The sequence below is a fragment of the Opitutaceae bacterium genome (assembly GCA_015075305.1).
GTDB lineage: Bacteria > Verrucomicrobiota > Verrucomicrobiia > Opitutales > Opitutaceae > UBA6669.
Genome location: JABTUS010000009.1, coordinates 173015 through 288357, shown reverse-complemented (window position 1 = coordinate 288357; position 115343 = coordinate 173015). Strand labels below are relative to the sequence as shown.

The 115343-nt window shown below is 60.9% G+C and carries 102 protein-coding genes and 1 tRNA gene (2 of these 103 running past the window's edge); 47 read left to right on the top strand and 56 right to left on the bottom strand.

The annotated features are described in order from the left end of the window. From HS122_17540 to HS122_17505, 8 genes are all read right to left on the bottom strand, one after another. Positions 1-40 carry the start of an AbrB/MazE/SpoVT family DNA-binding domain-containing protein gene (locus HS122_17540; GenBank protein MBE7540201.1) on the bottom strand. It extends 209 nt beyond the left edge of the window, so the window shows 40 of its 249 coding nt (coding positions 1-40); it begins with the start codon at positions 38-40; its stop codon lies off the left edge, out of view. Positions 41-280: 240 nt separating this feature from the next. Beyond that, entirely contained in the window at positions 281-781 is a 501-nt protein-coding gene (locus HS122_17535) for a helix-turn-helix domain containing protein (GenBank protein ID MBE7540200.1), read from the bottom strand. A 53-nt stretch (positions 782-834) separates the two neighbouring features. Beyond that, on the bottom strand, positions 835-1050 hold the full coding sequence (locus HS122_17530) for a hypothetical protein (GenBank protein ID MBE7540199.1): 216 nt from the start codon (positions 1048-1050) through the stop codon (positions 835-837). A 4-nt stretch (positions 1051-1054) separates the two neighbouring features. Next, the gene (locus tag HS122_17525; GenBank protein MBE7540198.1) at positions 1055-2566 is read right to left on the bottom strand and encodes a sulfatase; all 1512 of its coding nucleotides are present in this window, start codon (positions 2564-2566) and stop codon (positions 1055-1057) included. Between the two features lie 342 nt (positions 2567-2908). After that, positions 2909-3352, bottom strand: a complete 444-nt coding sequence (locus tag HS122_17520; GenBank protein ID MBE7540197.1) for a DUF2721 domain-containing protein — start codon at positions 3350-3352, stop codon at positions 2909-2911. A 44-nt stretch (positions 3353-3396) separates the two neighbouring features. Beyond that, the gene (locus HS122_17515; GenBank protein ID MBE7540196.1) at positions 3397-3813 is read right to left on the bottom strand and encodes a type II toxin-antitoxin system death-on-curing family toxin; all 417 of its coding nucleotides are present in this window, start codon (positions 3811-3813) and stop codon (positions 3397-3399) included. A 2-nt stretch (positions 3814-3815) separates the two neighbouring features. Beyond that, positions 3816-4043 (bottom strand): hypothetical protein, encoded by a 228-nt coding sequence (locus tag HS122_17510; protein ID MBE7540195.1) that lies wholly within the window; start codon positions 4041-4043, stop codon positions 3816-3818. A gap of 360 nt (positions 4044-4403) precedes the next feature. Then, a complete protein-coding gene (locus HS122_17505; GenBank protein ID MBE7540194.1) occupies positions 4404-6158 on the bottom strand; it encodes a sulfatase-like hydrolase/transferase in 1755 nt (584 codons plus the stop codon). A gap of 336 nt (positions 6159-6494) precedes the next feature. Here HS122_17505 and HS122_17500 point away from each other — a divergent pair, with 336 nt between their 5' ends. The 4 genes from HS122_17500 to HS122_17485 all read left to right on the top strand — a co-directional run bounded on the left by HS122_17500 (position 6495) and on the right by HS122_17485 (position 8574). Further along, positions 6495-7130 carry a sigma-70 family RNA polymerase sigma factor gene (locus tag HS122_17500; protein MBE7540193.1) on the top strand — a complete coding sequence of 212 codons (636 nt, stop codon included), beginning with the start codon at positions 6495-6497 and terminating at the stop codon, positions 7128-7130. Then, positions 7121-7555, top strand: a complete 435-nt coding sequence (locus HS122_17495; protein MBE7540192.1) for a hypothetical protein — start codon at positions 7121-7123, stop codon at positions 7553-7555. The genes HS122_17500 and HS122_17495 overlap by 10 nt, the downstream gene beginning before the upstream one ends. Positions 7556-7661: 106 nt before the next feature. Continuing rightward, a complete protein-coding gene (locus HS122_17490) occupies positions 7662-8042 on the top strand; it encodes a hypothetical protein (GenBank protein MBE7540191.1) in 381 nt (126 codons plus the stop codon). A gap of 43 nt (positions 8043-8085) precedes the next feature. After that, positions 8086-8574: a zf-HC2 domain-containing protein gene (locus HS122_17485; protein ID MBE7540190.1), complete on the top strand. Its 489-nt coding sequence runs from the start codon at positions 8086-8088 to the stop codon at positions 8572-8574. 52 nt (positions 8575-8626) lie between these two features. On the opposite strand, the gene pheA is transcribed toward HS122_17485, so the two are convergent. Beyond that, positions 8627-9706, bottom strand: a complete 1080-nt coding sequence (gene pheA, locus HS122_17480; GenBank protein MBE7540189.1) for a prephenate dehydratase — start codon at positions 9704-9706, stop codon at positions 8627-8629. Next, a complete protein-coding gene (scpB, locus tag HS122_17475) occupies positions 9706-10704 on the bottom strand; it encodes an SMC-Scp complex subunit ScpB (GenBank protein ID MBE7540188.1) in 999 nt (332 codons plus the stop codon). Before scpB ends, pheA begins: the two co-directional genes overlap by 1 nt. A gap of 113 nt (positions 10705-10817) precedes the next feature. Here scpB and ilvD point away from each other — a divergent pair, with 113 nt between their 5' ends. The 4 genes from ilvD (at position 10818) to HS122_17455 (ending at position 16266) form a co-directional block, all read left to right on the top strand. Then, a complete protein-coding gene (ilvD, locus tag HS122_17470; GenBank protein ID MBE7540187.1) occupies positions 10818-12518 on the top strand; it encodes a dihydroxy-acid dehydratase in 1701 nt (566 codons plus the stop codon). Between the two features lie 95 nt (positions 12519-12613). Further along, on the top strand, positions 12614-14182 hold the full coding sequence (locus HS122_17465; GenBank protein ID MBE7540186.1) for a glucose-6-phosphate isomerase: 1569 nt from the start codon (positions 12614-12616) through the stop codon (positions 14180-14182). 372 nt (positions 14183-14554) lie between these two features. Next, a complete protein-coding gene (gene rsmI / locus HS122_17460) occupies positions 14555-15277 on the top strand; it encodes a 16S rRNA (cytidine(1402)-2'-O)-methyltransferase (protein MBE7540185.1) in 723 nt (240 codons plus the stop codon). Further along, the gene (locus tag HS122_17455) at positions 15274-16266 is read left to right on the top strand and encodes a phosphatase (GenBank protein ID MBE7540184.1); all 993 of its coding nucleotides are present in this window, start codon (positions 15274-15276) and stop codon (positions 16264-16266) included. The genes rsmI and HS122_17455 overlap by 4 nt, the downstream gene beginning before the upstream one ends. Positions 16267-16300: 34 nt before the next feature. Here the strand turns inward: HS122_17455 and HS122_17450 are convergent, their stop codons facing one another. The 6 genes from HS122_17450 to HS122_17425 form a co-directional block, all read right to left on the bottom strand. Then, positions 16301-16753, bottom strand: coding sequence for a S24/S26 family peptidase (locus HS122_17450; protein MBE7540183.1), 453 nt, complete (start codon positions 16751-16753; stop codon positions 16301-16303). 247 nt (positions 16754-17000) lie between these two features. Continuing rightward, the gene (gene rpsA, locus HS122_17445; GenBank protein ID MBE7540182.1) at positions 17001-18671 is read right to left on the bottom strand and encodes a 30S ribosomal protein S1; all 1671 of its coding nucleotides are present in this window, start codon (positions 18669-18671) and stop codon (positions 17001-17003) included. A 261-nt stretch (positions 18672-18932) separates the two neighbouring features. Beyond that, positions 18933-19406 (bottom strand): hypothetical protein, encoded by a 474-nt coding sequence (locus HS122_17440; GenBank protein MBE7540181.1) that lies wholly within the window; start codon positions 19404-19406, stop codon positions 18933-18935. 16 nt (positions 19407-19422) lie between these two features. Further along, positions 19423-20427, bottom strand: coding sequence for an agmatine deiminase family protein (locus HS122_17435; protein MBE7540180.1), 1005 nt, complete (start codon positions 20425-20427; stop codon positions 19423-19425). Between the two features lie 121 nt (positions 20428-20548). After that, positions 20549-21427, bottom strand: coding sequence for a carbon-nitrogen hydrolase (locus tag HS122_17430; GenBank protein MBE7540179.1), 879 nt, complete (start codon positions 21425-21427; stop codon positions 20549-20551). Between the two features lie 63 nt (positions 21428-21490). Beyond that, positions 21491-22351 carry an ATP phosphoribosyltransferase gene (locus tag HS122_17425; GenBank protein MBE7540178.1) on the bottom strand — a complete coding sequence of 287 codons (861 nt, stop codon included), beginning with the start codon at positions 22349-22351 and terminating at the stop codon, positions 21491-21493. A gap of 230 nt (positions 22352-22581) precedes the next feature. Here HS122_17425 and HS122_17420 point away from each other — a divergent pair, with 230 nt between their 5' ends. Next, the gene (locus HS122_17420) at positions 22582-23358 is read left to right on the top strand and encodes a response regulator transcription factor (GenBank protein MBE7540177.1); all 777 of its coding nucleotides are present in this window, start codon (positions 22582-22584) and stop codon (positions 23356-23358) included. A 27-nt stretch (positions 23359-23385) separates the two neighbouring features. On the opposite strand, the gene HS122_17415 is transcribed toward HS122_17420, so the two are convergent. The 5 genes from HS122_17415 to HS122_17395 are packed head-to-tail and all read right to left on the bottom strand — an operon-like array spanning position 23386 to position 29894. After that, a complete protein-coding gene (locus tag HS122_17415) occupies positions 23386-24267 on the bottom strand; it encodes a 5'-3' exonuclease (protein ID MBE7540176.1) in 882 nt (293 codons plus the stop codon). Positions 24268-24312: 45 nt separating this feature from the next. Further along, positions 24313-26457, bottom strand: a complete 2145-nt coding sequence (locus HS122_17410; GenBank protein ID MBE7540175.1) for a type II secretory pathway, component PulD — start codon at positions 26455-26457, stop codon at positions 24313-24315. 53 nt (positions 26458-26510) lie between these two features. Continuing rightward, positions 26511-27461, bottom strand: coding sequence for a hypothetical protein (locus HS122_17405; GenBank protein MBE7540174.1), 951 nt, complete (start codon positions 27459-27461; stop codon positions 26511-26513). Then, entirely contained in the window at positions 27458-28426 is a 969-nt protein-coding gene (locus HS122_17400) for a hypothetical protein (GenBank protein ID MBE7540173.1), read from the bottom strand. The genes HS122_17405 and HS122_17400 overlap by 4 nt, the downstream gene beginning before the upstream one ends. A 13-nt stretch (positions 28427-28439) precedes the next feature. After that, entirely contained in the window at positions 28440-29894 is a 1455-nt protein-coding gene (locus HS122_17395; GenBank protein ID MBE7540172.1) for a hypothetical protein, read from the bottom strand. Between the two features lie 322 nt (positions 29895-30216). Between HS122_17395 and HS122_17390 the strand changes: the two genes are divergently transcribed. From HS122_17390 to HS122_17380, 3 genes are all read left to right on the top strand, one after another. Further along, positions 30217-30714: an NUDIX domain-containing protein gene (locus HS122_17390; GenBank protein ID MBE7540171.1), complete on the top strand. Its 498-nt coding sequence runs from the start codon at positions 30217-30219 to the stop codon at positions 30712-30714. A 128-nt stretch (positions 30715-30842) separates the two neighbouring features. Further along, positions 30843-32645, top strand: coding sequence for a GMC family oxidoreductase (locus HS122_17385; protein ID MBE7540170.1), 1803 nt, complete (start codon positions 30843-30845; stop codon positions 32643-32645). Between the two features lie 62 nt (positions 32646-32707). Next, positions 32708-33301 carry a gluconate 2-dehydrogenase subunit 3 family protein gene (locus HS122_17380; protein MBE7540169.1) on the top strand — a complete coding sequence of 198 codons (594 nt, stop codon included), beginning with the start codon at positions 32708-32710 and terminating at the stop codon, positions 33299-33301. 392 nt (positions 33302-33693) lie between these two features. On the opposite strand, the gene HS122_17375 is transcribed toward HS122_17380, so the two are convergent. From HS122_17375 to HS122_17360, 4 genes are all read right to left on the bottom strand, one after another. Further along, positions 33694-34833, bottom strand: a complete 1140-nt coding sequence (locus HS122_17375) for a Gfo/Idh/MocA family oxidoreductase (GenBank protein ID MBE7540168.1) — start codon at positions 34831-34833, stop codon at positions 33694-33696. Between the two features lie 25 nt (positions 34834-34858). Beyond that, positions 34859-35905, bottom strand: a complete 1047-nt coding sequence (locus HS122_17370) for a TIM barrel protein (GenBank protein MBE7540167.1) — start codon at positions 35903-35905, stop codon at positions 34859-34861. An 86-nt stretch (positions 35906-35991) separates the two neighbouring features. Beyond that, positions 35992-37257, bottom strand: coding sequence for a hypothetical protein (locus HS122_17365; GenBank protein ID MBE7540166.1), 1266 nt, complete (start codon positions 37255-37257; stop codon positions 35992-35994). A 213-nt stretch (positions 37258-37470) separates the two neighbouring features. Further along, positions 37471-38205, bottom strand: a complete 735-nt coding sequence (locus tag HS122_17360) for an AraC family transcriptional regulator (GenBank protein MBE7540165.1) — start codon at positions 38203-38205, stop codon at positions 37471-37473. 115 nt (positions 38206-38320) lie between these two features. Here HS122_17360 and HS122_17355 point away from each other — a divergent pair, with 115 nt between their 5' ends. After that, complete coding sequence (locus HS122_17355; protein MBE7540164.1) at positions 38321-41725, top strand: HEAT repeat domain-containing protein; 3405 nt, start codon at positions 38321-38323, stop codon at positions 41723-41725. A gap of 85 nt (positions 41726-41810) precedes the next feature. Here the strand turns inward: HS122_17355 and HS122_17350 are convergent, their stop codons facing one another. Then, positions 41811-42584 (bottom strand): DeoR/GlpR transcriptional regulator, encoded by a 774-nt coding sequence (locus HS122_17350; GenBank protein MBE7540163.1) that lies wholly within the window; start codon positions 42582-42584, stop codon positions 41811-41813. Positions 42585-42819: 235 nt separating this feature from the next. Here HS122_17350 and HS122_17345 point away from each other — a divergent pair, with 235 nt between their 5' ends. After that, on the top strand, positions 42820-43479 hold the full coding sequence (locus tag HS122_17345) for a GntR family transcriptional regulator (GenBank protein ID MBE7540162.1): 660 nt from the start codon (positions 42820-42822) through the stop codon (positions 43477-43479). 34 nt (positions 43480-43513) lie between these two features. Here HS122_17345 and HS122_17340 read toward each other — a convergent pair whose 3' ends face one another. From HS122_17340 to HS122_17315, 6 genes are all read right to left on the bottom strand, one after another. Further along, positions 43514-44500, bottom strand: a complete 987-nt coding sequence (locus tag HS122_17340) for a hypothetical protein (protein ID MBE7540161.1) — start codon at positions 44498-44500, stop codon at positions 43514-43516. A 15-nt stretch (positions 44501-44515) separates the two neighbouring features. Further along, a complete protein-coding gene (locus tag HS122_17335) occupies positions 44516-46891 on the bottom strand; it encodes a family 20 glycosylhydrolase (protein ID MBE7540160.1) in 2376 nt (791 codons plus the stop codon). Positions 46892-47055: 164 nt separating this feature from the next. Beyond that, positions 47056-50382: a TonB-dependent receptor plug domain-containing protein gene (locus tag HS122_17330; protein MBE7540159.1), complete on the bottom strand. Its 3327-nt coding sequence runs from the start codon at positions 50380-50382 to the stop codon at positions 47056-47058. A gap of 150 nt (positions 50383-50532) precedes the next feature. Further along, positions 50533-51489 carry a 3-hydroxyacyl-CoA dehydrogenase family protein gene (locus HS122_17325; protein ID MBE7540158.1) on the bottom strand — a complete coding sequence of 319 codons (957 nt, stop codon included), beginning with the start codon at positions 51487-51489 and terminating at the stop codon, positions 50533-50535. Positions 51490-51498: 9 nt separating this feature from the next. Beyond that, the gene (locus HS122_17320) at positions 51499-53025 is read right to left on the bottom strand and encodes a metallophosphoesterase (GenBank protein ID MBE7540157.1); all 1527 of its coding nucleotides are present in this window, start codon (positions 53023-53025) and stop codon (positions 51499-51501) included. Beyond that, positions 53022-56303 (bottom strand): fibronectin type III domain-containing protein, encoded by a 3282-nt coding sequence (locus HS122_17315; protein MBE7540156.1) that lies wholly within the window; start codon positions 56301-56303, stop codon positions 53022-53024. The genes HS122_17320 and HS122_17315 overlap by 4 nt, the downstream gene beginning before the upstream one ends. Before the next feature lie 178 nt (positions 56304-56481). Between HS122_17315 and HS122_17310 the strand changes: the two genes are divergently transcribed. The 11 genes from HS122_17310 (at position 56482) to HS122_17260 (ending at position 68465) form a co-directional block, all read left to right on the top strand. After that, positions 56482-57240 carry a DeoR/GlpR transcriptional regulator gene (locus HS122_17310; protein MBE7540155.1) on the top strand — a complete coding sequence of 253 codons (759 nt, stop codon included), beginning with the start codon at positions 56482-56484 and terminating at the stop codon, positions 57238-57240. Positions 57241-57354: 114 nt separating this feature from the next. Next, positions 57355-57756 carry a RidA family protein gene (locus tag HS122_17305; protein MBE7540154.1) on the top strand — a complete coding sequence of 134 codons (402 nt, stop codon included), beginning with the start codon at positions 57355-57357 and terminating at the stop codon, positions 57754-57756. 19 nt (positions 57757-57775) lie between these two features. Further along, on the top strand, positions 57776-59134 hold the full coding sequence (locus HS122_17300) for an aminotransferase class III-fold pyridoxal phosphate-dependent enzyme (protein MBE7540153.1): 1359 nt from the start codon (positions 57776-57778) through the stop codon (positions 59132-59134). Positions 59135-59170: 36 nt separating this feature from the next. Beyond that, positions 59171-60097 carry a DMT family transporter gene (locus HS122_17295; GenBank protein ID MBE7540152.1) on the top strand — a complete coding sequence of 309 codons (927 nt, stop codon included), beginning with the start codon at positions 59171-59173 and terminating at the stop codon, positions 60095-60097. A 55-nt stretch (positions 60098-60152) separates the two neighbouring features. After that, positions 60153-61271: a D-TA family PLP-dependent enzyme gene (locus HS122_17290; protein ID MBE7540151.1), complete on the top strand. Its 1119-nt coding sequence runs from the start codon at positions 60153-60155 to the stop codon at positions 61269-61271. Between the two features lies 1 nt (position 61272). Further along, positions 61273-62346 carry a membrane dipeptidase gene (locus HS122_17285; protein MBE7540150.1) on the top strand — a complete coding sequence of 358 codons (1074 nt, stop codon included), beginning with the start codon at positions 61273-61275 and terminating at the stop codon, positions 62344-62346. A 195-nt stretch (positions 62347-62541) separates the two neighbouring features. Beyond that, positions 62542-63588: an MFS transporter gene (locus HS122_17280; protein MBE7540149.1), complete on the top strand. Its 1047-nt coding sequence runs from the start codon at positions 62542-62544 to the stop codon at positions 63586-63588. A gap of 17 nt (positions 63589-63605) precedes the next feature. After that, complete coding sequence (locus HS122_17275) at positions 63606-65822, top strand: molybdopterin oxidoreductase family protein (protein ID MBE7540148.1); 2217 nt, start codon at positions 63606-63608, stop codon at positions 65820-65822. An 8-nt stretch (positions 65823-65830) separates the two neighbouring features. Continuing rightward, the gene (locus HS122_17270; GenBank protein ID MBE7540147.1) at positions 65831-66400 is read left to right on the top strand and encodes a 4Fe-4S binding protein; all 570 of its coding nucleotides are present in this window, start codon (positions 65831-65833) and stop codon (positions 66398-66400) included. A gap of 5 nt (positions 66401-66405) precedes the next feature. Further along, positions 66406-66927, top strand: coding sequence for a Rieske (2Fe-2S) protein (locus tag HS122_17265; protein MBE7540146.1), 522 nt, complete (start codon positions 66406-66408; stop codon positions 66925-66927). Positions 66928-66932: 5 nt separating this feature from the next. Further along, positions 66933-68465 carry a NarK/NasA family nitrate transporter gene (locus HS122_17260; protein ID MBE7540145.1) on the top strand — a complete coding sequence of 511 codons (1533 nt, stop codon included), beginning with the start codon at positions 66933-66935 and terminating at the stop codon, positions 68463-68465. 177 nt (positions 68466-68642) lie between these two features. Here HS122_17260 and HS122_17255 read toward each other — a convergent pair whose 3' ends face one another. Continuing rightward, on the bottom strand, positions 68643-69212 hold the full coding sequence (locus HS122_17255) for a hypothetical protein (GenBank protein ID MBE7540144.1): 570 nt from the start codon (positions 69210-69212) through the stop codon (positions 68643-68645). 58 nt (positions 69213-69270) lie between these two features. On the opposite strand from HS122_17255, the gene HS122_17250 reads away from it, so the two are divergent. Both HS122_17250 and HS122_17245 read left to right on the top strand, forming a co-directional pair. Then, positions 69271-69930, top strand: a complete 660-nt coding sequence (locus HS122_17250; GenBank protein ID MBE7540143.1) for a metallophosphoesterase — start codon at positions 69271-69273, stop codon at positions 69928-69930. A gap of 56 nt (positions 69931-69986) precedes the next feature. Then, the gene (locus tag HS122_17245; protein MBE7540142.1) at positions 69987-71015 is read left to right on the top strand and encodes an HD domain-containing protein; all 1029 of its coding nucleotides are present in this window, start codon (positions 69987-69989) and stop codon (positions 71013-71015) included. On the opposite strand, the gene HS122_17240 is transcribed toward HS122_17245, so the two are convergent. After that, entirely contained in the window at positions 70993-72306 is a 1314-nt protein-coding gene (locus HS122_17240; GenBank protein ID MBE7540141.1) for a type II secretion system F family protein, read from the bottom strand. The genes HS122_17245 and HS122_17240 overlap by 23 nt on opposite strands. Positions 72307-72474: 168 nt before the next feature. Between HS122_17240 and HS122_17235 the strand changes: the two genes are divergently transcribed. The 9 genes from HS122_17235 (at position 72475) to HS122_17195 (ending at position 81258) form a co-directional block, all read left to right on the top strand. Continuing rightward, a tRNA-Gly gene (locus HS122_17235) sits at positions 72475-72548 on the top strand. A 219-nt stretch (positions 72549-72767) separates the two neighbouring features. Then, the gene (locus HS122_17230) at positions 72768-74285 is read left to right on the top strand and encodes a DegQ family serine endoprotease (GenBank protein MBE7540140.1); all 1518 of its coding nucleotides are present in this window, start codon (positions 72768-72770) and stop codon (positions 74283-74285) included. 123 nt (positions 74286-74408) lie between these two features. Further along, positions 74409-75080 carry a response regulator transcription factor gene (locus HS122_17225; GenBank protein ID MBE7540139.1) on the top strand — a complete coding sequence of 224 codons (672 nt, stop codon included), beginning with the start codon at positions 74409-74411 and terminating at the stop codon, positions 75078-75080. Continuing rightward, on the top strand, positions 75073-76503 hold the full coding sequence (locus tag HS122_17220; protein MBE7540138.1) for a HAMP domain-containing histidine kinase: 1431 nt from the start codon (positions 75073-75075) through the stop codon (positions 76501-76503). Before HS122_17225 ends, HS122_17220 begins: the two co-directional genes overlap by 8 nt. 68 nt (positions 76504-76571) lie before the next feature. After that, a complete protein-coding gene (locus tag HS122_17215) occupies positions 76572-77105 on the top strand; it encodes an isochorismatase family protein (protein ID MBE7540137.1) in 534 nt (177 codons plus the stop codon). Between the two features lie 118 nt (positions 77106-77223). Then, positions 77224-78108 (top strand): MBL fold metallo-hydrolase, encoded by an 885-nt coding sequence (locus HS122_17210; GenBank protein ID MBE7540136.1) that lies wholly within the window; start codon positions 77224-77226, stop codon positions 78106-78108. Positions 78109-78301: 193 nt separating this feature from the next. After that, complete coding sequence (locus tag HS122_17205; protein MBE7540135.1) at positions 78302-79156, top strand: hypothetical protein; 855 nt, start codon at positions 78302-78304, stop codon at positions 79154-79156. A 31-nt stretch (positions 79157-79187) separates the two neighbouring features. Next, complete coding sequence (locus HS122_17200) at positions 79188-80000, top strand: RNA polymerase sigma factor (GenBank protein MBE7540134.1); 813 nt, start codon at positions 79188-79190, stop codon at positions 79998-80000. Next, positions 79993-81258, top strand: coding sequence for a hypothetical protein (locus tag HS122_17195; protein ID MBE7540133.1), 1266 nt, complete (start codon positions 79993-79995; stop codon positions 81256-81258). Before HS122_17200 ends, HS122_17195 begins: the two co-directional genes overlap by 8 nt. 17 nt (positions 81259-81275) lie before the next feature. Here the strand turns inward: HS122_17195 and HS122_17190 are convergent, their stop codons facing one another. Next, on the bottom strand, positions 81276-85484 hold the full coding sequence (locus HS122_17190) for a S8 family serine peptidase (GenBank protein MBE7540132.1): 4209 nt from the start codon (positions 85482-85484) through the stop codon (positions 81276-81278). Between HS122_17190 and HS122_17185 the strand changes: the two genes are divergently transcribed. Then, complete coding sequence (locus HS122_17185) at positions 85483-85944, top strand: cytidine deaminase (GenBank protein ID MBE7540131.1); 462 nt, start codon at positions 85483-85485, stop codon at positions 85942-85944. The two genes, HS122_17190 and HS122_17185, sit on opposite strands and share 2 nt — an antisense overlap. Here the strand turns inward: HS122_17185 and hisS are convergent. Together hisS and HS122_17175 are read right to left on the bottom strand one after the other, a co-directional pair. Next, positions 85929-87239 (bottom strand): histidine--tRNA ligase, encoded by a 1311-nt coding sequence (gene hisS, locus HS122_17180; protein ID MBE7540130.1) that lies wholly within the window; start codon positions 87237-87239, stop codon positions 85929-85931. The genes HS122_17185 and hisS overlap by 16 nt on opposite strands. A gap of 142 nt (positions 87240-87381) precedes the next feature. Further along, positions 87382-87762: an HU family DNA-binding protein gene (locus HS122_17175; GenBank protein ID MBE7540129.1), complete on the bottom strand. Its 381-nt coding sequence runs from the start codon at positions 87760-87762 to the stop codon at positions 87382-87384. A 39-nt stretch (positions 87763-87801) separates the two neighbouring features. On the opposite strand from HS122_17175, the gene HS122_17170 reads away from it, so the two are divergent. From HS122_17170 to HS122_17160, 3 genes are all read left to right on the top strand, one after another. Further along, entirely contained in the window at positions 87802-89397 is a 1596-nt protein-coding gene (locus tag HS122_17170; GenBank protein ID MBE7540128.1) for an AAA family ATPase, read from the top strand. Between the two features lie 143 nt (positions 89398-89540). Then, positions 89541-89723 (top strand): type II toxin-antitoxin system VapB family antitoxin, encoded by a 183-nt coding sequence (locus HS122_17165; GenBank protein MBE7540127.1) that lies wholly within the window; start codon positions 89541-89543, stop codon positions 89721-89723. Then, on the top strand, positions 89720-90121 hold the full coding sequence (locus HS122_17160; protein ID MBE7540126.1) for a PIN domain-containing protein: 402 nt from the start codon (positions 89720-89722) through the stop codon (positions 90119-90121). The genes HS122_17165 and HS122_17160 overlap by 4 nt, the downstream gene beginning before the upstream one ends. A gap of 19 nt (positions 90122-90140) precedes the next feature. Here HS122_17160 and vsr read toward each other — a convergent pair whose 3' ends face one another. From vsr to HS122_17145, 3 genes are read right to left on the bottom strand one after another with little or no spacing between them, the layout of a single operon-like run. Further along, on the bottom strand, positions 90141-90563 hold the full coding sequence (vsr, locus tag HS122_17155) for a DNA mismatch endonuclease Vsr (protein ID MBE7540125.1): 423 nt from the start codon (positions 90561-90563) through the stop codon (positions 90141-90143). Positions 90564-90589: 26 nt separating this feature from the next. Continuing rightward, on the bottom strand, positions 90590-91006 hold the full coding sequence (locus tag HS122_17150; GenBank protein ID MBE7540124.1) for a PIN domain-containing protein: 417 nt from the start codon (positions 91004-91006) through the stop codon (positions 90590-90592). Positions 91007-91008: 2 nt separating this feature from the next. Next, on the bottom strand, positions 91009-91242 hold the full coding sequence (locus HS122_17145; protein ID MBE7540123.1) for a hypothetical protein: 234 nt from the start codon (positions 91240-91242) through the stop codon (positions 91009-91011). A gap of 489 nt (positions 91243-91731) precedes the next feature. Between HS122_17145 and ubiE the strand changes: the two genes are divergently transcribed. Next, on the top strand, positions 91732-92430 hold the full coding sequence (ubiE, locus tag HS122_17140) for a bifunctional demethylmenaquinone methyltransferase/2-methoxy-6-polyprenyl-1,4-benzoquinol methylase UbiE (protein MBE7540122.1): 699 nt from the start codon (positions 91732-91734) through the stop codon (positions 92428-92430). 45 nt (positions 92431-92475) lie between these two features. Here ubiE and erpA read toward each other — a convergent pair whose 3' ends face one another. Further along, a complete protein-coding gene (gene erpA, locus HS122_17135; protein MBE7540121.1) occupies positions 92476-92796 on the bottom strand; it encodes an iron-sulfur cluster insertion protein ErpA in 321 nt (106 codons plus the stop codon). A 226-nt stretch (positions 92797-93022) separates the two neighbouring features. Here erpA and rpoN point away from each other — a divergent pair, with 226 nt between their 5' ends. Next, on the top strand, positions 93023-94528 hold the full coding sequence (gene rpoN / locus HS122_17130; protein ID MBE7540120.1) for an RNA polymerase factor sigma-54: 1506 nt from the start codon (positions 93023-93025) through the stop codon (positions 94526-94528). Between the two features lie 19 nt (positions 94529-94547). Here rpoN and tsaD read toward each other — a convergent pair whose 3' ends face one another. Both tsaD and HS122_17120 read right to left on the bottom strand, forming a co-directional pair. After that, a complete protein-coding gene (tsaD, locus tag HS122_17125; protein MBE7540119.1) occupies positions 94548-95606 on the bottom strand; it encodes a tRNA (adenosine(37)-N6)-threonylcarbamoyltransferase complex transferase subunit TsaD in 1059 nt (352 codons plus the stop codon). 19 nt (positions 95607-95625) lie between these two features. Beyond that, complete coding sequence (locus HS122_17120; GenBank protein MBE7540118.1) at positions 95626-96918, bottom strand: S41 family peptidase; 1293 nt, start codon at positions 96916-96918, stop codon at positions 95626-95628. A 16-nt stretch (positions 96919-96934) separates the two neighbouring features. Between HS122_17120 and HS122_17115 the strand changes: the two genes are divergently transcribed. Together HS122_17115 and rpmB are read left to right on the top strand one after the other, a co-directional pair. Then, a complete protein-coding gene (locus tag HS122_17115; GenBank protein MBE7540117.1) occupies positions 96935-97966 on the top strand; it encodes an SAM-dependent methyltransferase in 1032 nt (343 codons plus the stop codon). 24 nt (positions 97967-97990) lie between these two features. Further along, complete coding sequence (gene rpmB, locus HS122_17110; protein MBE7540116.1) at positions 97991-98221, top strand: 50S ribosomal protein L28; 231 nt, start codon at positions 97991-97993, stop codon at positions 98219-98221. Positions 98222-98311: 90 nt separating this feature from the next. Here the strand turns inward: rpmB and fabF are convergent, their stop codons facing one another. The 9 genes from fabF to HS122_17065 all read right to left on the bottom strand — a co-directional run bounded on the left by fabF (position 98312) and on the right by HS122_17065 (position 108001). Beyond that, positions 98312-99562, bottom strand: coding sequence for a beta-ketoacyl-ACP synthase II (fabF, locus tag HS122_17105; GenBank protein ID MBE7540115.1), 1251 nt, complete (start codon positions 99560-99562; stop codon positions 98312-98314). Positions 99563-99679: 117 nt separating this feature from the next. Continuing rightward, on the bottom strand, positions 99680-99943 hold the full coding sequence (acpP, locus tag HS122_17100; GenBank protein ID MBE7540114.1) for an acyl carrier protein: 264 nt from the start codon (positions 99941-99943) through the stop codon (positions 99680-99682). Positions 99944-99970: 27 nt separating this feature from the next. Continuing rightward, a complete protein-coding gene (fabG, locus tag HS122_17095; GenBank protein ID MBE7540113.1) occupies positions 99971-100711 on the bottom strand; it encodes a 3-oxoacyl-[acyl-carrier-protein] reductase in 741 nt (246 codons plus the stop codon). A 24-nt stretch (positions 100712-100735) separates the two neighbouring features. After that, on the bottom strand, positions 100736-101899 hold the full coding sequence (locus HS122_17090) for a sulfite reductase subunit alpha (protein ID MBE7540112.1): 1164 nt from the start codon (positions 101897-101899) through the stop codon (positions 100736-100738). A 775-nt stretch (positions 101900-102674) separates the two neighbouring features. Next, positions 102675-103109: a hypothetical protein gene (locus HS122_17085; protein ID MBE7540111.1), complete on the bottom strand. Its 435-nt coding sequence runs from the start codon at positions 103107-103109 to the stop codon at positions 102675-102677. Between the two features lie 405 nt (positions 103110-103514). Further along, on the bottom strand, positions 103515-104717 hold the full coding sequence (locus HS122_17080; protein ID MBE7540110.1) for an alginate export family protein: 1203 nt from the start codon (positions 104715-104717) through the stop codon (positions 103515-103517). Between the two features lie 177 nt (positions 104718-104894). Next, positions 104895-105281 (bottom strand): group III truncated hemoglobin, encoded by a 387-nt coding sequence (locus tag HS122_17075; protein MBE7540109.1) that lies wholly within the window; start codon positions 105279-105281, stop codon positions 104895-104897. A 57-nt stretch (positions 105282-105338) separates the two neighbouring features. Continuing rightward, entirely contained in the window at positions 105339-107438 is a 2100-nt protein-coding gene (locus tag HS122_17070; protein MBE7540108.1) for a TonB-dependent copper receptor, read from the bottom strand. 128 nt (positions 107439-107566) lie between these two features. Next, complete coding sequence (locus tag HS122_17065) at positions 107567-108001, bottom strand: hypothetical protein (GenBank protein MBE7540107.1); 435 nt, start codon at positions 107999-108001, stop codon at positions 107567-107569. 371 nt (positions 108002-108372) lie between these two features. Here HS122_17065 and HS122_17060 point away from each other — a divergent pair, with 371 nt between their 5' ends. Together HS122_17060 and menD are read left to right on the top strand one after the other, a co-directional pair. Further along, entirely contained in the window at positions 108373-108696 is a 324-nt protein-coding gene (locus tag HS122_17060) for a hypothetical protein (protein ID MBE7540106.1), read from the top strand. A 247-nt stretch (positions 108697-108943) separates the two neighbouring features. Continuing rightward, entirely contained in the window at positions 108944-110689 is a 1746-nt protein-coding gene (gene menD / locus HS122_17055) for a 2-succinyl-5-enolpyruvyl-6-hydroxy-3-cyclohexene-1-carboxylic-acid synthase (GenBank protein ID MBE7540105.1), read from the top strand. 31 nt (positions 110690-110720) lie between these two features. Here menD and HS122_17050 read toward each other — a convergent pair whose 3' ends face one another. Continuing rightward, positions 110721-112616: a KUP/HAK/KT family potassium transporter gene (locus HS122_17050; GenBank protein MBE7540104.1), complete on the bottom strand. Its 1896-nt coding sequence runs from the start codon at positions 112614-112616 to the stop codon at positions 110721-110723. Positions 112617-112734: 118 nt separating this feature from the next. On the opposite strand from HS122_17050, the gene menB reads away from it, so the two are divergent. Continuing rightward, positions 112735-113571 (top strand): 1,4-dihydroxy-2-naphthoyl-CoA synthase, encoded by an 837-nt coding sequence (gene menB, locus HS122_17045; GenBank protein ID MBE7540103.1) that lies wholly within the window; start codon positions 112735-112737, stop codon positions 113569-113571. A 103-nt stretch (positions 113572-113674) separates the two neighbouring features. Here the strand turns inward: menB and HS122_17040 are convergent, their stop codons facing one another. The 3 genes from HS122_17040 to HS122_17030 all read right to left on the bottom strand — a co-directional run. Then, positions 113675-114511 (bottom strand): carbohydrate ABC transporter permease, encoded by an 837-nt coding sequence (locus HS122_17040; GenBank protein ID MBE7540102.1) that lies wholly within the window; start codon positions 114509-114511, stop codon positions 113675-113677. Positions 114512-114605: 94 nt separating this feature from the next. Further along, a complete protein-coding gene (locus tag HS122_17035) occupies positions 114606-114917 on the bottom strand; it encodes a hypothetical protein (protein MBE7540101.1) in 312 nt (103 codons plus the stop codon). Positions 114918-115039: 122 nt separating this feature from the next. Next, a protein-coding gene (locus HS122_17030; protein MBE7540100.1) for a membrane integrity-associated transporter subunit PqiC crosses the window boundary here: on the bottom strand, positions 115040-115343 show its 3' end. The gene runs 374 nt beyond the window's last position; the window shows 304 of its 678 coding nt (coding positions 375-678); the start codon falls outside the window, past its right edge; its stop codon occupies positions 115040-115042.

Below are 115343 nucleotides of genomic sequence, written 5' to 3'. Positions count from 1 at the left end.
TGATCGTGCCTCGTTTCGATACGGGAAGGACTTGTGGCATGCCGTAATCATGCATTGCCGCATTGCTGCAGTCAAGTTCACCTGTCCGATCTCCGTATGGCATTGGTATGTTGTTGGTTAAAGCACCCTGCCCGGTGCGCCTCAATTGCATCGCCGCTGGCAAGCTCCACTTCGCTCTCCAGCTTTCCTGCTGCGGGAGGGGCGCTGGGTATCGAATTGCGGTGGAGTAGTGGGCGCGGTATCCACGACGGCCGGCCATTCTTTCGGTTATCCCCCAGCGTCAGTTAGTGCTCCCTGCTGTCGACAATTGCACTTCCCTGCCAGGGCAGCGGGATTTGTAGGAGTCGTTGGGATGCGTCGGTGTCGTCAGTGCACGGCGCGGCACCGTGTAGAGGCCCGGCTTGCGTCGCGGACGCTGACTCAAGCCGTGACGCCGCAGGATCGCTGCTATGGTGCTGCATGCCGGCGGCCGCCGGATGCCGTGGTCGCGGCGCAACAATTTGCGCAGCTTCTTCGGCCCCCACGTCCGGTGCCTGCGGCGCAACCGCACGATCAGCCCCTGGATCTGCCCAGCGGTCTGGTGCGAGCATCCTTGCGGACGGCGGCTGCGCTCGCGCAATCCCGCGGTGCCTTCCCGACGGTAACGCTTCCACCACTTGTGGCCGGTCTTCCGGCTGACGTGAAAGTCCGCGCACAATTCCGTAAACGTGAAGCGGCCCGTGGCCGCGAGACTGACAAACCGATGCTTCTGTTCCATGAGGGTTTCTTCGTTCCAGGCCATAGCCTGAAAGTGTAACCCATGTCCCCGGACAGTTTGTTACTCATGTCCCCGGATCATACCGTAAGCGCAGCTCCGGCTGCATCCTCCACCCGGTGGATGATCTCGCGGCCCCAGGGAAAGTCGTGGTACTCAAAGAGCGTTTCACGGACTGAGACCAGGTCCGTCCCCTTGAACACGCGCAGTTCCTCGACGTTGCCGGCTGCGTTGGTTGACTGCGAACGCTCCTCGACCTCCAGGCCGCCGGGACTCGTGCGGCGACATTCCGCCAATCGTTCAGTCCTCTCCAGACTTGCCGATTGGAAAATCTGAATCGGGCCTGTTGTTGAATCGGCGCCCAAAGGTGCTGCGCGACCAGCCCTCCATTTTGTCGTCAAGTTTCTGAATCTCCTCCGCCGATTCAAAAACGCGACCGTGATCATTCGATTCCTCGATCCATTTCTCCAGAGCGGAGCGCAACCTCGCGAGAGCGGCAACATCCTCGGGCTTTTTGGAATCGACCAGATTCCTTGTTTCATAGGGATCTGAATCAAGGTCGTAGAATTCTTCCGGCGGCATGTGAGGTGCAAACAAAGCCTCCTGCACGGCGTTCAGCTTGCCCGCAAAATGCAGGCGCCGGATCGCCGGGATCGCCACGTACTGGTTCTCCTTGTAGCGGTTGAGCGCAAAGAACGTCTTCTCCGGTGTGAAATTGCGGATGTAGCGATATTTCGCGTCGCGCACAGTGCGCAGGCGAAAGACCGTTTCGTCGCAGCGGTCCCTGGCTCCGAAGGCATATTCCCGAGGCGCGTCGGCATTCGGTCCGAAAAGAATCCTTCCCTGCATGGCGGGCGGTTTTGGAATACCGGCGAGCGCGAGCGTCGTGGGCGTGAGGTCGATCGCCTCGACTATCCGGCCGCTCACAGTCCCCGGCTTGAATCCCGCCGGCGCAGGCAGCCCTCTGGGCCAGCGCATGATCAACGGCACCCTCAGGCCGCTGTCATAACACCACTGCTTGCCACGAATGTGAGCCTGTCCATGGTCCCCCTGAAAAATCACCAGGGTGTTGTCCGCGAGCCCCTCGCGCTCGAGCAGCGCGAGCACCTCGCCGATCTTCACATCCAACGCGGAGGCATCATCAAGATAGTTGGCCCAGTCGTCGCGCACCTCCGGACAGTCGGGATAGTAGGACGGGATCTCCACCTTCGCGGGATCCGCGCGCCGCGCGGCGGGAAACGCCCGGCCGGTCGCGATTGTCGACGCGGCGTTCCGGTGCGTCTCGGGAAAATTGATCTGCGCATAAAAGGGCTGGTGACTCTTCAAGTCCGACCAGCGGTCGGAATCGAATGGCTTGCCCGGGTAGTAGAAATTCCAATCCGTCTTACCGGCTCCGGTGAACGTGATCGGCGCGGGAAAATGCCGGATGTTCGCCGTGAAGTAGCCTGCGGGACGCATCCAGTCCGTGATGACCTTCACGCCCGCAGGGAGCGGATGATCGGGTCCGCGGTTCGAGCGATGATTCTGTGCATTGATCGTCGTTTGATACATGCCCGTCATCATCGCGGAGCGGCTCGCCGAGCACACCGGAGCCGTTGTGAAAGCACGGTCAAACCGCATGCCCTCCGTCGCCATGCGATCAAGGTTCGGACTCCACACCTCTTTCGTGCCGTAGCACCCGAGGTGCGGGCTGAAATCCTCGGCAAATATCCAAAGGACATTCAGCGGCTTGACCTGCTTCGCAGGCGCCGCGTGCGCGACAACTCCGATCGCCAGGGCACAAATCAGGGACAATCGTTTCAGGACATTCATGGGATTACTCGAGTGTGGAGGATTCAACAAACGGATCGATACGCTGACGCCACCTTTCGGAGGTGGCGACAGCCAATCTTGTCATATCGTTGAATAAAACAATCACGGTCTCTTCCGCAGTCGCCCATACGATTTCCGCAACCGATACATCTCATCCGTTTGGAACAACCGAACCGACGCCAGGTGGATGACACACTATCTGCGCTCCCTGAAGTTCTGCGGATCATCGGAGAATGGCCGGTGCGACGGCCTGCTCCCCAATCGCCTGCGGTCCGGGAGCAAGAGAGCCGTGCTCCATTCGTTCGACCTGGGGAAGGCATTTGGCTGCCGTCCCGCGGGCAATCAGCCGTCTGATCCGCCCGAAACCTCCAGTTCCAGATCTAGAGCGACAAGTGACAAATTGATATCCCGAAGAAAACTGACGAGGGCGACGATGAGAAACAAGAGGCACGACACAAACAGCGCCGCGCTTGTCAGCGTGCCATCGAAACGAAGGAAGGCGGAAAGGAAAAGTGCGATCACCAACACGGCCGCCATCAAGACGCACAACGTCGATGATCGGATCGCACGTCGAAGCAGGCGCGCCCGGCGGACAAGGATCGACAATTGTGCATCAACGCGAGTCCGCTCACCGCCAGTACAGCTTCGTCGAAGCGCGCCAAGCTGCCTGGACCGATCCACGACTCGCGCAAGGCGGTTGGTCATCGACAGGATGAGCAACCCGACGCCTGAAATCAGAACAACCGGGCTGACGGCAGCCTGCAGAATGGATACAAGGTCACTCAAGAGCATGGTATGGAGCGGGCGGGATGACTGAACCTCGACTCCCTCTACTCTGCTTCCTTGATGCCGATATCCGCCAGAAGATCCTTGAACTGCCCCATCACCGCTTCGCGTTTCATTTTTCCATCGGCTATTGCGAGTATCTGTGCTTCGGCTTCTGCCCAACGTTTCATCGGAATCTCCACATCTCGACCGTTCAGGCTCAAGAAAGTCAGTGCTGCAGCCAACGCGGTGCGTTTGTTTCCGTCGGCGAAGCCATGATTGCTGGCGATAAAAAACAGGTAGGCCGCGGCTTTGTCAAACAGACCGGGATAGAGGTCTCTTCCGTTGAACGAACTCTTTGGCATCTCGATCGCTGACTCCACCATCTCCCGCGCATGATAGCCCACTTTGCCGCCATGTTCCTCCAAGGTCGCATCATGAATCGCGGCGACGTGTTCGAGCGTCAAGTAGATGACGGCCACGTCTACGCCAGACGGCGAAACAGTCCGTCGTGCTTGCGAATGATGCTACTAGCCCGCTTCTTCACCTCGTCAACGGGAACGGTTTCACGGGCAGGAGTGAGCACAATCGCTCCGTTGTGTGCCACCGTGATATTCACCAAATCGCCCGTCGAAAGACGCGCCATATCCATCAGCGCCTGATCGAAAATCAGGCCCTGCGAATTGCCGATGCGGGTGATAGCCTTAACCATGATTAGCGAAATTGCCGGTAAAACTAAGTTTTATCTAATTGCCGTCAAGTCGCATTCACAATTCATGACGAATGTTCCCCGTACCATCAAAATCGCAGACGGATGGACAGATAGTTTCATTATGGAGGGACTTTCGGTTCGATCGCATTTTCGGCGTTTTATCCCTATCACGCAAGAAATTGTAGTGAATCCGTGATTCGGGAGGCGCGACGTCGATGCTCGCTGCGAACGCGCCTTTCCCGCCCAACGGCAATGTTGCAGACGGCACGGAGCCATGGCGCGGCGGATTGGGCACGCACGATCACCGCCGCTTCACGACAGCACCCGCTCCGACGATGGATGCTCCCCACGTCCTCCCTCTCAAGGAAGAAGGGTCATTGCAACGGCCTGCACCTCCATCGCCTGCGACCCGGGAATCTCAATGGCACGTAGCGTCAGATCGCAGGTGCCCGCAGGCAGATCCATCTCTCCCATTCGGAAAGGACGGAAATCCTTCGTGTAGGATTCCTCACGTTTGACCCGGTCATTGGCTGCCCCAAGCAATGGCGGATCGTTGGCAACCTCAAGCCTGGCCAGAATCCGCGCCTGCCCGACGGTCGCCTCGATCATCGCGCCGACATCCGCCGCCGGGCACGCATAGTAAACTTCGATGCGATAGCGTCCCGCAGTCAGCACTTCAATCGGCCAGGTGATGCTGTCCCTGGCCGACGTCCAATGTGTGAAATAGGAGGAGTTCGGCCAGCGGGCGCTTCGCAGGATTCCACCACTGGGAATTCCTTCGCCCGCGGGCACCTCGGATCTCGGCAATGCACAGTAGCCCACGGGATAGGGCCGGCTCCGTGGCGCCGGTGATGTCACCTCTCGTTTCCAGTCTTCGACCGCCTGCTTCAGGCGCGCAGCAACCGCGGGATTTTCCTTTGAGATGTCCGTCGTCTGTTGCGGATCCTTCGTGATGTCAAAGAGGGCGCCGCCCGGATCGATGCGATGTTCCGCCGACCTCACGCTGACCTTCCCGTTGTTTTCCGCAAACAGCAACCGATCCGGCGCGGGGGCACCCCTCTCAATGCATGCGCGAAGACTCACCCCATCGAGCGGCTTCTTCGAATGGAGCGCAATGCCGGCCATGTCCGCCAGTGTTGGAAACAGATCGATCACGCCAGCAATCCCGTCCAGGCGAGCATCGACCGGAACATGGCCCGGCCACCGGATGATGCAGGGCGAGCGCACGCCGCCCTCATCGACCGACGCCTTCCTTCCCTTCATTCCCGCATTCCAACGCCAGCTGTTCGGGCCGTTGTCGCTGAAATAGACCACAATCGTGCTCCCAGTGAGGTTCAGTGCGTCCAGACGATCCAGCACACGGCCGACATTGTCGTCGATATTCTCCGTCATCGCCAGCACGGCGCGGGTGAAATCCGGATCCTCCACCTGGCCCGCGGGCGGTGTGCCGCGCTGAGTGATTTCGCGCCCGGCGAATCGACCCCAGTACCTGTCCGGAACCTGCATCGGCGAATGCGGTGTGGGGAGCGCAAGGTAGCAAAGGAACGGCTGCCCTCGATTTGCCTCGATGAAGTCACACGCATGCTTCGTCACGTCATCCGGCAGGTATCCGGAGCTTCGAACGCGCCGGCCATTGTGCTCCACCTGGGCATCGAAATAGCTCGGCCAGTGCCCCTGCGTGTATCCATAAAATTCTGAAAACCCCCGCGCATTCGGATGGTACGGCCCCTGCCCGCCATTGTGCCATTTCCCAAAGAGCCCCGTTGAATACCCCGCATCCTTGAACACATCCGCGATGGTGCGTTCGTCCAGATTCAAGCGTTCATTTCCATTCTGCACTCCGCGAACGCCCACGCGCGTGTGATAGCGGCCGGTCAGAAATTCCGCCCGCGTCGGCGCGCAGACGGGTGAGACATAGAAGTGACCTAGAACGACACCCGTCTTCGACAGCGCATCGATTCGCGGAGTGGAAACCATCCGGTTCCCGTTGAAACCAAGGTCCCCCCATCCCTGGTCATCGGCGAGAATGACGACGACATTCGGTGGCTGGGCGGACGGGGATGAACGCATCGGCAGCACGAGCACCACCGAAAACACGGACACGGCAACAAACAGCGGTTTCACGGAAAAAACCCCATGCCAGATCGCCACGAATTTCTCAAAGCAATTGAAGACCGCCGTCGATTCAACGCACCAGCGGTGAATCACCAATGAGGCTGCACGAACGTCCGCGATGCGGCACACACGTCCCGCGCCACACAGATGCTTGTGAAGCGCGGATGACGACGATGTGCATGCGGTTCCGTCTTCCGCGGGAATTTGTCGGTCTGGCGCCTCAAACGTCAAGCGCACGCACGCTTTGGCGACGCTTGGTATCCGCACCGCACCTATCAGCGTCAGTAGGAAAAGCGCCATGCGAGAGGACTTGCACGGCACGCATCCGCCTCCAACATGCCGCCAGCCTCCATGGCCGATCAGGAAAAGGCCCTCCCCACAGACCACAATTCCGCCGATGCCGAATCAGACCTGATCGCGCGGGCGCGGAATGGCGAGGCGCAGGCATTTGGCCTGCTCATGCAATCGCACCATGAAGGGGTATTCAGGCGGGTCTTCTCCATTGTCCGCAATCACGAGGATGCCCGCGATCTCTGCCAGGACATCTGGTTCTCCGCATGGAAACAATTGGGGAGCTTTCGAGGCGAGGCACGGTTCGCGACCTGGATGTTCACTCTCGCGACGCGGCGCGCGATCGATCACGTGCGGAAACGCCGCCGCTGGTTCGACCGTTTCCTGCCCTTCAGCCGGAACGACGGCGATTCAACGACCGCACATGAAATGGAATTCCCGGATCCGGGGCCCGGCCCCAGCGAGCATGTCGAAGAACACGAGCGGGCGGAGCGTCTCGAAAAGGCGCTCGCCGGGCTGCCCGCAGTTCCACGCGCCGTGCTCGCCATGCGTGAGCTCGAAGGTTTATCCTACGCCGAAATCGCCGCCACGCTCAACTGCCCGGTCGGAACCGTCATGTCCCGCCTCCACCACGCCCGTCGACTTCTGCTCAAGCAACTCAAGGATCTGCCATGCGACTGACTCTCCACCTCCTCATGCTATTCGCCTTCGCCACGCTGGCCGTTCCCACGCCGGGAGCCGCCGCCGAGATCAAGGCATTGCTTGTGACCGCTTCGCGGAGCCCTGGGCCTTCGGATCCGGAACTCAAGCCCTACGTGCCGACCCTGAGACGAATCCTCCGTTTCGAGAGCTTTCGGCTCGTCGGCGAAGGCAGCACGCGCCTCCACGCTCCGGGCAAGGGAGGGATCGTCCTGGGCGGAGGTCACCAACTCCAACTCGAGATCGAAGGCAGAAACAGCGATCGCATCGATGCCACCTGGGTGCGTGGAAAAAGCACACTCATGAAAACAGGACTGGCGCTTCGTCCGGGCGTTCCTGCGGTTCTGGGTGGACCCGGAACAGGCAGGGATGGGGATGCCTACGCAATCATTGTCATCGCACGATGATCGCCTGGCTGTTCAAGCAGCTTACAATAAGTCGCTTACGAAACTCGTGATTTCACGGAATAAATCGGCGATGAGAATCGTCAGATTGAGCGGACACCAAAATATCATGAAAACAAAAATCCTCTCAATCACCGCAGCACTGGCAGCCCTGACTTCCCTTGCCTCACCTGTTCGGGCAGGCGATAGGGGCGACAAGGTTGCCGCCGCCATCGGCGGCTTCATCGGAGGCGTCATCGTTGGTTCGCATTTCGACCGGGGTGATCGTTGCAGCCCGCCCGTGGTCGTACGGGGTCACTCCCATGGCCATTGGGAAACCGTCAGCAGGCGCGTCTGGATTCCCGCAAGGTGGGTGGTGACAGTCGACTCCTGCGGCCGCCGCATGAGAAGCCAGGTGGGGGGGTGCTACGAGACTCGCACGGAGCGTGTCTGGATTGACCACGGATACAACGACCGTGTGGTTGTCAGCAATGGCTATGGTCGCTATTGATCGTTCCGCCCTCCAACAGAATTGACTGCAGGTGCCTCAGGCAATGTCCACATGCCGCACAATTGAACCCCTGTTGCTGAGCGAGCCCGATGGCGGCCTTACCGTCGACGAACTCGCGGAGCTGGAGGCCCATTGCGCGGCATGTGCATCCTGCGGTCGACAACGCCGGCTGCTTTCCGCCGCCTCGGCGGCGATGAGGAAGGCCAGTCTTGAGGCAGCGGTGCCTTCCGCCAGCGCCGAATGGACAACACTGCAGGACCGCATCCGCGCACGGCGTCCGGCAAATTCTCCCAGGACCTCAAGTCCGTGGTTTCGATGGGGCGTTCCAGCTCTTTCCCTCGGAGCCGCCGCAGCCCTTGCCCTCGTGCTGCATTTTCGCGCGCCGGCTTCGTCGATGAATTCCCGCGGACCACTTGCCCACGCCGACTTTGTCCAGGCTGACGGTGCCACATCGACGCTCGTCTACGTCGATCCCGAAAGCGGCTGGCTCATCGTCTGGGCGGATTCACCGGCCGCTCAATTGAAAGGATAGTACATCCCCGCAGCCGCTGGAAGCCGCTCCTGGCTCGGGTCCGCAACGATCACTAGGCCACAGACGGGTAGCTTCCCAACCACTTCACAAGGGGACAAAATGCCTTCAATTCGGAGAGGGCCTGCTTCAGTTCGGGTTCGTCGAAGTGGCCTTTTACGTCGATGAAGAAATAGTAGTCCCAGGGGCGTTTCTTGCTCGGCCGCGATTCGATCTTCGAGAGATTGATCCCGCGTTCTGCAAGCGGCATGAGCATCTTGAGCAGCGCGCCCGAGCGTCCTGACGCCTCATCGCCAAGGGAAATCAGAAAGCTGGAGATGTCCCGCCCATTGCCAACGTGGCCCGAGGGTTTCTTGCCGAGCACAAAAAAACGAGTCGTGTTGTCAGCCTTGTCTTGGATGTTTTTCGCGACGACCGGGACCCCGTGGAACTGGGCGGCAAGTTCACTCGCGATTGCCGCTGCACCGGTTTCCTCCCTGGCGATCTGCACGGCCCGCGAGGTGCTGGCAGCATCGATCAACTGGGCGTGCGGCAGGTGGCGCTGCAGCCAGTTGCGACACTGCGCAATGGCCTGATCCTTGGAATACACCTTCTGGATCTTCTCAATCGACGAGTTCGAAATCAGGGCGTGAGTGATCTCCAGATACACCTGCGCAACGATCTTCAGATCGCTCTCAACGAAGCAGTCGAGCGTCTCGCGCACACTGCCCTCCGTCGAATTCTCGATCGGAATCACCGCATAGTCCGCCTCACCCTTTTCAACGGCGGTGAAGATGTCCCCAATCGACGTCATGGCGTGGTAATCCACGCTCGCGCCGAACTTCTTCATCGCGGCGGCGTGCGTGTTCGTCGCCTCCGGGCCAAGAAACGCGATGAGCAGCGGCTTCTCCAGCGCGATCGCCGCCGACATGATTTCGCGGTAGATGGCCTTCAACGCGTCGTTTTTGATCGGACCGCGGTTCAACTCGCACACTTTCCGGAACACCGCATCCTCCCGCTCCGCCACATAGATGCGTCCGCCCTGGCTGCGCTTCACTTTCCCAATTTCCGCGGCAAGTGAAAGACGCTGATTCAGCAGTTCGACAATCTGCAGGTCGAGGGAGTCTATCTGGGAACGAATGTGTGCGAGGTCCATCAGGCCGAATGTGAATTCTTCTGATCGTCCTTCGGCGCTTCCGCAAGCGGCGTCGGCGTGATTTCCATCACACTGCCCCGCCCCCCTTCATCCGGCGCCTCAATGTCCGGCAACTCCGCCGGTCCCGGGACCGCATGTTCAATGGCAACCGACTCACGATTGGGTGAGGAACCCTCGCCTTCCTCGAGTGGCAGGCCCATTTCCGCATCCGTAAGGGGTTTCGGATTGATCGCGCTCTTCAGCCACTCGTCAATCTGACGGGGCGACAGCACGTCTGAGGACGGAAGCTCCACGAGGGATTTCACGCCGACGAAATCGAGAAATCTGTCCGTCGTCCCGTATTGCAGCGGCCGGCCGGGCAGGTCGGCCCGCCCGACGACATAGATCATGTCGCGCTCCAGGAGCTTGCCCAGCCCCGCCTCCGCGGAAACTCCCCGGATCGTTTCAATCTCCGTGCGCGTGACAGGCTGGCGGTAGGCGATGATCGCCAGAGTCTCCAGCGCCGATTGCGTCAACTTCACCGGCGGAGGCTCATCGCGCAGGATGCGAATCCATCTCGCGTAGCGGGGATGCGTGACCAGACGGTAGCCCGTTGGGCCCTCGACGAGCAGGAAGACGCCATTCTCCTCGCGAATCGCAGCGGCAAGCGCTTCCATCGCCTCCCGAATCTGCGTCGCCGTCACCAGCGACGGCACATCCAGGTACAATTCGACACTCTCCGGTTCGGTAACCGCCGGCTCGGGTTCAGTTGCTGGACTTTCGACTGCCTGTGCATCCGCCGATGCCGATGAATCCTGGCCCGCGGAAGTGTCAGCGCCTGAATTGACTTCGGTCGAGGACTGGGAGGGAGCCGGCGCATCCGTATCCCGCGCCGGCGCCAGAGGCAGTACAGCCTGTTCATGAAACCGTGCGAAGGCAGCCTGAATGTCCTTGATGGCAAGAGGCTGGCTCGACGAAAAGAGGAGCGCCTTGAGTACTTTCTGAAGATTGAACGCCATGCCGCGAAAAGCGCTTTGATGCTGGCCTCCTTCCACCGAAGCAACCCCGAAAGAAACGGAAAACACCGCTTGCCCGTGAAGCGGTCATTTGGTTTCATTGATCCGATTTTCCCATGAGCTCCACAGCAGACCCGCAACGCCCCTATTCCTCCATCGTGCTCGACGGCCCGGACCGCGCTCCCAACCGCTCCATGCTGCGCGCCGTCGGCTTCAAAGACGGCGATTTCAAAAAGCCCGTCGTCGGCATAGCATCAACCTGGAGCATGGTCACACCCTGCAACATGCACATCGACCAGCTCGCCCGCGAAGCGGAGGCAGGCGCCAATGCGGCGGGGGGCAAAGCCATCATTTTTGGAACGATCACCGTATCGGACGCCATTTCCATGGGCACGTCGGGCATGCGCTACTCGCTTGTCTCGCGCGAGGTGATCGCCGACTCGATCGAAACCGTCACAGGCGCGGAGGGTTTCGACGCCCTGGTCACCATCGGCGGATGCGACAAGAACATGCCAGGCTGCGTCATGGCCATGACACGCCTGAACCGGCCCAGCGTGTTTGTCTACGGAGGAACCATCCTGCCAGGCATCCATCCCGACTCAAAGGCGGAATGCGATATTGTCTCGGTGTTTGAAGCTGTGGGAAGACACGCCGCCCACACGCTCGACGACAAGGGCCTCGCGACCATCGAAGGCTGCTCGATTCCCGGTCCTGGTTCCTGCGGCGGCATGTACACCGCCAATACCATGGCCTCCGCAATCGAGGCACTGGGACTCAGCCTGCCAAACAGCTCCGCCCAGCTCGCAGTCGGTGCCGAAAAGAAGGACGACTGCCGCCGCGCCGGTGCCGCCGCGCTCGCCCTGCTCAAGGCAGGTATCCGGCCAAGCGACATCCTGACGAAAAAGGCATTTGAAAACGCCATCACCGTCGTGATCGCCCTCGCTGGCTCGACCAATGCCGTGCTCCACCTGCTTGCCATGGCGCACACCGCCAAAGTCAAACTGTCGATCGATGACTTTACACGCATCGGCAAGCGCGTCCCGGTTCTGGCCGATCTGAAACCATCCGGAAAATACAACATGTCCCACCTGGTCCGCGTCGGTGGCCTTCCCCCGCTCATGAAGGTGCTCCTCGACGCAGGCCTGCTTCACGGCGATGTGCTTACCGTGACCGGCAAGACGCTGGCTGAGAACCTGAAGGATGTACGTCCTTATCCGGTCGATCAGGACGTTGTTCGTCCTCTCTCCAATCCAATCAAGCCCGACAGCCACCTGCGCATTCTCTATGGCAATCTCGCTCCCGAGGGGGCCGTTGCCAAGATCACCGGAAAGGAGGGCCTTCGTTTTGAGGGCAAGGCGATCACGTTCGAGTCGGAGGAGGCCGCCCTGCACGGAATTCTCGATGGCAAGGTCAAGGCCGGCCACGTCGTCGTCATCCGCAATGAGGGGCCGCGCGGCGGCCCCGGCATGCGTGAAATGCTGGGACCCACCAGCGCCATCATGGGCAAGGGCCTCGGCAAGGACGTCGCCCTGATCACGGACGGCCGTTTCTCAGGCGGAAGCCACGGGTTCGTTGTGGGCCACATCACCCCCGAAGCCGCCATCGGGGGCCCCATCGCGATCATTCGAAACGGCGACCCGATTTCGATCGACGCCGTCAGGAATGAACTCTCGCTGAATCTGCCTGCAAAGGAAATCAAGGCCCGCCTCAAGGCGTGGAAACCGAAGAAGCCAAAGGAGACTCGCGGGGTGCTGGCGAAATACGCCGCCTTGGTCACCACCGCGTCCGAGGGCGCCGTGACGGACAAGTATCTCTGACAACTCGACGGATCCGTCCGGGGCCTGGAGGTCGCCCCGGATGGTCCAGTTGATTCGGCCTCACACACGCATCATTTCACCAGGAAAACCGCCTCATGAGCTGGTCCCGATTCAAGAAATACCTGTACCAGAACCCCGATCTCGGCCTTTCCGTCGACATCAGCCGCATCCCGTTTCCGGACGGATTCCTGGCGACAATGGAAAAGCCGATGCAGTCGGCTTACGCTGCGATGAAAGCTTTGGAAACGGGCGCCATTTCCAATCCGGACGAAAATCGAATGGTGGGACACTATTGGCTAAGGGCTCCCGAACTTGCTCCAACCGCCGGATTGAAGGCAGAGATCTCTCAGACTCTGGGTGCGATCAAGGCGTTCGCCTCAAAGGTGCACGAGGGCGTGGTACATGGTCCTTCAGGCAAGTTCACCCATCTGCTGGTGGTCGGCATCGGGGGATCCGCGCTCGGCCCGCAGTTTGTTCATCATGCGCTGGGCCGCCCCGGCAAGGACCGCATGGCCGTCTCCTTCTTCGACAACACGGACCCCGATGGCATCGACTACGTTCTCGCCGGCCTCGCTGGCAGGCTTCCCACGACTCTGGTCGTGGTGATTTCAAAATCGGGCGGCACCCCGGAGACCCGCAACGGCCAGCTTGAGGCCGCAATGGCATTCAAGGCGGCGGGACTCGATTTCAGCCGGCATGCGGTTGCTGTGACAGGGGCGGGCTCGAGGCTCGACCAGACCGCCGAAAAGGAGGGATGGCTTGCACGATTTCCCATGTGGGACTGGGTTGGAGGCCGCACTTCGGAGCTGAGCGCAGTCGGCCTGCTGCCAGCCGCGCTTCAGGGCATCGATATCGATGCCCTGCTCGCGGGTGCATCCGCTGTCGACACCGTCACCCGCGGCACGACCACCTCGGAAAATCCCGCCGCGTTGATTGCATTGATGTGGTACTTCGCCACAGAGGCTCGCGGATCGAAGGACATGGTTGTGCTCCCCTACAAGGACCGTCTGCTGCTCTTCTCACGTTATCTCCAGCAGCTCGTGATGGAATCCCTTGGAAAGGAGCTCGATCTTCAGGGCCGCGTCGTGAATCAGGGCATCGCGGTTTACGGAAACAAGGGCTCCACGGACCAGCACGCCTATGTCCAGCAGCTCCGGGAGGGCGTTAACAACTTCTTCGTCACCTTCATCGAAGTCCTGAAGGATCGCGCCGGCACCTCGCTCGAGGTCGATCCTGGAGTAACCTCCGGCGACTACCTCCAGGGGTTCCTGCTCGGAACACGCGATGCCCTGTCGGAGAAGGATCGCTCTTCGCTGACCATCACCGTGAACGAGATTTCACCGCGAACGATCGGCATGCTCATCGCCCTCTACGAGCGGGTTGTCGGACTGTACGCTTCCCTGATCGGCATCAACGCCTACCACCAGCCCGGAGTCGAGGCTGGGAAGAAGGCGGCGGGCGGCGTGCTCGTCATCAAGGTCAAGGTGGCGGCTGCACTGGCATCCATGCCGGGCAAGGCTCACACGCCGGAATCGCTGGCCGCGCACATTGGCGCCCCCGAACACACAGAACAGGTCTACAAGATCCTCGAGCGCCTGGTCGCCAATGGCCTTGCCAAAAGACAAGGCAAAAGCCCTTGGTACGAAAGCACTTATTCCGTATGAAATTGCGCCGTCGTAGTGTTGGCACCCAACATTTGATGGAACAATGAATACGGTCAGCTTGCCCAATCAGCGATCGATCTCCAACTTCGCAAAAACATGAAACACCTGCCCCGTGTCCTCTTTGCCTTGCTTATCCTGGCTGGTTGCTTCGCCGCATCCGGCTGCACCTCCCAGCGGGATACTTCAATTCCGTGGAGCCGCCCGGCCAATTGGGAGGGGCAGGTTCCCGGGATGGGGCAGACCCCAGGGGCGGGCCGGTAGCACGAATCGAAAGGTTCAGACAGTTTCAATCCGGCGCGCGTTGCGCCGGATTTCTTTCTTCGCCCAGTCACGGGCATTGCGACAATCCAGCGCTTGTTCCTCTCTCGTTGCATGACTGACGCGTCTCACAACCGCTCGCTCGTGCCGACACCGGGGCATCTGTACGTCATCGCAACACCGATCGGAAATCTCGCCGACGTATCCGAACGCGCCAGAGCTCTTCTTGGCGCCGTGGATGTCGTGGCATGCGAAGACACACGCACGACAGGCGCTCTGCTCTCACGTTTTGGACTGCGCCGCGAGTTGGTTTCCTACCACGAACACAATGAGGAGAAGGTGGCCGATGAACTCGCCGAGCGAATCCGCGGCGGAGCATCAGTGGCGGTTGTCAGCGACGCGGGAACACCCGGCTTGAGCGACCCCGGCTTTCGCCTCGTCAGGGCCTGCCGCCGACTGGGTCTTCCCGTGGTTCCGGTGCCGGGCCCCACCGCGCTGGCGGCCGTACTGAGCGCCTCCGGTCTGCCCACCCACGGTTTTCTGTTCGTGGGTTTCCTTCCGCCAAGATCCGCCGCACGAACCGCTTTTCTCAACAAGTATCGCGATTTTGACTACACCCTTGTGGTCTATGAAAGCTGCCATCGCATCCTCAAGTTTGCCGATGAAATCGTGGCATGCCTGGGACCTGATCGTGTCGTCTGCATCGCCAAGGAGGTGACCAAGCTCCACGAACTGTTCCTCGTTGGACGTAGCGGCGAAGTCCGCGAGCGGCTCGCGACTGTCAGCATCAAGGGGGAGTTTGTCGCCCTGATTGCCCCTCCTTCCTTCACACTTTGATCAAAAGCGCAATGACCGGCATGACCCAGGATTCAGCCAGCCCTACCGTTGCCGTGATCGACATCGGCAGCAATTCCATCAAGGTTCTCGTCGCACACCGGACGGCGGGGGGACGCATCCATTCCCTGGATTCTCATGCGCTGGAGGTGCGCATCAGCGCTGGAATCAGCGGAAGTCCCCCGCGTCTGGGTGAGGAGGGAATGCAATCCGGAGTCGAAGCCGTGGCGGCACTCGTCGAGCGCAGTCGCACGTTTCATCCCGGAACAATCCAGGTGGTGGCGACCAGCGCGGTGCGTGACGCCGTGAACGGCTCTGACTTCTGCGCACGGATCAAGGCGGCCACGGGCATTGGCGTGCGTGTGCTTGCGGGCGAGGAGGAGGCCAGCCTGATAGGCCGCGGCCTGCTCACCGATCCGACGGTGAAGGACTTCAACGATTTCTACCTCTTTGATCTTGGCGGAGGCAGTCTCGAATGCCTCCGCTTCCACGCCCGCCGGGTGATCCAGGCGGTCAGCCTCCCGCTGGGCTGCGTTCGATTGACCGAAAGCTGCGTCTCGGATCGCACGCAGCCATTCACAGCGGAGGCTCGCGCGGCCGTCACGACGCAGGTGAAGACCGTCTTGAAGTCCAGCGCCTTCACCTTCTCCCTCGGGAGGGGCGCGGACGCCCTTTTCATCGGCGGCACCATGACGACAACCCGCTTCATGCTCGCGGCAGCCGCCGGCATTTCATCCAGTCGCGCGCCCACCCGCCTCCCGGTTTCCGACATCCGGTCGCTGCTCGACCGCGTCGCTGCCATGAGACTGGAGGATCGCGCGCGTTTGCGCGAACTGCCGGCAGCTCGCGCCGACGTGCTCCCCACCGCGCTCGCCACGGTGCTGGCGGTTGCTGAGCTTGGTCACATCACGGAGTTCCACACTTCATTCCACAACCTCCGCTGGGGCATCGCGGATGAAGCGCTTCCGCCTTTGCAGGCGACGCAGCGCTGAAAGACCTGCGCTTGGCACCCAGGTGCCCATCCTCTTATCGCGCGGGTGCGGCCAGCACCAGCGGTGTCAAGGCCATCAGTTGCGCGAGCTGGACCGGGTCTTTCACCGGATCCGATGAATGCGGATCAAAAACGGCATAAACCGCGCCTATCAGGTTTGTCCCATTGACGGTCGTGGAATCGGCGTGACGATTGTTGTAGCCGCGGACCTGCCAGCCGTCCGGAGTCGCCCTCGTCACCCGGTGGACCACGGTCTCCCCGAACCGATTGACATACGCGGCAATCACACCCACGCGTATCGAATTTCCTGATACGGGACGAACGACAAGCACGGCTCCATCCGAAAAGAACGGAACCATGGAATCGCCTGAAACGCGCACGACCCTTGAGCCGGGATGGCGACCGGCCAGTGCATGGGCATCCCGCAATGCCACTTCGAGGCCGGCGGTCGCGGGCTTCGCATCCGTGCCGCCGCGGACGGAGGTCACGCAAAGCAGCCCCGAGACCAGCAGTGTCGACAAAATCGGGAAGGCTCTCACGCCACCCATCATCGTCCAGTCCCGGCGTCTTCGCCAACAGGAGGATACCGGGTTTGATGAGGGCGAATCCCCTAGATCACCCCGGCGCATTCCCCCAATGCCGCGATCCAGGCGCACAAACGCCCGCACGGTTTGACTCGTGCGGGCGCTTGTTGGAAAGCCTCCGCGCTGGCGGAGCTTGGAATGATTCGAGCGACTACTTGCGCTGCGCCTCGTCGAGAATGTCGCCGAGGTTCATCATGTCGTTGCCGGTGTTCTGGCGGTTGAGCGCGTCGTAGGTCGCGGTCTCGGCGGCGAGCTGCTCGGATGAGTAGTTCGCAGCCTTGATCGAGAGGCCGAGGCGGCGCTCGTCGCGATCGATCTTGATGACGCGCGCCGTGACAGCCTGGTCGGGCTTCAGCACATCCTTCACCTTCTCGATCCGCTCCTCGCTGATCTGCGAGATGTGCACAAGGCCGTCGATGTTGTCCTTGAGCTCCACAAACGCGCCGAAGGAGGTGATCTTCGTGACCTTGCCCTGCACGACGTCGCCGATCTTGAAGAACGAATCGATGTCCGTCCAGGGATCGACCGCAATCTGCTTCATGCCGAGGCTGATGCGCTGCTGCGACGGGTCGACATCGAGGACGATCGCGTCCACTTCGTCGCCCTTCTTCAGCATTTCGGTCGGATGATTGACCTTGCGCGTCCACGACATGTCGGAAACGTGGACCATGCCGTCGATGCCCTCCTCGAGTTCGATGAAGGCGCCGTAGGCGGTCATGTTCCGAACCTTGCCGCGAACACGGGCGCCGATCGGATAGTTGTGGCGGACCATGTCCCACGGATTCGGTTCGAGCTGGCGCAGGCCGAGCGAGATCTTTTGGTCCTCCTTCTGGATGCCAAGCACGACCGCGTCGAGTTCCTGGCCGACCTTGAGGACCTCCGAAGGCTTGGTGATGCGCTTCGTCCAGGACATCTCGGTGATGTGCACGAGGCCTTCGACGCCCGGCTCGATTTCAATGAAGGCTCCGTACGGAACGAGATTGACCACCTTGCCGTGCACCTTGGCGCCGACGGGATACTTGTGCTCAATCTCGTCCCAGGGATTCTTCGTGGTCTGCTTCAGTCCAAGCGAAACGCGTTCCTTTTCACGATTCACCTCGATGATCATGACCTGGATCTCCTCACCCTGCTTCACCATCTCGGACGGATGGGCGATGCGGCCCCAGCTCATGTCCGTGATGTGGAGCAGTCCGTCCATGCCGTCGAGGTCGATGAACGCACCGAAGTCGGTGATGTTCTTCACCACGCCCTTGCGGATCTGGCCGGGCTCGATCGAGTCGAGCAGCGCGCGGCGCTTGCTTGAGCGCTGCTCCTCGATCAGCTCGCGGCGGGAGAGGACGATGTTCTTGCGGTCGAGATTGATCTTGAGAACCTTGAAGTCGTAGGTCTGCCCCACGTACTGATCCAAATTCTTGGGCGGCTGCACGTCGATGTGCGAGGCCGGCAGGAAGGAGTCGACGCCGATGTTGACGATCAGGCCGCCCTTGACCTTCGCGCGCACGCGACCGGAGGCAATTGAGCCCTCCGGGAACCGGGTGAGAATGTTGTCCCAGTTCTTCTTCTGTTCCGCCTTGTCGTACGACACGACCGGATTGCCCGTCTTGTCCTCGAGCTTCTCGAGGAAGACATCGATCGTTGAACCGATCTGGAGTTCGCCAAGGTCAACGAACTCGCTCGCCGGAATGATTGCCTCCGCCTTGGCGCCGATATCGACGATCACTTCATTCTGGCGAATTTCTGTGATGACTCCGGGGACGATGGCACCCTCCTTGAGAAGACCGAGGGAAGTCTGAGCCAAAAGCTCTTCCATTACTGAACTCATGTGCAAAAACGACGGGAAGCCGCTGTTCCAATGCCGCATCTCATCGCGAAGGCTCCTGGGAGCCGTGGTTGAAGGTTGATTTGTCTGAACGGGCCGGTGGGAACCGTGCGGCAACACCAGCCCGACCATGAACAGTGCCGCGAGGTGTCAGAATCGCCTGTTCAGGAGCACCTCCGCAAGCGGATTCTCCCCTGTACCCGCGATTCGCTTTGATCGGGGGTCCGGCAACGCAATCAACCTGCCCTACAGGGCGGGTGTCAGCTAAGGTGCGCCGGGTTTCGGCAATTGACCGGCAATCCTGCCAAAGAGCACGTCATACAACGAAGTATTCTTCACGGCATTTTCCGTGGCGCGACCGGGGCCCTTGTTGAAATCGTTCTCCAGCATTTCAGTGAATAACGCCGCGATTTCACACCCTTCGGCAACGGGAGAGATCCTGACCTGCAGGCGTAGTTGTCGAGTCGTTCTGAGCGTTTCACCCGTGGCGATCGCATTGTAGGCCTCGATCACGCCCTGTGCGGCGCCCGAACGCGTGATCTTGTAACCCATGTCAACAATCGAGGCGCGTGCGGCGTCAAAGACCTCGCGCTGGGTTGCCGCAAAAACATGAGTCTGGAAAACCGGTCCGTGAATCTTCTCGCGCACACCGGCACTGAAGTCGGAACGCACGGCTTCACAGCCGAAAAAACCGAGACATGCGACAAGGGCGAAGGCCGGCGGGAGAATTGTTTTCACGATGGTTCGCGGTTTTTCAGGCGGGTTGTTGTTGGGAAATGCAATGCAGGGTGCCAAGTCCCCAGACGAGATCGAGACAGTCAATTTGAACAACCTCTCGTCCGGGAAAGCAATCCGCCAGCACCTCCGCGGCCATTGCATCGCGTTTGGGCTGCCGAAACGCCGGCATCAGAACGGCACCATTGATCACCAGAAAATTCGCATAGCTGGCCGGCAACCGCTGGCCTTCACAGAAGGCGGGCTTTGGCATGGGGAGCTCGGCGATTCTGAACTTTTTCCCAGTCGGCGTGCGAAAGGAGGCCAGTCGCTCGGAATTCTCCGCAAGGATGCGGTGATTGGCGTCGCGCCTGTTGGGCTCGACGACGGTCACAATTCCATCGCCCGCGAAAAACCGACTGATGTCGTCAATGTGCCCATCCGTATCGTCACCGACAATCCCGTCGCCGAGCCACAGTATCGATTTTACGCCGAGATAGTCGCGAAGGTTCTGCTCAATCTGTTCCTTCGTGAGGCCGGGGTTCCTGTTCCGGTTCAAGAGACAGGCCTCCGTTGTCAAAAGCAGTCCCTCGCCGTTCACATCGATCGATCCGCCTTCGAGCACCATCTTCTTTTCGAAACGTCGCATGCCAAGAGCCCTGGCCACTTTTGGCGGGATGAGGTTGTCCCTCTTATACGGGGGGTATTTGTCGCCCCACGCATTGTACATCCAGTCCGTCACCGCCACTTCACCAGTGCGATCGTTCCTGACAAAGATCGGCCCGTGATCGCGGCACCAGGCATCGTCCGTTGCATGGTTGTACAGGAAGACCCTTTCGAGGTTCGCCCCCGCCCTTTCAATCAACGAGCGGGCCCGCCTTTGAAGTGGAGCGGCGATGTTGATGCGGACCTTTTCAAAGCGGCTGATCTGGGCGACTATGCCCGCAAACACCGCCGGGATGCGCCGGAAATGCCCCGGCCAGCTCGCGCGCTTGTGCGGCCAAGACAGCCACACCGCATCCTGCGGCTCCCACTCAGCGGGCATTCGAAAGCCCAGTTGCGCGGGCTTGGGATCGTCCGCAGAATCTGCGGCGGCGGAACGGGGACGTACGGAACGACGTGGCATGAAGGCGAATGTTCGACGAGTCGGCGGCCGGGAAAATCCATCAGTCGATGAATCGCCGCGTCAGGTCGCCATAGGCATCGATTCGCCGGTCGCGAAGAAACGGCCAGTGGGTGCGAGTCACGTCAACCTTGCCGAGATCGATGTCTGCCAGCAGGATCTCCTCCCTGTCGACCGAGGCCTTGGCCAGGATCTGGCCGCTGGTTCCCGCGACAAAACTCTGCCCCCAAAATTCGAGCCCTGCTCCGCCTATGGGCGTCTCGTGGCCGACGCGATTGACCGAGGCCACAAAGCAGCCGTTGGCAACGGCGTGGGAGCGCTGAATCGTCTCCCATGCACCGTGCTGATTGACGCCATACTCGGCCTTCTCTCCCGGATGCCACCCGATCGCCGTGGGATAGAAAAGTATCTCCGCTCCCTGCAGCGATGTCAGCCGCGCACCTTCCGGGTACCACTGGTCCCAGCAGATCAGGACACCGATCCTGCCATACCGCGTCCGCCAGGCTCGAAAGCCGGTGTCGCCCGGTGTGAAGTAGAATTTCTCGTAGAAAAGCGGATCATCGGGAATGTGCATCTTCCGATATATCCCGAGCACGGCTCCGCCCGCATCAATGATCACCGCCGTGTTGTGATACAGACCGGACGCGCGCCGTTCGAACAGCGAGGCGATGATGACCACGTTGTGCTTCCTCGCGATCTTCTGGAACGCCGCGGTGCTGGGCCCGGGGATCGACTCCGCAAGACTGAAATTCGCGTGGTCCTCGCTCTGACAGAAATACTGGGAGCGGAAAAGTTCCTGGGTGCAGATGATTTTTGCGCCCTTTTTCGCCGCGGTCTCAGTCAGCGACAGAGCCTTCTTGAGGTTCTCCGCTGGTTTCGCCGAGCAGGAATGTTGGAGCAGACCGAGAGTGACCGTGGCCATGGCAGGAATCGTTGCGTTGCAATGAAATGGCGTAGCGCCCAGATGAATTCGCAACCAACCTCTTCAATAAACGACTTTGTTCAAGGGATATTCCACGATGCCCTCGGCACCCAGTTCCTTGAGCTGCGGAATGATCTCACGGGCGACGTTCTCGTCGATGATGGTCTCCAGAGCGACCCAATCGGGATGGCTGAGAGGCGAAACCGTCGGATTGCGCAGCGCTGGAATGGCCTTCGAAATTGCATCGAGGGACGTACGCGGCGCGTTCATCTTCAATCCCACCTTCGTCTCCGCCTCGAGCGCACCCCGAAGCAACAGAGCGATCACCTCGATCTTCCTTCTCTTGGCGGGATTCTCCCAGCTGGTCCTGTTGGCGATCAGTTTCGTGTTCGTCTCCAGCAACGTCGAAACAATGCGGAGCTTGTTCGCGCGAAGCGACGATCCCGTCTCGGTGATGTCAACTATCGCGTCAACCAAGTCCGGAACCTTCACCTCCGTCGCCCCCCACGAAAACTCCACCTGCACCGGAATCTTCAAGTCGGCAAAGTAGCGCTTCGTCGTGTTGACCAGTTCAGTGGCTATGCGTTTCCCCGCGAGATCGGCAGGCTCCCTGATCGGAGACGCCTCGGGAACGCAGAGGACCCACCGCGACTTTTGCACCGATGCGCGGCTGTAGACGAGATCGCAAACCTCGACCACGTCCGACTGGTTTTCCTGGATCCAATCGAATCCCGTCAGACCGCAGTCGAAGAAGCCGTGCTCCACATACCGGCTCACCTCCTGGGCGCGAATGAACCGCCCATCGAGTTCCGGGTCGTCGATCGATGGCTTGTACGAACGGGAATTCGTCGTGATTTTCCAGCCCGCCTTCGCGAACAGGTTCTTGGTGGATTCCTCCAAACTGCCCTTCGGCAGTCCCAACATCAATAAAGGTAAACGGGCGGACATTGCGCCACAGCAAGGAACGCCAATTTTGTGCGCAAGTCTATTCGCCGCGCAACTTTCTCATGAATGGCATGTCTGCCCGATCGGATTGGCCATTTGGGTGCCCATCAAAGAATCGAATTGTAAAAATCAGACAACCTCGCCTACTTTGTAAATAAACCCATCGAAATTCATACTCACAGCCCGCCCACCGGATCCCACCTCCACCCATGCGTGCCGAACCCAAACCCTTGATACTGATCGTTGAAGACGAAGATGAGCTGGCCAAACTCATCTGTCTTCATCTCGAGGAAGCAGGCATGATGACCCAGGTCTGCAACCGCGCCCAGCACGCCGCACGCTTCCTGAAGAAGAATTTCGCAAACCTAATGCTCCTGGACGTCAACCTGCCGGATCAGACTGGTTTTGCGCTGATGGAGGAGCTGCGGGCGGCGGATATCGTTGTACCTACGATTTTCCTGACAGGCAACACATTGGAGGTTAACAAGGTCAAGGGATTGGAACTTGGCGGAGACGATTATATCACGAAGCCGTTTGGCTATGCTGAGCTGGTCGCCCGAATTCGCGCCGTGCTCCGACGCGCCGAATCGAAAGCCGATCTCAACGTCACAAAGAACGTGAGGATCAGCGATGAGCCGTTCGAATTTGCAGGCGCCCAGGTCGTCCCGATTCGTTTGGAAATCACGTTTCCCGACGGACAGGTTCAGAAACTCGGCCGGAAGGAACTTGGCATTCTTGCCTACCTGTCCGCCAACCGCGGCGTGGTCATCACCAGAAAGGCGTTGATTCACTCGGTCTGGGGAATCCATGCCGACATCCGCAGCCGCTCCCTTGATCAATACATTGTGAAGGTTCGCGACATCTTCCTCGAACATGGCATCAAGCTCGACATGTTCCGCACGGTTCACGGTGTCGGTTACATCTTCGATCCGGAAGGGGTCTCGAACGAAGGAATCGCTGAAGCCGCACCCAACTCCGGAAATTGAACCGGAATTGTATCGGCCGGCTGAGGATCAAAAGAGTTCCCGCTGCGCGTAGCGCTTTTGTGCATCCGCGAGGCAGTGCTTCATTTCCAGCTCCCCCAGCAGGCGAAACAACACACCAACGTCCGGCTCCGATCGAACCGCGGGCAGTGCCGGCAGCGCCAGATTCAGGGTCGTCAGCCTTCGGTTCAATCGAACCGCATCCGCCTGATTCGTGAGGATTGCTTGAAACCGCTCCGGTTTCAACTGCGACGCAGCGGCCAGGATCCCCTCCAGCGATCCAAATTCCTGCAGCCATTTCGCCGCGGTCTTCGGGCCAACACCGTCAATGCCCATGATGTTGTCAGAGGTGTCCCCGACCAGCGCCAGGTAGTCGGCTATCTGAGCCGGAGGCACCCCGAATTTTTCAACCACGCCTGCCGCTGTCAGCAATCGCCAGCCCAGCTTCGGATTCGCCGAGGGAGGCGGGAGCATGATCTGAACCCGCTCATTCACAATCTGCGCGAAGTCCTTGTCGGAACTCACGATCAGGACCTCATGCCCCGCGCGCGCAAGCGCCACGGCCTGCGAGGCGAGCAGGTCATCGCTCTCGATCCCTTCCTTCTCCACACCAACCAGGCCCATCGCCCGGGTCAGCGCCTTGACGTACGGAATCTGCCTGTCCAGCGCATCAGGCATTTCCTCGCGCTGCGCCTTGTATTCCGGATGCAGCGCCAGCCGCTCCTGCGCGCCACCAAGGTCAAAGAAGACCAGGATTCCGTCGGGCTTCTCCTGATCCTCCAGCTTCCAGATCGATTTCACCCATCCATGCAGAGCATTGGTGGGAAAGCCATCCGCGCGCGTCAGCTCCGGGATCGCGAAAAAGCATCGGTAGGCAAGATTGAATCCGTCAATGAGAAGCCATTTGGCCATGCAGGATCGAAACTGCGCGAGGCCTGCGGCGCCAGCGCAGAATACTCATCTCCCCCCTCCGCGCGAAACCGCCTTTTGCGGCGTGACAATCACGGGATTCTGAAACAAGGCGCTGGGTGGAACGCCTCCGACCATCTGCTTTTTCGGCGATCCTCCAGGGCTCACCAGATTCGCCGTCACGAAGATGAGCAGATTGCGTTTCTGCGAACTTTCGCCCTTTGACCGAAACGCGCGTCCAAAGAGCGGAATGTCGCCCAATACCGGCACCTTGTCATGGACCTTCTTCACCTCCTCGCGCGTGAGCCCTCCCATGACGAGCGTCGCGCCATCCCACAATGTCACCTTTGTGCTGACCTCCCTCACCGAGAACACGGGTTGATAAAAACCGGGAGGCACCGTGACCGTTCGCCCGCCCGAAACTGCCACGCTCGGCCCGCCATACTCCACGAATCCCTCGAACTCTGTCACCTTCGGCGTGAGATCCAGGCTGATCGAGTAGTCGTCCTCCTCGACGGTCGGAGTGACCTTCAATTCAACGCCGACATTCCGTGTCGTGAAATCCTGCGGCGTGCCCGCCGTGATCGTCACCCCCGCCGCCCCGCCTCCGAGTCCGTCCGCGGCCGTCCTCCCTGTTCCAACCTGACTCTGAATCTCGCCGTAGCTCTGCGGAAACCGCAGTTCCTGCGCGACCGTGATCGTGGCTGCATTGCCGGAGAGGACCGTGACCCGCGGCGCGCTGAGAAGATCGCTGCCCGATTTCTGCGCGAGCAGCCGGACCATGGCGCTGACATTGAAGTCGCCAACAATTCCGGAAATGGCCGCCAGGCTCGCCGCTTCTCCTGCAAGAGCGGCTGCCCCGGGAAGACGCGGAGGCGCGGTGCTGGCAACCGCCTGGTTGTCGATCACGATCGAGTTGCCGTTCGCGGATCCGGTGAAAGCAGAGTTCAAGGTCCGATTTACGCGATCCGTTGTGTAGGCCTGGAGTGAATCGTACACGGTGCTTCCGGTGAGAGGATCCGTCCTCGGGTGGGCCCGGCGGCCCACGCTCCAGGTGATTCCCATTTCGTCAAGAACGCCCTGCTGCACCTCCATGAACTTCGCCTCAATCTCCACCTGGCGCACGTCATTGTAGCGGTTCAGGATGTTGCGAATGCGTTCAAGGTTGCGTGGCGTCTGAGTCACGATCATCGCCGATCCATCGTAGGCGAGGCTGGCGCCCGGCGTCTGGTCAAACACAACTCCCGCGGACTGCAGGAAAGCCCTCAGCGCGCCCGCCTCCCCTCGTCCCATGGCAAGCGCACCTGAAGCCGCGGCCGCCGCTCCGCCGAATTCGGCACCCGATGCAAACGCATCCGTCCCACCCGCCGGCGATGCCGGATGCGCGGCTCCCGACCCCGTCATGCGTATCACGGTCGACCGCGCGATCGGGAAAAACGCGGTGTCAAGCGCGGTCGATTCGCCCCCGGGACGTATGACAACGGCGTCCTTTTGAATTTCGTACTGGTAACCCACGGAATCCGTCACGAGATCAAGGACGCGTTTCAGCGACAGATTCCGCAGGGTGATCGTGACCGCAGGATTCCGGTCGGAAGGATCCAGAAGCACGATGTTGACTCCCCTGGAATCCTCCGCCGAGCGGTCCAGCTCCTCCGCGAGCGCGCCCAGGCTCTGGGCGACCCGAACGAGGTCGACCCGGTTGAAACTCACGCTCGGCACATGAATCGAAGCCAGTTTCCGCACAAGGGGAAGCGAGGCATCCGCCACTTCGTTCTGCCGCGGACTCCGTTCCTCGAAGATCGCCGGTCTCTGCCAGGAACGCGCCACTTCCTCAACCATGGATGAGCGCATGCGGTCGCGGAGGGAAGCGACTGAGCTGGCACGCTCCGCGGCGATGCGCTCAAGCAGGGAAAGGGCATCGCGGTGTGCCGGCTCCACACGCACCACTGCTTCAAGCGTCTCCTCCGCGGCAGCAGCATCCCCGGCAAGATACTGTGCCCTCCCCTTGCCAAAAAGTCGCTCCACCTGAAAGTTCGACAGGGCTCCGGAGGCTTTTTCACCGCCATCCGGGGCGACTGGATCCATCGGCACGGAGCCGCTCGGATGAACATCTGACACCAGCCTCTCCTCCTCTGCGCGCGATGCCTTCGATTGGGCAATCGCAACCAAGGTTACAATGGCAAGCGTGTACATCGGAAACGCGCGCCGGGCGCATCGCGATGCGGCGATTGATGCGCACCCTGCAGTCACAGCGCGCCCCCCCGCGAACCCGACACGTCCGCAAAAATCAGATTTTCGGGTGCGGACCGGCTGTTTTCCCCCGGGCCCAGCCTGAATGAATCGATCAAGGGAACAACAAACTGCCTCGACCCAGGCTTGTCCCCGGGAAGGCCCTCCTTCAACACGTCGACCACTCCCGACACTTCGGCCAATTGCAGCGATTCCACTCGGTAGACTCCTGCATCCGTTTCAAGCAGATGCGCGCCACCCGCCGCCTCTTTCACCGGTCCACCCGTGCTTCGATAGCGTATCCACGGTTCACCCACGTAGGTCCTTCGAAGCGTCGTGAGTTTGATTCGATCTCCCGTTGAACGGCATTTCACAACGGCCTCGGCTCTGATCAGATGGAGGGCCCCTTCATCCGCCGTCGCCGCGCCGGAGCGCGCGATCTCGATGCTTTCCACCGCGTAGTCCGTCCCGTCGATGAGATCCTCCGCACGCACAATCATCGTGTCGCCGCTGCCGGCATTCTCAAAAATGCCAAGACACATGCCGTCCGCCGTCCGTCCAAATCCCACCAGTTGGACAGGAAACGGCTCGCGGACGATCGCCTCCACCTCGATTCCAAACTCCGCCTGGAAAGGAGGCTCGGCTTTGGCCTCCGGAATCGGCGGGGAGGATGCCGGAGGACTCCAGATCCAGGTTTCCGGCGAGCGCTGCAGGACCGGCGGAGCAAACACCTCATACCGCCACTCAGGTCCTCTCGGCTGCAACGGCGGCGCCTCCCAGACGGAGGGCTCGGGAAGTTCGGCCGGCGCCTCCAAATCCAGCGTCCTCGCATGCGTCACCACGCCACCCGTGACCGGCTCCCCCCAGGACGGCATGCTTCGGCGGTTGGTCACCACCCATCCGTACTCACCCGCCGCCACGGCCGCGATCAAAGCCAGCCAGCCGGAGATCCTCAGGGGAGCGCTCATCCCGAAACCTTGTTCGTGACGCCGGCGCCCTCTTCAGCGACACCGCGTATCCATTCTGCCGTTACAATGAACCGAAGGGGAACCGGTCCAATCTGACTGCATCGGCGCGCAGCATCGCCGCGGCCCGCCATTCGATCATGCGATGCATTACCAGGACCGGGTCCCGCCGTTGACCGGGCTTCCACCAACGTGACACACCAGGGCGTTCCTCGGCTCGCCAGGCGGTTGACGAATTGACGCAGGCAGGCGCTCGTTCCAATGAAGCCAACCTGGAATGCGAGGGCGTTCAAACCCAGGCTTCGCGCAACGACTGACTGTCCATCATGCACAAAGTAGTCCGAAGCAACGGAGGGTGCCCGGGACTTCGACGTCATCAGCGATGCTCCGTCCTTCATGTCGTCGCGCAACCCGGGGTTCTGTCGTCGCACAAATTCGATCCGCCGGGGTTTCGCCGCAACCAGACCGGCCACCAAATCCTCGATCGCCGCGCTTTGCTGCACAAGTGCCGGGATCAGATCCGCACCGGGCGCGGTGTTCGCATGCGTGGCAAAGCCGAATCGAAGGTCCTCCGGAATCTCGATCTCCTCCGCAAGGCAGAGTTCGGCCATACCATCCACGAACCGCGCAAGGTCAAAGTACGCCCCCGCGCGCTCGGGCAAACTCGCCGACACTCGCGGTTGATCCGGCTCGGAACGCACGCCCATCAACGCCGCGCGCACCGTCTCGAGCGACTGCAAAGCCGTCCTGCATCCTATCTGGCTGCGCTCGAGGTTCTCCAGAGTCGGCGCCGATTCCTTCCCGCCCATCATGACATGAAGGTTGCGAATCGCCGCCGCCAGCTTGTCCCGTGACGCCGCCGCCACCGCACGACAATGCAGGAGCGTGAGAGTCTCGGCCGCCACCAGAATCGCGAAAGCCGCGAGCACCAGTGGAAATCGAAGGGAAGGAAGCTTCAGCCAATGCATCGAACCAGCCCCTTCAGAGCGACTCGCTCCGGTTCATGCGAAAAACAACCTCGAATCCCAGAATTCCCTCGTCGCTTCGGTTGAATCGCTCCTGTTCGAACGCAGCGATAAACGGCGACGCAGCCATGTCCTTCAGGAACGAGCGCACCCTGGCTTCCGCACTGGATTCAGACTCGTCGGGTGTCGCCGTCAGAACGCGTCCCGCCATCACCAAGCGCAGGCCGCCCGCCGCGGCGTGGGCGGAATTCGTTGCCGTGAACGGCTGCAGGCGATCCAGCCACATGTCTCCCGCAGCGCCCAACCTGGCCTGCAGCTCGGCAAGGAAACGCACCCAGTTTCCACGGGCCATCGCAAATTTTCGCCATCGGGCGATCTCCCTGCCAGCCTTCTCGATGGTGGCTGCATTCTCGGAAATGCGCACACGAATCTCCCGGCGCGCACGAACCGCGTCCTCAACCGCCGTCATGCGCTGACTCATGGTCGAAGCGGACTGCCGCAGGATGACAATGGGAGGCGCAAGTGCCACTGCGGTTATTGCGGCAACACCCAGCAGCAATGGTTGATGGCGGGCGACGGCTGCCCCGCGCGACATGGATCGCCCAAGCAAACTGGCCTCCCCCAGATTTCCAAAATGAAAGGCCTGCCCGACGATTGCGAGATCCCCCATGCGCAAGCGGGTCATCGCATCCATTCGTTCGATCGCATCGCTCGCCGTAAAAATCCGGTTCACGTCAAATGAACGGACCGCAAGCCTCGACCGTTGCCCAAGATTTTCACAGAGTCCGGGCACATTCGAACCGCCTCCGAGAAGATGGACGTCTATCGGCAAAGCGCTGCCCGCTGGACCCCGGTGACCGACGATCGCACGGGTCATTTCGAGTTGAAGACGACCGGCAAACAAGTCGCGGGTCCGGCGGAAAGCCTCGCTGACGACGTCATCCTCGCACGCAGCGTCCTTCGATCCGGGGAACGCTCCCACCACGTTGCGCATCGATGCGCCGGAACACAGCCTGCGTTTCAGTCCCTCGGCCTCTGCCACCGGCAGCGACAAATCGTCCGCCAGGGTCCGCGTGAAGGCATTGCCACCGGTCGACAGCGACTGCATCGAAGTCCTTCCCTTCTCGGAAAACAGGAGGTGGGCCGTTGACGCGCCTATCTGAACAAAGGCATTGGCACGATCGCCGTCATCCGGGCAAAAACGCAGCAGCGAAGCGAGCGCAAACGCCTGTGGCACGATTGCATCGACAATGAAACCGATCCTCGCAAGCAGTTCCACACATCGATCAACCTCCCCGCGCTCCAACGACGCCAAGGCATGCTCGGTTGCGCCTTCGCGAACGCCCGTTCGACAGAACGTCCAGGATTTCGCTTGAACCGATTTTCCCAGAGACTGCCTCGCTTCGAGATCCAGCGCGCGCCGCGCATCTCGCTTGTTGAGCGGCGCGATTGCCACCGACGAAAGTTTCACGGGCGGGCTTGGCAGGCACAGAATCACCCGTCGCGAATCGCCCATTAGCCTCTTGATCCGGCGCCAGGCGGTTTCCGTTGCTTCAGCATGAACCGGTGCCTCGCTGTCAACGCCCGAAGGCACCTCCTCGCACGCCCAGGCGTCCAGCCGCAGAGTGGATTTCCGAGTTCGATGAAAATTGGCCGCTGCAAAGTGGCTCGCACCCCAATCTAGAATTGTCAGGCTATCAGAGGTCACAAAGCGCACGCTAATGCAATTTAACTTCAAGGCAATTAAATAACGATATCAAATTGCAGTGTGTTGTTAGGTTTTAGAATTAAACATGTTACCAACGCTTCCATACAAGATAGCGGTCCTGGTCTTCATCGAAAACCGAGAGCATGAGCATTTGCTGCTCCTGCGGGCGAAGGCTCCGAATCTTGGCTCGTGGAGCCCGATTGGCGGAAAACTCGAAATATCGACCGGTGAATCGCCGTTTGAATGCGCCGTTCGCGAAACCTGCGAGGAGACCAATTTCAAGATCGCCGTTTCGGATCTGCACCTTTTCGCAATGATCGCCGAAAAGGCCTATGAAGGGCAGTCACACTGGCTGCTCTTTCTGTTCAGGTGTCTTCGTCCGATCGATTCACTGCCCCGCGCGATGGAGGAGGGCAGATTTGGCTTTTTCAATCGCAGCGCGATCGATGCGCTCCCGATTCCGGAGACCGATCGCGTCGCGCTCTGGCCCACCTTCGACCGCTACCGCGATCGATTTGTTGCGCTGCGCGCCGACTGCTCGCCGGACAAGGCGCTCCTGCTCACCACCGAGCAGATTTGCTGAGCAGCCCGGAAAAATCCCCCCGCCGAGTCGCTTGACGATCTTGCGAGTCTGTCCCTCTCTCGTTACTGAAGATTGAATTTCCTGCCCGACAGGCGCGAACCCAGCGTTGCAATAGCCCGAAATTTCCCATGCCACTCGTCACCGCGGACAAACTCAAACCAGGCTACGATGCGATCATTGTCGGTTCCGGCGCCGGAGGCGGACAGACCGCCTACACGCTCACACTGGAGGGCATGAAGGTTCTCATGCTCGAGGCGGGGCGCAACTACGTCCCCGAGCAGGAAACAGCCATGTTTCAGACCAACCGGGAGGCTCCGCTCCGTGGCGCATCCACCCCTGACAAACCCTTCGGATTTCACGACGCGACGGTTGACGGCGGCTGGACGGTCCCGGGTGAGCCGTACACCCAGGCCTCCACGGCACCCGGACATGAATTCACCTGGTGGCGGTCACGCATGCTCGGAGGTCGGACCAATCACTGGGGCAGACTTTCGTTCCGCAATGGCCCCTATGATTTCAAACCGAAATCGCGCGACGGACTCGGCTTCGACTGGCCGATTCGTTATGAGGACCTCGCCCCCTATTACGACAAGGTCGAGATGCTCATTGGCGTCTACGGCGACAACGACGGCCTTGAAAACACCCCCGACTCGCCTGCCGGAGTCCTCCTGCCGCCTCCCAAGCCGCGCATAAGCGACATGCTGATGAGGGATCGCGGGAAGCGTCTCGGCGTTCCGGTGGTCGCCGCGCACCGCGCAGTGCTGACCCAGCGGCTCGATTTCGATCATCTTCCCGCAAAGCTGCACCCGGGAAATCCGTTCGCCCAGCGCGTCGTCAACCAGGCGATGCAGGCGCGCGCGGCATGCTTCTGGGCGACAGCGTGCGGGCGCGGTTGCTCGATCCGCGCCAACTACCAGTCGACGACCGTTCATCTTCCTCCGGCGATGGCCTCGGGCAATCTCGACCTCCTGACTGACGCCATGGCGCGCGAAGTCACCGTCAACAAGCAGGGCAGGGCAACCGGCGTGATCTTCATCGATCGCCGCACGGGCCGGGAGCATCACGCCGCCGGGCGAATCATCATCCTCTCGGCCAGCGCCTGCGAATCGGTTCGCATTCTGCTGAATTCCAAATCCCCGCAGTTTCCCAACGGCCTCGCCAATTCCAGCGGCCTCGTCGGCAAATACCTCATGGACACCGTCGGCGCAAAGGTGTCGGGGCAGATACCCATTCTGGAGAGCCTGCCGCCCCATAACGAGGATGGTGCCGGTGGCGCCCATGTCTATTCGCCCTGGTGGCTCTACAAGGAACAGCTTGCAGGCAAGCTGGGCTTTGCCCGCGGCTATCACATTGAATTTGGCGGCGGGCGCGGCATGCCCGGCGCAGGCACGGGCACCGGCTTGGAATGGCTTACGGGCGGCAGCTACGGTCGGAAATTCAAGGAGGATGTTCGCCGCTACTACGGCTCATTTGTCGGCCTGTCCGGTCGCGGCGAAATGATCCCCAACGAAAAATCCTACTGCGAGATCGATCCCGACAGGAAGGACAAGTGGGGCATTCCCGTGCTTCGTTTCCACTGGCAGTGGTCGGAGCATGAAACCCGGCAGGCTGCGCATATGGTGAAGACGTTTTCTGATGTCATCCGGGAAATGGGCGGACGGACAAACGGACCTGTCGAAACGGACGGTGCAAAAGCCATCCTCCCCGGCGGCTCGATCATCCACGAGGTCGGCGGCGCCATCATGGGGGACAAGCCGTCGAACTCAGTCACCAACCAGTGGTGCCAGACCCACGATGTGAAAAACCTCTTCCTGACCGACGGGGCGCCGTTCCCTTCCAACGCGGACAAGAATCCGACACAAACGATCATGGCCCTCGCCTGGCGTGCGTCCGACTACATCGTGTCAGAGGCGAAGAAGCAGAACCTATGAGCACTTCCGACAATTCATCAGGACTCAATCGTCGCATCGAGCGGCGCGTCGCGATCAAGTGGATGATGACCGCCGCGGCGAGTCTGCCGCTGGCTCAGCTTGCCGTCCGCGGCGAATCATCCGCCGCGTTCGCATCCCGGGGATACGGCACTGATGCCGACCTGACCAAGGCCTACAACCCCGGCGACTTCTGGCCCCTCACGCTGAACGAGGCCCAGCGTCGGACGGCGGCGGCGCTCTGCGACACCATCATCCCCTCCGACGACAAGTCTCCGTCAGCTTCCGCCGTGGGAGTGGTCGATTTCATCGACGAATGGGTCAGCGCTCCATACCCGCAGCAGCGCGAGCATCGCCCGATTGTGCTGGACGGACTGGAATGGATCGATCGCGAGGCTGGATCGCGTTTTGCCAAGTCTTTCGCTGATCTTTCCGAAAGCCAGCGTGCGGCGATCTGCGACGATATCCGCCTCCGCTCCGCCGCCGGGCCAGCCTTCGTCAAGGCGTCCATCTTCTTCGCGCTCTTCCGGGACCTCACCGCCGGCGGCTTCTACACCACCCCCGAAGGCACGAAGGATCTGGAATACATCGGCAACATCCCACTAGCCACCTTCGACGGACCACCCCTGGAAGTCATCCGCCGGGTCGGCCTTGCCTGAAATCCTGCAACCCATCTCCGAATCAAACCCAAAAATCCGCCTTCCAAGGCAAAAGGGGTCAAACCTCACCTTTCGCATTATTCCAATTCCACCGACTCTGATGGGGTCAAACCTCACCTTTAACATTATTCAGGTTCCAATGACCATGGAAATCCGGTGCTCTCCAGCGACTCTCGCGCCACTGCGCAGTCGCCCGGCATCTGAAACGCGTGATGCCCTGCGCCAGGAGAGGCGAAGAGATCGTGCCAGCTGGTTTCATCGACTTCTGAATCGTATCGCGCTGTGTTGAGTGGAATTGACCCAACGCCGAGTCGCCTGGCGCGTCGCCATGGGCTGGGAGTATTGCGCCCCTTTGGGGCTGCGGCATGCTCGTAAAGTCGGTGCCGAAGATGTCAGGCGGACCTTACGTTCACCCAACGGCCGGTTCGGGCGGAGGACAGCACGGCATCGGTCACGTAGTCCGTCGCAAGGCCGTCACGGAAAGTTGGCGCAGCGGGTTTTCCAGATTCGATTCCCTCGATGAAGTCAGCCACCTGGTGCACGAACGAATGCTCATAGCCTATCTGGAGTCCCGGCACCCACCACCGCTTCATGTACGGATGGTCACCGTCGGAGACGTGGATCGAACGCCAGCCGCGGAGTATCCCGGTGTCGCGGTGATCGAACCACTGGAGTCGATGGAGATCATGAAGGTCCCAGAAGATCGAGCCATGCTCGCCGTTGATCTCAAAGGTGTAGAGCGCCTTGTGCCCGCGCGCATAACGCGTCGCCTCGAAAGTCGCCAGCGAGCCATTGGCAAAGCGGGCGAGAAACAGGCTCGCGTCATCGATGCCAACCTTTGCGATCTTGCCGGTCTCGGCGTGCTTGCGCTGCTTGACGAAGGTCTCCGTCGTCGCCGTCACCGACTTGATGCCCCCATTGAGCCAGAGCGCGGTGTCGATGCAGTGCGCGAGCAGGTCTCCCGTCACGCCGCTGCCGGCCACGGAAACGTCAAGGCGCCAGGTGCCCGGGCCTCCCTGGGGAACGTCCGCTGAGATCGTCCAGTCCTGCAGGAACTTGGCGCGGTAGTGAAACACGCGTCCGAGTCTGCCTTCATCGATCAACTGCTTGGCCAGCGTGACGGCTGGGATGCGGCGGTAGTTGTACCAGACCATGTTGGCAACTTTCGCCTTCTCGACGGCCTTCACCATCTTCAGCGCTTCCGGTGAATTCATCGCGAGCGGCTTCTCGCAAAGAATCATCTTGCCGGCCTTCGCGGCCGCGAGGGCGATCTCTGCGTGCACATTGTTCGGGGCGGCGATGTCGATCACATCGATGTCCGCGCGATCGATCAGCCGCCTCCAGTCGGTTTCCACCGATTCATACCCCCAGGTATCGGCGAAGGCCTGGGTCTTCGCGCCGTCGCGTCCGCACGCGGCCTTGAGCACCACCTGGTGATCGAGCGGGAAGAAGTTGTTGACCCTGCGAAAGGCGTTCGAATGGGCGCGGCCCATGAAGCCGTAGCCAATCATGCCGACATTGAGTGTTTTCATGACGCGAGAATGGAGTTGAGGAGAACTATTCGGACCAGCCGTGGTTTTCGCGGACCTGGATCATTGCGGCGAGAATGTCGTTCCAGGTCTGCTGCTTCATCATGGTTTCGTTGGGAAACATGCATCCGTCCCAGCAGATGTGGCGCATCTTCCTCGTCACCTTGCCACGTCCGTCGCGCAGCCAGTAGGCCGAGTCACGAATGATGTTCAGCTTGCCCTTCGGATCGGTCGCGAGGCAGTGGCGGCCGGTGTGGTCGTGCGTGCCCGAGCCGAACACGCTGCCGTCGTTCTGGGCCACGTGAAAATCGATCGTCCACGGGCGGAGCGCGTCAGTCAGTTTCCTGAGGGCCTCATGCGTCGCCCCCGGCTCCCAGTGAAACTTCTTCGGCACGATGCGGTGCGCCGGTGCGTTTTCGCCGAGCGTGTAGAGGAGCGTGTGCGACATGTCCGCCTGGAAGCCCAGCACCCTGGGCAGGCCCACGGCCTCCAGGAGTTCAAGCATGTGCTTCCACGAATGCATGCCGCCCCAGCAGATCTCGCCTTCGGCCGCGAGCCGCTCGCCATGATCCTTCGCAACCTTGGCCGCCTCGCGGAACGTCGCCGCGATGAGTTTTGTGTTCGCCTTGGGGTTTTTCGCCCAGTCCGCGACGGACGCGGAGGAGTCGATGCGGACGACCCCGGAAGGACGCACGCCGAGTTCGCGCAGCTTCGCGCCGATGCGGCAAGCCTGGCGCACCTGCGTGACAAACTTTTTGCGATCCTCCTCCGAACCCATCGCTGATCCGCCGCCGGTAGGTCCCCAAACGGGGGCGACCACTGAACCGGCGACGAGTTTCCGTTTCTTGAGTTTGGACGCGAGTTCCTTGAGGGCATTGTCGTCGCTGTCGATCGGCGTGTGCGGGGCGCTGAGGAAAAGATCCACGCCATCGAATCTGACGCCGTCGACCTCCGCCTTGGCAGTGAGATCGAGCATGGTGTCGAGATCGATGAAGGGTTCGGCGCCCGGACTGCCCTTGCCGACAAGGCCGGGCCACATCGCGTTGTGCAGTTTTGGATAGTTGTTTTGTGGCATGATGGGATGGGGAGAATTCTGCGGTTGAAGACTGGATGCGTGGATTCGATCGCGCGGCTGCGACTGCATGGCGCCGCGCGGGCGGATCAGAAGGTGTTCTTTCGATAGGCGCCCATCGCGGGTGCGTCGGGATTCACCTCCGGTCCGAAGTAGCGCAGCATCACCAGCGGCTCCACCTGGCTGGTGTTTTCGAACGTGACCCCCGCCCGAGCCGCGGCCTCGGTGCAGAACACCTCGTCCTCCGTGAGCTCGTGGAAGCGGATGAGCTTCGGACAGTCGAGCGTGAGCTTGTTCATCTTTCCGCGACCCTGCACCGTGATGAGTCCATAGGCTCCGTTGTCCTTGATCGTGCACTTCGCGCCGGGCTCGAGGGTCAGCTCCTTGGCTGAAAAGTCCTGACGTCCCTTGATCCTGCCATACACGATCCAGCGATCGACATAACCCGCGCTGCGCGTGTCGGCGACGGGCACCGGCTCGAGGTAGTGGTTGTCCTTGAAATTCGGATCCAGATTCTCCTCCCAGTCGAGCTGGTCGACGATGAAGTCGAGGTCGTGGTGTTTCTCCTTGGGCATGTCCTTGACGAGAAGCGACCATGGCACCTCGCGCCCCTCGACCAGCGATTGATACATGCCGAAGACGTCGGAGCCCCACTGCGGTTCATACGTGCAGAGCGATCCAGGAGCGTGCAGCACGCAGGGCGGAATCAGCCAGCCGGTGCCGGGCTTGAGACGATACGCGCGGGAGAGATCGAGAATGCCGTTGTCGCCCTTGTTCCAGCGCTCGAGCGTGCGGCGCACCTGCGCCTTGGTCGTTCCCGGTTCGAGTCCCATGAACGTGTACGGAAAGTTGTTTCCGACATTGTTGTGCTGCGGCGGAAAATAATACGACTCGGGTTTGCCCTCCTGCCCCACCAGCGCCGCCTGGGCCTGCGACTGGTGCATGTGGTGCGGAATCGGCCCCCTGTTGTCGAAGAATTTTGAATACACCGGCCACTTCCGGTACTTGCTCCAGATCGCCGAGCCGATGAGCTCCGCGCCGCATTCCGCCACCGCATCGGCGAGCGTGAAGCGGTTTCCCGCAGCCACCGCGTAGCTGAGTCCCTCGTCCGGAGTGCGGTTTTCGTTGGCCGCCGGCGTCGTCGACGCAAACCAGCGCTCATCGATGCCGCCTCGGTTGAGGCCGAACGCATAGAGGTCATCGGGATGCAGCTTCAGCCGCTTGCCGGGCTGCAGGAATGAGCGCGGCACCCAGCAGGGCGCGAGCCGGAGCAGCCCGCCATTGTCGGCGAGCGAGCCCTCGACGAGCGATTTGACGTTGGACCTTACGGTCTTGAGTGAAGTGACTGAATTCATGGACGGAAAGGAGACGGCCTCACGGGCGGTTCCGCCTGATGGCGCGCCAGGGGTTCACGTGGGTCGACATGGACAAGGGGATGTGGGTGACTGCGTTCGTGGCAAACGAACCGAAAGGCGGGAACCTTATCGCACAATCGATCGCTTGGCTAGGACGCTGACGGCATTCTTTGGTAGAAAAACGTCATGCCGGCAACGCGGCGCCCAATCGCTTCAGCGTTGATGACGCTCCCGGTACGAACCCGGCGTATCGGTCATGAATTTCCTGAATTCACGACTGAAGTGGCTCTGATCGGAGAACCCGAATTCCGTGGCGATTTCCGCCAGACTCTTGCGTGAATTGACCAGTGCATGACAGCTCAGCCGTACGCGCAATTGCCGCACATAGACCTGAGGTGTGCAGCGATAGTGCGCCTGGAACTGCCGCTCGAAGGCGCGAACCGACAGGCCGCACGCGCGCGCGATGTCGGCATTCGTGAGGGCGCGCCCGACTTGCTCGCTGATGCAGCGGATGGCGATGCTCATCGGCTCGTGACGCGGCGGCTCGACCGGGATCGACAGCGGACGCGTAATGCCTGCTGTTCCCACCACCCTGCCCTTGTTGTCATGCAATGGAATCTTCGTGGTCGAGCACCAGCGCGCGGTGTGGTTGTACCGGCCCACCAATTCCACGCGGCCGACAATCGATTCGCCGGACAGGACCCGCTCGTCATCCACCCGGTACTGCTCGGCGAGTTGGAGCCCGCAAAGATCATAGTCGGTCTTCCCGAGGACAGCATCGCGATCCTCCACGCCGAAATTGAGAAGGAAGGATCGGTTGACCCACTGATAGTGCCCAGTGACATCCTTTATCCACAGGGGGGCGTCCTCCAACGCGTCGCAGAGAATGATGACCTCGGACGCTGCGGCACCAATGCGCTGAAGGGATGTGTGAAGTGTGAGTGCCATGGAAATGGAAGGAATTGTGCCCGAGAGAGACATGATAGGGATTCCGCAGGGGTCCTACAAGTTTCCGGAAGCCCGCCTTGCAACACCCGCATGAAAATGCCATGATCGTGTTTCTATGCGTGAATGGATCTCCGTGTGCGCCCTGTCCCTTGGTGCCATCCTTTCCTTTCCGGCCTCGCTGATGTCGGACCCCGCCCCCAGGACCAAGGGCCCCCCACCCCTCAAGCTCCTTCCACTCGATCGCCTGCCTACGGCCAATCCGCTTCCGGCCTCCGATGAGGCCGAGGAGGCGATCAGGCATTTCAAGATCCCCGAAGGATTCAAGATCAGCCTGTTCGCCGCTGAGCCCATGCTGGCGAATCCCGTGGCATTCACCTTCGATGAAAAGGGCACGGCTTACATCGCCGAGACCTACCGCTACCGCTCCAGCGTGCTGGATATTCGCGATTACATGCCGATGCTGGAGCAGGAACTTGCCGCGCGAACCGTGGAAGATCGCGCTCAGTTGATCCTCGATCAGTTCGGCGTCGAGGGCGAAAAGGAGTTGTCCATCGAGACCGAAGTGGTGAGGAGGATCGTCGATTCAAACGGCGATGGCGTGGCCGACTCATCAACCGCCTTTGCCACGGGTTTCAACAGCCCGCTTGATGGCATCGCTTCGGGTGTCCTGGCGCGCGATGGCAAGGTCTGGTTCACGAACATCCCGCACCTCTGGCTGCTGGACGGTCCCGATGCCAGGGGCATTTCCAAGGGCCGCACCTCCCTTAGCTACGGCTACGGCGTGCGCTTCAACTTTACCGGGCACGATCTGCACGGCCTGGTCATGGGTCCGGATGGCAAGCTCTACTTTTCAATCGGCGACCGCGGGACTCATGCGAAGGCGAAGGATGGCAGCGTGGTCGATGCACCCGACATGGGCGCGGTCTTCCGCTGCTGGCCCGACGGCACCGAATTGGAGATTGTGCACAGCGGCTTGCGCAACCCGCAGGAGCTGGCCTTCGACGACTTCGGCAACCTGTTCACCGGTGACAATGACTCCGACCAGGGTGATGTCGAACGCTTCGTCCAGGTCGTCGAGGGAGGCGACAGCGGGTGGCGCGTGGGCTACCAGTTCAATCCGCTGGGCAATGCGGGGCCGTGGAATTTCGAGCAAATGTGGAAACCGCGTCACGAGGGTCAGCCTGCCTACATCCTCCCGCCGATCGTCAACACCGCCGACGGTCCGTCGGGCCTCACGCACTACCCGGGCACGGGGCTTCCGTCCAGCTACCGCGATGTGTTTTTCATGTGCCACTTCAAGGGATCCTACACCACCAGCGGCATCTATCTCTACGCGCTCGATCCGCAGGGAGCCTCCTTCACGATGCGTCGCCAGGAACTCTTCCTTGGCGGCACCCTGCCGACCGACGTCGATTTTGGTCCGGACGGACGCCTCTATTTCTCCGACTGGGGCAACGGCTGGGCCAAGTCGCGCAAGGGCCGCCTCTACGCCCTCACCAACGAGGCTACCGCCCATGATCCGCTGATCAGGGAAACGCAGCGACTCATCGCGGATGGCATGAAGGGCCGTTCAGATGCGGAGCTTTTCGCCTTGATCGGTCACCCGGATCAGCGGGTGCGTCTTGAGGCTCAATATGCACTCGCCGCCAAGGGCGCATCCGCTCTTCCGCTGCTCACGCAGATTGCCTCACACCATTACAATCAACTCGCCCGCATCCATGGTATCTGGGCGCTCGGCCAGGTGGGCCGCAAACAGCCGGAGGCCTATCGCGTCGTGCTGCCGCTCCTCAGCGATGCAGACCCGGAGGTGCGCGCTCAATCCGCAAAAGTCCTCGGCGACGGCCGGGTTGCAGTCGCCTTTGAGCCCCTGCTCACCGCGCTCAAGGATTCATCGGGACGCGTCCGCTTCTTTGCGGCGCAGAGCCTCGGCAAGCTGGGTCGCGCCGAAGCCGCTCCCGCATTGATCGAAGTCGCCCGCGAGAATGCCGATCAGGACCTCTACCTGCGCCACGCAGTTGTCATGGGGCTGGTGGGCGGAAAGAACCCGCGCGCCATGGAGTCGGCCGCAGCCGATTCCTCCCGTGCGGTGCGCCTTGCGGTTCTGCTTGCCTACCGTCGCCTGAACAGCCCGGAAATCGCCGGCTTCCTCACGGATCCCGATCCCTTCATAGTCGCCGAAGCCGCTCGCGCCATCAACGATGCACCGGTCGTTTCAGCGCAGACCGCGCTCGCGGATCTGCTGCCGATGATGCCCATGAATGTGGACAAGGGCCTTGGCCTCCGCATCCTCAACGCGCATTTCCGCAACGGCGGGCCGGAAAATGCCGCCGCTCTCGCCGCCTTCGCCGCCCGCACGGACGCACCCGATGACCTGCGCATCGAGGCGCTGCTTCACCTCTCCGATTGGGCACACCCGCCCGCGCGCGATCGCATCGTGGGGGTTTTCCGCCCCCTGCCCGCCCGCGACGCCTCGCCCGCGGTGAAATCCCTGGAGCCGTTCGCCGCTCGATTGCTCGCAGACGGCCATGCCGATGTCCAACTCGCCGCGATCCGCGCCATCGAGGCGCTGAATCTCCGTTCGGCGGGCGACGCCCTCGCCGCACTCGTTCTCCGTGAGGACGCCAGCAGCGACGCTCGCGCCGCCGCACTGAAGCCCCTTTCAGAATGGCACCATCCGCGCCTCGCTGATGCCGTCAAGGCGGCCGGCCTCGCCAAGGATGCCTCGTTGCGCGCAGCGGCGCAGGGCTACTACTCCATCATATCCGCGGCCGAGGCAGTTCCCCTGCTCCTTCATGCGCTCGATTCGGGAACCCTTGTTGAAAAGCAAAGCGCCATCACCAATCTCGCGAAACTCGACGATCCGCGCGTCGACAAGGTTCTTGGCGACTACCTGTCGCGCATCGACACTGACAAGAAGCTCGCCGGACTACAGGTCGAAATCCTCGACGCCGTCGATGCCCGCAACAATCCCGCTTTGAAGCAGGCTGCGGAAAAACGTGCGGCCCGCCTGGCCAGTGCACCGGTGGAGGAGAAGTATTCCTACGCCATGGTTGGCGGAAAGCGAGCCGAGGGCCGCCACCTGTTCTTCGAGCATCCCGTGCTCGCCTGCGTGCGCTGCCACAGGATACGCGCCAAGGGAGGCGAAGCCGGCCCGGCCCTCGACACCATCGGGCGCGACAAGTCGCGGGCGTACATCCTGGAATCCATCGTTGCACCGAACGCCTCCATCGCCGCGGGTTTCGATTCCGTGGCCTTCACGCTCAAGGACGGCAGCGTGAAGGTGGGCAGCATCGCCTCCGAGGATGACAGGACCTACACCCTGCGGACTGCGACCGATGAGGATCTTGTCGTGATCAAGAAGAACAATATTGTGAAGCGCGAAACTGCGCCGTCGAGCATGCCGGAGATATTTGGCCTCATCCTCAAGCGCGGAGAACTCCGCGACCTAGTCGAATTCGTCTCAAGCCTCGGCACCGGCGGCAGCCGCAACGAGGAACCCGCGGTGCAGACAAGCCACTGAGTCGTCCCCGTGATCTTGGAGTCGCGGCTTCGAAGACATCGGTCTTTGCCACGGGGCGGCTCAAGGCTTGGAAAATTCTGGCTTCTCACCAACAACGGTGGACGCTCACACTCTCGCCTGCGAGCAACCTTCGGGCGTCCGGCACCATCTCGAAGTTGGTTACAAAGGCCGAGAATGCGCTCCAAGGGGCAAAGTGAACCGCACTGGGACGATTCCACTTTTCTGAATCCGCCACCAGCACCCGCAGATTCGATCGCCGCAAGGCCTCCGACTTGATGGCCGCTTCGTTCATCTCGCTGGTGTAGGCACCTGTGGAAAGTTCGACGCCGGCGGTGCCTATGATCGCCGCATCAAAGTGAAGCCCAGTCATCCAAGGCTGCATCAGGGCGCCGGTCAGAGCGAGCGAGGTCTTGCGAACTTCTCCTCCAATTGCAATGATGCTCGCCCGGGCGTCCACCGCCAACTCCATCAATGGAATTGAATTGGTTGCGACCCGAAGTCCCGGGCGGTGCAACAAGAGGCGTCCAACCTCAAGACAGGTTGTTCCAGCATCCACGAAGATGGTGCCGGTCTCAGGCAAGAGCTGAACCGCCCTCTGTGCAATTTGAGACTTGGCTCCAGTCTGTGAGGTGCTGCGTGCTTGAAACGATTGCTCACCAGCCACACTGACCGCCGGTAAGAGCCTGCCGTGCTTCCGCACCACCTGACCCGAATGGGCCAACTGAATTCCATCCCGCCTGGCAGTCGCGTAGGAGATTCTGAAACGCGCGGCTATGTCAGCCACAGTCAGCGGTCCTACCTGCATCAGCAACCTGGCAATCTGACGAACTCTACCCGCCGAACCATCTGATGCGTCCATCGGGAAACATCCGACATTTCGGCGAGCCAAACCTAGCGTTTGCGGCGAAAGGCCAACCATGGGGAAGAAGGGCAAACACATGACAACATTTTAGCGCTATTTTCGTCAACATTTTTTCCTCATTTTTGTTAGTTAGAAAGCTGTGACTTGAACGGAGAGCCAAAAATGACCTCGCAAAGCCCGACATCCCCTGCATCACTTATGCAGACAAAAAAGATAAGCATTTGGCAACAGTATGGCATCACAGCTTCAGTCGGATAAAGCGTACTCCGAGATTCGCCGCCGAATACTGATCCTGGAAATTCGACCAGAGGATCGGCTCAAGGAAGAAGAATGGGCCGGCAAACTCACTGTCGGACGCCTCGCCGTACGTGAAGCCCTTACGAGACTTCACGGGGAGGGCTTGGTCGAAAGGGGCGAAAAAGGCGGGTTCTTTGCCGCCGGCATGGAACCCAAGGATGTCATTGAGATACGCGAAGTCCGCGAAATCCTGGAGGTCGCGGCAATACGACTGGCCCGGGAGCGGATTTCCTCTGAGGAGATCGCGGAAATGGAAACCACCTGCGACGACTTCGCGTACATGGTCAGGAAGGGTTACCATACAGGTGCATGGGAGGCTGACCGTCGCTTTCACGATCTCTTGGTCGCGGCATCAGGAAACCGCCGGCTTCTCCGCGCGTATGAACACTGCCACATCCCTCTGTTCCAAATTCGCGTAGGACAGTCGAAGGAATACATCGAAGACTACGAACAGACCGAGCAGGAACATCGCGCGATAGTCGCTGCCTTGAAAGTCGGCAAAATTGACGAAGCCGTTGATGCCCTGCGACGCCATCTTACGCGCGGCACCAACATAGTGCTTGAACCAAATCCGGAAAAGGCGGCAACCCCCTGAGGGTTGGCTGCCCGTGAAGCCTGCCTGGCAGTCGCTATTTGGGCAGGCGAGGCACCGGATTCCCCGGAACAATCAGCGGCCCAGCCAGGAAGACCTGGGGAGATCCAGGATCCACAGTCACCAGAACCGCATGGATGTTGGAGTCGCCGAATGTCTCCAAACGCGTGACGTTCTGGAGCGGCGTGGCTGACAATTCAAACCGCATGCCCACGTCGAGCCGGTACCGGTGTTCATCCGCGTGAACGAGGAGCACGGGACGGGCGAAATCCCGCGCCCCCCGCTCCACGGTTTTCAGGAAGCGCTCGTAGCTGCGCTTGACGCCGGCCTGCCCACGATCAGCCGCAAAGGGATCCGCGTGAAAAAAGAGGACGATGCCCGGAGCACCTTTCTTCGAGGCGACATCAAATGTCTGTTCGATCCACGCCTCGTCCGCCAGGTCTCTGTCCTGCCACTCCTCCATCGCGCTCGGCACGGATGGACGAACATTGTTGGAGCTTCCAACGACATGCACCGTTGCGAAGACCACGCCTGAAACCGTCCACCTGGCGTTCTCGGCATACTTGGAAAATCGAGGATCGTGACGCTGCGTATCCAGCCGCAGGGGATTCCGCCCACGGCTCGAATCCTCCGTGAAAAACAGGTTTCGAAGTTTTTCCAATCTCTCCAACGGTTCAAAACTCCCCTGCCCCGGACTGTGCGAATCCGTCCACTCGTTGTCGCCCGGCGTGTAGATCAAGGCTCCGTTTACACTGTCGAAGTCATCGCGGCGCTGTCGCAGCACCTCATCCGCCGGCTTTTCGTTGCCACCAAGAATGTCCCCCAGATGCACGGCAAACGCAGGCTGGATCCGATCAACCTCCCGCAGCAAACGCAGGAAACTGCTTCTGCTGTTTTCAACGCGACCATAGGGAACGCATCCCATCGCCACGAAATTGAAGCGAGAAGCCGCCGCCTCGCGCGCCGGCTGACCCACAAGCGTGCCGCATATTGCTACACTCAGGGCAAGGTGGACGAATCTCATGTCAAAGTGGGCCGCCTATTCAGGCTTTTCCGCTGACCGGGCGGAAACCGGCTCCGGAAAACCGCGCGGTTTCACGATGCTGACGGCGCTCAGGAAAATCACGTTGGCGGACATCTCCGGTCCGCTCTTCGCCGCACTGCGGAAATTCCTGGTTCCGTGCAGACGCACTTCCCTTATTTTTCTGCCCAGCCGGGGATTGGGCCATTCCAGGGCGAAGAAGGTAACGCGCTTCTCTGGAGACTTCCCCAACTCGACCGCCCGGGCTCCATAGCATTGATTGCGCGGTGTCGCACGCAGTCCCGATGACCACTCCAGTATGTTGTAACCGTAGCGAATGGGGACTGTTGCAACGAAGCCGTCCTCATAGACAACCTCGTAGTACCCCATCAGGTCCGAGGAGTCCTCTTGGTTGTAGACGTACTTGTACGCAAACATGTTTGTCGACGGCCGGGCGAGTGCGTGCAAAAAAATCAGGCTGCTGGCATCAGCTCCGATCGGAATTGGATTGGAGACCGAGGGCATTTCAATCGGCTTGGAGCCTGAAACACCCACCGCTGCCGCAAAACCGCCTTCGGCGCCGTCCATGTCCGGAATGTCGAATGCCAGGTTGCCGGAGATGACTGTTCCTTCTCGGAAAAGGTTCGGATTCAAACCCGCTCGCATTTCCTCCTTCGGAAAAGCAGCAGACCGTGCGACCGCCAGGGGATGGACAGCATCGCCGCACTCGCTCGGCAGCGGGCCTCCGCTGAGATAACGCCGCACGATCGGCAATTCATGTTGGACGATGTCTGCCAGCCTCGATTCCGGCAGCCAGTGCGTCGACCATGTGAGATTGGCGCACCCGATGAAGTCGTAGAGAAGATCCTTCGCAAAATTGAATTCATTCGTCGCAGCCCACGAAGACGGTACTCCTCCCTTGATGCTCCGTCGCGCACTGCGGCGCTCATAGTTGATGATGTAGGGCTCAAAATTTCCCAGGACCTGCTCGAATCCCAGGTCTTCAACCGCGATGTCGTTGAATTCGCCCTGACCTTCGCGGCCGTCCCTCCAGAACCAGTTGAATACAAGGATATCCTTTGGAATCTCGGTTTCGACCTGGCGGCGGGTTAGCCCGCCGGGCCAGCGATAGTGCTCGCCGTCCTTGGTTTTTTGCTCGGAAAACTCGTCACCCCGCACCGACTCAAGCAGGTGATCGCCGTAGATCGCGGTCCTGATCTTCCTGTCCGACAGATGCCTGTGGATCCGGTTCAAGTCGGCGATGTACTGGGTGCGGCGCGCGGCGGCGTCATCCGCATCGGTATTTCCAAGCGGGACACGCCATTCATCGTGACCAATATGGACCATGGAGGGTCCTGTTGCCTCGATGATCTCATCAAGAATGTCGAAATAGAGGCGGTAGGTCGCCGGATTGTCCGGATCGTAGGCATCCGGCCACTCCCAGTTCGCCTGTGCGAGGTCCGCCAGTTCCCGGTGGCGCGTGAGGAGATAGTACGAGTGGGACAGCGAGGGAACTTCCGGCACAAAATTGACATGGTGGAGCCTTGCCCAGGCGACCAGGTCCGCAACCTCCTCCTTTTCCACAATCCCTCCATCCGCCACATCCTGATTTGGCGAGTCCTGATACTCGCCACGTGCTCCCGTTGGGCGATCCCTCCGACTGAATGCAAGGTCCCTGGAGAGGTCCAGCCAGCCGGCGTTCACCTCTGGATGCGTGTCGGATCGCATCGCGCCATTGAATTCGACAAACAGATAATTGAATTTGTAGAGAGCCATGAAATCGGCCACGAAACGCTTGAAGAAGGCGATGTTTTCTCTCCCAGGCAGGTACAACTTCACTCCTCGTATCGGCTTGTATGGCCAATCCCGGATCCTGATCGCCGGCAGTTCAAGGCTGGGCTCCGCATGGTTCAGCAACTGCCGCAGGGACTGAAGTCCGTGGAAGGCGCCCGCGTCATCCGTGCCATCGACCACTATTGCTTCAGGAAGAACCGCCAGGATGTATCCTTCGCCCGGCGGACGCGATCCCTTCATCAGTCCGAACCGATCCTCGGCCTGTTTCACCAATGGATTCTCCCGACCACCCATCACAATGACACGGCTGTCCGGCAATTGATCGGTCACTACTGTACGCACAGCGATTCCACGCCACTGCGCCAGATTCGCCGCGAGACTCCGGGCCAGAAACAGATCGTGCGCCCTGGCGTTGACAGGAACCGCCAGGGTTACGGTCTCATCCAACCTGAATGAACCGACTCCCGGCACAACCTCCTGGGGCACGGGAAAAACTGGCCCGAAACTTTCAGCGGCGCCAGGACATCTGCACGCAAAGAACCAGATGAGGCAGCCAATCAATACAGATCCGGACTTGAGTCGAATTGGAAGAAGGAGCATGGGGAAACTGGCTGCGCGCGCCTGCCAAACCAGAAAGGGATGGCCGGCACTGGCGCACAGGAAAAGTGCGACCCGCGGACTGTACAAGTCTCACAGCACCTAGGCCGGAGAATCAAGATCCGCGGTTCGTCAGCCTTGGAAGATCGGTGGAAGCGCTGGCATCGTCAGAATTCAAACGACGCGCTAAGAATGAATTGACGTGGATCGACTATCCGAAACGCCCAGGGAGTTCCATCCGGATACGCTGCCACGGCCTGCAGCCGTCCACTTTCCTGGAGATTTCGCACATTCAACTGAAAGGTCGTGCTGACCTTGTCGGCGAACAAACGGGTACGATACGAAACAAAGGCGTCAGCGTAGAGATGGGCCTTGTCCCAGATCGGCCGGGTCGGATCAAGGTCAGTCACAATCGTGGGCGGACTTTCGACTCCATAGAAACCGATTGAGCCGCGATCCTCCCAGCGCAGTGCACCGCCAACAGTTACGCGCTTGAGAACCTTGTGATCCGTCAGGCCCGCCATACGGTAGCTTGTGGCCAGGTTCACCTTGTACTTGCGAACCTGGGGGCGGCTCTTGCCTTCCAGCGCCTTGTCGACGCCGAGAGGAGTCAACACGGTTCCCGAAAGGAAGGCCGACGGCGTGCGTGCGCTGGCCGACGCACCGGGATAGCTGGTGGTGTACCACGGTGTCTTGGTTTCAGGGTCGATGATCTTCTCCCAAATGGGCATGCGTTTTTCGATCCATTCGGTTACCGCCGGCGACAGGTGCAGATTGATGGACTCCAGTTTCACCGCGTTCAACTTGACCGTAAAGTAGTTGGTGGGATTGTAGTTGATCTCAACCTCCCTGCCTTTCGCCAGAACGTCCGCGGTTTCAGAGATGCTGCTGTTGGGGACATCCTTCTGCGCATTGTACTCCTCCACGGAAAAGCCCATCAATGCAGCGACTTGGGCGGTTGCCTGATCGGGTGTGAGCGTCTGCCCGTTCGCCGCAGCAGCCGCGGTAATCCAGCGAAGCGCATTCGCATTGAGCCAGTTGCTGCGATTGGTGGATGAACTCACGAAATCGAAGTCCATCGCTCGCGTACGGGCTGCCGCCGTTGCCCCAGCCCTGGCATCGATCTGTTTGGTTTCGTACTTGATCACACGCATCACAAGCCTTCCGTCCAGGAGCTTCAGCGTCACTCCGTAGTCGTGCCCGCGCCCGGTTGGATCCGGCAGCGGATTCAGGAAGATGTCGTAGGCTGTCGCGCTGGGCTCGAAGCTGTCAGAAAAATTCGCGTGCAGGTTGAGCCAGGGAAGGACCTTGGCCACAACTCCCACGGTTTTTGTTGTGCCTTTCTTGATGATCCAGTCGGCAGGGCCCCAGGCATTCCACGAATCCCAGTCGAGTGTCCCGTCAGCCAGAAACTTTGGGGTAATGCCAACCTTGTTGTGATTCGTGTCCTGTCGCACCCCGACTGTCGTCACTATGCGATCATTCCAAAAGAAGCTTTGAAGAGTGGCCCCTCGGGTCTTGATGACCTGACGGGAATTGCTGCTCCCGGCTGTTCTGTCCGCTGATATTCCCTGCGCGAGCAATGCGGATTCCGTCTTGAATACGCCGGTGACACCGTTGCCCCAGACATGGGGATACGTGCCATAGCTCAACCGGCCGGGCGCATAATCCACATGGGGCCCCTTGTCGCCCACATAGTACCTGAAGTAGTTTCTTGCGACGTCGGTGCCACCCCCCTGTGCCGCATTGACCGTTGCCCGCGGAACAGGCAGGAGCCATGAATGATCGTCAGCGATGATGTCACGGTACCCAATGCTGCGCCTAATCCTGTCCTGGTACTCGCCGTAGACTGAAAGCTGGTGCAGTCCCAGCCAGCGAAGCAGGTTCTTTTCGCGTCTGAAATCGAGACGGTAAGCCAGCTGCGCGCGTGCGGTTTCGTGCCGAAGTGGTTCATCAATATCCTGTGGCAGGCTTATTCCCAGGTAGGGCCGCAGGAAAAATGGATTCGGCTGACCGGTTGGGAGGCGCTCGTTGACGTCCATGTTCAAGTATCCGATGCGCCCGGACGAACCGGCGCCTCCAATGATGTTGCGAGCGTAACTCTGACTGTCCTCCCGATAAAAGCCTCCCTCGGCCGCCAGCAACTGCATGGGTGTATTCAGGATGATCTGCTGGATGTTCAACATGGCCGTATTGGTGTCCTGCCGCAGTTGGTTCACGGCGGCCAGGTTGATGGATGACCAATCGTAGATCGACTTGTCGCCAAGCTGGGCATTGCTGGACCAAAGCGGCTGCGTCTGCCTCAATTGATTCGGCGACGTTATCACGATGAACACGTTCTGCTTGCTCGCGTTCGGATCGGTCGTGCTTGTCGTCATCTGCATCGGCATCCACTGCGACACCTGGCCGCTTCCATCAACCGCCACTGTTGAATAGGTCCTGAGAGACGAACTGGTGGAGAAATAGGCGGGAAGGGTCGTTGGTGTAAAGGTTCCCGCTGATTTTCCATCAATGTGGACAGTGGCCGTCACGGGATCCCATGTGGGTCTGCCAGCCGACTCCCACAGGGAGATGCCGTCGAGCGGCATCGTGGTGTTCGGACGATTTCCCGTGAGGTGATAGTTTGAATAGAACCCGCTGATCGTCGTGTTTTCGAACGGTCGAAACTTTACCATCCCATTCAGGCGCCGGGTGTCGGTGCCGGATGGCTTTCTTTCGAAGCCGTCGCGCTGATAAACGCCGCTGACACGAACCGCCAGGCGGTTTTTGCTGAGAACGCGGTTCAAATCGAGGCTCGTGCGCCACCCGTCATAACTGTCGCCACGGATCTTCGCTTCCGACTTGTCTTGCGTAAGATTGGCCGAGACAGGCTGGAGATTCACCGTACCTCCGGCATTGCCCAGCCCAAAGACGCTCGAGTTGGGTCCCCGGTTGATCTCGACCGCTTCGATGATGATGGGATCGACTGGCACGCGTCCGCTGGTCTGAAAGTTGCCGAACGAAAGGTTTGCAGAACTGATCCCCCTGACCCGGTTTGCGGTGTTCGGGCTCAACTGGGTGCTGTCGATCGGAACGCCGTCAGCGTTCGCGGCAATATCAGTGTAAGTCAGGGATCCCTCCGTTCCCGCCTCATAGGCAAACACGTCATTGATGTCCAGGAGTGCAAAATCCGACATCTGCTGCTTGGTGACGACGGTGATCGACGCAGCCAGATCCTCCACCTTCGAATTCAAACGCGTTCCCGACATGGTCGTCGACGAATAGTATCCGCGCTCATTGGAAATGACCTCGAAAGGTGACATCACCACTGTATCCTGAGCTGACGGGGCGCTGTTCTCCTTGGATACGACCGGCCCAGCCTGGTCCCTCTCCGTGGTCGAATCCGGAACGGCTTGAGCCTGGCTTCGCATCGCGGGCAGGAATGCCATCATCCCGATCAGCAGAATCCCGGTTGCGTCTGCGGCAACGCGGATTGGAAACGGATAATTCTTCATTGGGGTGAAAATCGAAAGCATTGGGGGTTGAGGTGAAAGGCCATGAGCGGCCTGCGGTGTCGTCATTCTTGCGGTTGTGCTGCCTCGCGCGACCCCTCATCAAACAAATGTGCAGAGTGCGCACATTCGTTCATTCATTCCGTCAACGCTTCAAACTTCGGCAAACTTGTCGGCCAGCTTCCGAATCTCGTAGGTGAAATCGATCCACCGTCGATTCCAGTCCTTCGCGCCGGCCTTGGAATACTTGTAGAAACCACTGGCAGTGCTCGTCCCCATGGCCCCGCTGGCAACCATGCGTCTCATCAGTTGCGGCACTTCGTGGTCATTGCACAACTGCGGCAAAAGACCCTCCATGACAGCCGCGTATGCGGGGATTCCGGTGAGATCCATCCATCGAAACGGGCCGGCCAGAAGCGCCCACCAGCCAATGTCGTTTCTGAAGGATTGATCCACGGTTGGAATGTCTGCGATTCCCGACTCCACCAGATGACAGGCCTCGCGGATCATGGCATACATCATGCGATTCGAAAGAAATCCACGAACGTCCTCCCGCAGCAGCGTCGGCTCCTTTCCGCACCGCACGCCCATGGACATGGCCTTCTTCAGAGTCAGACCCGAGGTCTTCTTTCCCGGAGTGATCTCCATGTACCGCATGATGTGCGCCGGTTCGGCCCAGTGCATGCCGACAATCCGTCCCGGATGCCTCGCATTCGCCTGGAGAAGGCTGATCGGAAAGCTCGAGGTGTTCGATGCCACGATCGCGCTTCGATGTAGGCAGGATTCCAACTCGCGCATCAAGCCGAGCTTGTCCTCGAGGTTCTCGCCGATCGATTCGACAACGACCCGGCAAGCCTTCAGCTCGGCTGGATTCCCAACGAGCCTGAACCTGCGCCGCCAGTCGCGCATTCGGCTCTTCGGAAGCATTCCACGTTCGGCCAGCTCGCGCAATGATTCGTCGATGTGCACGCCAGCCGTCCGCGCCTGCTTCGGCGAGCGATCGTGCGCCACCACCCGGAAACCGCGGGAGAGCAGGCAGGTGGCAATGCCCGCTCCCATCAGGCCCAGGCCAACCAATCCGATCGGTTCCAAGTTGAATTTGGGACGCATGTGGGAAACTCAGCGTGCGGCCCGTCCAGGCTTGGTCAACAGGATGCGATCCAACTCAGCACCGTCCTCCCCGATCTGTCGGATGAGAACGCGTCCGGCGTCCGCCTCGACGAGCGTGAACGAACGCACGTTGTCGACATAGCGCGCCAGGATGCCGTCAGGCGCGTCGGGATCACGCGGCATCATGGGCGGGCTTTCCTTTGATTCCATCCGGTACAATGTTCCACCCCCGCCGCCAGTCACAAAATAGATGATTCCCTCGGCTTCCGTCCGCTCCTTGCCATCGAATTTTTCGTCAACTCTGAACCTGCCGCGAACCTCCGTGACGGGTGGCGGCGGAGCGGGGTCCGCCGGGCTGAACAGAAGCGGCTTCGTGCGCTGGTAGTTGTGAACGTGGCCGGCAAAATAGAGATCCACGCCGCACTCCTCGAACAGCGGGGACAAAAGACGCATGCGCTGGTCCTCGTGATGCTTGGCTGCGGAACTGAATCCAGGATGATGACAAAACACCATTTTCCACCTGGCCGCAGTCCCATTGAGATCGCGACGAATCCATGCACGCAGTTCATTGTTGAGGACTGGAAGATAGTCGTTCGAATCCAGCACGAGGAAATGGCAGTCGCCGTCTTCAAACGAGTAGAGGGACAGATGGGGATACCCCGCCTTGGTTGCGGAGGCCTTGAATGCGCGCACCGAGGCTTCCGGCCCGATGATCGGGGTTGTCCAGGGTCCGTACGCGGGGGCATTCAAGGGTGGATGGAAAAAATGGAACGCCGCGAAAGCGTCGGGCATCCCTGCCAGGTCCGCCTTTTGCGAGTCATGATTTCCCAAGGCAACATAGAAGGGAACCGACTGCATGATCGGTGCGCCGATGGATGGATCGGCTGTCGGAGCGTTGCAATAGACCGGCCAGAATTTCGCAACGTACTCCGAGAATCGCCCGCGATTGTACACGATGTCCCCGCAGAGAATGGCGAGATCGGGATTCTCCCGGGCCATTCGATACGCAACCGCTTTCTGCGCCGCCGTGTTTTCGCCGAGATCGCCGGCCACCACAAATCGGACCCTGCAGCCAGGAGAGCGCCGCGTGCGAAACGTGTTTGCCGAGACGACCTTTCCGCCCTGGCTCACCTTGTAGTCGAGTTCGCTGTTGAGAGGGAGATCGGTCAGTATCACCGAGTAGGCCAGATAGACCTGACCGGTGGAAAACTCGATGGGAACGATCGTCGGGGACCCTGCAAACAACAGCTTGTCGTGAAGAAACAGCTCCACCCTGTAGGAAGCCGCCACGTTGTCCGTCACCCACGCGATCGTTTTCACATCATGTCCCCCAACGGTCGACCCGTCACCGGGCTGAATGTACGGTCTGGCTACAAACGTTTGAGCAATCAGCAGCCCGGGCAGCAGGAATCCCCCGACGATGGCCGCTCTCGCCATGGCAAGGCATCCGCTGTTTCGAACTCCCGAAAATTTGCCCGGACTGACGGATCGTGGCTGCAGACATTCTGTGGAATCGAATTCGAGAGGGTTGTTCATGGCGCGGAGGTTCCTTTGTCTGAATGTTCCTGGGTGGCGGATGGATTCCATGACGGAATGACCAAATAGGGAGTCTCACGGCGGTAGTCGGGATGGATGCGCGCATTGCCCTCGCGATCCCACGCTTGGAACTGATACAAGAGCCCCTCCGACGTAATGGGCACGGTGGCGGTGTAGGTGTTCGATTTCGAAGGCTGCATGTCGACCTGACGCCAGTTTTCCTGTGAAGGGATCGGCTTGTAGTGCAAAACGACACGCGCGACGCCGCCTGCGCTGTCCACACGCGCGCTGACAGTGCAGGAATCGCGTGTGACAGGTTTGATCTCAACCGCAATTGGCGCGATCACTGGAGCATTGTTTTCATCCTGCAGTTTCCATCGAAACGTCTCTGGAGCGACCGGCAGCCGCTCTTCGATGCGATCGAATTCCGCGACGAAGTAGTACTCCACTTCGGGGATTCCGGAAGGGAGTGCGCACGAATAGTACTCGCGGGCCAATGGCACGCTGCCACCTTCAGGACCGGGTTCGCCAAGGCCGGCTTCCATGGCTGTTTCCCGCCAGGCCGTGCCAGGCTCCTTCCACCACAGGGCCACCTTCCTGGGAGGATGCTTTAGGGCGTCCTTCACATGAACCGTCAATCGATGGGCAAAGGGTTCAGCCACGGACAACCGCGGATTGCGGATCGTGAACTCCTCCCCGTTCATGCTGCGGAAAACGACATCCGTATTACCGGGTCCGGTTCCCGCCAATCTCGCACCTTCAAGGACAAATTTCGCACTCCGCCATCCCCGTTCGATGCCAAGCCGGAGCTCTCCCGCCTTGCCAGGAATCCCAGGCCGCTTCTCCGCCTGATCGAAAAGCACCTCAACCGCGCCAGCTTCTCCAGCGCCGGGATCCCAGAAGTCGACCTCGAGGGACATGTCGTCATCGACGTTGCAGAGAAACAAATCCTCGGCATCAAACCCGATCTGCCCGCCCACGCTTTCATAGGCGGTTCGCCCACCCTTTTCGCATCCCACGAAACCGGAGTATCTCCACTGGACCGGTCGCAGAAGATCTCCAGCAACAGCATTGCGCATTTCGGTTCCCGCCCCAGCCAGGTGGGAAAGCCGGGATTCCTGAGCCCCGCGCGGTTCATCCATCAGCTTCTTTTCGAGGGAGGAAATCCAGCCCAGGTCCGAGTCGATGACCGCGATCTGGGATTCCCATCGGAACGCTTCGGAGTGCATGCGCAGCGTGTCCAAAATCGGACCGTAGTGCCGGTCCGCGGTTCGAGCCAGGTCCCGCCAGTGACTCCGCGCCCACTCAAGATGAACGCGCGCGCTCGCAAGGGCCCGGGGATATCGGCTGATGCGATATTCAGCGAGCGCAATTCCCGCCAGATAGCGCTCCGCGGCGAAGCGCGCCAGAGCCGCGAGTGCCTGCGCATCCAGACGAATGCAGTCCGCCTCCTCCTTGTTCTCTGCGGGTGGCATCGGTCGCTCCAGCATCCCTTCGAGCTCCTCCGCGATGGCGAACAACTCATCAGCCGTCCGGCGCGGAGTTGTGCGCCCGTCCTGAACTCCCGAGGTTTCCATCCGAGCGGCTTCCGCAAGGCTGGTCATGACCATCGAGTCCAGCGGGGCCACATCGATTCCATCCTCAAGATTCCCGTGAGAAAGGCGGCCGTCCGCATTCGTGAAATCCGGAGTCCCTGTTTCAAGCTCCGGCGCCCACTGGCGATGATCGGGACCGAGGGCCACGGCGCTGGCAATCAGCGGAACCACCTTGCTGCCGACCGTCAGCAGGCGATACAAATCATGCCTGGCCTCGCCAAATCTTCTCACGAAGAGATTTTTGAAATGCCCGCTCGGCAGCGACGGATCATAGCCCAGGCGTCCCCAAACTTCGTACCAGAACCAGTCCCTTTGCCACGCCCACCGAAAATAGTGGTGCCCCTGGGCACCATGATAGCGGTCCGTCATCGGATAGTAGGCCGTCATGGGTTCCACGCTGTACCCCGAACTGCTCCCGAGCGCCTGGCAGCTCCTTGCAACGCGGGCGACAAATTCGGGATCGCCCCAGTGAAAAATCCGAAGCGTCCCATTCGCCCGCACCTGGTAGATGAGTTTGAAGTCGCGTGGCTCGCTGGTGTATCCCTGATACGAGTATGAGGGATCGAAATTTGTCGGGCTCGTGATCGCCTGATAGGCGGTGCCGAGCTGCTCTCCGTTGTACTTGACCTCGACGTAGAAATCCCCCGGGACGCTTCTCTTTATTTTTTCTATCCTTTCCTTCGTCGCCAGCCATGACCGCGTGTACAGCCTGCCGCGATACCCGCTGTCTCTGGCGGCGGGCAGATAGGTCTTCTCAAAGAAGTCCTCGGGCTGACCCGATTCACCGATGCGGAATCCGTACATCCAAAGCTCGGGACATTGTTCCAGCAGGGATCTGGCGGCCTGATAGGTGTATCTCTCCAATGCAGCGGTGTCGAAGCCTTCAAGGCCGTCGTTCCGAGCTTCAGCCTTTCTTCCCTGAACGGTGTAGTTCATCAGCGCCACCTTCACACCGTGCGCCTCCCCAATCGCGATGATCCGCCTGAGCATCGAAAGGTTTCTCTTCGCCTCTTCGCCCCCGACGGATTGCTTCGGAAATTCAGGGAGCGAAACGAAATACCGGAAGAGATTGGGGAATGTGGTCTCACTCAGGTTGTAGCCGCCATGAAGGTCCAGGAGATTGTGCCTCGTTCGCGCCAGCATGGAGAAATATCCCTGCCAGAAGTCCTCCTGAAAGAACCATGAATCCGGATCCTGCAATGCATCTTCATGCAGGAATTGGTTGACCGCCCGCAGCTCTAGGAAAGGCGATTCGGTCCTGTCTTCAAGCGACAGCGAGTCAGGCGATGAACGAAGCGACTCAGCCGCGGACAGCGCCCCATACATCGTTCCCACCGCATCGCTTCCGAGAATCCAGGTGGTCGCACCGACGGAGCGGATGATGAATGACTCCGGCGCCTTGGGCACCATATCGGAGAATCTCGCGGCGGTTTCGTCGCTGAGCCCGTGATCCAAGGATTCAATGACAAACTGGCGCTCGGGAGGCATCTCCCGTGCGGCAACGACGGACTCCAGTTCAGCGATGCCGAAACTGGCGCAATCGGCGGCCGACGATCCGCGCAGGACAGGGGAAGCTCGCCCGGGATTGGATTTTCCGCAGTTCGAGGCGGCGCACGCGCAAATCGCCGCGAGCACGGCGCGGCACACGCTGCTCCATTCAATCGGCTTCCACCCCGGAATCATGCGTGGGAATACGCACCGCACTTGGAACACGAATTCAATCCCTGCACGCAAAAACGCTCATTCCGCGCATGTTCGCGCAGGCCGGACCCGGAAGCCGCCCTGAACGAGTTTGAGCGAATTGGCGGTTTCACGCGCGCTTGCATTGTCAACTTTGGATCCACCCGCCTACAGTGTTCCCATGCTTCCCGCCCAACGCCACCTCGCCACCCTCCGGCTGCTTTCGGAAAAGGGCTGCGTGAGCATGGCGGAGATCGCGAGGCATTTTAATGTCTCGACGGCGACCGCCCGGCGGGACGCCATGCTCCTGGCCAAGTCGGGCAAGGTCTCACGCAGCCATGGTGGATTGCTTCCACTCAATTTCTACCGCGAAACTCCTGGAAACACCGCCATTCCCGCCGGAGGCGCCAGCCTTGCAGTCCGCATCGCAAGGCGCGCCTGCGAATTGCTTCCGCACGACGGCAATGTATTCATCGGTGGCGGTCCCATTGCGCTTCAGGTGGGCCGCCTGCTGCTGGATCGCCCGGAACTTCGAATCTACTCCAACTCCGTGCCGCTGATCGCACTCGCGCCGCATGCTCATGCATGCGTCACCGGCATTGGCGGAGAAATCAAGAAGGGATCAAGGTCGCTGACCGGTGGATTGGCGCACGCCTGGCTGGCACACTTGAGATTTGACGCCTGCATCCTCGAGGCGGACGGACTCGACGAAATGAGCGGCGTTTACGTTTCCGACGCCGATGTGGCCGCTTTGCAAACTGAAGTGCTCAAGCGGTCCGCCATGAGCATGCTGGTTGCCGAAGCATCCAAATGGAACTCCCGGGCAGCCGTTCGTCTCGCTCCGTGGGCAAGTTTCTCCTCGCTGGTCACCACTCGTGACCTGCCGAGAGGCGCGCGGATCGCGCTCGGTTCAGAAAGAGTCAAAGTGTGCCTGACCTAGGAATCGCTGCGCGTCCCTGCGGCGTGCGAATCTGCGCACTTTGATCATTTGCCGAGGCAGGTGTCGAAGCAGCAGCCCGCGCGGCTAGGTTGTCGCGATGCAGCGCAAGATTTCATGAAGAAGGAACTCAAACATCCTGACAAGCTGGCATCGACAGGTGCCTACTCCGCAGCGGTTGAGATCGACGGGTGGATATTCGTGAGCGGGCAGGGGCCGCTGGACCTCGCCACGGGAGAAATCCGCAGCGGCACCATCGAGGCGGAAACGCGACTGACCTTGTCTCACATCCGAAGAATCCTGGAGACCGCGGGTGCATCGATGGCCGATGTCGTGCGTTGCACATGCCATCTGGCGGACATCCGGGACTTTGACCGATTCAACCTCGTGTACGCCGAACATTTCCCCAAGCCGTTCCCGGCGCGCACCACGGTGCAATCGGTGTTGGGCGGTGGCATAAAGGTCGAGATCGACTGCATCGCTCGAGCCCCCGGGAAACCACATCCCACTCATTCCTGAAGGAACGATCCCAAAAGTCATGAAGCCAACCCAACTGTCCTCAGCCGCGCTCTTGGCCCGCAGTCGCAAGTACATCCCCGGCGGCGTCAATTCAGTCAATCGTGCCATCAGGCCAGAGATCTCCTTTGTGCGTGGCAGGGGAGCCCGCATGTGGGATGCCGAAGGCAGGTCATACCTTGATTATCATGCGGCTTTCTCCCCCCATTTTCTCGGGCACAACGATCCCCATGTGAACAATGCCGTGGTGGATGTGCTTAAGAGCCAGGAGAGTCTCTTCGGAGCGGGCAGCACGGAGTTGGAGGCCAGACTTGCTGAAAGGCTTTGCACGAGCATTCCGTGGGTGCAGGGCGTGCAGTTCGTCAACACGGGCAGCGAGGCCACGGCTCAGGCCATTCGACTTGCCCGCGCCGTGACCGGTCGCGACCACGTGATTGTGATGCAGGGAGGCTACAATGGCTGGCACAATGACGTCGCCTGCAACCTGATGACACCGCTGTCCCAGCTCGGTCCGCGCCGCAGCCCCGGCGAATATCCATTTTTTCCAATCAGCGCAGGCATCCCAGCGGCTCATCAGGCGCTGATCCATCCGATCAATTTCAATGACCTCGATTCGGTGCGCCATGTGTGCGGTCGCTATCCGGTTGCCGCACTGATCACCGAACCGATTTTGCAAAACATCGGGATCGTGAAGCCATTGCCCGGATACCTGTCCGGGCTTCGCAAGCTGGCCGATGAACTTGGCTTTGCCTTGATATTCGACGAGGTGAAGACGGGGTTCCGTCATTCCCTTGGCGGTTACGCGGAGATTTCCGGAGTGCATCCCGATCTGGTCACCTACGGCAAGGCGGTGGCGAACGGATTCCCGATCGCCATCCTTGGCGGCCGACGGGATTTCATGGACCGCCTGGCCGATCCGGTTCCGAACAGACGGGTTCTCGCCGCCGGCACCTACAACGGTCATCCGGTCCCGGTGGCTGCGGCACTGGCCACCCTTGATCGAATCCAGGAGGGCGGCGGCGCCGTCTATCGCCACGTCGAGTCGCTCGGCCTGCGAATGGAGGAAGGATTGAATCAAATGCTCCAGCGCCTAGACATGAAGGCAACCGTCGCACGGCAGGGTTCTGCATTTTGCATCTACTTCATGGATCACCTTCCCGTGGACTGGCATGATCTGGCCTCCCACCATGACTTTTCCCTCGATGAATGGATGAGGCGCAAATTGATCGAGCGCGGCATCTTTTTCTTTCCGCAGGCGACGAAGCAGTGCTCATTTTCCGCCGCCCATACCATGGAGGATGCGGACATCACGCTTCAGGAAATCGAGGCGGTGCTGCATGAATTGACGACCTCACGGCATCCAGCTCCTGTTGGCAGTTGACGTAAACGTCTGGCCCAAGTCCTGGAGTACCCTCTCATGCGTTCCTGGCTGCTATTGCTCGCCTGCAACATCATGTGGGCGCTCCAGTTCACATGCATCAAACTGGTCGAGGATCAGGTTGGGCCGTGGTGCACGGTTTTTCTTCCGATGTTCTTCGCGACGCTTTTCCTGATCCCGTTTGTCCGTGCTGAAAAAACGCAGTCAGCGCCGGTGACGGAAACGCGTTCGAAGGGGTCGTTGGTTGCTTTGTACGCACTCCTGGTCGTTGCCGGAGTATTCCCCGGACAGGTCCTGGTCACGATCGGCACTCGCTGGACCCTGGCCAGCAACGCGGCGCTCATCACGCTGGCGCTGCCCGTTTGCACGGCCTTCATGGCGTTTGTTTTCCTTCGCGAGCGCATGTCAACCGTCAGGTGGATCAGTTTCGGCATGGCGATCTTCGGTGTCCTGCTGTGCTCGCGACAGGACATGTCCAACGCCCAGTTTGGCGCATCCAATCTGGGTGGCAACCTGCTCATCTTCCTCGGTGTGCTCGGTAGCGCATTCTACAATTCCTACGGGAAGAAGGCCCTGGAAATTCACTCTCCGCTGCGAATGTGTTTCTACACGTACGTGGGGATGCTTGCCCTGCTGATTCCGCTGGTCCTCGCGAAGGAGAGTGATGTTTTTTCTCGCATTCCAACTTTCTCCGCCCGGACATGGGCCGGCCTTGCCCTCCTCACGTTCTTCCACAATTTCCTGTCCATGGTCCTGTTCTTGAAGGCCCTCAAGGCGCTGGATGCCATTCAGGCCACCCTTTCCAATTATCTCATCACGGCATTCGGCGTCCCTATCGCCGCAATCTGGCTTCACGAACGCCTGGGCCTGTGGAGTCTGATGGGCGGTGTCATGGTCCTGGTCAGCACCCTTCTGATCACGATTTGGGAAGACCGGAGGAACAAGCTGTCCGCGGCATCCAATTGACCCGGACGTGATCTCCGCCGCCACAAGCATGTCCGCGCAGCAGGATGCAGCACGCATGTCGCCGACCGATCACACCTGGCTCAGCGTGAGCAATGCCGGCGAAGTTCCGTCGCCATCCCTTCTCGTGTTTCCGGAACGAATTCTGGCCAACATCCGGCGGATGATCGCCATCGTGGGCGGCCCCGAGCGACTCTGCCCCCACGTCAAGACGCACAAGCTCCCCGAAATCGTGCAGCTTCAGCGCGCGCTCGGAATTGACAGCTTCAAGTGCGCGACGATTGCCGAGGCTGAGATGCTCGCGAGGGCGAGGGCAGGCAAAGTGCTCGTCGCGTATCAGATGGTGGGACCGAACATCCACCGCCTGCTGGCGCTGACGCGTCATTTCCAAGGGACGCATTTCTCCACGATCGTCGATGACTTGTCGGCGCTGGCCGCGCTTGCGCACGCGGTCCATGCCCAGGAGTCACACCTTGAACTCCTGGTGGATATCGATTGCGGAATGCACAGAACGGGCATTCCCGCCGGCCCCGAGGCCATCGAACTTTTCCGCCGAATAGCCGGCACGGACGGCCTGACTGCCGGAGGCCTGCATGTGTACGATGGACACATCGATGCCGGCAATCCGGAGGCGAGATCAAGTCAGGCACAGGCTGCCCTGGCACCGGCAAAAAAACTCCGCGAGTCGCTGGCCGTGCTGGGACATCCGGTCCCACGTTTCGTTGTCGGTGGATCGCCCACCCTGGCAATTCACGCCAGTGACAAGTCCGTGGAATGCAGCCCGGGCACCGCTCTGCTCTGGGATGCGGGAAGTGCCGCCGCCTATCCCGACCTTCCATTCGTTCCCGCTGCGGTTCTCCTGACCCGCGTCATCAGCAAGCCCGGCAGGGACCGCCTCTGCCTGGACCTGGGTCACAAGGCCGTGGCCTCCGAGATGCCGCAGCCGAGAATCGATCTGCCCCAGATCCCCGATGCCACATTCATCGCGCACAATGAGGAGCACCTGGTTGTTGGCAGCAGCCGCGCAGAGGCATTCCACGTTGGCGATGTGTTGTACGCGATCCCACGACACATCTGCCCAACCGTGGCACTCCATGCAAGCGTGACAGTAATCCGTGACGGCCGAGCCTCGGAAACCTGGAAAGTCACGGCACGCGACCGAAAGCTTGAGTTTTAGCATGCTGATATTCGACGCGCACCTCGATCTGAGCATGAATGCTCTCGACTGGAATCGGGATCTCACGCGTCCAATCGCCAGGATTCGCGAACGCGAAGCCGGCCTTCATGATCGCCAGGGCCGGGGAGCCAATACTGTCTGCCTGCCTGAAATGCGCCGGGGCGGGATCGGCATTTGTGTGGCGACCCAGATCGCACGCTACGTCAAGCCGGGCAATCCGCTGCCAGGCTGGAATTCGCCGGAACAGGCGTGGGCGCAAACCCAGGGGCAGCTGGCATGGTACCAAGCGATGGAGGCCGCCGGCGAATTGGTTCAGATTCGGAACCGGATTGGACTGCAACGCCATGTCGCTGACTGGAACAATGCCTCCAGCACAACCTGGCCGATCGGCTACATTCTTAGTCTGGAGGGAGCCGACTCCCTCGTGACGCCGCGACATTTGGAAAAGGCGTTTGCAAGCGGCCTTCGTGCGCTGGGGCCGGCGCATTATGGTCCGGGCACCTACGCCCACGGCACCGATGCCAGCGGAGGATTGGGACCCAAGGGCCGCGAGCTTCTGAAGGTGATGGACGAACTGGGTCTCATCCTCGACGCCACCCACTTGTGCGATGTCAGTTTCTGGGAGGCACTCGACCATTTCCAGGGACCGATTTGGGCAAGCCATCAGAACTGCCGGCAACTCGTGCCCCACAATCGGCAGTTTTCGGACGAACAAATCAAGGCATTGATCGAGCGTGGCGCCGTCCTCGGAACCTGCCTTGACACCTGGATGATGCGCCCGGGTTGGGTTCTCGGGAAAAGCACGCCCGAAGGCGCCCAGGTCCATCTGCGGCATGCGATCGACCACATGGATCATGTGTGCCAACTGGCCGGCAATGCCCGGCATTGCGGCATTGGCAGCGATCTCGATGGTGAATTCGGCCGCGAGCAGAGCCCCGCCGACCTGGATACCATCGCCGATCTGCAACGTCTCCCTGCCCTGCTGCGCGAGCGCGGATACTCAACGGCAGACACCGAAGCCATCGCCCACGGCAATTTTCTCCACTTCCTCGAAAAGGCCTGGTCGCGTAGCTGAGCCATAACACCTCCACTCGCAGGAACCGGAATTCTTTCACCGATTCGCCTCGGATTTGACCCCAACAGTTCGATTGCGGTTGGAGTGGCGATCATGGCCGCATACTGCGCGGATAGGGCTGGACAGTCCTTCCGGCGACGGGTGTTCTTCGTTTTCAGATCCGATGTGCAATAGTCCTGCTCTCCTTCCTGGACGATGTTTACCACGCTGAATCTTCGGGCGCTGATGGTCGCCGCCATCGCCACGCTCGCCCTGACGGGTGCCATCCTCGTCGGCTCGCGCAACCTGCAGAACTTCGACGCCGCGCTGATCGCCTACCTCTTCGGCTCGGTGTTCGCCTGGTTCGGGCTTGTCTACCGCTACGATGTCTGGCTCCAGCGTCCACCGACGCGCCTCTACTGGAAGAGGGGATGGCAGTTCTTCTACACAGGCCGCATGCTCGGGCACGGCTGGGCGCTTGTCCGGCGCGGATTCGAGGACATGGCTGCACAATCCTTCATTCGGAAGCGTGGCCTCGTCCGCTGGGCCGGTCACATGCTGATCGCCTGGGGCTGCGTCATCGCATTCGCCGTCACCTTCCCGCTGACCTTCGGCTGGATCCACTTCACCCTCATGCCGGGCACCATCGACACCTACGAGGCCCACGTCTTCGGATTCACGCTCTTCAGCTTTCCCCTCAACACCTTCATCGCGGCCAATATCTTCCACGTCCTGAACTGGTCCTCGGTGATGATCATCGCCGGCCTGGGCATGATGATGCGCCGCCGCCTGACCGATGCCGGGCAGATCGCCATCCAGACCTTCGAGGGCGACATCCTGCCGCTCATCCTGCTCGCGGCCATCGCGGTCACCGGTCTCGGCCTCACCTGGGACTACGAGTTCATGCAGGGCCGCGCGCACCAGTTCATGGCGATCACGCACGCCATCGTCGTCATCCTCTTCCTGCTCTGGATGCCGTTCGGAAAATTTTTCCACATCTTCCAGCGTCCCGCCCAGCTCGGCGTGGCGATCTACCGTCGCGAGGGCGCACTGGGCCCGCAGGCGGTCTGCCCGCACACGGAGGAGGCCTTCGCGTCGCAACTGCACATCGACGACCTGAAGTCGATCACCGGAGAACTGGGCTACAACTTCACGCTCGAGAACGGCTCGTCGCACCTGCAGTTGAGTCCGCAGGGAAAACGCGCCGCGCTCGCCAAGGCCCACCTCGCCGCCCGCAGGAGCTCCGGCAGCCTCTTCGGCTGAATCCCTTCCCGTAGATCATGGCCAGACTGCCCGCATCGCCCGAACAGCTCATCGCCGCTTTCGGCCCGCACAAGAACTACCCGCCGCAGCAGGGATTCCCCGGCCGCGACGAGCCGGACCGCGTCGTCAAGACACACTGCTGCTTCTGCGGCATGCAGTGCGGCATCAAGCTGCTGGTCAAAAACAACCGCGTCGTCGGCTTCGATCCGTGGGAGGAATTCCCCTACAACGAGGGCCGGCTCTGCCCCAAGGGCGTGCAGCGCTACCTTCAGAACAACCACCCCGACCGTCTGCTGCATCCGATCGAGCGCGTCGAGGGCACCGGCTTCCGCAGGATCGACTGGGATGCCGCCATGGACCGCACCGTGTCGGCGATCCGGCGCATCCAGGCCGAGCACGGTCCCCACGCCTTCGGCATGCTTTCCGGCGTCTCGCTGACAAACGAAAAGAGCTACCTGGTCGGCAAATTCGCGCGGCTCGCGCTGAAGACGCGCAACCTCGACTACAACGGCCGCCTCTGCATGGTGAGCGCCGGCGCCGGAAACAAGAAGGCCTTCGGCCTCGACCGCGCATCGAACACCTACGCCGACCTCGCCCACGCGGAGGTCATCATGATCTGCGGCACAAATGTCAGCGAGACCTTCCCGACCCTCACCCACTGGATCTGGCAGGCGCGCGACAACGGGGCGAAGCTGATCGTGGTCGACCCGCGGCAGACGCCCATCGCGCGCACCGCCGATCTGCACCTGCCCGTGCGCCCGGGGCGCGACTCCGCACTCTACGGCGCACTGCTGCACCAGTTGGTGAAACACGACTGGCTCGACCACGACTTCATCGCCCGGCACACCACGGGATTCGACGCCACCGCCGCCGCCGTCAAGGACTACGACCTCGCCTGGGCGGAGCGAGAGACCGGAATCCCCGCCCGCGACATCATGAAGGCCGCGGAGATGTGGGGTCGCGCCAAGACCAGTTTCCTGCTGCACGCGCGCGGCATCGAGCATCACACGAAGGGCGTCGAGAACGTCCTCTCCTGCATCAACCTCGTGCTCGCGACCGGCCGCATCGGCAGGCCGTACTGCGGCTACGGCACGATCACCGGCCAGGGGAACGGCCAGGGCGGACGCGAACACGGGCACAAATGCGACCAGCTTCCCGGCAACCGCGACATCGAGAATCCGGAGCATCGCGCGCACATCGCCCGCGTCTGGGGCGTGCCCGAGCCCGAGATCCCGCACAAGGGCCTCACCGCCTACGAGATCATCGAGGCCATTCACCGCGGCGAGATCCGGGGGCTCATCACGATCTGCTTCAACCCGCTGGTTTCACTTCCCAACAACAACTACGTCCGCGCCGCCTTCGAAAAACTCGAGCACTACACCGCCATAGACTTCTTCCTCAACGAAACCGCGCGGCATGCCGACATCGTTCTCGCGGGATCGCTGCACGAGGAGGAGGACGGCACCGTCACCACGGCCGAGGGTCGCGTCGTGCGTATCCGCCAGGCTGTTACACCGCCGGGCGAGGCGCGCACCGACACGGAGATCCTTCTCGAACTCGCCCGCCGCCTGGGCGCCGGCGACAAATTCGCGTTCCAGGACTCGGAGTCGATTTTCACCGAGCTCCGCCACGCCTCGCAGGGCGGCACCGCCGACTACTTCGGCATCACCTACGAAAAGATTGAAAAAACCATGGGCGTCTTCTGGCCCTGCCCCACTCTCGATCACCCCGGCACGCCGCGCCTGTGGGAGGACCGCAAGTTCGCGACGCCCGACGGGAAAGCGCACTTCAATCCCGTGTCATACCGCGATCCGGGTGAAACGACCGACAGCGAATATCCCGTCATCCTGACAACCGGACGCGTGGTCTCCCAGTATCTCAGCGGCACGCAGACGCGGCGGATCGGACGCCTGGTCGACCAGTACCCGGAGCCCATGCTGGAAATCCATCCCACGATGGCGGCGAAGTATGGCATTCGTGACGGCGATCTCGTGCGTGTCGCCACGCGGCGCGGCTCGGCCGAGTTCCCGGCGCAGATCGTCGAGACGATCCGCCCCGACACGGTTTTTGTTCCCTACCACTGGCCCGGCAAAAAATCCGCCAACCAGCTCACCTCCGGCGAACTGGATCCGATCTCGAAGATCCCCGAGTTCAAGGTCTGCGCCGCGCAGCTCCATCCGCTGGGCAAACCCGCCCCGCAGTCCGAACGGGCCGCCGCCTTCGCAAGCGCCTGATCCCCGCGATGCAAAACACGCAGATCAAGACCGACGAGGAGTTCTTTGTTGATCCGCAGCGGTGCATCGGCTGCCGCGCCTGCGAAATGGCCTGCGCGGAATGCGAGACCAACGGCCAGACGTCGATGATCCATGTGGACTACGTCGATCGAGCCGTCAGCCCGCAGACCTCCGTGCAGGTCTGCATGCACTGCGAGGATCCCGCCTGCGCGCGGGTCTGTCCCGCCGATGCGATCACCAAGGATGAATTTGGAATCGTGCACACGGCGAACACCGCCCGCTGCATTTCCTGCGCGAACTGCGTCCTGGCCTGCCCGTTCGGCGTGCCCAAGAAGATGGAGACGACGCAGATCATGATGAAGTGCAACATGTGCTACGACCGGACCAGCGCGGGCAAGCGCCCCATGTGCGCGACGGTCTGCCCGAGCGGTGCGCTGTGGTTTGGAAAACGCGAGAAGATGTCCCGGATGCGGCCCAACAGCACCCCCGTGAACACCTTTATCTTTGGCGCACAGACCGTGCGCACCAAGGTCAACATCATGATGCCCGCCGGCAGCATCGCGCTGCGGGTGGACTGATCCCCATGGAAGAACAAGCCAACGCCCCGCTGAAGCCCAGGCCAGCCTGGGAGACCGACTTTCCCCACGAGCGCGTGGAGGCCACGCATGTGTCGCGACGTGAGTTCGCAAAATTTCTCTGCCTCGTTTCCGGCGGACTCTGCGCCGGCACGGCCTTCGTCGCGGTGAAGGACAGGCTCATGCCGCCGCATCGCATCGTTGGCGAGCATCCGGTCTGCCGCCTGGCCGACGTGCCGCCCGGCGGAACCCACGGCTTCACCGTGCCCGGATCGGCCACGCCCTACATCCTGATCCATCTCGAGTCGGGTGAATGGCGCGCCTTCGAACAAAAGTGCACACACCTCGCCTGCGCCGTGTTCTACAAGCCCGGCACGGGAAAGATCGAGTGTCCGTGCCACAATGGCTGGTTTGATGCGCGAACCGGCGAGGTCATCCAAGGCCCGCCGCCGCGTCCCCTGCCGCAACTGGCCGTGCTCGTGCGCGACGACCAGATCTACGTGGCCGAACTCTCCGGCAGCTCCGCCTGACAGCCATGAGCACGTATCGCCGAGCGCAGAGCCAGGCGCACCCGAACAAGACCAACACCCTCTTCGTTGGCATCATCGGTGTCCTGATCCTCATCGTTTCGCTCCAGGTCTGGCTCCTGACCGCGGTGCTCAACACCGCGCTGGGCGGCGACCTCAGCATCGTGTGGCCGGCGTTCTACGCATCGCTCGCCCTGTTTCTCGGCGGCGCCGGACTGCTGCGATTCATGCCGCAGCCGCTGCGACTCGCCCTCGTGCCGGAAAAGGCGGAGCCCTTCGCCAACGTCGGCCTCGCCTGGCGGACCCTGGTCATCAGCGCCGTCTCGCTCGCGCTGGCGTTTGCCGTGTGGTTCATGTGGTCGGCGATCGCCATAAAACTCTCATCCGCCGGCTTCGCCATATCCCCGCAGCAGCGCTTCTGGCTCACCGCCGCTCCCGTGCTGCTCGGTTCGCTCCTGCGCATTCCGTACGGACTGATCGTCTCCCGATTCGGAAGCCGGAATTCCTACACCGTCGTGACGCTCCTGATGCTCGTGCCGTGCATTGGCACCGGAATGGCGCTGCGCGATCCCTCAACCTCCTTCGGTACCCTGCTGTTCTGGGCGTCGCTGACGGGCATCGCTGGCGCAAACTTTGCAACCTCCATGGCGACGGTCACCCTCTGGTTTCCCAGGCAGCTGCAGGGATCGGCGCTGGGCATCAACGGCCTCGGCAATCTCGGTGTGACACTCGCCCAGTTCATCATACCGGCGATCGTGGGGGCCGCGGTTTTTGGCGGATTGTCGGGCGGGCCGCTGACGCTTGCACTGCCGAACGGAGCCTCGCGGACAGTCTGGCTGAGCAACGCCGCGTTTGTCTGGGTGCCGGTGATCCTCGTTTGTGCCGCGGCACTGTGGTTTGGAACAAAGAACTACCCGCAGCCCGCGAAGTCTCTTGCGTCGCAGCTAGTCGTCGCAAAACGCAAACACACCTGGATTCTGTCGACGCTCTACTTCCTGACGTTCGGTGCCTTTGTCGCCATGGGCGCGTCACTGCCGCTCATCATCACGGAGGTGTTCGCGAATGCGCCCGGAGGCCCTCCCAATCCCTTCCTGTACTCTCCCTTTGCCGTGCTCGTGGCGACGCTCACCCGGCCGCTCGGAGGATGGCTGGCCGATCGCTGGAGCGCGGGATCCGTCACCGCGACGAGCATCGCAGTCATGGCGGTTTGCGGATTCAGCCTCTCCCAGTTTCTGGAGCCCGACGCATTCCAGGGATTTTTCTGGACGATCATGATCCTCTGCGCCGCGGCGGGACTGGGCAATGGATCCATCTTCAAGATCATACCCAGTGTGATGGGAGCGGAGGCCGGAGCGGTCATCGGCTTCGTGAGCTGCCTCGGGGCGCTCGGCGGATTCTTCCCGCCCCTGATCCTTGGCTGGTGCATGCACCACCTCGGCTCGCCCGCCTGGGCCTACACCACGATGGCCGTCTTCGCGCTCGCCTGCTTCGCGCTCAACTGGGCGAACTACTGGCGGCGCACATCGCCGACCCGCTGCTGATCGGTCGACTGATCTCCCACGATCCGCGTGTGCCGCGAAACCGCGCGAAAGTTGTCTGTCGCTTTTGTGCAACGCCCGTCCCCGGGTCGCGACAAAGCGTGCCCCTCCACCACTGTTTTCATCCACCCACATTGGAGGTGCATGGCGGCGCGATACCGACCCTCTTGCCCAGCCGGATCATCCCTCCGACCCAACCGCACATTCCCCCTCCGGTCCGTCAGTCGGTGATGCCGGGGCCTGGCCGCCTGATTTCGTACCCACCAGGATGCTGAGCTGTGCCTGCACCTGCGTGAAAAATTCGGGCGTGAGCTCGGTGGCGGGAATCTCGAACAGCTGCTTTGACCTCACGTGTTCAATCACCGTGCGCATGCCATCGGCGCTGCGTCCCTTGGGGCGGACCACACGCTTGCGCTCGAGCATCAATGCCAGGAACTGCAGCAGGCGCGTATTCTCCGGAGAGGGTTCATTGGCGGGATCCGCCAGGGTCAGAAACAGTGTCTCCGCCGTCAGCTTCAACGCTCGGTCGGCATTCTCGCCTGGCTTGCGCGGCTTGAAGGAATGAACCCAGCGGCACACCACCACGCCCGGCGAATCGAAACGATCATGCTCGGCTTCGGCGACATCGCAGCGATGGATTTCGAGGCTGGCCGGTTCGCGAACAAGATAACTCACGACGCGGTCACCTGCGGAAAAGGTGCGCCCGCTCACCGCGCAAGCCTCCCCCAGCGGCTGTAAATTCAACTCCATAGGCTTGATTGTTTACTTTGCGTCCATCGCGAAGCTAGCAAAAATCAACGGATATCGCATGAACGGACGCATCATCGCCATCGGCGACATACATGGCTGCCATGCGGAGTTCGCCGAATTGCTCAGGCGGCTGTCGCCGACTCCCAAGGATCAAATCATACTTCTTGGAGACCTGGTGAACCGGGGCCCGGACAGCCTGCGTGTCATCGATCTCGCCAGGCAGTATCGCGCCTTGTCGCTCCTGGGTAACCACGAAATGAGGCTGCTGGAGTTTCGCCGGACAGGCAACCGGGACCTGCTTCGCGAGACCGACGCGGACACCCTTTCCAAATTGCGTCCGGAGGATTGGATCTACCTGGAGCAAATGCCACTCACGCATTTTGTGGGGGAAGCTCAAACGGTCTTCGTTCACGGAGGATTCCTTCCCGACTCCCCATGGCAGAGCCAGCCGGCCAGCGTGGTGACGAGGATTCAAGTGATCGATGCAGCCGGCAAACCGCGCAAGCGTGCGGACTGCGAAAACTGCCCCGCTTGGGCGGACCTCTGGAAGGGCCCTCCCTACGTGGTCTACGGACACACCCCCCGCCCGGAAATATACCCGTTGAAGTGGTCCGCGGGAATTGACACAGCCTGTGTGCTTGGCGGCCACCTGACGGCATTCGTGCTCCCGGACCGGCGCTTCGTGCAGGTGAAGGCCCGCAGGCGCTACTTCGGCTGAATGCATGATTTCCGCGATTGCCTTCTCACTCTCATCCCCTTGCCTCGGAACTCCGCATGCCTGACGACAGCCCTCTTCAATCGGTACGCGAACTCAAGGCATCGGCTCCCGTGCCCGGCAGGCCGTTCACCGCACTCCTGGTGATCAGGAAGCTCGCGTCCAAGGTCGCCTCGAATGGCAATCCCTTCATCAGCCTGGAACTCGGGGATCGCGGAGGCTCGTTTGGATGCACGCTTTTCAGCGACAATCCGCTGCTGGAAACAATCAGGCACGCCGGCGAGGGCTCGGTGATCCGCGTCGAAGGGAAGACGGATTTCTTCCAGGGGCGCTTTTCACCACGACTGGTCAGGGCAACTGTCCTGTCGGAGGAGGATCTGTCCGCTCCGGGGGTTCTCGACAGTCTGGTCGAGCTCGCTCCCGAAAGCGCCGATCTCCTGTGGAAGGAGCTTCAGGAAGGAATCGACCGCATCCGGCACGATGAGCTTCGCCTGACGGTTCGCGGCGTGTTCGAGGAGATTGGCGAGGTTTTTCGCTGGAGCCCCGCCGCGGTGTCGATGCACCACGCCTATCGCCATGGTCTGCTCGAGCACACCGTGCACATGCTGAGGGCCTGCATCGCGCTCCTGCCGGTTTACACCGAGGCCGATGTGGATCTGACCATTGCAGGAGTCCTGCTCCACGACGTCGGCAAGACGATTGAATACGAGGGCACCCTTTCCACCCGGCGGAGTCGTCGCGGAATCCTGCAGGGCCATGTCGTCCTCGGCTATCAGTTGGTTCGAAAGGCCGCCCTCAAGGCCCATCTGGATTCGGAACGCATCGAGCGGCTCGAGCACATCATCCTGAGTCATCAGGGCGAGCCCGAATGGGGCGCCGCCGTCTATGCGGCCACTCCCGAGGCAGTGCTTGTTTCGATGATCGACAATCTGGATGCCAGGATGGGCATGGTGCAGCGGGCATTGCGCCAGGCCGGGAACGACGAGGAATTCTCGGAGCGCCTCCCCGGACTGAACACGTCCCTGCTCACACGCAGGCTGGCATCCAATCGGACCACGGAAGATCCTACCCCCCGCTCAGGCTCCTGATGATCTCTATCATCGGCAGAAAAAGTGCGATCACGATCGTGCCCACGACAACCGCCATGACGACAATGAGGAGCGGTTCGAGCAGCGACATGAAAGCCGCCGAGGCATTTTCGATTTCGTCGTCATAGATGTCGGCGACCCCGGTCAGCATCTCGGGAAGTCTCCCGGCTGCCTCGCCGACCTCCACCATCGCCACGAGAAGCGGCGGAAAAACCCGCGCATCCGCCAAGGTCGGCGCAACCAATGCACCCGCCTCAATCCGCGCATGAAGGTGATCAAGAGCGCCGGCCACCGCGCGATTCATCGTTGCGTCCCGTGTCAGTGACAACGCCTGAAGAATGGGCACACCCGCACCGAGGAGCGTTCCAAACGTGCGGCAGAAAGGTCCCAACGCGACGCGCTTCAGGAAATCCCCGAACAATGGGAGGCTCAATGCCGTGCGATCCAACCGATGTTTGAACCACTCTCTGCGTGAGAGCCATGCAACAACATAGGCCGTCAGGAATGCCGCACAAATCAGGAGCAGGAAGTGACGCGCCACACCTTTGGAAATGCCGATCACAATTTCTGTCAAAAGCGGAAGGCTCCGCCCGTTCAACTGGGTCAGAAAGACCTGTTCAAATTTCGGCACGACAAATGTCGTGAGCGCGGCCACGATTGCACCGGCGACGATCATGAGGATGACGGGATATGCCAGTGCGGCCCTAGCCTTCCCCCGCATTCGCGCCGATTTTTCGAGAAACCGAGCCAGACGATCAAGGATCTCGTCCAGCATTCCCCCGGCTTCTCCCGCCCTGACCATGTTGACATAGAGGGGATCGAACACGGCGTGATGCCGGCTGAGGGCCGCGGACAGGCTTTCGCCTGCACGAATGCATTCAGCCAGGTCACTCAGGACAAAACGCATGCCCTTGGATCGTTCCTGGCGCGTGAGCAGCTCCAGACTTCGCAGGATCGGCAGCCCTGCGGCGATCAGCGTGGCCAGTTGCCGGGTGAAGGCGCAAAGCACCCCTGCCTTGACCCGCGGCTGCGCCGCCACGGCACGCCACCAATGCACAACCGCCGATCGCAGGCCTCCGCCGGGCGCATTTCTGAGCTCCTGGCTGGCAAAGCCAGTCCCTCCCCAAGTAAACAACGCACCGCGACCCTTTTGAACCTCGTCGAGCGCAACTGGCGAAAGACCCTGGGCCTTCAGCCAGGCAAGCGCTTCCGCACCAGAATTCGCGTCGAGCGTGCTGGAGATTTTCCTGCGGACACCGACTCGGACGGCTCGGTAGCGATACGTTGGCATGCGATGAAAAGGGGGAATTCGTTGAGCCTCACTTCACCCCGCCTTCAACCGCTGTCGCGCCAAATAACACCCCAACCTTGGGGTCATCTCCCGGGAAGCGGCTCCGAAAGAGGTCCGATGAAGATCGTTGACCCGCCGCCCGCACCCTTCAAGCTGGCCACACCTCTCGCGGGTGTAGTTCATCGGTAGAATGTGTGCTTCCCAAGCATGAGAGGCGGGTTCGATTCCCGCCACCCGCACCAGGTGAAACTACTTTTCCGCATTTCAGGCAAGGCCTTCAGAAAGAGCCCGTTGCTGCATGCGGAGCCGGCCCTCAAAACACCCGGACTTCATTCAAGAAACTGAATTTGTCCTTGAATTGGCCCAAATTGATACTCTTTCGAAAATGACACTTCTGTCATTTTGGCGAAAGGGTCCTGAAAAGTCCGTGTGGCATGGTATACGGCATTATCGAGCCCATCATGAAAACAACCACATCCCTCCGTCCAATCCTTACACGTCCCAAGGCCGTCATCGCGGCCGCCGCGCTTGCGCTTGCCGGCGTGATCGTCGGCGTGAACGCCGCCTCCACGAGCAGCAATGCCCGCGTCGAGGTCAAACGCGACGCCCAGCCCATCAACCGCAGCCAGCTTGAGCCGGCGAGCTTTTCCAAGGTCGTCAAGCGCGTCTCGCCCAGCGTGGTGAAGATCACCACCGAAACAAAGGCCCGCCGCGTGGGCATCTCCGAAAACGACGGTCTTGATTTCGACAATCCCCTCTTCCGCCAGTTCTTCGGCGGACGCGTCCCCGAGATGCAGCGGCCTCCGCAAAGCGGCCTTGGCTCGGGCGTGATCATCAGCCAGGACGGCTATGTCGCCACCAACAACCACGTTGTCCAGGACGCTGACACGCTGCGCGTCACCCTGAGTGACGGCAGGGAACTCACCGCCAAGGTCGTGGGTCGCGACCCTCAGACCGACATCGCCGTGATCAAGGTCGACGCACAGGATCTGCCCGCCATCACACTGGCCGATAGCGACAAGGTTGAAGTCGGCGACCGCGTGCTGGCGCTCGGCAATCCATTCGGAATAGGCGAAACGGTCACAACCGGCATCATCAGCGCCAAGGGCCGCAGGCCCGGACTTGGCCTCGCCTACGAGGACTTCATCCAGACCGACGCCGCCATCAATCCGGGCAATTCCGGCGGCGCACTCGTCGACATCGACGGCCGCCTCATCGGCATCAACACCGCTATTCTGAGCCGCAGCGGGGGTTTCCAGGGCGTAGGCCTCGCAGTCCCATCCAACCTCGTCGGCCATGTCGCTGACAGCCTCGTGAAAAGCGGCAAGGTCGTGCGCGGATTCCTCGGAGTCGGCGCACAGGACATCACTCCCGCCCTGGCTGAATCTCTCGGTCTCAGCAACCATTCGGGAGCCCTGGTTTCCGACGTCCAGCCGAACAGTCCGGCCTCAAAGGCAGGCCTTCTCAGCGGCGATGTGATCACGAGCGTAAACGGTCAGGCCGTCGACGATGCCAACCGTCTTACCTTCAGCATCGGCGCGATCGCCCCAGGCACAAAGGTGACACTCGGCGTCCAGCGCGACGGCAAGTCCCAGGAAATCAATGTAGTCACGGGTGAGCGTCCCAAGAATGGACGGATCGGCATGGGGTCCGGGTCCAACGACCAGTACTCAGCCGGGTCCGACGTGGGCGTGCTGAACGGCGTGGCCGTCAGCGACCTCGATCAGGAATCACGCCGCACCATGAACGTGCCGCCGCGCATAAGGGGCGCCCTGATCACGAACGTCGATCCCGATTCCGCGGCCGCCCGCGCCGGTCTTCGCCCCGGTGATGTCATTCTCGAAATCAACCGTCAGCCCGTGTCCTCATCCGAGGAGGCCGTCAACCTCAGCGAACGCGCCGAGGGAAAGAAGACCCTCCTCAAGCTCTGGTCCCGCGGAAGCACCGTCTTTGTCGTGGTCGACGAAAGCGGAAACTGATTCACGCCCCCTTTGTCAGGCCAGCGGAGTTTGGTTCACCCGGCATCGTTTCCATCTGGGAGCGATGCCGGTTTTCTTTCCGCACTTTCCAAGGGATCCCCGCTCGATCACACTCACCGGCAGATGAGAATCCTCGTGGTGGAAGATGATGCCAAGATCGCCTCGTTCATTGTGCGCGGACTGAAACAGGCAGCCTACGCCGTCGACCATGCGCCGGACGGCGACACCGCACTCGTGCTTGCCCAGTCCACGACCTACGATGCCGCCATCGTCGACGTGATGCTGCCGAAGCTCGATGGATTGAGCCTCGTCAGACGCTTGCGCGGCGCACGCAATCCCCTGCCCGTCCTCTTCCTCAGCGCGCGAAGCTCCGTCGACGATCGCATCAAGGGACTGCAAAGCGGAGGGGACGACTACCTCACAAAACCCTTCGCCTTCTCAGAACTGCTCGCACGCGTGCAGGCGCTCATCCGCCGGGCGACTCAGGCACCCGAGTCGACCCGACTCAGCGCCGGCGATGTGACGCTCGACCTGGTCACCCGGGAGGTCACGTGCGCCGGTCAGCCCGTGGAGCTGCAGCCGCGCGAATTCGCCCTGCTGGCCTTCCTGCTGCGCCACGCGGGGCGTCCGGTGAGCAAGACCATGATCCTGGAGCACGTGTGGGACTACAGCTTCGATCCACAGACGAATGTCGTCGACGTCGTCATGCATCGATTGCGCGGCAAGATCGATCCCGACCACACCCGGATCGAAACCGTCCGAAACGTGGGCTATCTGTTTCGCGCTCATGCTTGAACGTCTGCGCCAGTCTCTCGCGCTTCGCCTGGCCATCCAGTACGCACTCGTATTTGCGGTCGGGGCCGCCGTGCTGTTCTCAGCCCTGTACCTGTTCCTGGCGGATGCATTGGAGTCCCGGGACCGGGCCGCGGTCGAGCGGAGGGTGAGCATGCTCGCCGAGACATATGAGCTTGGCGGGCTTTCCGCCCTTCGGGCGGACATATCGCAGGAGGCTTCTCCAGAAGTGCGCTCCTACTTCGTGCGTGTGCTGGGACCTGGCAACGAAACCGTCTTCGCGTCGGTCCCGCCGGACTGGATCGAAACCTCGATTGAAAAGTTTCCACTGCCATCCACTCCGGGGCTCACCGCGACGCGCGAGACTCATTCAATCCGCATTCCTCAATCCGCTCTCCGTGACTATGCAATCGCCTCCCGCCCATTGATCGACGGACGCCTCCTCCAGGTGGGTCGAAGCACCGACAGTCGCGCCGTCCTGCTCGCTCCATTGCGTCGCGCGTTCCTCGGCCTTGGAACCGGTGCCATCGCGCTCTCCCTGCTCGTCGGAACGTTGTTCGCCTGGCGATCGACACGGCCGCTTCGCGCGGTATCCGAAACCGCGCGCCGCATCATTGAAACGGGCGACCTCGCCGCCCGGGTCCCGGGAGCGGGCGGCCGCGGGGAGCTTGCCGTGCTCGTCGCCCAGCTGAACACCCTCCTCACCCGGAATGCGACCCATGTCCAGGTCCTGCGCGACACCCTGGACAATCTCGCGCACGATCTGCGAACACCGCTTACGAGGCTCCGGGGCACGGCCGAACTCGCCCTTCACAACACGGGAAATCCGGAGGAGGCGCAGGCCGCTCTGGCGGACTGCATCAATGAATCGGACCGCGTGCTGCACCTTCTGGAGGCGCTGCTTGACGTCTCTGCAGCTGAAGTCGGGGCATTGCAGCTCAATCGAGATCGGATTGACCTTCGCACTGTGCTGGAGCGCGCGGCGGACCTTTATCGCGAGGTCGCGGAGGAAAAGAACATCACACTCACCCTTCATGCACCCGGGGTGCCCGTGATGGTTGATGCGGACGTCATCCGCCTCGGTCAGGCGGTCAGCAATCTCGTCGACAATGCCCTGAAATACACGCCTTCCTCCGGTCGGGTCGATCTCTCCATGGAGGAAGCGCAGGACGACGTGAAATTGTGCATAGATGACTCCGGACCTGGAATAGCGGAGTCAGAACGCGAAGCGATATTCCGACGTCTTTATCGGAGTGACTCAAGCCGGTCCCAGCGCGGGCTCGGACTCGGATTGAGCCTGGCACGCGCGATGGTCGAGGCACAAGGAGGCACCATTGCGGTTGCGCGGTCACCCTTGGGAGGAGCCAGATTTGCCGTCACGCTCCCTCGCGCCAGCCAACCGCAGCATGAAGCTCTGGCAGTTTGAAAATCGAGCCCGCGAAAGGCGCCTCCGCCTTGTCCGATGCCCCTGTTCGAGTTGAACTCGCACAGACCATGACAAAGAAGACTTCCTCTGTGCACCAAGAGCGTCTTGGCGCGCGCAAAATTTCCCGCAAGAAACCCGAGGGGGTGGCGACTGCGCTGATCATCGTCGATGTCCAGCGCGAGTTCGCAGTTCCGTCGGAACTCGTGCGCCGAATCGAAGCGTACAGCCGGACGTTTTCCTGCCGCGTTTTCACCCGCTTCGTCAATCCACCCGGCTCATTTTTCAGGAAACATCTGGGTGTGAGGTGCTGCTCCCCGGGTTCGCGGGGAACCGAACTTCTGATTGCTCCCGCGAAAGGAGATCTCGTGTTTGACAAGGACACCTACGGACTGAGCAGCCGGCAGATCCGGGAACTGAAGGCGCGAGGCATCGCCCGCGCCATCGTCTGCGGGCTAGAGACCGACGCCTGCGTGCTGGGAATCATGTACTCGCTGTTCGACTCGAAGATCCACGCCCGCGTCGAACCGGCGCTGTGCTGGAGCTCGACAGGGCTGCATGAGGAAGCCCTCAGGATCATCGCGATGCAGTTCGCACAAGGCTGAATGCGCATGCATTGGTCATCCATCGAATCTCTGCCCTGAGCAAAGGTGGGAGCAACCGGATGATTCAAGTGATTGCGGCCGCGTGGTGTCCCCGTAAAATCTCCCATTCGAATTCGCCATGGCCCACCTTCGGTACCTGTGGAAAATGATCTTTGACGGGCGCGGTGTACCCGATGCCGCTCCGTTCTCACCGCAGCCGGAAACCTGGTCAAACAGCCGGATCAGCGGAAGCTGCCTTGGGCACTCCACCGTGCTTCTGAACTTTTTGGGGACGATCATCCTGACAGATCCCGTCTTTTCCCAACGCATTGGACCAGGTTTTCATCCGTTCATCCTCGGACCCAAGCGCTACCTGCAACCGGCCTTGGATCGTACGCAAACTCCCACTCCGGACATCATTGTCCTCAGCCACGCGCACTTTGATCACCTCGATCTTCCCAGCCTGAAATCCTTTTCCCGCGAAACGCCGGTTGTCACCGCGCGTTCAACCAGCGATCTGCTCATCCGGCGCGGGTTCAGGAATGTGACCGAGTTGGGCTGGGGGGAGTCCGCGTGGATTCCACCGCTCAGCGGAGGCAAACCGGTGCGCTTTACGGGACTCGAGGTCGCCCACTGGGGCGCACGCATGGTGCGCGACGAACATCGCGGCTATTCCGCATATCTCATGGAACGCGACGGCTTCAGCGTCTGCTTCGCCGGCGACACCGCCTACACCACCGCGTTCTCGCAGTTGCGTTCGCTCAAAAGGCCGCTCGACCTGATGCTCATGCCGATCGGTGCCTATGACCCGTGGATTCGAGCGCACTGCAATCCCGAGCAGGCCGCCGCCATGGCACGGCAGGCGCATGCCAGAAGCTTCGTTCCCATTCATCAGCAAACCTTCAAGCTGAGCTCCGAACCGCTCCACGAGCCCGCCCAACGTATCCGATCCGCCTGGGCGGATTGCCCTGAACGACTTCAGGCAGTGGATGTCGGCGCCACGTTTCACGTGCCACTCGCTTGAGATCCCTCGATAGCCCGCGGATTGGAAAACTCTCTGCAATCCACGCGCAGGCATTTGCTTCAAGCAAAGCCCAATCGCCAGTTGCCTGCTCGTGGTCCATTGATCGGAAAATATTCCCAATCCCTGAATCTTTTCCGGCCTCTCCAGCGTTATTCATGCAGGAACCACTCCCTTGGAGCGGTCGATTTATCCCATGAAAACAACATCATTCTTGCTCACCGTGCTGGGACTTCTGGTCGGCAGTCTCCCGGCTGTCCGCGGTCAATCCGTCGTCGCTGACGATGCTCTCACTGCCTATGTCCTTCCTCCGGGCATCACCCGGCTGCTTCTGGCAACAGACCTGCAGAATGGATTCGCGCCCCCCGAATCGCCCGGGCGCGTGCGTGTTCCTCCGTCCGAACAGGTCTGGTTTGTGGCGCCTCAAAACTGGCCCCACCCGATACAATGGACGAAGGATGGCAAGCCGGTCTCCGGCGCAACGACGAGCCCGCTCATACTTCATCAGGTTGGCGAGGCCGACAGCGGTCTCTACGGCCTGGCGTCACCGAGTCCAAGTGGTGGCAACTTTCCCATCATCTCAACGAAGGTCCAACTGGATGTCGTCCGCGACGGGCACTTCTGCAACATCTCCGCACGTGTTGAGCTCAAGTCAGGGCGCGACATCCAGATCGTCGGATTTGTCGTCGATGGACATGCCGGAAAACGACTCCTCATCCGCGCCGTTGGTCCGTCCCTCGAGAATTTTGGGCTGCGCGACCTGGTCAAGGATCCGCGTTTTCGCATCTACCGCGGCGACGGCAGTGAGGTCATCATCTTTCGACCCGCAGTCGTGATTCCACCGCAGTACTGGACATCCCTGTTCAACCAGGCGGGCGCATTTCCCCTGAAGACCGAAGGAGGGGAACGCCCCCACATCGCCTACGATACGTTCGATCTACCGCCGGGAGCATACACGATTCACGTTTCCGACGACGCCGAAAAGGGCGGTACAGCTCTCGTCGAGGTTTACGAATTCGACAGTTATCCACCCCTGACCGGTACCAGGTAGGAGAGCGGGCTCGCGTGTGCACCTGGACATCATGCACTATTCAGACGGAACGACTGGCAGCATCACCTGGCGCCCGAAGAGCATCCTCGGCGCCCGGCGTGCATCGATTTCCCCTGCACCCGGCACGTCGCACGCTGCCGAATCCGTTTCAAACTCATGGAACCGTCAGGCTGGCAGGGGCTGCATGCATGCCCCCGCATTCTCCCGACCACCGCCACCCGTGGATTTCGCTGTCGCATTGAACTCCTCCACAAAGCCGTGCAAGGATTCGCATTCCCCCACCGTGCTCCTCTTCGATGAACAGGCCCAAAAGCAGCACCGCATTTGGATCGCGCAGATTGCCGCTGGTGAAACACACGCCCTGACCGCCCTCCACAGGGACCTCGCCCCATTCCTCCACGGGATTGCCCGGCGCATCCTCAGCAACGACGAGGACGTGCGCGAAGTGGTGCAGGACGCATTCATCAAGGCCTGGCGGCAGGCGTCCAACTATCGTCCGGAACTCGGCGAGGTGTACTCATGGATGCTGTACATCACGCGCAATCAATCCATTGACCGCCTCCGTCAGAGCAATCGCCGCGCCGCACTCGTTGAAAGCCTTCAACTCAACGATGAAACCGAAGACGGAGTGGATCCGGATGACGGCTTTGACCAGCGCGATATGCTCGACCGCAGCCTCGCCAACCTCAGCGCCTCCCAGCGACAGGCCCTCGAACTGGCGTTCTTTTCCGGCTGCACCCAGGCGGAGATCGCCGCCGCCATGCGCACCCAGGTCGGCAATGTTAAGAATCACCTGCGCCGCGGCCTCCTGAAACTCCGCCAGTTCGTCCATCGCCATGAATGATGACTTCACCTCCGACGCGCTCCAGTACCTGCTGGATGAGATGGAGCCGGCCCGCCGCACCGCCTTTGCGCACCGGCTGGCCAGCGATCCCGTCGCCGCCGCTGCGTTCAAGACCTGCGCCGACAGCCTTGCCCAGTTTGCCATCGAAGCAGCCCCGCCCGCCTCGCTTTCCGAGTCGGAATCCGACGCAAGTCTTGCGGGGATCCTTGCGGCAACTGCCGCGGCAACCACGCCTGCACCCCGCTCCATTGTGCACCGTTTTCCGCAATGGGCCTGGCCAGCCGCGGCCGCAGTGCTCCTGCTCCTCAACGTCATCCAAGGTGTGAGGCTTTTTCGTCCTGGAGCAGCCGCCAGCATCGACCCCGCTTCATCAGCTGCACACTCAAGCGCTACTCTAGAGAACGGAACGGGTGTGACTCCTCCAGCCGCACCGTACCTCGCGAGTTCAACCACCGATGCTTCGAACGCGCCGACGCACGCACGATCACCGGGCGATGGTCTCGGAATCGAAACCACCGATCCCTCGAACTCCAAGGATCCGCTGGCCGGCGATGCGTCCAAAATCGATGACCTCCGCCGGGAATACGCACGAATTCAACAGGCGCGCGAGTCGCTCGCCAATGAGTACAAGCTCGCCATGGAAAAGCTGGCTCGCCGTGCTTTGACTGAACAGGGCGTGGGGCGGCTCGCCACCATGGAGCTGGTCGATGTGGACAGCTATGCGCGCGGCGACCGCCGGGGGTTGATGAATCTCGCTCGCGGACTCCTGACGGAGCAGGGCATTGTGTCCGCGGAACCTCCCGGCATGAGCCGGACACCGGGACAGGCGGTCTCGTCAGACGACTCTCCGAAGATCGCATTTACGGACACGACTCCCTCCTTCACTTTCCAATCCATTGGAGTCGGAGACACGACTGCGGGACGACCGGGTGACCTGGGTTTCGCCTCGCAGCCATCGGCCGCCACCTACGCCTGGTCGGTCTATGACGAAAAACAAAGCCAGGGTTACCTGAACCTCTACAATCTCCCGCGGATTGGCGAGGCAGAGCGGCTTCAAGTCTGGGTCAAGCCCGTCGATGCCTCGGACTTCCTCCCCGTGGGAGAGGTGCCCGCCACCCTCTCCGGCAAGTCAGGCAGTTTCCAGTACCAGCTTCCACCCACGGTTCCCGCTCCATCGGAAATCCTGATCACGCTCGAACCACGCTCCGCCGTCCCGCCGGCGAAACCGACGGGAAAGGTGGTCCTGCGCGGGCCCTGAGCGCGCCATGCAGCGAGTCAGCGCAGTTCATAAATTTCCGCGAGTGCGACTCCTGCTCTGTCTCCCTTACCGCGAACAATGACCGTGTAGCCGCCGGGCAGGAGCTTCAAGACGATCGCCGCATCCCGCGATCCGGGCTGCAGGGCAAACGCTCCCGCACGAGCCGCCGCCTGCGAAACGTCAACAGCACCCGCCCAGTCGTCGTTCTGTCGAATCATTGCGCTGCCCTGATAAATCTCGATGAGCGGATCATCGAGCACGCCAGCCACGCCAAAGTCCGCCAGGGTCGGACCAATTCCGCGGATGAGCACTGTTCTTGGACCATCAACGATCGTGAAGCCCGCGATCAGCACCTCGTCACCCTTTCCAGTCCGCGCACGCACGGAGAGATTGGCAAGACGAAGGCCATTCACTCCGCCTGCCTCCGGGCCAGCCGCATCGTAGACTTCGGCCAGGACGACACCTGAATCAGCCCCAGCACCCTGCGCCTTTTGAGACGGCGCAATCTGGGCTGTGTAGAGTCCCGCCGCGAGTGGGGCAAGCAGCGCGGCATCCAGCGACTCCGGTGCCAGGGCAAACGCACCCACCCTTGCGCTGATGCCGGCTACTGCCTGAGAACCGTTCCAGTCATCGTTGCCCGCAATGACGCTGCCTTGCTCCGAGCGGAGCGTCAGGGCCGGATCGCGCATCCACCCCTTCACTCCAAACGGCGCCAGACTCGGTCCCACACCGCGCATCAGCAGCGTCTTGGTTTCGCCTGACGATCCTCCCACAATGACGAAACCGGTGATGAGGCTGGCGTCGCCAGTGGCTGCGGCAGCACGGACGGAGAGGTTCGTCAGACGTCCGGAGCCAAAATCAGGATCCAGGGTCGCCGGATCATCCAACCCCGCGACAAAGCGCCCGGTGTGTCTGATATTGTGGCGATGCTGCGGCCACGGCCCGGCATCTCCCGCTGCCGCCTTCAGGCCGACATCAAAGGCGTAAAGCCTGCCATCATTGTTTCCCGCATAGAGACGGCCTCCCGCAAGGAGCACGGATGACCTGTACCAATTTGCGCCCGCATACGTTCGTCGCAGAGTGCCATCCGCATTCACCTGATGAATCGTCCTGTCATAACTGCCGATAAAAACAGATCCGTCCTGGGCAACAGCAGGCGATGAGGCCCGTACTTCATCGCCCATCAGGTAGGACCAGCGCACGGCACCGGTGTTCATGTCCAGGGCATAAAGGCGCCGATCATAGCTGCCCAGATAGGCTGTGCCGTTTGCCAGTGCCAGCGAGGATGAGACAAATCCGCCAACCGGCGTGCGCCACCGCTGCACGCCGGCAGCGGTCAGGGAAAAGACCGTTCCTCCAATCGACGAGAAGTAGACATTGCCCTCCCGGTCGATCGCCGGCGAAGAGTAGACCTGCCCTTCCGCGGCAAACTTCCACTTTGTCAAACCCGCGGGTGTCACGGCGTGCAACGCACCATCGCCCCCCGCGACATAGATCGTGCCGTCCGCGCCGACGCTCGGTGAAGCATAACTCGCCTCCTGCCCGAAGGCATGGCGCCATTTCACCGCTCCATCCACTCCGGAGACGGCGACGAGCTGCGCCTCGGCATTGGCACCCGTCGTTCCCCGCTCGATTCGGATGTAGACCGTCCCGTCCTCCGCGATGGCGGGTGCATTGGTGATCGGACCTCCGAGCGTGGCAGTCCACTTCAGCGTTGGGCTGGTTCCATTGTCGATCAGTGCATGGAGATTTCCGTTCCCTCCCCCAAAATAGATCACTCCCTTTGCATCGATCGCCGCGCTTCCGGTATCGATCAGGCTCGCCGGCACCAGCGCGTAGCGCCACTTGATGCTGCCATCCGCTCCGTTCAGCGCATAGAATCCACCGTCGTTTGAACCCACGTAGACGGTTCCGTCGGCACCCACTGTCGGAGAACTTGTGATTCCATCCTTGGTCGCCGCGATCCACGTCGCATCCACAAGCGTGAACGTAAATTCCCCGTTTACCTCAGTTGCACCAATCACAGCCGAATCGACCACAATGGCATAACTCACGCCCGCGCGCGCATCGAAGCCGGCAATCGCGTTGTTCACCTCCGCGTCCGTGGCCGTGCTGACGGCGGAACTGACAGCAACGAGCGAATCCAGCGAATTCCCGGTGTAAACCGCCACCACCGGATTGAGCTGCGCGCTGACAACGGTCGCCTGATAGCGCGTTGTTGCGGGTGCCGTCCAACGGTACCACAACGAGCGCCGCGCAGCTCTTCCAGCATGGGCGGGTTCACCCAACTGCGCCGACGCCTTCGCGTTTGTCGCCGTCACGACGGCGTTCACGCCGGTCAGAGTTGTGGCCGCCGCGAAATCGTCATTCGCCGGAGCGGCGCCAAGATTGACGAGCAGCAGTCCGCCGCCGGGTGACTTGCCTCCCGCCGCAATCTGGTAGGTCGCGCCTGCCTGCGCCAGAAATGTCACGCTGCTGGTCACGCTGTTCGCCGCGTTGTCATTCGCGGCCACAAGCGCCAGGGCATTGAGCTCTCCCCCCGTGTACACGGCGAGCACCGTGTCAAATCCGCTGCCCTGGGTGTCGATGTTCACCTGTCCGGAAACGGGAGCAGTCCAGGTCCACCACAGGGTCGCCTGGGGACTGAAACCCGCATGCGCCGGCTCACCCGGCTCGCCGCCTGCGCCGCGCGATGATGACCGCACCTGGACCAGCTCCCCCTGCAGCCTGGCCCGCGACGCAAAATCGTCGTTGAAGGGGCGGCTGTCGGTTTCCGCGAGGGCCCGGCGCAGATTGAGCCTGCCACCGGTCTGCACACGACCCGAGTACTTTGGCACGGGATCCACCGAGCGCAGAACGCGGTTGATCGCCTGCCTGTAGGTGAATTCCGGATACATGGCGCGGACGAGCGCGATCGCACCGGACACATGGGGCGCTGCCATCGACGTGCCGCTCAACTGCACGTAGCCGCTGTCACTTGTCTGGGACAGCGACAGGATCTCGCTGCCTGGCGCGAACAGATCGACAGCGCCCGATCCGGTGTTGGATGAGGTGGCGATGTCCTCCAGCCGCGTCGAATTCCCGACTGTGATGATGTTCTCAAGCGCGTAGGTCGCGGGAAAGGTGCGGGCGACATCGAGGTTCAGAGCGTCATTGCCGGCGGCAGCCACGAATATGATCCCCGCGTCACGCGCCCGCTGAATGGCCGCAATCTCGGTGAGTGAAGGGCCTTGTCCCGTGCTGAGCGCACCGTAGCTGGCGTTGATCACCTTCGCTCCGTTGGCGATCGCGTAGTCAATGCACTCCGCGGCGTCCGAGATCGATCCGCGCCCATCCGCACCGAGGAACTTGAGCGCCATGATCTGCACACGCCAGGCCACTCCGCTGATCCCCCGGCCATTGTTTCCGACGGCTCCGATGATCCCGGCCACGTGCGTGCCATGGCCGTTGTCGTCCGTCGGCGTTCCGCTTCCGGGGCTGCCGGCCGCAACGATCGAGTTGATGCCATTGATGTCGTCGACATATCCATTGCCGTCGTCATCGCGACCGTTCCCGGCAATCTCCCGCGAATTGAGCCAGAGATTGGCGGCGATGTCCTCATGAGTGACGCGCAGGCCGCTGTCGATCACTGCGACGATCACGCCGGATGCGTTGGCTGTGATGTCCCATGCTTCGGGTGCGTCGATGTCGGCATCGGGCGTTCCCGAGCTCTGGCCGGTGTTGTGCAGCGACCACTGCTCCCCGAACCTCGCATCATTCGGTGTCACAAGCGCCACGCGGATGAAGTCAGGTTCAACAAATTCGTACAGCCCGCTCGAGAGCAGGGAGGAGATTGCGTTCCGGACCGGGGTTCCGGAGTCCAGCTCAAGAACCTGCTGACGTTCCAAATGGGCCAAAACACGCTTCGAGCGCACTCCCGCGCGGCGCTCCGCCTGGTTGAACGCGAGACTGGCGTCACCCGAGGAGAGGGATGCCATCTCACGCACCCTGACCAGGACCCGGTCCGTGCGATAGCCAAGGCGCAGCTCTTCGTCGGTAAAGGATGACGGCCCGCCGGCGGCTGATTCCGCACCACTCGCCGAACGTACGAGCGCAAAGAGAAGCAGCACCGTCCACAACGCCAGCCGGTCAGGGGGAATGCGGGGTATGTGCACGATGTTTACGACCAGTCTGCCTTCTCGAATGTTGCTGAAAAGTATGGAATGGCAGCCACGCTTGATGCTCATGGCAAAGAAACCCTTTCCCCCGGATTTGCGCAAACTGGAAAAGACCGCCCGCTCCGCCGCCCGCAACGCCTACGCCCCCTACTCCCATTTCCGCGTGGGCGCGGCGGTGCGCGGAGCATCCGGTCGCGTTTATTCAGGCTGCAATGTCGAGAACGCCTCGTACGGACTCTGCAACTGCGCCGAGAGAAGCGCAATTTTCGCCGCAATCTCGAGTGGGGAGAAATCGATCACGCACTTGTTCGTGTTTACGCCCACGTCCACCGCGACGACTCCCTGCGGCGCATGCCGGCAGGTCATCAATGAATTCGGACCCCGCGCGCTCGTTCATTGCATCTGCAACTCAAACGAACGCATCGTCACCACGCTCGATGCGCTTCTCCCGCGCGCCTTCGGCCATGAAAACCTGGACGATTTGCCGGTCGCCGGCGGCAGGAGACCCGCGAATCATCCGCCAAAATGAGCGCGCACCTCCTCGAATAGGCGGGCCTTTTCCACCTCCCGCTCGCTGCGCTCATTCAGGTCGCGAATTTTCACCACGCCCCGGGCCAGTTCATCACCCCCGTAGATCAGCGCGAGTCTCGCGCCCGATTCCGCCGCCGCTTTGAATTGTTTGCCAAATGCGAGATCCCTGAACGGATAGTCCACCCGGTAACCGGCACTCCGCAGGCTCCTGATGTCACCCAGCGCCGACAGCCGTTCAGCCGCGCCTCCAATGACGACATAGACATCGGGTGCCTGCACGATCCGGGGTGTCAGTCCACGTTGTTCCAGAAGCAGCGCAAACGTCATGTCGCCGATCGCAAAGCCCGCCGCCGGAAGATCCGCAAAGCCCAGTTTGCCCACGAGGTTGTCGTATCTCCCTCCTCCCGCGAGCGCACGCAGTTCACCCTTCCGGTCAAAGGCCTCGAAAACGAATCCTGTGTAGTAAGCCAGTCCGCGGACGACTCCGAGGTCGACGCTTATGAAATCGCCAAGCCCCATCGCACCGAGGTTCGCGATCAGGCGGCGCCATTCGTCGACGCGCGCGGCCAGTTTTTCACCGCCAAGAGGCTCAAGCATTTGCTCGAGCGCCGGCAGCGAACGAATCGCCTGAAACGCCAGCACGCGTGTCTTTACACTCGGGTCAAGCTCTCCGAATTGAGCGACGTAGTCCTTGAAAGCATCATCCCCCAGCTTTTCATAGCGATCAACCGCGGTGAGCATGACCCGGCTGCGCGCATCGTCCAGGCCGAGCACCTCAAGAAAATAGAACCAGAGATTGCGATCGCTCAGCCGCACCATGAAATCGTCCGGCCCCAGCCCGAATCCTGTCATGCATTGCACGAGCAGACCGATCAGCTCGGTTTCAGCCTCGATGCCGGGTTCACCAAAAATGTCCGCGTTGAACTGGGTGAAACAACGGCCGCGCCCCTTCTGCATGCGTTCGTACCGATAGAATTCCGCAATGCTGAACCACTTGATCGGTCGTTTGAGCGCATTCGCCTTCTCACCCACCAGACGGCAGACTGTCGGCGTCATTTCAGGCCTCAACGCAACCTCGCGACCACCCTTGTCTGTGAAGCTGAAAAGCTGCGCCTCGATCTCCTCACCGGACTTCGTTCGATAGAGATCGAGTGGTTCCAGCACCGGCGCATCATACTCCGAGAATCCATGGGCATGCGCTGCCTGACGCCAGAGACGAAAGATGTGAGCGCGTTGTGCGAACACATCGGGAGGAAACTCGCGAAAACCCGGAAGCGTCTGAAACGATGCCATAAGGCGCAGGAAATGGCCCGAGCCGCCGCTCGGCGCGACAAAAAACCCGCGGATCAGAAAATCCGCGGGTGCAGTTGCGACGAATGGGCGTCACATCCGAGCGCGAATCAACCGGCGGAAGTGCCCGGCTTCCCGCGCTTTATTACAAGGCCTGGACGTCGAGCTTCTTGAGCAGCTGCTTCAGGATCTTGCCGGACTTGAATTTGACGACGGCGCGTTCAGGAATAACCACTTCAGTTTCAGGCTTGTTCGGATTTCGACCAATGCGAGCCTTGCGCCTTTGAACCTCAAGAACACCGAAATTCCGGAGCTCCACATTGCGACCTTCCGCCAGAGCGCGCATCACGATGTCCAGAGTCATCTGAACCGTATGCACGATCTCCTTTTGCGGAAAGCCGGTTTTTTCGTATATCTCGAGTACGATTTCTCTTTTCGTCAGATTGGTGAGTGGGGGCGTCATGGGAGTTATCCTTTTGTTTGTCTTCCGGTTATGAGATGTGTTCCAAAGAATTTTCCGTTCCATCGATTCGTCAACAACTAACACCGATTTTTGAAAAATATCATGAGTCAGGGAGAACCGCAAAGTCCACTGGAGCAACTGCCTAAGCAGATTCAAGATCTGCTCAAAGGTTCCCCGTTTCGCTCAGTTTTTACAAATACACCTCAGGATGGGAATCCCGGCGCAGCAGCCGGCAAGTCCACCCCCGCGGAATCGGACTCGGCCGAAGCACTTGAAAAAATTCGCAACTTCAGCCTGCGACCGAAGGAGATTCGGGACTACCTGGATCGCTTCGTCATTCAACAGAATGAGGCAAAAAAGGTGCTCTCGGTGTCCATTTGCGATCACTACAATCATGTGCGTGCCTGCATGGAGAACCCCGATCTTCGGGAAACCGACTACGCCAAGCAGAACATTCTGCTTCTTGGGCCCACGGGTGTCGGGAAAACCTATCTCATGCGCTGCATTGCGCGTCTGATTGGAGTGCCCTTCGTCAAGGCTGACGCCACCAAGTTTTCAGAAACCGGATACGTGGGGGGCGACGTTGAGGATCTCATCAGGGATCTCGTGAAGGCCGCAAACGGTGATGCGGAGCTCGCCCAATACGGCATCGTCTACATCGACGAAATCGACAAGATCGCCACAAGCAGCAGCACCGCCGGCGGCAATGGACGCGATGTTTCGGGACGAGGCGTCCAGATCAATCTCCTCAAGCTCATGGAGGAAACGGATGTCAACCTCACGAGCCAGACGGATTTCGCCGCGCAAATGCAGGCCATGATGGATTTGCAGCGCTCGGGAAAACCGCGAAAACGCACCATCAACACGCGCCACATCCTGTTCATTGTCAGTGGCGCATTCGACAAGCTGGCCGGTTCCGTCAAACGCCGGCTCCAGAATGCGAGCATTGGATTCTCCGCAGCGAACCCATCCCACGGCGCGAAGGCGTTTGAACATGAATCCGACTACCTGCAGCTCGCACAGTCGCGCGACATCATAGATTACGGCATGGAGCCGGAATTCGTCGGACGCCTGCCGGTGCGCGTCGCCTGCCAGGGCCTCACAGCCGGCGACCTTGAGAAAATTCTGCTCACAAGCGAGGGAAGCATCCTCACGCAGTACCGCGCCGATTTCGCAGGCTATGGCATCGATTTCGAAATTACGCCGGACGCCGTCAGCGAGGTCGCCCAGCGCGCAAGCCGGGAGAACACCGGCGCGCGCGGATTGATGACGGTGCTGGAACGGGTGTTTCGCGACTTCAAGTTCGAGCTGCCCTCCACGGCCATCAAGAGTTTCCGGATCGACGCAGGCACTGTGGCGGCTCCCGTTGAGACTCTCGGGAAACTCCTTCGCGAAAACGCCGACCAGCAGCACGCGGTTTTCAGGGATGAAGTCGCCGCGTTTGCGGCGCGATTCAAGGCGGAGTACGGCTTCGACCTCGACTTCGACGAGTCCGCCGTGACGGCCCTGATCGATCTGAGTCTCAAGAAGGACAAGACCATCCGCGCACTGTGTGAAGAGGGATTCCGCGACTTTCACCACGGGCTCAAGCTGCTGACACGCGAGGGAGAACTCCGCCGTTTCAAAATCACACGCGAGGTCGTGCTCAATCCCCAGGCATCGCTTTCGAAATGGGTCGTCGATCAGTTCAAGGGGTGAACAGGAATCCAGGATCCAACGAGCCGCCCCGCCCCCGGCTCATTGGCAACGCCATGGGTTCAGAGGTACACCGCCGATAGGGACAGGCTATCCCGCTCGCCGGACGATGCCTCTGCCCCAACGGGGCGATCCAAGTCCAGCCCATGGCAACGCCATGGGTTCAGAGGCAAATCGAAAGGCAGCCATCCAAGCGCGCAACTGTCGAGGAAGCCCTCAGGGAGTATGTGCAGCGACGCAGGCAGACCGGGGTTCTCCGGTCCTTCGGTAAAATAGACTATGAGGAGAATTACGACTACAAGGCGGCACGGCGCGGACGCCACAAATGAAGGTGGTGGTTGATACGTCTGTCTGGTCGCTTGCGCTTCGCCGAAGGGTTCCCGTCGCATCCAGTCATGTGGAGCTCCTGAATGATCTCATTCGGGATGGTCGAGTGGTGCTGCCTGGCATTGTGCGGCAGGAGCTGCTGTCGGGCATCAGGCATCCGCAGCAACTTGACCGCCTGCGCCGGCAGCTCCGCGCGTTCCCGGACGCCCCCATGGAAATCGCAGACCATGAAACCGCCGCTGAATACTACAATGCGTGCATGGCCGCAGGTGTTCATGGCAGTGCGGTGGACTACCTGATCTGCGCTTACGCCACGCGCCGCGAATTTCATGTCCTGACGGCGGACCCGGATTTCCAGCAATACTCGAGGCAAATTCCGATTCAACTGCTGAATCCGTGAATGGAGCCAGTCCAGGGGATCACGGGGATCCGCGGGCTAAAAATCTGCGCAGCCTGGCGAGCAGCCGGGCCTCGTTGCGCCTGCACAAGGCGTGCTCCCAGACCCGAAGCACACGCCAGCCTTGACCGCGCAGTTCGCGGCTGGCCCGCCGGTCGCGCGAGCGGTTGTGCTCGATCTTGTCGCGCCAAAACTTCGCTCTGGCTTTTGGCCAGGTCGCGTGCCGGGGGCACCCGTGCCAAAAACAGCCGTCCACGAATACTACCGCCCGGTGCCCCGGAAAAACGAAGTCAGGGCGCCCCGGCAAAGCCCTGCCACGGCGCCAGCCCGTGATGCCGTGAGTGCGGAAAACCTGCATCAGCCGGAGCTCCGTCGACCTGTTGCCGCGGGAGCGGATCGCAGCCATGACTGCGGAGCGCTTGCGCTTGGAGAAAACATCGCTCATGCAGCCTCCCGCCGTTTCGCCCAAAATCAGGCCTTCTCAATCAGCCGCGCAAATTCCTCCGGAGTGACCGCCTTCACCGGTGACCGTCGGAAATCAGTCGTGTTGCGGGTGACAATATGCGTGGCAGCGGCACCCTCGGCGGCGGCCGCCACCAACGCATCCTCGAAATCGGCCATGGGCAGAGCGAGAGCTCGTTTGATTTCGACTCGTTCGAGGCGCGCGAAATCCATGCCCGAGACCAAATCGGCAATGAATTCGCGCATCCTACCGGCCCCCGCTCCACGGCCAACAAGGTAGGCAAACGTGGCCAGCGAATGGACCGCCAGAAGGCCGGCTCCGGGATTGTTCATGCACCAAGCCACCACAGCACCACTGGCCGCGCGCAATCCCGGACGAGCGAGCGCCACGTCCACCAATACATTGGTGTCGAGCAGCGGGCGCATGGTCAGCGCAGGTGCTTGGCGGCGATGGCAGCCGCGCGCTCGTCCATGAGTGTGGCTGGGTCGAGCGTGAAGGCGCCCTGCCACTTGGCGAGAAACTGCTCGCCAGCTCCGGCGGAGTCCAGCCGGTTGAGATGCTCCTCCACCACGCGGGACAGCGAAACGTTGCGGCGGCTGGCCCACCGTTTGCCCCGTGTCACAGCGGCCCGATCCACATAAAGGGTGAGCTTCGTCTTCATACGTATAACCTGGCGGCTTACGTGCAATCCGTCAAGCCAGGCGCTCCCATGGACAACGACAAAGTCACCTCCCTGGACTGTTCCAGGAACTTGAACTCTGGGTCGCCGGTCCCCAGCTCGGCCCTTTTCTCCTTCGCCAGCGCGGCCGCGGGCTCGTCCTCAAAAAGACCGCAAGCGCCCAACTGTCCAAGACCCGGTTCGCCATCAGAGGGACCTTTCAATCCTACGGTCCTTGAGCAGGGCCCTCATCGATGCCAAGGGGGAGATTGGGCTGGCGGCGTCCTGCAATCGGCGTCCTCTGGGCACGGCGGAGCTCGCCCCTCCACCAGTCCATGCGAGTGCGGAAGCCTCAGTCACAAATCTCACATCATCCCCTGCCGCTGACATCCGGTGTCCGGATTCAAGGCCGCCCCTTGACCCGCCTGCCGTGGATCACTGTCGTACAAGAGCGTTGCCTTGGTCTCAATTGCGTCTTCGGTTGAGTGCTCCATGCCGGATCCTGCCGCCGTCAACTCCATGTTCGCACGCATCGCGCGTCGGTACGACGCCGCGAATCACCTGCTGAGCGGTGGCGTCGATCGCTCCTGGCGAAAGCGGCTCGTGCGCGTGGTCGGCGAATCACACCCGCGGCGCGTGCTTGATCTGGCCACGGGCAGCGGGGATGTCGCCTTCGCCCTGGCGCGATCCCTGCCTGCCTCGGCATCGATCACGGGCATGGACTTCTGCCAGCCCATGCTCGATGAGGCCGAACTCAAGAAGGCGGCCCACCCCGGCGAATTCCGCAACGTGAATTTTCGTCAGGGAGACGGCCTGCAACTTCCGCTTCCGGACGGACAGGTGGACGCCGTCACGATTTCATTCGGACTGCGCAACATGGAGGATCGCCACCGCGCCTTGAGCGAAATGCGGCGGGTGCTCGTTCCGGGGGGACGCGTTCACATCCTCGAATTTTCGCAGCCTTACCGATGGTTTCGTCCCTTTTACCGATTCTATCTGCGCCACATCATGCCGCGTCTGGCGAAGACGGTCACTGGGGACAAGGAAGCCTACGATTACCTCTGCGGTTCCGTTGAGCAGTTCCCCTCGCACCTGGCTCTCACAGAAGAAATCAGGAATGCGGGATTTTTTTCGGTCACTGTTCTAAGAATGACCTTCGGCATTGTTGCCCTGCACACGGCGACCAAGTGATTCCGGCAACCGTGCGCCATTGCGCGCCTGCTGCACGGACTCCAGTTACGCGAAGGACTTGCCGCACCCGCAGGTGCTCTGGGCATTCGGATTTTTGATCTCGAATCCCTTGCCATGGAGTCCATCGTCAAAATCAATGCTAGCGCCATCCAGGTAGGCCAGGCTGGTCGGATCGACAATAAACGCTACTCCCTCGCTCTCAATAACTTGGTCGCCGTCCTTTTCATTGTCGAACGACATGCCATATTGAAACCCCGAGCAGCCACCGGACTCGACGAATACTCGAAGCTTTTTTGACTCGCGATCCGCCTGCTCGGAGCGCATCGCCCTTACCTGAGTGGCCGCCCGCGGTGTCAGTGTAATCATCCTAAAAGCCTAGGGAAACAGGTCGATGTGTCAACGACAGCACCGCCTTGAAGCATTTTTCATGCTAGGAAACCATTTCACCTCTTGCTTCTCCTTTCCACGGCATCTTTCCTATTTCGTTGTGTCGCCCGACTCTCATCAAACCTCATCCAGTCTGAGCATGGCGGAAGCTGAAACCGTCCGCCTGACTCGCCCGGCCATCGGCGCCAGCTGACCCGATTCAACCATGGCCGGCCCCGGATTCAGTCAGGATCTCAGACTACGCCAGACCCAATCGCTGGTCCTTGCGCCGCAATTGAGGCAGTCGCTGAAGATCCTCCAGGTCGCGGCATTGGATCTGCGTTCGGTCATTCAAGAGGAGCTGCAGAATAATCCGACATTGGAAGAGCTGCCCATGGAGGGCATCAGCCTTGAAAAGGCGGCCGAAGACAGCGCTCGGAACGGGCACGAACTCAACGGTGACGGCGGGGAGCATGCGGCGCCCCCTGCGACGGCAAATGAGCCTCCGGAGCGAGAGCAGATGGATTTCTCGAAGGAGTACGAAATTCTTACCAAACTGGACGACGACTGGCGCGACTTCATGTCCAATGCCGGCGGCGCCCAGTCGTTTACATCTGACGACGCTGAGAGGCGGCAGCACTTCTTCGATTCGCTCGTTTCAGAGACTTCCCTTCAGGAGCACCTGATGAGGCAGGCGGAAATGACCGATCTCGACGAGAAAGGCATGTCCGCCATGCAACACTTGGTCGGAAGCCTGGATGACCGCGGCTTTCTGACAGAGACACCTGCGGATGTCGCCCTTCAAACAGGACTTCCTCTTGAAACGGTTCAGGAGGCGCTGCAGTCGCTCAGAACCTTCGAGCCGGCCGGAATTGGCGCCAGGGACCTCGGGGACTGCCTGCTCCTTCAGTTGAAGGCCAAGGGACGGAACGATTCTCTCGCTGCCCGCATCGTACGCGATCATTTTGCGCTGCTTACCCGTCGCCGCATTCCCGACATCGCGCGCAAACTCGGTTCGCCAATGGACGACGTGCAGGTGGCGATCGAGGAGATCGGCACCCTCGACCCGGCGCCCGGGCGGCGATTCGCAGACGACAACAATCGCGTCGTCGTACCCGATGTGACCGTGGAAGAGGAGCACGGTGAATGGAAGATCATCCTCAACAACGACTACATCCCGCGACTTCGCATTTCCAACACCTACAAGGAAATGATCGCGAAAGGCTCGCTCAACAAGGACGAGCGCGACTACGTCCGTGAGCGAATGCGGTCGGGAAAATTCATCATCAACTCGATTGAACAGCGCCAGCAGACAATCGAACGCATCACCCGGGAAATCATCCGCGTACAGGAGGAATTTTTCCGGGAGGGCGTCTCAAAGCTCAGGCCTCTGACGATGACCCAGATCGCTGACGCCGTGGGAGTGCACGAGACGACCGTCAGCCGCGCAATCGCCAACAAATACATCAGGACCCCCCATGGAGTCTTTGAGTTCAAGTTCTTCTTCACCTCGGGCTACCAGGCCGACGGCGGCGACGCCGTGTCCAACACGAGCGTGAAGGAAATGATCGGGGAGCTCATAAACCTCGAGGACAGGAGCCGTCCGCTCAGCGACCAGGAAATCGTGGTCAAGCTTCAGGAAAAGGGAATCAATCTCGCCCGTCGCACGGTGGCAAAGTACCGCGAAGTGCTTGGCCTCCTGCCAAGCAACCTGCGCCGCGATTTCACCTGAGTGCGGCAACCACCTTCCGCTACTTCACCTCTTGAAGCAGGGCCGGGGGCACCAGGGGAAGGCTCGGGGCGATGCCAATTTCTGACAGCCCCGCCGGTTTTGCAATCGGATCGATCCACGCGGCAAACGCAATCATCGCCGCATTGTCTCCCGTGTGTGCCGGCATCGCCGCCAGCAGGGGTACGCGCCGGCGCCTCGCAATTGTCTCCATCTCGTTTCGCAAGGATCGATTGTTGGCCACGCCGCCCGAGAGTCCCAGACTCTTGAATTCCCCCTGTCGAAATGCGGCCAGGGTTTTCTTGAGCAACGCATCGATCACCGCCTGCTGATAGCTCGCCGCCAGATCCGGAAGACGAGCACGAACCTCCTCAGGGGACATTTTTTCGATCCTGTAGCGCAGGCTCGTTTTCAGTCCTGAAAAACTGAAGCTGAGATCCTCGCGAGACCCGGCACCTCGTGGAAAGTCAAAGGCATCAGCCCTGCCCTCCCCTGCCACTTTTTCAATGAGAGGTCCTCCAGGGTAGCCAAGCCCAAGCAGCTTCGCGCCTTTGTCGAGCGCCTCCCCGGCCGCATCGTCGCGGGTGGTGGAGAGTTCCGTGAGCCGCCTTTCGCGATCGATCGAAAAAAGCAGCGTGTTGCCCCCGGAGACAATCAACCCGAGGTGCGGCAGCAGGGCATCCATTCGGCTGTCAAAGTCTTGCGGCACCTGCTCATGCAGCGGAATGAAGGGCGAAAATGCATGACCACGCAGGTGATTCACCGCGATGAGCGGAAGCCCCATTTCGAGGGCAAAAGCCTTCGCCGCAGCCACTCCGATGGCCAGGCAGCCGGCAAGCCCGGGGCCGTGGGTCACGGCCACGCGCGTGAGCAGCCTCCAGTTGTCGGATGCGTGCCCCGATTCCGACAGCAGCGGCCCGATCGCCTGCAAGTGCTCCCGCGTCGCAAGATCGGGAACAACACCCCCATGGCGTTCATGGAGCGCGATCTGGCTGCGCACCCATTCGCCGCGCATGCCGAGCCCGGGATCGAACAACGCGACGGCCGTCTCGTCGCATGAACTTTCGAGCGCAAGGATCATGTCTTTCCAGCAGAGGGCATCAATCGCCCCCGCCGTGCGCATTCCACGCACGCAAGCCCGCCAGAATTTCAAGGGCCGTTTCTAGCTGGCGGTCTTGAATCGGTTCAAAGCCAAACCGCTGCTTGAATTCGCGGGAATCCTGCACGTCGCTGCGCGCCCGCTGAATCCTCAGCTGCCGGTCCTCCTCCGGCGTCATGACAACATCGACGTTTGGCTCTATGCCCTTCTCGTGAATGGTCACTCCACTCGGCGTATAGTACCGCGCGGTTGTCAGCCGAAGACCCTCGCCATTCTTCAGGTTGAAAATCGTCTGAACCGAGCCCTTTCCAAATGACCGCTCGCCGACAATCACCGCCTTGTGGGTGTCCCGCAACGCCCCGGCGACAATTTCCGCCGCGCTGGCGCTGCCCGCATTGATCAGCACGGCAAGCGGCACATTAAGCGGCGGATCATCGGACTCTCCCTTGAAATCCTCCCGATCCTTGGGATCCCGCCCCTGCGTGTACACAATGAGCTCCCCCCGCTTGAAAAAGGGCTCAGCCACCTCCACGGCAGCGTCAAGCAAACCGCCCGGATTGTTCCGGAGATCAAGAACCAGCGCCTGCATGCCATCCGCGATCAGCTTGTTCAGCGCATCGATAAACTCCCGTCCGGTGCGCTCCGAAAACTGCGTCAACTGAATGTACCCGACCTCATCCTTGAGCAGGCGCACATCCTTCACACTCTCCACCTTGATCACCTCGCGAATGAGATGCACTTCGAACTGCTTCTTCGTTGAAGGACGAAGGAACCTCACGGTGACGCGCGTCTTCGGTTTCCCGCGCAGACGGCTTATGACATCATTCATCGGCATCTTGTCCATGCCCTGGCCATCCACCGACACGATCTCGTCACCGCGCAGAACCCCAGCCCGATCACTGGGTGTGTTTGCAATGGGCGCGATGACCACAACCCTACCGTTGCGCATCTCGACCTGGATGCCAATGCCGCCAAATTCGGCATTCATGTCCTCCTCCAGTTCACTGAAATCCTTCGCCTCCATGAATTCCGAGTGCGGGTCGAGTGACTGCACCAGTCCATGCAAAGCCGATCTGGCCAGTTGATCATAAGAGGCTTGCGAGGCATCCACGTAGTTCTCCGAGACCAGTTGCATCACTTGCCGCACGTACGCTGCACTGCGGTCCAACTCGCGATTGGGAAAGAGACCCCACGCGGCCGCGAAGTGCGCGGCGGAATAGGCCAGCACCAGGCCAATCACGGCGCCACCGGCAGTCGTCAGAAAGCGTTTGAGCATCGCCTCCAGCGTGGGCATTCGATGCGTTTTGTAAATGTCTTCCCCTGCACCACACCCTTCAGCGGTTTCCAACGAATTCCGCACTGCATTTGAACGTTTCGCAGGTGAAAGGCGCGTGCTGCGGTTTGATGAATTCGTGGAACTCGCGCTTTTCGACAATGAAGTCGGGTACTATCGCTCCCACCGAACGCGCATTGGACGATCAGCCGGCACCGACTTTTTTACGGCGATGTCGGCAAATCCTGTTTTCGGCCACCTGGTTGCGGCAGCCATCGTTTCGCTGCTGGGGAAATTCGATCCCGCCTCGATGACGTTTGTCGAAATCGGGGCTGAGCCGGGCCGGAGTGTTTTCGAGAACATCCCCCACCCATTCCGATCCGCGAAGACCCTCCGCGTAAAGGATCCGCTCTTGATCGAAGGCCCGTCCGTGGTCTTTTCCAACGAACTCCTCGACGCCCAGCCTTTTCGACGATTTCGTCGCAGCGAGGATCAATGGATCGAACTTGGAGTGCAAATCACGGACGGGGGCCTGATTGAAACCTGCCTCGGCCCTGCCTCGGAATCGTGGCTGCCGCTGGCCGCAGAGGATGGCTATCTGTTCGATGCTCCTCGACGCGCTGCGGATCTCGCTCTCGATATCGCACGTCAGGATTGGGTCGGTCTCTTTGTCGCGATTGACTACGGAAAATCCCTTGAGGAACTCACCCAAGCCCTGCCAGGAGGCACCGCACGCGCGTACAGGTCCCACAGGCAATCGAACGATCTGCTTGCCACCCCCGGAGAGCAGGATCTCACCTGCCACGTGTGCTGGGACTGGATTGCGGAGTCATTGAAAATGCACCGCTTCCTCTCACCCAGAATCGAATCGCAGGAGGCGTTCTTTGTCCACCATGCCGGCGCAGCGCTTGAAAAAATTGCCGGGACTGACTCCACACTACGAAGCACCGCAAAGCAGGCGTTGATGCAATTGCTGCATCCGGCCAATATGGGTCAGAAATTTCAGGTGCTCCACGCGCTGAGAACGCGGCAAGAAAGACCTTGCACTGCAGGACCGCTCCTAGTTTAACGTCTCCCTTTCACCAATTCGAATATGGCCCGCATTTGCGCAATCACAGGTCGTCGTCCCACAAAAGGCTCTATCATCAACCGTAAAGGTCAGAGCAAGAAAAGCGGAGGCATCGGCACCCACGTGACGAGCATCACGCCACGCAAGTTTCGCCCGAACCTGCAACGCATACGCATTCGCACCGCAAATGGCGGCACGAAGCGTGTTTGGGTGTCCGTAAAGGCCATCAAGGCCGGGCTGGTGCAGAAAGTCTGATCCAAGCCCAATTCTTCGCTTTCTCAAACCACGGCCCGCGCCGTGGTTTTTTTGTCGGTCGAGCCTCGAAAAAATGCCGGTCAGTCGCGATCACAGTGCCCGAAAAACAATCGCGGCATTCTGTCCGCCAAAACCAAGGTTGTTGCTGAGAACGGTGCGTATCGGCGCGTTCCGGGCGACATTGGGCACGTAGTCGAGATCACATTCCGGGTCGCGTTCGTGCAGATTAATGGTCGGCGGGATGCACCCCGTCTGAATCGCCTTGATGCTGGCAATGGATTCGATGCCCCCTGCCGCACCCAGCAGATGGCCTGTCATCGATTTGGTTGAACTCACCGCCACCTTGCGGGCATGCGCACCAAACACCCCCTTGATGGCAAGCGTCTCAAACTTGTCGTTGTACGGTGTGCTGGTGCCATGCGCATTGATGTAGTCGACCTCGTCCGGCCTTATCCTGGCGCTGGAGAGCGCTCGCCGCATGGCCATGGAAAGGCCCTTTCCCTCTGGATCGGGCTGCGTGATATGGTAGGCATCAGCCGTTGCCGCATAGCCAAGCAGTTCGCAATAGATCCGGGCGTCGCGCTTCAGGGCGTGTGAAAGCGACTCAACAACCAGCACCCCGGCGCCTTCTCCCATGACAAAGCCGTCGCGCCCCAGCGAAAAGGGGCGGCTCGCGGTAGCCGGATCATCATTTCGACCGCTCATCGCCTTCATCGAGCAAAAGCTCGCGTAGGCAAACGGTGTGATTGCAGCCTCCGCCCCGCCCGCAACCATGACGTCGACATCGCCGCGTCTGATCATGTGCATCGCCTCGCCGATCGCATGCGTAGCCGTCGCGCAGGCGGACACCACGCCAAAATTTGGCCCGCGCGCACCAATCTCGATGGCAAACAGACCGGAGCACATGTTGCCGATGAGAGCCGGAATGGTGAAGGGTGAGACCTTTCTCGGTCCGCCCTCCATCAGCCGCTTGTGCTGCGTTTCAAAGGTGGCCATCCCGCCGATCCCGGAACCAATGATCACACCCACCCGGTCGGCATTGCCATCGTCCACCTGGAGAGCCGCGTCCCGCACGGCCTGCTTCGCGGCCACATAGCCGAAGTGGGTATAGCGGTCGTTTCGTCGCACCTCCTTGGGGTCCATGTGCGCTTCGGGCTCCCAGTCGCGCACCTCCGCTCCGATCTGGCTCGTGAAGCCGGATGGATCAAACTGCGTCACCCGGCCAATGCCGCAGCGCCCCGCAAGGAGACTTGCCCAGAAGGATTCAACCTCACGACCAATGCCATGCACGACACCGAGCCCGGTGACAACCACACGTTGCGGGACTGATTGCGACTCCATGGGCGCTCGTAGGAAAAGGGGTGACCGGCCTCAATTCAAGGCCGGGGATTGCCGGACCTGAAAGCAAAAAAGCGCCCTTCCGACAATCGGAAGAGCGCCACGAAATTCAGCAGGCGGCTATTTGCCGGCCGCCTTGGCGTTGATGTAATCGATGACCTGGCCGACCGTCTGCAGCTTCTCTGCATCAGACTCAGGAATCTCGCCCTTGATCTCATCCTTGAACTCTTCCTCAAAGGCCATGATCAGCTCGACCGTGTCGAGGGAGTCCGCTCCGAGATCGTCGAGGAACGAGGCCTGGAGAGTGATCTGCTCCTCGTTCACATTGAGCTGATTGACGATGATCTCTTTTACGCGTTGTTCGATGGTTTTTTGATCAGCCATATGGGTTAAATCGCAAGGTTGCAGGCTTCACATCGCCATGCCGCCGTCAACGGTAAAAACTTGTCCCGTAACGTAACCGGACTCTTCCGAAGCAAGGAAAGCCGCCATGTGGGCTATGTCGGCCACCTCCCCGAAACGCTGCATCGGAATCAGTTCCCGGGCCGCCTTCTGGACGTCCTCGGAAAGGGTTGCCGTCATGTCCGTCTTGATGAAGCCAGGTGCAACGACATTGGCCGTCACCGACCGCCGGGCAAACTCCTTGGCGATGGACTTCGTGAACGCGATCATTCCTCCCTTTGCAGCCGCGTAATTCGCCTGCCCTGCGTTCCCAACCAGGCCCACAACCGAGGCGATGTTCACGATGCGTCCGTAGCGGGCCCGGCACATCGGCCAGCCGATCGCCTTGGTCCAGTGAAAGCAGCTCGTCAGGTTCGTTTGAATGACGAGGTTCCAGTCCTCGTCGGACATGCGCGCCAGCAGCCCATCACGGGTGATGCCGGCGTTGTTGACCAGGATGTCGACCCTGCCGAATTCCTTGAGCAGGGCCTCCGCCGCCGCATGGATCGCCGCCCCGTCGGAAACATCCACGGCCATCGCCCTGGCCTTGCCACCCGAGGCTGTGATCGCCGAGGCGACCGCGCCGCAGGACGACTCCGATTTTGAGACGCAGATGACGGTGACGCCATTCGCCGCAAGGACCTCGGCGATGCCTCTGCCGATTCCCCTGCCCGCTCCCGTGACAATCGCTGTTCGATCCTTGAAGGTCATGTGCCCGTGGTTGTAGTTGAATTCTTAATACACGTCGCGCTGATAACGCCGGTCCTTTTTCATCTGCTTCACGTATTCCGCCGCCTCCTCGAGCGTCCTGCCGCCCTGGTCAGCGATGATCGAGTGCAGCATCTGATCCACGTCCTTGGCCATGCGTTTCGCATCGCCACAGACATAAAAATATGCGCCGGCTTTGATCCACTCCCAAAGTTCCGCGGCATTCTCGCGCATTCGATCCTGGACATAGACCTTCGTCGCCTGATCGCGCGACCAGGCCAGGTCCATGCGATGAATCTGCTTCCTCGCGGTCCACTCCTGCCAGTCCTCCTCGTAAAGGAAGTCCGTCGCCCGGTGCTGATCGCCAAAAAAAATCCAGTTCCGCCCCGTCCCGTTGGCGGCAAACCTGTCCTGCACAAACGCCCGGAATGGCGCGATGCCCGTGCCGGGACCGACCATGATGCAGTCCCTGGATTGGTCCTCCGGCGGACGGAAGTGCGAATGCGAAATGAACACCGGCGCTTCAGTTCCCCCGACCTGAACCCGATCGGCAAGAAACGTGGTGCAGACACCATGCCGCTCGCGGCGATTGGATTCGTAACGCACGACCGCGACCGTCAGATGAATTTCGTTGGGGTGCAGCTTGGGTGAGGAGGCGATGGAGTAAAGCCGGGGCATCAGCCTGCGAAGCTGATCAACGAGCTCCTGCGGCGTCAGCCGCGCGCTCGGAAACTCCGTGAGCAGATCGATGTATTCACGTTCGCCAAGAAACGCCGTGAGCACCTCCTTCGACTCGGGAAGGAGCAGCCCCCTCAGTTTCGCCGCCTCGCCGGGATCGGTGGCCCTGGCCTGCAATGCCTCGACAAACTTCCTGGTCGGATCCGCAAGAGCCAGCTTTTGGGAAAGCGCCTCTCGGAGCGTTGCCGGCTCAGTCGCCTTGGGCAGCATGACCGACTCATCACCAGTCGCACCGATTGCCTTGATGACGGCCTCCACCTCCGATGGCCGGTTGGTGGGAAAAACGCCCAGGGAGTCCCCCGCCTTGTAGTGCAGCCCGCTGCCAACCAGACTGACCACAAAATGGCGGGTTTCCTTGGACGATCCCGGGCGACTCAGGAGGCGGTTTTCCAGAATCCTTGCGGGAAAAGGATGATCCTTGTTGTAAGTGGAGACAGCGGCGGATGCGGACATGCGCCCGGACATTCAGTTCGGGCCCCTTGGGGCGCGCAAGGACCAATTTTGCCTTCCCCAAAGGATCCATTTCGTCACCCAATTCACATGCCGCACACCAGACCCGATCCATCAGGACACCGCCGCTGCCACCTCGAACTCAGCCAGACTCGTCTTCAGAAAACACCATGACGTGGAGCACGTCTGCATGGCGTCACGACCCGGCCGCTCACAACAAAATGCAACCGGTTCACCTGCGGAAGAGGGTCAGGCACTCCGTCTCCAAAATGACACTGAACAGTTTCGCTCATGGGGACAGACCAATACTCTCACCTCCCGCGGGGAGTGCACCGAAAAGACTCAAATTGAAGCTTCGAGCAAGCGGGGAGTGCTCGAAAGTCCGCGTGTGTGTTCCGTCGCCGGGCGCGCCAGGCAGAGCGGTGCGCGAACAGGCGCATGTCAATTCTGCCGCAAGGCCGGCGTTGCACGAGAAGCCGTTCCGTTCATCCGTCACGGTTTCGGCGTAAGGACTGACCCTCTCGCATTGCCCCCTCGACCGATCGTCGACCTGTCAGCGCAAGGTCACTGGAAATACAATTGGTGCACCTTCCAACCAATCCAGCAGCCTGCAAGCGAACCCAGTCCGCTCCACAGGAACGATGCGAATATCTCGCATCCAAGCGCATCCGCGGCCCACCCGAATGCCAGCCCTCCCACGGTCATGCCAACAAAGATGCAGAGTTTAACCATAGCTGTTCGTGGCGGTCGATTTCCTCCGCGCAGAATTGCCCAGCGTTCAACATGAGCCACGACGCGCTGGCAGCGTTGGACCTGTCGGGTTGCCAGGCTCTTTGCGATGCACGGAGTAGAAAAGCGAGTAGCCGATGCAACTCGCGACAAACGCACATATTGCTGGAAGATTCTTATAACCGGAAAACATCCAAGCCACGACCAGGAATATTGTCGATCCGAGTATCGCCGCCACAATTCCGGCAAACTCCCTCTTCCGGCCATGAAAATGCGCTGTTACCGAAAATGTGAGGAGCACAAATGAACAGATGGCAATCGCGGCAAGAAACGGCGGCAACACGGCGCCTGCGACTTTTGAGAACAGCGGCAACTTCCACGACCAAGGCTTCAAGAGCCAAAGCGACGGAATTAGCATCACACCGTATGTGACCCAGAATGCTCGCCCAAGTCGGACAGGCTCGTCGATCACAGGAATCTTCATGTTCTTTCCCAACGTTCTAGGTGAGCTACTCTGCGCTAGCGCCTTTGCTCAGGCACCTTGTTGAACAAACCCGCGCACGGGCGAGCGGCACCGACTGGGATATTGAGCTGAGATCAGAGACATCGGTGGGGCAAATTTGGATGATTCATGACTCCGCTGCGAATCAAAATCCCGCGTGAACTGATCGTTCATTCGTTGGAGCGCCGAGCGCACAATCCCCTCCTGCGTCGCCAGAGTGGCAGGGCTGGTCAGGCATTGCAGCACCTCCTGCCACCTCCTCAGCTGCTCCGCAGGGAATGAATTGGATCGCACCCAGTCATACTCTTGGGGCGGTGCCGTGTCACTACCCGCCAGCAGGTCGTTTTCGCCCAACGTCAATGATTGAACGCCGCCGGGCACGGAGCATCAGAAGGCGTAGTCCGCCTGAACCATGTACTTGTCGCGATCGGCGAAGCCGGGCTTGCCGTCGAAGAGCGCTGCTTTTGCGGTGAGGTTCAGGCGTTTGTTGACGCGACGGGCGAGCTGCAGGTCGATCTCGTTGCCATAGGTTGCGTTTCCTCGGTCGGCTTCGAAGCGGTGAAGCGAACCGATGAACTGCAGTTTGGCGGGTAGCGAGGCGGCGATCTTCAAATAGGTCTCGCGCAATCCGGCGGCGGGTGTGGTGAGGAAGACGTCGGCCCAGCCGTTGAAGGCATGCAAGGTCGCGAGGGGCGTGCGAAAGCCCTGGCCGTTGTCGGAGCCAAGCACCTCGCGACCGACGGATAGGCTGAAGGTCTTCCAGACTCCGCCGAGTTCGAGAACGTAATAGGCGGCACGATAGTCGAGGGGACTGCTGCGATAGTCGGACTGGGTGGCGTATTCGGCGCGGTACGCAAACTTCACGCTGTCGTTCAGCGGCGTGGATCCCGCGAAGCTCGCGCCATAGGTGGCGGTGGAGCTGCCTCGGGCGCCGGCAGGTGAATCGAAATCGAGCAGGTAAGCGTAGCCCGTCAACGTGCCAAGGGGAAAGCCCGCGTAGCTGGCATGGGCGACATGGGAATCGGAATCCCAGTCCAGCGCGTCGGCGAACACACGATTGATCCTCCACAGGTAAGCGTAGGTGAGGGAGAGTCGTTCGACGGTGGCGTCCTGCAGGACGAACGCATCGAAGGTCTGCATGTCCTGCCGCCAGCCGACATCGCCGATGAAGCGCGCATTGTCGAGCACGAGCCGCTGACGTCCCAACGTGCCCTTGGTCTTGCCAGTCGCGAAGGAAGCCCAGGCTTGGTTGACTTCGGTCACCTCCGGATCTCCAACCACCGGATACCCGGGACTGGCGGTGACTCCGTCGGCATAATTGTCGGCCAGTGCGACGACATTCTCCGCCTCGGCCATGAATTGAAACCCGCGATACGCCGCGGTTGTGTAACCGAGGCGGGAACGCAGCGTGAGGGCGTTGGCCTTCTCCGGCAGGCCGGCTTGGTCGACGTGCTCGTATCGCAAGCGCGCGTTGAAGGAGACCTTGCCGGATTCGAGCGCCTGCTCGAACGACGAGGACGTCACTTGGGATTGGGCGAGGGCCGCGCCGGCCGAAGCCAGTGCGACGAGTAGGAACCGAGACGGTTTCATGGCGGACGCACGGTAGCAGGAACCGGGCGCCGGATTCGGCTCCGAACGCGCAGGATCTTGATCTCAATCAAGCTTATCAAATTTGCCGGCGGTGCAATGTAACGGACGAACCCTGGGCATGACGATGCACGCCCCCGCTCCAGTGGGGGGAGAATTGACGATCGTTCCTTCGCCCGTTCAACCGAAACTCGCCACGATTTCTCGGAGGCGCTGACCGATCGTTTCCGCGCGCAGGATCATCTCCTCCGCCTCGGCCTCCGGCAGGTGCGCGCGACAGTGGCGCCGCCAGAGATCGAGCCAGGCTTGGAAATGAGGCTCCTGAAGTCCGAGCGGCACGTGCTTGAATGGCATGGGGCCGCTATAGAGCGCGGGTCCACCCGTCACGCCGGACCAGAAATCCGCGATCTTGGAGATGTGCGCGGGCCAGTCGTCGATCTGGGCATTGAAGATGGGACCGATCTCCCGGTGCTGGCGGACATCTGCATAGAAATAGCGCAACAGTTTCATCAACGGCTCGCGTCCACCCATGCGGGCAAAGAGTGTTGTCGGGGGAGATTCGCTCATGAAGGAACAAGCAGTAGAGCAATCACCGGAAATTACAACAACCGGCCCCGCGACCGACTACCACTTGCAATCCAGCTTCGCCCACAGCGTGCGTCCGGGTTCATTCACGCGAATCGTGGGAGGAGGAAATCCGGGCACCAGGGTTCCTCCGCGACTGAGGTGCTCCGCGTAGGTGCGATCAAGGATATTGTCCACGCCCGCGGACAACTGCCAGTGCGCTGAGGGTTTCCAGGCTCCGTTCAATGAAAGTGTCGTGAATCCCGGGGAGGGTCCGAGGTCCTGTCCGACAATGCTGCCTTGGTTGATCGCAAATCGATTCTGCCGGGCGACAGAGCGGACAAGCGATCCGATGCTCCAGGTCGATGTGGCATAACTCACCCCCAGCCGGCCCTCAGGAGGCGGCTGCTGGGCGAGCGGGCGATCGTCCGTTCGGTTGTCGCCGCGCACTATGGAAACGGAAGCGTCCACGGTCCATCCTTCGGCAAAGATCCAGCTCAGACTGGATTCCGCGCCGAGGCTGCGCGCATCGACATTGCGTGTGATCGTCGTCCGCCGATTCGTCATCATGCCCATCGATTTCGAAAACGCGCTTTCGATCAGAATGTAATCCTCAATCCGATTTGCGAAGACTGTGAACGATGCCTGCACGAGACGGGAGCGGTGGGTGATGCCGGCGTCGAACTGGGTTGTCAGTTCGGGACGCGAGGCAAAAGCGCTGACCGAATCAGCGCTCTCCTTGCTGAAGAGTTCCCAGTAGTCGGGGAAGCGCCGGGTGTGTCCCAGACCGGCGAAAGCGGAAAAGCCGGGACGCCATTCATTCTCGTAGCGCAGGAAATATGAAGGCAGCCGCGCGGCGCGCGTGTGCGCCGCAGTGGGATTCATCGCCGAGCCCATCATACCGGTCGCGACAGTCATGCGGTGATCGGTCGCCCTCCATGCATCGAGCCGGACACCCGACACGATGCGCTGGCTTTCAGCAATGATACGCGTGGCCTCCGTGAAAACCCCGAGAACGGAAAATGCTGCATCCTTCACGCGAACCTTGGATTCATACGGATCTGCAGCTTCATCGCCGGTGCTTCGGATGCGGTGACGATTGGCCTGAAAATCGGCACCGGAGGCGAGTTTCCACACCCCCGCCCGATCCGGCGACATCCTGGCCAGCATGCGACCCCCGATGGTCTGTCTATCGGGATTCGATGCCGCCTTTCCGGGCATCATCGGCGTCGGGCCAAAGGAGCGGATCGAGTAGTTGTCCATCACATGGTCGACCCCGTTGTAGAACAGGTTGGCCTCGATTGAATCGATGGCTTCCGCGGCCGCGTTCGTCCGGATCCGCAAACTGAGATTGCGACGCGCAAACTTCGAGCCGTCCATCGCGCGATCAGCATAGGCCGCCTCGCCATCGCTGGCAATTGACGAAAGCTCAATCACGGTGTCCGCGGAGGGAGTCCAGCCGAGCGCTGCACGGCCGCTCCAGCGCTCATACGCCGAAGCGACGGACCTTCCGTCTCCGTCGCGGTAGTCGTCGGAAGCGGTGCGTGTCCCAGCAACCTCGCCATACACACGCGGCTTTCCCGCGCGGATTTCCAGGAACTGGTCGTTGCGCCCGTATGATCCGAAAGTCAGCGCGCCCGTGGTTTTCGAGGATGGTTCGGAATACCGGGGAGGATTGCGTTCGAACAGCACGACTCCCGCGGAGTTGCCGGATCCGTGCAGCACCGACTGGGGACCTTTCAGGACCGTGATGCGATCGTAGGATGCGGGGAAAACATAGGCGGTCGGCGGGTCCATGCGACTGCCGCAGCCGCCGAGGATGTTCTCGCCGTCGAGAAGGATGCCGAGCCGCGAGCCCGCCATGCCGCGCAAAACGGGATCGCCGTCGGTGCCTCCCTTGCGGATGACGTTCATGCCCGCGATACCGCGCAGGGCCTCCGCACCGTCCTGGGCGGGAATGGGCTGCGCGGGTGCGCGAGGATCGGTGGTTACGCTGAGAGGGCGCTCACTGGGGCGTGCGGTGATGACCACGCGTTCGAGTTCAACGGCATGCTGATGGCCGATGTCATCGGCGCAAAGCGAATGTGCGCATGCGAGTGCGCAGAGCGCGGAGCTGGAGCGTGGAAAGGATGAAGTGATGGAGGAAGAAATGGATTTCATGGCGGTCGGGTTTGTTCATCCGCGGATGTCCATGCACGGCAGACGCTGCCGTTGGACGCTGTCCGTCGGGGTGATGCCGCACGAAGGCGGCGGTGTCCTGATTGCGGGGAAGACTCCCCGCCAAAGAATCAGGCGACGACCCGCGGTGGAGGCACCGGTGGCGCCTCCTTGTTGGGAGCCAGTGCCTGCGACTCAACCCAACGCCGCCCCGATGAACCGAGCGGCGCAAAAACCATGATTGGCGGAATGGACGGAATGAGCAGGGGGGACTTGATGAATCCCGCGGCGGACTCCAATCCATCAGAGGCTTCTGCCTTGGCGTCACTGACGACCCGGCAGATCTCGCAGCGTTTCTCAGGGGAGAGCAGCGTGGCGATCGCCTCCGCCGGTGTCTCATCCTCAAGACTGACGGCCACCATGCGGCCCCATGCGAAAACCTGCAGGGCATCCCAGTGCACACCCGTGGCGAACACGCCACCCAGAAGCAGAAGGATCAGTCTCAGATGGGCAAGGCCTGGTGCCTGGCGCACTGGGACTCGACCGTGACTGGACGGTGTGATCATGGGCTGGGTTGGACGTGACTGTTCAAGCTGAGAGGAAGACTGTCGGAAAGCCGCCGTCAAACGGCATCGTCGAAAACCCGGCGACTATTTGCAGAAGTCAGACCACCTCTTGCGGCAGCTAATGAGGCGCGCGTCAGAAATTGACCCAGCGACCGCCATCCTCTTCACCGCCTTCCGCCCAGTCGTCGATATCTGCGCATCAACAATGGACAAGTTCCCCTGTGTCGCCGGAAGGCCGTTTCGCCCTGCCACTTGACACTCATCCAGGTGGCGGGTCCTCCGCGGAAATGGAGGAATACGCAGTCGACCCTCTGAAATTCGACAGGATTCAATACGGGTGCGGATAGAATCTCATCGACGGCTGGCTGAATGTGGACGGCTTCAAGCACTACTATGCCTGGGACGTTGTGCCGGATGCCGTCAAGGCGCAGATCTTCCGGTGTGAGCTGGTGGGCGAGCATCCGTTTCCAAGCAACCACTTTCGATTTGGCTTTGCAGAGGACTTTCTGGAACATCTCGATCAGGCCGAGTCGCTGATCTTCCTGAGCGAAGCCTGCCGATGCCTGCAATCCACCGGGGTGCTTCGCCTTTCGTTTCCGGGCCTGTCCGGTGTTCTCTCCAGACACTACCGATCCAGCGATTTTCAAGGGAGCCACACCGGAATTGTGGAGGCATTCCAGACCTGGCGCCTCTAGCACTTCTGTTGCAAGGACGGCCTCGGGCTGGTGGCAAGGCACATTGGTTTTCGAGAGGTCCAAGAGGTTCCCTTTGGGAAATCGGAACATGACGCGCTGCGTGGAAGGGAAACGCGTCCCGATCAAATGGATCTCAACCTCATCGTCGAGCTCACGAAGTGACGCATTCAAAGAGCCCCATCGGGAGCTGACGCATGAGCTGTTCCTTGGGCTTTGCCCTTTGGCAGATTTTTTGAAATCTCAGGACATGGCATCGGCTTCAATTGACTTCCGGAATACGAACACCGTCTGGTCCTCCGTGATGGTGGAGTCGCTGGTGCGACTCGGCCTGCGCCAGGCGGTCGTTTCGCCGGGATCGCGCTCGACACCGCTAACGATGGCGCTCGTGCGTCACTCCGCGGTCGAGACAATTCCCGCACTGGATGAGCGCTCGGCCGGTTTCTTTGCGCTCGGGCTGGCACGCCGCGCGGGAAAGCCCGTGGTCCTCGTTTGCACCAGCGGGTCGGCGGGAGCCCATCTTTATCCCGCCATCATCGAAGCTTCCGAGTCCGGCGTCCCGCTGATCGTGCTCACCGCCGATCGTCCTCCGGAGCTCAGGGAGTGCCATTCCGGCCAGACGATCGATCAGCAGAAATTGTACGGAGACCATGTGCGCTGGTATCACGAGCTTGCCGTCCCGGAGCCGGCTCTGGACCTGCTGCGGTGTGTGCGCCAGCAGATGGCTCACGGCTGGAGCCGCGCGAGCGGGCCTTTTCCCGGTCCCGTGCATTTGAACGTGCCTTTCCGCGATCCGCTGGCCCCGCTTCCCGACGGACGGGTGCGCGAACTCGAGGGGAGGATCGATGATTTGTTTTTTGAGCACCTCGGCACTGCGGTGTGCGCCGGATCCGAAGTCGTCACTCGCTTCCGTACGGCCACCTCGCGCGGGTTGATTGTCGCAGGACCGGCCGCGCCCTTTAACGCCGCAGTCTACGCGGCGGCTGCGGGCAGGCTCGCCGCGGCCACCGGCTGGCCGGTCCTCGCGGACACGCTTTCCTCGCTGCGTACTGAGTCTTTGGATACAAACGCGCCGATCGTTTCGTCCTATGACGCGATCCTGCGCAACGAACGCGTTTCCCGCCTTCTCGCCCCCCGGCAGATCCTGTGCCTCGGAGGATGGCCGACCAGCAAAGTGCTGCGCGCGTACCTGGAGGCGAGCCAGGCGGATGTGCTGCTGGTGTCTCCCACCGAAAGGAATCGCGATTCCCTCCATGCCCGCACCCGTCAGATCGCGGCCCCGGTCGAATCGCTCGTGCCCGAGGGCGCGGCGCCGGGGGACGACGCGTATGCGTCCCTCTGGCGCAGGGCCGAGGCTGTCGCGCGTTCCGCCCTGGATGCGGGATTGAAGGACTGCGGCCAGTTTGAAGGCAAGGCGGCCTGGCTACTCGCTCAGGTGCTGCCGGAAAACACTCCGGTCTTTGTCGCGGGAAGCATGCCCGTGCGCGATGTCGAGTACTTCTGGCCGGTGAACCACCGGCGCCCGCAATTCGCGTTCAACCGCGGCGCCAATGGCATCGACGGCACCCTGTCCTCCGCCCTGGGCATGGCTCACGGCGGCCGCCCGTCGGTTCTGCTCACCGGAGATCTCGCCCTGCTGCACGACACCAATGGCGGTCTGCTGCTCAACCGGTTTCGTGGTTCGCTGACGATCGTCCTGATCAACAACCGCGGAGGGGGAATTTTTGAGCATCTGCCCATCGCCGCGTTCAATCCTCCGTTCGAGGACTACTTTGCCACGCCGCAGCTTGTGGACTTCTCCCGCTGGGCTGCGACCTACGGAATCGAGCACACTCTGGTGGGTGACTGGAATGCCTTCGAACGAGCGGTGGGCGCGCTGCCCGCGTCGGGCGTGCGTCTGCTTGAGGTGCGCACTGATCGCAAATCAGACGCGGCGTTCCGCAAGGCGCTTTTCGCGCAGGTGGCGGCGCGGGTGGGCGAAGCCATCGCGACCTGACGGTGCCGCCGGCTCGGACCGGGCGGATCCGTCAGAGCTGGACCGGCAGTCCTATCTCGATGATCTGCGTGGGCGCGATGCGGTAGTAGTCCTTCACGGAGGTGGCGTTGCGGCTGAGAAACGCGTACAGGTTTTTCTGCCAGTGGAACATGCGCGCGCTGCCTCCGCCGATGATCATCTCGCGGTTGAAGTAGTAGGTCGTGCTTTGCGGATTCACGGGGATCCCCTGGGCCATGATGCGCTCGACCAGGCGGCTCACGTCGGGCAGCTCCATGTAGCCGTAGCGCACGATGGCGCGCCACACGCCCTCCCCCATGAAGCTCAGGGTCATGCGCTCCTCTTCATCGACGACAGGCACCTCCTGAGTGGTGATCGTCAGCAGAAGCACCGTTTGCTGAAGGCACTTGTTCGCCTTGAGATGATGCAGCAGCGCGAGCGGCGTGCCCCTGGGCGTGCCCACCATGAAGACGGCGCTTCCGGGGATGCGGACGATGTTCCTGCTCTTCGCTATGCTGGAAAGTTCGAGTTCGGTGATCGCAGTGCCGTAAACGCGCTCCCGGATCTCCGTCTTGCCTGTCTTCCAGGTGTGCATGATGGCGAACAATCCGGCCGCCAGCGCCAGCGGAAGCCAGCCGCCGTGGATGATCTTCGGGACATTCGCGGCGAGAAATCCAAGGTCGACGGCGGCGAAACACACGCACATCGAAACCGCGGCGGCGAACGACCAGCCCCACGCACGCCGGGCCACAAAGAACAGCGCAAAAGTTGTCACCGACATCGTTGCGGTGACCGCAATGCCGTAGGCTCCGGCCAGCGCCGATGAAGTCTGGAACAAGAGCACCGTCGCGATCGAGGCGATCGCCATGCAGATGTTGACCAATGGGACATAGATCTGACCCCGCTGCTCGGCATTGGTGTGGCTCACCCGCAGGCGGGGGAAATAGCCGAGCTGGATAGCCTGGCGAATCAGTGAAAACGTGCCGGAGATCAACGCCTGGCTGGCAATCACCGCGGCAATGACCGAGAGAATGAGTAGCGCGCTTCGCGCCGCACCCTCAGGCGCAAGCGAAAGAAACGGGTTTCCATTGTCGTACGGATGGGAGAGGACGTAGGCCCCCTGTCCGAAATAGTTCAGCGCGAGCCCGGGCAGGACGAGAGTGTACCAGGCGCGCAGGATGGCGGGACGCCCGAAATGGCCCATGTCCGCATACAGCGCCTCGACACCGGTGATCGCCAGGACAACGGAGCCCAGAATGCCGGCGGCTTCAGCGGGATGGTTTCCAAGGAGGAGGAAGGCATGCACCGGATTCAGCGCCCGCAGGATGGCGGGAGTGTTCACAACGTGAAACAAACCCAGCGAACCAAGCACGATGAACCAGCCCGCCATGATCGGACCAAACAACTGGCCGATGCGATGCGTGCCCTTGTGCTGCACCCAATACAGCGCCACGAGAATGGCGATGCAGAGCGGAACCACGAAACGTTCCGAAGCGGGCAGCACCAGTTTCAATCCCTCGGCGGCGCTCAGCACGGAGATGGCGGGGGTGATCACACCCTCGCCGCAAAGCATGCATGCGCCCAGCAGCACGAGCGTGACTCCCGATCCGATCCTGCCCGGAGCCTGCTTCACCCGCTCCAGCCCGCTCAGCGCAAGCAGCGCGAAAATCCCCCCCTCACCGTGATTCCCCGCCCGCATCACCACCGTGATGTACTTCACGCTCACGATGAGCATCAACGACCAGAAAATCAGCGAGAGCACCCCCATCACCCCGCCGATGCGATCCGCAGGCGCGAGATGCTCGATCGATTCTCGAAACGCGTAGAGGGGACTCGTCCCGATGTCGCCAAAGACCACGCCCAAGGCCCCCGCCAGCAGGGAAATCGGCACACCACGTCCAGACGTGGATGAAGCGGACGGAGACGACATGGACTTCATTGTTCTTTCAAGATTCCCGACTCTCCAAGCCCTTTTCTTCCATTATGACCCAACGGTTGCAACCGTGGTGCATTGACGTCGCCGCAAATCCATCCAGCGTTGCAGGATGATGAATCCGCCCGAATGGAAAGAGGTCAAAACGTATTCAGACATTCTCTATTGCAAGATGGATGGAATCGCAAAGGTGACGATCAACCGCCCGCACCGACGCAATTCCTTCACACCCGAGACGGTCTTTCAGATGTACGACGCGTTCATTGACGCCCGGGAGGATCCGGGCATCGGGGTGATTCTGCTCACCGGAGCGGGTCCGCACACGGACGGGAAATATGCGTTCTGCGCAGGCGGGGATCAGTCCGTCCGCGGCCACGCGGGATACGTGGGGGGCGACGGTGTGCCGCGGCTCAACGTCCTGGATCTCCAGAAATTGATTCGATCGATTCCGAAGGTGGTCATCGCGCTCGTTGCGGGTTACGCCATCGGCGGCGGACACGTGCTCCACGTCGTCTGCGACCTCACGATTGGAGCGGACAACGCAATCTTCGGCCAGGTGGGACCGCGCATGGGCAGCTTTGACGCGGGTTTTGGATCCAGCTATCTCGCGCGCCTCGTGGGACAGAAGAAGGCGCGTGAGATCTGGTATCTGTGTCGCCAATACAGCGCACAGCAGGCGCTCGACATGGGATTGATCAATGCGGTGGTGCCTGTCGCGGACCTCGAGGCCGAGGGCGTCAAGTGGGGACGCGAAATCCTGGGTCACAGCCCGCTGGCGATTCGGGCGCTGAAGAGCGCATTCAACGCCGAACTCGACGGGCAGGCCGGCATCCAGGAACTGGCCGGAAACGCCACGCTGCTCTACTACATGAGCGAGGAGGCGAAGGAGTTTCACGGCGCACAGCGACAGAAGCGCAAGCCAGACTCCCGAAAGTTTCCCTGGCTGCCATAGGAAGCCCGCCCCGGGTATCCATAATTTGAATACATCCAGCGGCACCGTCGCCCATCGCGCATGCGCGCCAGGCCATGCGAAGGCGTCCCATCCGCGTGGCTGCTCACCCCTTGACTGCGCCGGCCACGACTCCCTTCACGATGTGACGCTGCAGCAGCAGGTACACGAAGAGGATCGGCACCGTGACGAGCACTATGCCTGCGAACAGCGATCCATAGGTGCCGCGGTACTGCGCGGTGATCGAAAGATTGGCCAGCCCCATCGGCAGCGTCCGCGCCGCATCGTCGGCTCCTCCGCTCGTAAGCATGAAGGCAAAGAAGTATTCCTTCCACACACCGATGAACTGAAAAATCGCCACAGTGATCAGCCCCGGCCTGGCGAGAGGCAGTTGGACGCGCCAGAAAGAGGCGAACTCCCCGCATCCGTCCATCACCGCAGCCTCATGCAGGGAGCGCGGCAGGGCCCTGAAGAATCCCGCGAGGATGAAGATCGCGAACGGCAGCCCGTTCGCGATGTAAACGGCAATCAGGCCGATCCGGGAATTCAGCAGGCCCACCGAACGCAGTTCAAAGAAGAGCGGCACAACGGCGAGCTGCGCCGGGATCATCAGACCCGCGAGAAAAAGCCAGAAGACAACCCCGCCTGCAGGATGATAGAATCGTGCGAGTGCATATCCGGCCATCGATCCGAGCAGGACGATGCCGGTCACCGACACCACGGTCACCACCACGCTGTTGAACAGGTAGTCGCCAAACCGGGCCTCGCGCCAGGCGCGCACATAGTTCTCCGTGCGCAGGTCATCAAGCGCCGGGAGCGCGAACGCATCGCGATAGATGGCGGCGTCCTCCTTGAGCGACGAATAGGCAACCCAGACCATCGGATACACGACCCAGACCGCATATCCGGCAAGCAGGATGAAAATCAGTCGTCGCGAAATCATCTTCCGCGAGAGACTTGTCCGGCAGCCGTCCTCCCTCAACCGGATTCTGAGTCGAGCCCGACCGCCTGCGTGAGGCAGCCACTGCCCCGCATCCTCAGGCCGGCTGAACCGGCTGGCGCTCGTGCACCCAGAAGCGGGTCACCACAAGGTGCCCTTGGCGCACATCGTAGCCCCATTCCGTGTCCAGCATCTCCGCAGGATTGGCATTGGCGCCACCCTGCAGGGCGAGCCGCTGCAGCCGGCTCCATTCACGCACCGCAAGTAGGCGCGCGGACACGAAGGCTTCCTCCACTGAAGTAAACACCCCGCACGACTTGGTGCGCTGCGTCGGCTGCCCGTCCTTCCCCACCTCAAGGGAAAACTGCAGGACCGTGAACGCCGTGGTGGTTGACTTCAAATTTTCCATGGAAAGCAGCTTACTCTTTTCGCTCTGAAATGCTAGGGTTTTATCCTCAGTAGTATTGCGAACCCCCAAGTGCTGCGCGGGTAGTTTTTTCCGAAAAATTGGGGAATTTCACGGGCTGCAACTCAGCGGCCTGGCACGTTTCTGGCGACATCGTCCGCAAAACGCGTCACCGCCGCGCTCAACTGCCGCGCAAGCGCCCCGAAATCACGCCCGTCCCAGTCCAGATCGTTCACGATCACCTGGTCCCGCGCAACCTGCCTGCCATCGGTTGCGTCAAGTATCTGGAAGCCCGCCACAAACAGCATCCCCGGACTCCCTCCGCGAGGCGCGCTGCCTTCGCACCGCAGCACCTGCACCCGAAGGTCCCACCGCCTCGTTTCGCCGGCATTCAGCGGAAAAGAAACGACGGACGCGGCACCCAGCAGG

Coding starts and splice junctions, on each gene's coding strand:
- HS122_17535 (MBE7540200.1), bottom strand. CDS start 781: ATGGCCTGGAACGAAGAAACCCTCATGGAACAGAAGCATCGGTTTGTC.
- HS122_17525 (MBE7540198.1), bottom strand. CDS start 2,566: ATGAATGTCCTGAAACGATTGTCCCTGATTTGTGCCCTGGCGATCGGA.
- HS122_17510 (MBE7540195.1), bottom strand. CDS start 4,043: ATGGTTAAGGCTATCACCCGCATCGGCAATTCGCAGGGCCTGATTTTC.
- HS122_17500 (MBE7540193.1), top strand. CDS start 6,495: ATGCCGCCAGCCTCCATGGCCGATCAGGAAAAGGCCCTCCCCACAGAC.
- HS122_17495 (MBE7540192.1), top strand. CDS start 7,121: ATGCGACTGACTCTCCACCTCCTCATGCTATTCGCCTTCGCCACGCTG.
- HS122_17490 (MBE7540191.1), top strand. CDS start 7,662: ATGAAAACAAAAATCCTCTCAATCACCGCAGCACTGGCAGCCCTGACT.
- HS122_17485 (MBE7540190.1), top strand. CDS start 8,086: ATGTCCACATGCCGCACAATTGAACCCCTGTTGCTGAGCGAGCCCGAT.
- pheA (MBE7540189.1), bottom strand. CDS start 9,706: ATGGACCTCGCACACATTCGTTCCCAGATAGACTCCCTCGACCTGCAG.
- scpB (MBE7540188.1), bottom strand. CDS start 10,704: ATGGCGTTCAATCTTCAGAAAGTACTCAAGGCGCTCCTCTTTTCGTCG.
- ilvD (MBE7540187.1), top strand. CDS start 10,818: ATGAGCTCCACAGCAGACCCGCAACGCCCCTATTCCTCCATCGTGCTC.
- HS122_17465 (MBE7540186.1), top strand. CDS start 12,614: ATGAGCTGGTCCCGATTCAAGAAATACCTGTACCAGAACCCCGATCTC.
- rsmI (MBE7540185.1), top strand. CDS start 14,555: ATGACTGACGCGTCTCACAACCGCTCGCTCGTGCCGACACCGGGGCAT.
- rpsA (MBE7540182.1), bottom strand. CDS start 18,671: ATGAGTTCAGTAATGGAAGAGCTTTTGGCTCAGACTTCCCTCGGTCTT.
- HS122_17435 (MBE7540180.1), bottom strand. CDS start 20,427: ATGCCCGCTGAGTGGGAGCCGCAGGATGCGGTGTGGCTGTCTTGGCCG.
- HS122_17430 (MBE7540179.1), bottom strand. CDS start 21,427: ATGGCCACGGTCACTCTCGGTCTGCTCCAACATTCCTGCTCGGCGAAA.
- HS122_17425 (MBE7540178.1), bottom strand. CDS start 22,351: ATGTTGGGACTGCCGAAGGGCAGTTTGGAGGAATCCACCAAGAACCTG.
- HS122_17420 (MBE7540177.1), top strand. CDS start 22,582: ATGCGTGCCGAACCCAAACCCTTGATACTGATCGTTGAAGACGAAGAT.
- HS122_17415 (MBE7540176.1), bottom strand. CDS start 24,267: ATGGCCAAATGGCTTCTCATTGACGGATTCAATCTTGCCTACCGATGC.
- HS122_17410 (MBE7540175.1), bottom strand. CDS start 26,457: ATGTACACGCTTGCCATTGTAACCTTGGTTGCGATTGCCCAATCGAAG.
- HS122_17405 (MBE7540174.1), bottom strand. CDS start 27,461: ATGAGCGCTCCCCTGAGGATCTCCGGCTGGCTGGCTTTGATCGCGGCC.
- HS122_17400 (MBE7540173.1), bottom strand. CDS start 28,426: ATGCATTGGCTGAAGCTTCCTTCCCTTCGATTTCCACTGGTGCTCGCG.
- HS122_17390 (MBE7540171.1), top strand. CDS start 30,217: ATGTTACCAACGCTTCCATACAAGATAGCGGTCCTGGTCTTCATCGAA.
- HS122_17385 (MBE7540170.1), top strand. CDS start 30,843: ATGCCACTCGTCACCGCGGACAAACTCAAACCAGGCTACGATGCGATC.
- HS122_17380 (MBE7540169.1), top strand. CDS start 32,708: ATGATGACCGCCGCGGCGAGTCTGCCGCTGGCTCAGCTTGCCGTCCGC.
- HS122_17375 (MBE7540168.1), bottom strand. CDS start 34,833: ATGAAAACACTCAATGTCGGCATGATTGGCTACGGCTTCATGGGCCGC.
- HS122_17370 (MBE7540167.1), bottom strand. CDS start 35,905: ATGCCACAAAACAACTATCCAAAACTGCACAACGCGATGTGGCCCGGC.
- HS122_17365 (MBE7540166.1), bottom strand. CDS start 37,257: ATGAATTCAGTCACTTCACTCAAGACCGTAAGGTCCAACGTCAAATCG.
- HS122_17360 (MBE7540165.1), bottom strand. CDS start 38,205: ATGGCACTCACACTTCACACATCCCTTCAGCGCATTGGTGCCGCAGCG.
- HS122_17355 (MBE7540164.1), top strand. CDS start 38,321: ATGCGTGAATGGATCTCCGTGTGCGCCCTGTCCCTTGGTGCCATCCTT.
- HS122_17350 (MBE7540163.1), bottom strand. CDS start 42,584: ATGGACGCATCAGATGGTTCGGCGGGTAGAGTTCGTCAGATTGCCAGG.
- HS122_17345 (MBE7540162.1), top strand. CDS start 42,820: ATGGCATCACAGCTTCAGTCGGATAAAGCGTACTCCGAGATTCGCCGC.
- HS122_17340 (MBE7540161.1), bottom strand. CDS start 44,500: ATGAGATTCGTCCACCTTGCCCTGAGTGTAGCAATATGCGGCACGCTT.
- HS122_17335 (MBE7540160.1), bottom strand. CDS start 46,891: ATGCTCCTTCTTCCAATTCGACTCAAGTCCGGATCTGTATTGATTGGC.
- HS122_17330 (MBE7540159.1), bottom strand. CDS start 50,382: ATGAAGAATTATCCGTTTCCAATCCGCGTTGCCGCAGACGCAACCGGG.
- HS122_17325 (MBE7540158.1), bottom strand. CDS start 51,489: ATGCGTCCCAAATTCAACTTGGAACCGATCGGATTGGTTGGCCTGGGC.
- HS122_17320 (MBE7540157.1), bottom strand. CDS start 53,025: ATGAACAACCCTCTCGAATTCGATTCCACAGAATGTCTGCAGCCACGA.
- HS122_17315 (MBE7540156.1), bottom strand. CDS start 56,303: ATGATTCCGGGGTGGAAGCCGATTGAATGGAGCAGCGTGTGCCGCGCC.
- HS122_17310 (MBE7540155.1), top strand. CDS start 56,482: ATGCTTCCCGCCCAACGCCACCTCGCCACCCTCCGGCTGCTTTCGGAA.
- HS122_17305 (MBE7540154.1), top strand. CDS start 57,355: ATGAAGAAGGAACTCAAACATCCTGACAAGCTGGCATCGACAGGTGCC.
- HS122_17300 (MBE7540153.1), top strand. CDS start 57,776: ATGAAGCCAACCCAACTGTCCTCAGCCGCGCTCTTGGCCCGCAGTCGC.
- HS122_17295 (MBE7540152.1), top strand. CDS start 59,171: ATGCGTTCCTGGCTGCTATTGCTCGCCTGCAACATCATGTGGGCGCTC.
- HS122_17290 (MBE7540151.1), top strand. CDS start 60,153: ATGTCGCCGACCGATCACACCTGGCTCAGCGTGAGCAATGCCGGCGAA.
- HS122_17285 (MBE7540150.1), top strand. CDS start 61,273: ATGCTGATATTCGACGCGCACCTCGATCTGAGCATGAATGCTCTCGAC.
- HS122_17280 (MBE7540149.1), top strand. CDS start 62,542: ATGTTTACCACGCTGAATCTTCGGGCGCTGATGGTCGCCGCCATCGCC.
- HS122_17275 (MBE7540148.1), top strand. CDS start 63,606: ATGGCCAGACTGCCCGCATCGCCCGAACAGCTCATCGCCGCTTTCGGC.
- HS122_17270 (MBE7540147.1), top strand. CDS start 65,831: ATGCAAAACACGCAGATCAAGACCGACGAGGAGTTCTTTGTTGATCCG.
- HS122_17265 (MBE7540146.1), top strand. CDS start 66,406: ATGGAAGAACAAGCCAACGCCCCGCTGAAGCCCAGGCCAGCCTGGGAG.
- HS122_17260 (MBE7540145.1), top strand. CDS start 66,933: ATGAGCACGTATCGCCGAGCGCAGAGCCAGGCGCACCCGAACAAGACC.
- HS122_17255 (MBE7540144.1), bottom strand. CDS start 69,212: ATGGAGTTGAATTTACAGCCGCTGGGGGAGGCTTGCGCGGTGAGCGGG.
- HS122_17250 (MBE7540143.1), top strand. CDS start 69,271: ATGAACGGACGCATCATCGCCATCGGCGACATACATGGCTGCCATGCG.
- HS122_17245 (MBE7540142.1), top strand. CDS start 69,987: ATGCCTGACGACAGCCCTCTTCAATCGGTACGCGAACTCAAGGCATCG.
- HS122_17240 (MBE7540141.1), bottom strand. CDS start 72,306: ATGCCAACGTATCGCTACCGAGCCGTCCGAGTCGGTGTCCGCAGGAAA.
- HS122_17230 (MBE7540140.1), top strand. CDS start 72,768: ATGAAAACAACCACATCCCTCCGTCCAATCCTTACACGTCCCAAGGCC.
- HS122_17225 (MBE7540139.1), top strand. CDS start 74,409: ATGAGAATCCTCGTGGTGGAAGATGATGCCAAGATCGCCTCGTTCATT.
- HS122_17220 (MBE7540138.1), top strand. CDS start 75,073: ATGCTTGAACGTCTGCGCCAGTCTCTCGCGCTTCGCCTGGCCATCCAG.
- HS122_17215 (MBE7540137.1), top strand. CDS start 76,572: ATGACAAAGAAGACTTCCTCTGTGCACCAAGAGCGTCTTGGCGCGCGC.
- HS122_17210 (MBE7540136.1), top strand. CDS start 77,224: ATGGCCCACCTTCGGTACCTGTGGAAAATGATCTTTGACGGGCGCGGT.
- HS122_17205 (MBE7540135.1), top strand. CDS start 78,302: ATGAAAACAACATCATTCTTGCTCACCGTGCTGGGACTTCTGGTCGGC.
- HS122_17200 (MBE7540134.1), top strand. CDS start 79,188: ATGCACTATTCAGACGGAACGACTGGCAGCATCACCTGGCGCCCGAAG.
- HS122_17195 (MBE7540133.1), top strand. CDS start 79,993: ATGAATGATGACTTCACCTCCGACGCGCTCCAGTACCTGCTGGATGAG.
- HS122_17185 (MBE7540131.1), top strand. CDS start 85,483: ATGGCAAAGAAACCCTTTCCCCCGGATTTGCGCAAACTGGAAAAGACC.
- HS122_17190 (MBE7540132.1), bottom strand. CDS start 85,484: ATGAGCATCAAGCGTGGCTGCCATTCCATACTTTTCAGCAACATTCGA.
- hisS (MBE7540130.1), bottom strand. CDS start 87,239: ATGGCATCGTTTCAGACGCTTCCGGGTTTTCGCGAGTTTCCTCCCGAT.
- HS122_17175 (MBE7540129.1), bottom strand. CDS start 87,762: ATGGAACGGAAAATTCTTTGGAACACATCTCATAACCGGAAGACAAAC.
- HS122_17170 (MBE7540128.1), top strand. CDS start 87,802: ATGAGTCAGGGAGAACCGCAAAGTCCACTGGAGCAACTGCCTAAGCAG.
- HS122_17165 (MBE7540127.1), top strand. CDS start 89,541: ATGGCAACGCCATGGGTTCAGAGGCAAATCGAAAGGCAGCCATCCAAG.
- HS122_17160 (MBE7540126.1), top strand. CDS start 89,720: ATGAAGGTGGTGGTTGATACGTCTGTCTGGTCGCTTGCGCTTCGCCGA.
- vsr (MBE7540125.1), bottom strand. CDS start 90,563: ATGAGCGATGTTTTCTCCAAGCGCAAGCGCTCCGCAGTCATGGCTGCG.
- HS122_17150 (MBE7540124.1), bottom strand. CDS start 91,006: ATGCGCCCGCTGCTCGACACCAATGTATTGGTGGACGTGGCGCTCGCT.
- HS122_17145 (MBE7540123.1), bottom strand. CDS start 91,242: ATGAAGACGAAGCTCACCCTTTATGTGGATCGGGCCGCTGTGACACGG.
- ubiE (MBE7540122.1), top strand. CDS start 91,732: ATGCCGGATCCTGCCGCCGTCAACTCCATGTTCGCACGCATCGCGCGT.
- erpA (MBE7540121.1), bottom strand. CDS start 92,796: ATGATTACACTGACACCGCGGGCGGCCACTCAGGTAAGGGCGATGCGC.
- rpoN (MBE7540120.1), top strand. CDS start 93,023: ATGGCCGGCCCCGGATTCAGTCAGGATCTCAGACTACGCCAGACCCAA.
- tsaD (MBE7540119.1), bottom strand. CDS start 95,606: ATGATCCTTGCGCTCGAAAGTTCATGCGACGAGACGGCCGTCGCGTTG.
- HS122_17120 (MBE7540118.1), bottom strand. CDS start 96,918: ATGCCCACGCTGGAGGCGATGCTCAAACGCTTTCTGACGACTGCCGGT.
- HS122_17115 (MBE7540117.1), top strand. CDS start 96,935: ATGTCTTCCCCTGCACCACACCCTTCAGCGGTTTCCAACGAATTCCGC.
- rpmB (MBE7540116.1), top strand. CDS start 97,991: ATGGCCCGCATTTGCGCAATCACAGGTCGTCGTCCCACAAAAGGCTCT.
- fabF (MBE7540115.1), bottom strand. CDS start 99,562: ATGGAGTCGCAATCAGTCCCGCAACGTGTGGTTGTCACCGGGCTCGGT.
- acpP (MBE7540114.1), bottom strand. CDS start 99,943: ATGGCTGATCAAAAAACCATCGAACAACGCGTAAAAGAGATCATCGTC.
- fabG (MBE7540113.1), bottom strand. CDS start 100,711: ATGACCTTCAAGGATCGAACAGCGATTGTCACGGGAGCGGGCAGGGGA.
- HS122_17090 (MBE7540112.1), bottom strand. CDS start 101,899: ATGTCCGCATCCGCCGCTGTCTCCACTTACAACAAGGATCATCCTTTT.
- HS122_17085 (MBE7540111.1), bottom strand. CDS start 103,109: ATGAAGATTCCTGTGATCGACGAGCCTGTCCGACTTGGGCGAGCATTC.
- HS122_17080 (MBE7540110.1), bottom strand. CDS start 104,717: ATGAAACCGTCTCGGTTCCTACTCGTCGCACTGGCTTCGGCCGGCGCG.
- HS122_17075 (MBE7540109.1), bottom strand. CDS start 105,281: ATGAGCGAATCTCCCCCGACAACACTCTTTGCCCGCATGGGTGGACGC.
- HS122_17070 (MBE7540108.1), bottom strand. CDS start 107,438: ATGAAATCCATTTCTTCCTCCATCACTTCATCCTTTCCACGCTCCAGC.
- HS122_17065 (MBE7540107.1), bottom strand. CDS start 108,001: ATGATCACACCGTCCAGTCACGGTCGAGTCCCAGTGCGCCAGGCACCA.
- menD (MBE7540105.1), top strand. CDS start 108,944: ATGGCATCGGCTTCAATTGACTTCCGGAATACGAACACCGTCTGGTCC.
- HS122_17050 (MBE7540104.1), bottom strand. CDS start 112,616: ATGTCGTCTCCGTCCGCTTCATCCACGTCTGGACGTGGTGTGCCGATT.
- menB (MBE7540103.1), top strand. CDS start 112,735: ATGAATCCGCCCGAATGGAAAGAGGTCAAAACGTATTCAGACATTCTC.
- HS122_17040 (MBE7540102.1), bottom strand. CDS start 114,511: ATGATTTCGCGACGACTGATTTTCATCCTGCTTGCCGGATATGCGGTC.
- HS122_17035 (MBE7540101.1), bottom strand. CDS start 114,917: ATGGAAAATTTGAAGTCAACCACCACGGCGTTCACGGTCCTGCAGTTT.